Genomic DNA, 114604 nt, shown 5'->3' on the forward strand with positions numbered 1-114604 from the left:
GGCGGGACCGGATCGGTCCCGCCACCTCGGCGTTTCTCGCGGGGCGCGGCATCAGCGCCCGGGCAGGAGCCCCTCGACGGTTGCATTGGCGGCCGGCATGTCCGCGGCCGAGGCCGGCTTCTCCTGGGGGTTCAGGAGGCCGCTCAGCGGGACGACGGAGGGAAGGTTGGCGTTGCCGAGGTCGGCGGTGTCGGCGACGGCCGACCCGGCGGCGCCGATGCTGCCGGCCACGGCGAGTCCGGTCAGGGCTGCGGTGAGGATCTTCTTCATGTCCGCTCCAACGCGAGGGCCGCAGGGCGGGTTACGTGAGGCCGGTCCGCGGCCGTGGCGGGCGCGCGTTACGGGCAGGTGACCCGCGCCACATTCCGTTCGAACCCGCCGGGGTGAGCGGAGTGCAACTGCCCTCTTACGGAAGGGAAATGGCGGGCGACGCGCCCCTGCCTACCGTTGTACGGCGTGACTCCCACAGCACATGTCATCCGGCGCCTCGCACGGCTGACCCCCGGCTGGCGCACCATCCGCGGCCGGGTTGCCGTCGTCCTCGCCGTACCGACCTGCCTCCTCCTCGTCGTCACCGGCCTCGCCGTCGCCGACCGCGCAGGCGACTGGGCCGCCGCCCGCGAGACCCGCGACCGGGTCGACCGCGTCCTCGCCGTCCAGGCCCTCGTCCACGAACTCCAGCGCGAGCGCGGGCTCAGCAACGGGCTCCTCGGCGGCGCGCGGCAGTACCGCGACGACCTCGACGCCCAGCGCGCCCGCTCCGACACCGCCCGCGCCGCGCTCGGCGACCTGCCGGGCACCGACCCACTGGGCCGGCTGACGGTGGTGCGCTCGACGGTTGACGCGGGCGGCTCGCGCACCGAGGCCTTCGCCTTCTACAGCGACGCCATCGTCACCCTCACCGGCAGCCACACCGCCCACGCCGCCGGGGGCGACCGGGCCCTCGGCGACGCCATGGACGCGCTGCGGGCGCTGGGTGACGCCACCGAGTCCGTGGCGCTGGAGCGCGGCTCCCTCAACGGGGTCTTCGCCGCCGGGCGCTTCCGGGCCGACGAGTACCTGGCCTTCGCGGAGGTCCGGGCCGCCCGGGTGGCCGCCTTGGACCACTACGACCGGTCCGCGACCCCGGCCCAGCGCGCGGCCCTCGACAAGGCCCTTGCCACCGCCGACGCCCGCCGCGCCGCTGAGCTGGAGAAACGGGCCGCCGCGGCGGCCGACGGCTCCCGCGTCACCGTCGACCCCGACCTGTGGTGGAAGTCGATGACGGTCCTCGTGGACGACCTCTACGGCGTGCAGCGCGGCGTCGGCGCGGACGCGCGGGCCCGGGCCGGGCAGCTCAGCTCGGCGGCCACCGGGCAGCTCGGCGGGTTCGTCGCCCTCGGCTTCCTCATCGTGGCGGTCGCAGCCGCCCTCGCCGTACTCTCCGCGCGCTCCATCACCCGCCCGCTCGGCGCGCTCGCCGAGGAGGCCGACGAGGTGGCGGGCGTACGGCTCCAGGAGGCGGTGCAGCGCATCCAGGACGCGGACGGGGGAACGGAGGCGGCCACCTCGCCGCCATACCGCCCTGACGTGCCCGGCAGCGCCCAGGAGATCACCCAGCTCGCCGCCGCGCTGCGCAACGTGGAGCGGACGGCCGTCGGCCTCGCTGCCGAACAGGCCGCCCTGCGCCGCAACACCTCAGAGTCCCTGGCCAACCTCGGCCGCCGGAACCAGAGCCTGTTGCGGCGGCAGCTCGGGCTCATCACCACCCTGGAGAGCCAGGAGATCGACCCGGAGGCACTCGGCGAACTCTTCGAGCTCGACCACCTCGCCACCCGGATGCGCCGCAACGCCGAGTCGCTGCTCGTCCTCGCCGGGGAACAGGAGCCGCAGCGGGCCTGGCCGGGCACGGTGACCGCCCGGGAGGTGGTGCAGTCGGCGGTCGCGGAGGTCGAGCAGTACCAGCGGGTCGCGACGGCCGACGTCGAACCCTGCCGCATCCGCGGCGACGCCGTCGCCGACCTGTCGCACCTGCTCGCCGAACTGATCGAGAACGCGCTCGTCCACTCGTCCGTGCAGCTGCCGGTCGAGGTGTACGGCTGGCGCGACCTCGACGAGTACTGCCTGGCGGTGGTCGACCGGGGCGTCGGCATGGGCGCGGACGACCTGGCCCGCGCCAACGCCCGGCTGTCCGGCGACGAGAGCTTCCTGGTCGCCCCCACCCGCTACCTCGGCCACTACGTGGTCGGCCGGCTCGCCGCTCGCCTGGGCGCGCATGTGGAGCTGCGCCCGACGGACGGCAACGGCGTCACGGCGTACGTGGGTCTGCCGGCGGCGGTGCTCGCGCCCGAGGTCGCGGTACCGGCCACCACATAGCGCCTGCGGACACGGAGCGCTCCTCAGCGCTCCATAGGATGCGTACGTGCATACGAGATTGACGTGGTCGCTGCGCCCGGGGCGGGCGGAGGACGTGGAGACGATCGCCGAGCTGCGGGCGACGGTGATGCGGGACGATCTCGTGCGGCTCGACCGCTACGACGAACACCGGGTGCGGCAGCGGCTGAGGGAGGGCTTCTCGCCGGAGCACACCTCGGTCGTCGAGACCGACGGGGTCTTCGCGGGCTGCGTGACGTTCCGCCCGTACGAGAAGGGGCGCGGGCTGTACCTCGAGCACTTCTACCTGGCCCCCGAGACCCAGGGACAGGGTCTCGGGACGGCGGTCCTGCGGGGCCTCCTCGCCCGGGCGGACGAGGAATCCCTCCCCGTACGGCTCCAGGTGCTGCGGGGCAGTGCGGCACAGCGGCTCTACGAGCGCGAGGGGTTCGCGATCGAGTCCGAGGACCCGATCGACGTCCTCATGGTGCGCGAGGCGACCGTCAGAAGCCCACGCCGGCCGGCTGCTTCACCGTGACGTTGAGCCGGTTGAACAGGTTGGTGAGGCCGACCATCAGCACGATCGCGGCGAGCTGCTTCTCGTCGTAGTGGTCGGCGGCCGCGTCCCACACCTCGTCCGGCACGGCGTCCGAGGTGTCGGCGAGCCGCGTCGCGTGCTCGGCGAGCGCCAGCGCGGCCCGCTCCTCGTCGGAGAAGTACGGTGCCTCGCGCCAGGCGGCGACGGCAAACAGCTTCTCGTCGCTCACCCCGGCCTTCCGGGCGCTCTTGACGCCGTAGTCGACGCAGAAGCCGCAGCTGTTGATCTGGCTGGCCCGCAGGTGCACGAGCTCCAGGGTCGACTCCGGGACGCCGCCCTGGCGGGTGGCCTTGACCAGGTCCTGGATGGCCGATGCGGCCTCGGGGATGACGTAGGCGGGGTTGGTCATCCGGGGCTTGAGTTCGTGCTGCATGGTGCTCGCTCCTTCTGGTCCGTGGGGCCGTTCCTGTTGCCTTCACTGGACTGACGGAGCGCGCGACGCGGATGTGACAGGTCCCGGGAAGTTTTTTCGCGAGACCTCTCAGGACGAGACCTTTCAGGACGCCGGTTCGGCGATCAGTGCGGTGCCGACCGTCCGGAAGCCGAGCCGGCCGTAGAGGCGTGCCACCGCCTCGTCCGTCGCCGTCAGGAAGACGGTCTCCACACCCGCTGCCCGGGCGTCCGCGACCAGGGCGGCGGTCACCGCGAGGCCCAGGCCGCGGCGGCGGGCGTCCGGCAGGGTGCCGACGCCGACGACCTCCGTGACCGTGCCGACCGGCTGGTGCTGCCCGGCGGACAGCGCGGCGCCGGACGCGTCCACGGCCGCGGCGAGCCGGGTGAGACCCGCGCGGATCCGGGCGGCCAACTGGGTGGCGACCGAGGCGTCGGGGGCGACCCCGAAGGCGGCGTACGGGACGGCGGCGGCCGACGGCAGGACGGGATCGTCGGCGCCCACGATCCGTACGGTGACGTCCTCGGGTCCGGGGACGGGCGTGCCCTCCCCGTCGAGGACCATCAGCGGGTGCTCGTGCACCACGAGCCCGCTCTTCTCGACGGCCGCGCGGAGCCCCGGCGTCGTCTCCGCCACCCACTCGAACGCCTCGGGCACCCCCAGCTCACGCTGCCGCGCCCGGACCCGCTCCACCTCCGCGACGGACACCTCCCCGGAGAACCCGAGCGCGGGCCGCGCGTAGTAGGGCCAGCCCTCCCCCTCCCGTACGAACAGGGTCAGCGGCCCGAACTCCTCGGCGCGGGCGGCGGATCGGGGGACGGCGTCGTAGTACGTCTCGAGGCGGTTCAGCATGACGATCATCCAAGCAGGTGGGCTACGGAAGCACAGGCGGATTTCCCTGCGTCCAGACGATGCGCAGATCGGCCCGGGACAGCCGCCAGCCCTCGGCGGTGCGGACGAGCTCGTTCTCCGTCCGCCCACCGGAGACGAACAGCCCGCCGTCGCCGGCGAGGACGTGGGTGGAGAGCTGGTTGCCGAGCAGGGTGGCGCGGTCGCCGTCCACGTCGATCAGGTAGTTCGAGCCGATGTGCAGGGTCCGGTCGAAGAGCCCCATCGCCATCCGCACGTTCGCGGCGACGGCGTCCCGCCCGCGCACGTCCCCCGCGGGGGTTGAGGTGGTGGCGTCCTCGGTGAAGAAGGAAGCCGCCCAGGCGGCGTCGAACGCGCCGCGGTCGTCGAGGGAGCGGAGGTAGCGGTCGAAGAGGCGGGTGATGGCGGCGGTGTCTGCGGTGGATTCCGTGTTCATGCGACCAGGCTCGTGCCTCAACCTTGGTTGAGGTCAAGTGCCTTCGGGATGCGGCACACTGTGCGCACGAATGACGCGAGGTGCTCAGGGGGGCAGCGTGACGCAGGTGCCGGCATGTCCGGGATGTCGGGGGACGGATCGCGTGCAGGCGGTTCCGGCCGTCTATCTGGAGGGCAGGGATGCGATCCGCGTGACCGAGCGGCGGGACGGCCAGGACCGTACGGTCACCAGCCGGGTGACGACGGCCCTGTCGGACGCCCTCGCGCCCGCGCCGAAGCCGCCGACCTACGCGATGGGGTGTCTCGGCGTGCTCGCGGTCCTGGTGTCCGTGGCCACCTTCGTCGCGGGAACGCAGGCGGGCCACTGGTTCCCCGAGGAGGACCAGGCCCCGGACTTCGCGCTGTACGGGGTGCCGGAGCCCGAGCCGAGCCTCACCTTCCTCGGTGTGATCTCCGCGCTCGCCCTGCTGGCCGCCGTCCTCGCCTTCGTCCAGCTCGCCCGGCGCAGAACCGCATTCCGGCGGGTGATGCGCGGCCGCCCCACGGCCGAAGACCTGTGGTCCCGGGCCTGGTACTGCTCCCGCTGCGGAACGGTCCACTTCGGCGCCGGTTTCGGGGAGGACTCCCGGCCGCTCACCTTCCAGCAGTTCCGCGAACGGGTCTGGGAGGCGGGAGGCTACGGCGCCCTTGCGGCCGAGCAGCGGGCCGTGGAGCCCTAGGGCCTGTCCGGCGGACCGTGACGCCGGTGGCGGGCGTGGTGCGAGACCATGGGGCCATGACCGAGATCCACACCCCCCGCCTCCTCCTGCGCCGCTGGACCGACGACGACCTCGTCCCGATGGCCGAGATCAACGCCGACCCCGAGGTGATGCGCTGGATCGGCGACGGATCCACCCGCGACCTGGAGCAGACCGCCGAGGACATCGAGCGGTGGGAGGAGGAGTGGGACGAGGAGGGCTTCGGGCTCTTCGCCGTCGAGCTCCTCGGCTCCGGCGAGCTGATCGGCTTCGCCGGGCTCTCCGTGCCGGAGTTCCTGCCCGAGCTGGCGCACGAGGTGGAGATCGGCTGGCGGCTCGGGCGTCCCTTCTGGGGCCAGGGGTACGCCTCCGAGGCCGCCCACGCGGCCCTGGAGTTCGCGCTCCAGGACCGCGGTCTGGACCGGGTGATCTCGATCGCCCACATCTCCAACACCGCCTCCGAGAACGTCATGCGCAAGCTCGGCATGACCCCGGAGCGCGACACGACCCACCCGGTCTTCGGCGTCCCGCTGCGCGTGCACGCCATCGACCTCAGCGAGTACCAGGGCTGATCAGCGGGCCGCCTCCAGGAAGACCGGGTTCGTGAAGGCGACGAGCGCCCCCGGCAGCGGCGGCAGCGTCGCCGGGTGCCGTACCTCCGCCCGTACGTAGGACGCGTACGCGGCCGTCGTCACCCACTCCACCGGACCCGTGGCCGGCGCCGTGTGCAGGACGCCCTGGTCCGTGACGAAGCGGACCGTGCCGCCCGCCGGGGCGCCGGTCACCGTCAGCCGGACGGTCACGGGCTCGTCCGCCGGGACCTTCAGCCGCTCGCCGATGCCCGCCGAGCGGCCCCGGCCGTCCGTCACCGCGAAGTCCAGGGAGACGGACGAGGACTCGGCGACGTACGAACGGCCCGCCCGCAGGCCCGCCAGGATCGCCTCCCGGCTCAGGTCGTCGGCCAGGACCACGGTCTGCGGTGTGCCGACGCGGTCCGGGTCCCGGTGCGCGTCGCTGTTGCCCATCGCCGGGGTCCAGCGGCCCTTGGCGAGCGCCGCGTCCCAGCCGGACAGTGACACCTCGTCATCGGGGGTGTACGGGCCGTTCCACACCTCGACCGCGTCCGCATCGCCGAAGCCGAACTTCCAGTTGCAGCCGATGCAGGTGGCGTGCGGATGCGCCGGGACGACCAGGCCGCCCGCCCGGCGGATCTCGCGCGCGAAGTGTCCGAAGCGGTTCTCCCGCGCCCGGTAGCGCCAGTCCACGAAGGTGCCGGGGTCCGTGCCCAGGGCCAGGACGTGCCCGTTGCGGGTGGTGACCTCCTCGCCGAGGAGGATCAGCAGGTCGTCGTCCGCGAGCTCCGCCCACGCCCCGTGCGCGGCATGGGTGTTGTGCTCGGTGGTGGTCAGGAAGTCGAGCCCGGCGGCGCGCGCGAGCGCGGCGACCTCGGCGGGCGTGCGGCGCCCGTCCGAGTACACGGTGTGCAGATGGCAGTCGCCGCGGTACCAGGCCCTGCCCCGGCCCTCGGCCCGCTCCGGCGGGTACACCGGCCTGGGCGTGGGCAGCGAGGCGCCGAACCGGAGGGTGATCGTCACCGCGTACGTGAGTCCCTGCGGCGCCACCGTGTACGGGGCGAGCACCACGAACCAGGTCCCGGCCTTCAGCGGACCGGCGACATAGCCCGGGGTCGCCTCGTCGGTGCGCACGAAGAACTCCTTGCGCGCCCCGCCCGACCAGCCCCGGAAGCCCTTGCCGCCGAGCTCGGTGCCGCGCTGGTCGAAGAGGCCGATGTCCAGGGCGTTGCCCTGCGTCCCGGCGGGGACGGCCGGCCGCTCGTACGCGTAGGAGACATGGATCTCGCGCACCCCGCGCGGGATCTCGACGGGGAGGTACACGAAGTCGGGGGAGCCGGGCGGCAGCGTGCCGCTGACCGTCTCCGTACGGTCGCCGCCGGGGGTGTCGGCCTGGGCGAAGCTCACGCTTCCCAACGTAAGGGCCGACGCGGCTGAGGTCACGAGGAGCGTTCGTCTGGTCGGTTCGCTCATGTCCGGCACCCTCATATGACGCCGTGAACTCCCGGACAACGCAAGAGGCCCGCAGCGTCGCACCTCTCGGAAATCCCCGCCGCAGCCCCTACCGTGCCGCTATGCGGATCTCGACCACGATCTTCCTGACCGACGAGACCATCACCCCCGTGCGCCTCGCGCGGGAGCTGCAGCAGCGCGGCTTCGCCGGGCTCTACCTCCCCGAGCACACCCACATCCCGATCGAACGGACCACGCCCTACCCGGCGGCGGGCTCCGAACTGCCCCCCGAGTACGGCCGTACCCTCGACCCCTTCGTCGCCCTCGGTCAGGCCTCCGCCGTCACCGAGCGGCTCGCCCTCGGCACCGGCATCACGCTGATCACCGAGCACGACCCGATCGTCCTGGCCAAGCAGATCGCCACCCTCGACCATCTCTCGGGCGGCCGCTTCACCCTCGGCGTCGGCTTCGGCTGGAACAAGGAGGAGGCCGCCGACCACGGCGTGGAGTGGGCGACGCGGCGCGAGCTCGGCCGGGAGCGGATGGCGCTGATGCGGGCGCTGTGGGCGCCCGAACCAACGTCGTACGAGGGCGAGTTCGGGGTGTCGGTACGGGCGTCCCACGCGTACCCCAAGCCGGCGGGCGGCGCCCCGCGCACCCTGCTCGGGGGCGCGGCGGGCCCCAAGCTCTTCGCTCAGATCGCCGAGTACGCGGACGGCTGGATGCCGATCGGCGGCCGCGGCCTGACGCAGTCGATGCCGGTGCTCCGCGAGGTCTGGGAGAAGGCCGGCCGCGACCCGAAGACCCTGCAGGTCGTCCCGTACGCGGTCCTGCCGAACCCGGGGAAGCTGGCGCACTACGCGGAGCTGGGCTGCGAGGAGGTCGTGCTGCAACTGCCGCCGGGGGACGAGGCGGAGGTGCTGGGGGTGCTGGACGAGTACGCCCAGTACCTCTGATCGGCCCACCTCATCGGAGCGTCGGCGGCTTCATGTCCTGGACGGAGTCCCCGCCCGGCATGACCGGCGGCAGCTCGCCCCCGCGCGTCACCTCGACCGAGCCGGGTGCGGGTACCCGGACACGGAGTGAGCGGACCCGGTGTTCGGGGGGAGGTCCGGCCTCGGGCGGTCACTCGTATGCTCGGTCCATGACGGATCACCAGCCCGGACCGGCAGAACGGCCCACCGAGAACGCCATGCGTCGCGCCCTCAAGAGGGCCAGGGACGGGGTGGCGCTCGATGTCGCCGAGGCCGCCGTGCTGCTTCAGGCGCGGGGCGCGGACCTGGACGACCTCGTGGCGTCCGCCGGGCGGGTGCGGGACGCGGGGCTCGAGGCCGCCGGACGGCCCGGTGTCATCACGTACTCGAAGAGCGTGTTCATCCCGCTGACCCGGCTGTGCCGGGACAAGTGCCACTACTGCACCTTCGTCACCGTGCCGGGCAAGCTGCGCCGGGCCGGCCACGGGATGTTCATGTCCCCCGACGAGGTCCTCGACATCGCCCGACGCGGCGCCGAAATGGGCTGCAAGGAAGCCCTGATCACGCTCGGCGACAAGCCCGAGGACCGCTGGCCCGAGGCGCGCGAGTGGCTCGACGCGCACGGGTACGACGACACCCTCGCGTACGTACGGGCCATGGCGATCCGGATCCTGGAGGAGACGGGACTGCTCCCGCACCTGAATCCGGGCGTTCTGTCCTGGACCGACTTCCAGCGGCTCAAGCCCGTCGCCCCGTCCATGGGCATGATGCTGGAGACGACCGCGACCCGGCTCTGGTCGGAGCCGGGCGGCCCGCACCACGGCTCCCCCGACAAGGAGCCGGCCGTGCGGCTGCGGGTCCTGGAGGACGCGGGCCGCTCCTCGGTGCCGTTCACCAGCGGGCTGCTCATCGGGATCGGCGAGACGTACGAGGAGCGGGCCGACTCCCTCTTCGCGCTCCGCCGCGTCTCCCGCGCCTACCACTCCATCCAGGAGCTGATCATCCAGAACTTCCGCGCCAAGCCGGACACGGCGATGCGCGGGATGCCGGACGCCGAACTGGACGACCTGGTCGCCACGATCGCCGTCGCCCGGCACATCATGGGCCCCTCCGCCTGCCTGCAGGCCCCGCCGAACCTCGTCGACGAGGAGTACGGCCGGCTGATCGCCGCCGGCATCGACGACTGGGGCGGGGTCTCCCCGCTCACCATCGACCATGTGAACCCCGAGCGGCCCTGGCCGCAGATCGACGCCCTCGCCGAGAAGTCCCGCGCCGCCGGCTTCGAACTGCGCGAACGCCTCTGCGTCTACCCGGAGTTCGTCGGCCGGGGCGAGCCCTGGCTCGACCCGCGGCTCCTCCCGCACGTCCGCGCGCTCGCCGACCCCGAGACGGGCCTCGCCGACCCGGACGCGCCCGTGCGCGGACTGCCGTGGCAGGAGCCGGACGAGGCGTTCGTCGCGACCGGCCGCACCGATCTGCACCGCACCATCGACACCACCGGCCGCACCCACGACCGCCGCGACGACTTCGACGAGGTCTACGGCGACTGGGAGGCGCTGCGCGAGGCCGCGGCCCCCGGCATGGTCCCGCAGCGCATCGACACGGACGTGCGCGAGGCCCTCGCCGTCGCCGCCGACGACCCCACCCGGCTCACCGACGACCAGGCCCTCGCGCTGCTGCACGCCGACGGCCCGGCGCTCGACGCGCTCACCCGCATCGCGGACGACGTCCGCCGCGCGGTCTCCGGTGACGACGTCACGTACATCGTCACGCGGAACATCAACTTCACCAACGTCTGCTACACCGGCTGCCGCTTCTGCGCCTTCGCCCAGCGCCGCACCGACGCCGACGCCTACACCCTGTCCCTGGAGCAGGTCGCCGACCGCGCCCAGCAGGCGTGGGACGTCGGCGCGGTCGAGGTGTGCATGCAGGGCGGCATCCACCCGGACCTGCCCGGCACGGCCTACTTCGACATCGCGCGGGCCGTGAAGGAGCGCGTGCCGGGCATGCACGTGCACGCCTTCTCCCCCATGGAGGTCGTCAACGGAGCGACCCGCACCGGGCTCTCGATCCGCGAGTGGCTGACGGCGGCGAAGGAGGCCGGACTCGACTCGATCCCCGGCACGGCCGCCGAGATCCTCGACGACGAGGTCCGCTGGGTGCTCACCAAGGGCAAGCTGCCCACCGCCACCTGGATCGAGGTCGTCACCACCGCCCACGAGCTGGGCATCCGCTCCTCGTCCACGATGATGTACGGGCATGTGGACCAGCCCCGGCACTGGCTCGGCCACTTCCGTACGCTCTCCCGGATCCAGCAGGAGACCGGTGGCTTCACCGAGTTCGTGACGCTGCCCTTCATCCACACCAACGCGCCGGTCTACCTCGCGGGCATCTCGCGCCCCGGCCCCACTGTCCGCGACAACCGCGCGGTCACCGCCATGGCCCGGCTCCTCCTCCACCCGCACATCCCCAACATCCAGACCAGTTGGGTGAAGCTGGGCGCGGACGGCGCCGCCGAGATGCTCCGCTCGGGCGCCAACGACCTCGGCGGCACGCTGATGGAGGAGACCATCTCCCGGATGGCGGGCTCGAGTTACGGCTCGTACCGCTCGATCCAGGACCTGACCGCCATCGCGGAGGCGGCGGGGCGGCCGTCCCGCCCCAGGACGACGCTGTACGGCGAGGTCCCGGAGGAGCGGCAGCGGGCGGCGACGGCCTCGGACGGTCATCTGCCGGAGCTGCTGCCGGTGCTGGGGGACCAGGGGCCTGTCCGACCCTGATCCGCCGGACAGGCCCTAGCGGCGGTCGCGCAGCGTGTAGCCGCCCTCGATGACGGGCGCGTCGGCGGCCGGGGCCATGCACGTCGTGAGCAGCGGCTCGCCCTTCAGTGTGGCCCCGGAGAGTCCGATGCGTGCCTCGCCACCCTTCTCCGGGACGTAGAAGCTCACGCCCATGCGGGTGTTCGGCTCCAGCACCTCCCGCCAGATGTGGCCGGGGCTGGTGCGGACCAGGCGGCCGGTCACCGTGGCGGTCGGGCCGCCGGAGCTGAGGCAGTCGACCTTGAACTCGCCCCAGTGGACGGTCCCGTCGACCTCGTGAGAGATGCGGAAGGTGCCCCAGGAGCGGGTGGGGAGGCCGGCCGGGCCGAAGGCGGCATGGGCGTTCACGCTGACCCGGACCTCCTCGTCGGCTTCGGCATAGGCCATCCGCGCGTCGCCCTTGAGGGACGAATGGAGGGATGCGGTCGCCGGCGCCGGTGCGGCGGGCGCGGGCGCCGCCACGGCGACGGGGGCGGCGACGGCGGCCACCAGCGCGAGCAGGGCGGCGGCCCGCAGGGAGTTCTTCAGCACGGTGAGGCTCCGATCGAGGAGTGCGGTACGTCTACGTCTCCTCGAGCATCGCCAACTCCCCTGCCCCGGACGTCCGTCGAGGGGACGGTCCCCCTCCGCCGCGCGGGGGAGAGCCGGCACCCGGGAACGGCTCGCGCGGGGGCGATGGGTGCTGGAAGACTCGGGCGTATGACCAACGGTGCGCGACCGTCGCTGCAGGCGCTGCTCAAGGACCAAAAGAGAGCGGGGTTCGTCGGACGACGCAGCGAACTCGCCTTGTTCCGGGAGAACTTCGACCTTCCGGTGGAGGACGAACGGCACCGCTTCGTCTTCCACGTGCGGGGCAACGCGGGTGTCGGCAAGACCACGCTCGTCGGCGAGTTGAAGGGTGTCGCGGCCGGGCGCGGAGCCGTGACGGCGTACGTCGACGAAGGGCTCAACAGCGTCCCCGAGGTGATGGCGGAGATCGCCGCCTCCTTCGCCCGGCAGGGGCACCCGTTGAAGGCGCTGGACCGGCAGCTCGTCGCCTACCAGCAGCGGCGGCACGAGGCCGAGGCGGCGACGATCGCCGCGGCGGAGGGTGGGGAGACGCCCGGCGGTGCCCCCTCGGCGGGCAGCACGGCCGTGGCCCAGGTGGGGCTGATCGGGGCCGGGATGATCCCCGTCGTGGGCGCCTTCGCGGGAGCCGTCGACCCGACCCGGCTGGCCCACGGCACCGACCGGCTGCGGGCGCTCCTCAGTGCACGGTTCCGCAACCAGGACGACGTCCAGCTCGTCCTCGACCCGGTGCGCGTCCTGACCCCCGTGCTGGTGGCCGACCTGGAGCGGGTCGCGGCCGAGGTCCCGTGGCTCGCCCTGTTCTTCGACACGTACGAGCGCACCGCGTCCTATCTTGACGGCTGGCTGCGCGACCTGATCACCACCGAGCGGTACGGAGCGCTGCCGGCCACCACCGTCTTCGTCGTCGCCGGACGCGACCGGCTCGAACCGACCGCCTGGTCGGACTACGTCGACTTCGTCCAGGACCTGCCCCTGGACCCGTTCACCGAGGCCGAGGCGCGGCAACTCCTCACCGCGAAGGGGGTCGTGGACGAGGGCGTCGTCCAGGACGTGCTGCGGCTCTCCGGCGGACTCCCGGTCCTGGTCTCCACCCTCGCCGCACGTCCCGGCGAGGTCGGCGTCGCCGGCGCCACCGCCGTGGACCGCTTCCTGAGCGGGGAGCCCGACCGGAACCGCAAGGACGCCGCCAAGGCCGGAGCGCTGCCCCGCCGACTGAACGAGGACATCTTCACCGCCGTCTCCCAGGAGGACCCCGCGCTCCTCGACTGGCTGCGGACCCTGCCGTTCGTCGCCGACCGGGACGGACACCTCCAGTACCACGACGTCGTCCGCGGCCCGATGCTGCGCCTGCGCCGCACCCGCTCGCCCCGTGGCTGGAGCGAGGACCACGAACGGCTGGCCGCCGCCTTCGCGGCCCGGGCGGAGGCGGCCGCCGAGGGCGTGCCGGAGGACGAACGCTGGGAGCACGAGCCCTGGCGGGCCGCGCGCCTGGAGGAGTCGTACCACCGGCTGTGCGCGGCCCCGGAGACCGCACTGCCCGCGGTGCTGCGCGACGGCGTGGACGCCTGTGACGAGGGTGCGGCGACGGCCCGCCGCTGGGCGCGGGTGCTCGCCGACGCGGGCGAGGACGCGGACGCGGAGGTGCTGCGCGGGTGGGGCAGGGACGCGCTGGCGGCCCTGGAGAGCGAGAGCGAGCCGGTGGCCGTGCTGCTCGGTCTCCTGCTGTCGCGCGCGGGGTTCGGTCCTGAGGGCCAGGTGGCCGTGTTGGTCGTCCGGGCCAAGTTCCGCCGGTGGGCCGAGGACTACGCCCGTGCGACCGCCGACTACGAGCGCGCGCTCGCTCTTGATCCGGCGTGCGCCCGGGCCCACTACGGCCTCGGGATGGTGCTCCTGCTGCAACTCGACCTGGCCGGGGCCCTGGAACGGCTGAACCGGGCGGACGCTCATGCGCCGGACGCGCCGTGGATCCTCAGGGACCGGGGAGAACTCCACCGGCGTCTCGAGCGGTACGAGGAGGCGGTGGCGGACTGCGACCGGACGCTGGCGCTCGGACCCGAGAGCGCCGCGGTGCTGGCGACGCGAGGTCAGGCGCGGTTCCGGCTCGGGCGCACGAGGGAGGCGCTGGCCGATCTGGACCGCGCCGTCGAGCTCGAATCGGACTACTGGTGGGCGCTGTTGCGGCGTGCCGATGTGCGCCTGGAGACGGGGGACGAGGCCGGGGCCCTCGCCGACCTGGACCGCGCGGAGGAGTGCCGGCCGCAGATGGCGTGGGTGCCCGCCCAGCGTGGCTTCGTGAACTGGAAGCGCGGCCGGCCCGAGCAGGCGCTCGCCGACTTCGACCGGGCCCTCGCCCTCGATCCTTCCTACACCTGGGCGCTGGGCAGCCGGGCCATGGCGCTGACGGAGCTGGGGCGCCTGGAAGAGGCGCTCGCGGATCTGGACAGGGCCATCGACATGCGCCCGGACTACGGCTGGGCCATGGTGCAGAGGTCGCGGATCCTCGAACGGCTGGGGGACTCGGACGCCCGGCTCGCCGCGCTGGACCGAGCCGTCGACACCGCCGACGACACGGCCATGGCGCTCAGGGAACGCGGCGACGCGCATCTGCGGGCCCGGCGCTTCGAGCAGTCGGTGGCGGATCTCGACCGGGCACTCGAACTGGAGCCGGACAGCTGGTACGCCCTCGGCGTCCGGGGCCAGGCGTACCGGAAGATGCAGCAGCCCCTGCGCGCACTGGCCGATCTGGAGCGGGCGGTGGAGCTCGAGCCCCGGGTGGAGGCGATGCTGCTGCTGCGACAGCTCGCCTACCGGGAGGCCCGTGCCACGGACGAGGGGCGCGCCCACTGCGACGCGGTGGCGGCGCTCGCCCCGGACTCCGTGGCGTCCTGGATCCGCCGGGCGTCGGCGCGTACGGCGGCCGGGCGCCTGCCCGAGGCCCTGTCCGACGTCGACCGGGCTCTGGAGCTCGACCCGGAGCACCGCTGGGCGCGGGAGCGCAGGGCGCGGCTGCGGTGCCTCCTCGGCGACCCCCGGAGCGGCCTGGCCGACATGGACCACCTGGTCGCCGCGGGCCACGGGTCCGAGGCCGAGGCCCTCCAGAACAGGGCGCATCTCCTCCAAGCGGTGGGCCGGTCCGCGCAGGCGATCGCCGATCTGGAGCGGTGCGCGGTCGCCGGTTCGACGTGGCCGACCGGTCGCAGGGCCGTGGCGCTGTTCCATCTGGGGCGCCACCAGGAAGCGCTGGACCTCCTGCTGGCCATGCCGCCGGGCGACCGGCAGGAACACCTGGAGACGGTCACGTGGGCGCTGCTGCGCCTGGGGCGGCTCGAGGAGGCGAGGGAGGCCGCGGAGCGGATGCGGGAGGCCGGACAGAAGGAGGGCCCGCTGCTGCTCGCGACGGCGGAGAGCCGGATGCGGGGGACCGAGGCCGCGGGGGAGCTCTGGCAGGCGTACGTACGGCAGCACACCTTCACCGTCCCGGACGAGCCGACGGTCGAGGAACTCGGCTGCCTGGTGGTCGCGCAGGCCGCCCTGGCCCGGTGGGAGGAGGCCGTGCGCACGTGGGAACGGATGCTGGGGCTTCCGCACCTCTGGTCGGACGTCGCCGACCTCCGGAACCTCCTCGTGGAGCTCGCGGACTGCCCCGGCGCCGACACCGCCCGCCTGGACGCTCTTCTCGGGCCGGTCAGGGCGAGGACGGTCGCCCTGACCGAGGCGGCGGAGGGGGTCAGCCGACCAGCAGGTCCCGCTTCAGCTCCTTGAGCTCACGCGCGTCGATGCCGAGGCCCTGCTTCAGGTACGAGCGGAAGGAGCCGTACTCCTCCTCGACAGAGGACGCCGTGCCGGTCCTCGTCGGCGATGCCGTCGAAGACCGAGGTGTACGCGGCCTTGGCGGTGTCGCCGCGGAACAGATGCCCACAACGGCGCAGAGTGCCATGGGCGGATGGTTCAAGCCAGGACGAAACTTGCGGTGAACTGCGGTCGAAGATGGACAGAAAGGCATCCGATCGCAAAACGTTCTGCCCTGCGAATGTGCGAACACGGTCGATTACAGTGCTGCGAGACCTGTGCGCCGAGGCTTTCCGGGGGAGGGCACGTCGTGACCACAACCGCCGCGGCCGTGTGGGGCCGCGCCGAACAGCAGGACTTCCGGGCCCGCGTCCGGGGCTGCCTCCTCGGCGGCGCCGTCGGCGACGCCTTCGGCGCGGGCGTCGCGGCGCTCTCCCTGGAGGGGATCAGGGCCGCACACGGGGCCGAGGGGCTCACCGAGCCGGTCCCCGCGCACGGCAGACGCGGCGCCGTCACCTCCGCCACCCAGATGACCCTGTTCACCGTCGACGGGCTGATACGCGCCCAGGTCCGCCGCGACACCGGCGCCTGGCACCCACCCACCGACGTCCACCGCGCCCATCTGCGCTGGGCGGCCACCCAGCGCGACTGGGGCCCCGACGAGCGGCGTACGGACCTCGGCTGGCTGGCCCGCGAGGAGTGGCTCTACGCCCGCCGCGACCCGGCCCGCTCCTGCCTCACCGGCTTCGGCGACGAGGTCCTCGGCACCCTCGACAAGCCCAAGAACCCGGACGCGACCGACTCCGGGGCACTGGTGCGCTCGGCGCCCTTCGGGCTGCTCGTCGGCTGGGAGCCGCAGCTGGTGTGCCAACTGGCCGTGGAGTGCGCGGCGCAGACGCACGGCGGCCCCGCCGCGTATCTGGCGGCCGGGGCGCTCGCCGTCGTCGTGCACGGGCTCGCGCGCGGCGAGAGCGTGGACGGCTCGGTGCAGCGGGCGCTGGGCCAGCTCGCCCCTCGCCCCGGCCACGAGCCCGTCACGGCCGCGCTCCAGCAGGCCCTGGGTGCCGTACGCCAGGGGATGCCGAACGCGGCCCGGGTCGGCGCGCTGGGCGCCGGCGAGGACCGGGCGGAGTACCAACTCGCGGTCGCCGTCTACTGCGCCCTCGTCGGCGAGGACATCCGCCACGGCCTGCGTCTCGCGGTCAACCACGACGGCCCGTCGGCCGTCACGGGAGCCGTCACCGGCGCGCTGCTCGGCGCCCTGCACGGCGAGACGGCCCTCCCGCCGGCCTGGCTGGCCGAACTGGAGGGCCGTTCCACGGTCCTGGAGCTGGCGGACGACTTCGCGATGGAGATGACGCAGGGCGCCGCACTGCACAGCCCCTCGGAGTCGCACCCCGGCTGGCTCGCCCGCTACCCCAGGGGCTGAGCGGAGCGCTCCCCCTCGGCCTGCGGCGGTACGGCGGCGCCTTCGCCGTCGCCGTCCGAGTTGATCCGGTCCAGGACCGCGTCCCGCTCCGGGGTGTCCTCCGGCCTGATGAAGCCGATCAGGACGTAGAGGACGAGGGACGTGGCGAGCGGGGAGACGATCTGGATCTGGAGCTCGATGCCGTCCAGGCCGTAGTTGGTCAGCCAGAAGACGAACAGGCCCGCCGCCCAGGAGACCAGCGCCGCCGTGGGGCCGGACTTCCGGAAGGTCTTCAGCAGACCCAGCATGAACGGGATCGCGATCGGGCCCATCAGACCGGCCACCCACTTGATGACGACGGTGATGATGTCCTTGAAGGTGGGGGAGTTGACCTGGGTGGCGACCGCCATCGACAGGGCGAGGAACGCGATCGTCGACCAGCGCGCCGCGATCAGTCCGGCCTGCTGCGTCCAGCGACGCGCGGCCTTGCTCATGACGGGCGCGATGTCCCGGGTGAAGACGGCCGCGATGGCGTTGGCGTCGGAGGAGCACATGGCCATCGTGTGGGAGAAGAAGCCGACGATGACGAGGCCGAGCAGGCCGTGCGGCAGCAGCTGCTCGGTCATCAGGGCGTAACTGTCGGAGGCGTCGGGCTTCTTCGGGTCGACGAGCAGCGGTGCGACCCACATCGGGAAGAAGAGGACCAGCGGCCAGACGAACCACAGGACCGCCGAGAGCCGGCCGGAGCGGGTGGCCTCGCGGGCGTTGGGGGTGGCCATGTAGCGCTGGGCCTGGTTCCACATGCCGCCGCTGTACTCGAAGGTCTTGATGAAGAGATACGCGAGCAGGAAGGTCAGCGTGTACGGGCCGGCGGTCGGCGCGGTGTGGCCCTGGAGCTCGGGCCGGTCCCACACCTCCCACAGCGCGCTGACGCCGCCGAGCTTCGCGAGGACGGCGACGAGCATCGCGATGCCGGCGAAGAACTGGATGATGAACTGGCCGAGTTCGGTGAGTGCGTCGGCCCACAGACCGCCGACCGTGCAGTAGATGCCGGTGATCACGCCGGTGATGAGGATGCCCTGGTTGAGGGAGATCCCGGTGAAGACGGAGAGCAGGGTGGCGATCGCGGCCCACTTGGCACCCACGTCGACGATCTTCAGCAGCACCCCGGACCAGGCGAGCGCCTGCTGGGTGGGGAGGTTGTACCGGTTCTTCAGGTACTCCAGCGGGGAGGCCACATGGAGGCGCGAGCGCAGCCGGTTGAGACGGGGCGCGAAGAGGTGGGCCCCGATGGCGATGCCGATCGCGATGGGGAAGGACCAGGTCACGTACGACGTGACGCCGTAGGTGTACGCGATGCCGGCGTACCCCGTGAACATCACCGCGCTGTAGCCGGACATGTGGTGCGAGATGCCGGAGAGCCACCAGGGCATCTTGCCGCCGGCGGTGAAGAAGTCGGAGACGTTGTCCACGCGCTTGTGGGACCAGACTCCGATCGCGACCATGACGCCGAAATAGCCGATGAGCACGGCCCAGTCGAGACTGTTCATTGAGCCCCCTCCAGGGGTCCGGTCCGCCTTGTGAACGCCGTTCATGGTGTGGGGAGTTGCGGGGCGAAGACAACGCGGAGGAGGGTCAAGAGCACGTAAAATCGTTCTGCTTGTTGACCTGTGTTCACATCTATGAATTCAGATGGGGTCAAAAAAGGGCCGCACGGTACGCCGTCGCATACCGTGCGGCCCGGTCCCGGTCCCGGTCCCGGTCCGGGGGGCGCTACCGCATGAGCTCGCCCGCGTTGACGAGCAGCGACTGCCCGGTGATCGCCCGCGCCCGGTCCGAGGCGAGGAAGGCCGCCGCCTCCGCCACGTCCCCGTCCGTGGCCAGCTCGGGCAGCGCCATCCGCTCCGTGAGCCGCGCGAGCACCTCGTCCTTCGCCACCCCCTCCGTGTGCGCCGTGAACGTCACGTACGCCTGGACCGGCGGGCCCCACATCCAGCCCGGCAGCACGGTGTTGACCCGGATCCGGTGCGGCCCCAGCTCCCGCGCCATCGAGTACATCGCCGAGGTCAGCGCCCCCTTCGAGGCCGCGTACGCCGCCTGCCGCACCTGCGAGGGCGCGGCCACGGCCGACTGCGTACCGATCAGGACCACCGAGCCTCCCCGCTCCTTGAGCGCAGGCAGGCAGGCCCGGGTCATCCGCAGCGTGCCGAGCAGGTTGACGTCCAGGACGCCCTGCCAGGTCTCGAAGTCCGCGTCCTCGATCCCGCCGAAGTAGCTGTCCCAGGCGGCGACATGGACCACCGCGTCGATCGCGCCGAACCGCTCGAGCGCGAGCGCGGCGAGGGCCTCGCACTGCGCCTCGTCGGTGATGTCGGTGGGTCGGTGGGCGGTGTGCCGGCCTTCGGGGTCGATCTCGGTCGCCGACTTGGCGAGGTTGGCCTCGGTGCGCGCACCGAGGATCGCGTTGCCCCCGTCCCGCACCACCGTCTCGGCGATCCGGTGGCCGAGCCCGGCCCCGACACCCGACACGACCACGGTCTTTCCCTGGAGCAGCATCCGGGTGCCTCCCGACTCTGGCGATCGATCTGACGACCCGTCAGAGTAGGAGCCTCCGGAGGACAAGGGAAGGGGTACGGGCATGAGCGACGAGGGCGAGACGTACGCGGAGCTGGCGTCGGTCGGGCCGTACGGAGTGCACCCCGGCCACGCGCTGATCACGATGGTCGAACCGCACCCGGGCCACGAATACGCCTACAACCGCTGGTACGAGGACGACCACTACTACGCGGGCGCGATGGCGATGCCCTGGATGTACGCGGGCCGTCGCTGGGTCGCCACCCGCGAACTCCAGGAACTGCGCACCCCGGAGAAGTCCGCCGTCGCCCAGCCTCTGACGGTCGGCTGCTACCTCTCCACGTACTGGGTCACCGACGGCCGCTACGACGAGCACATGAAGTGGACCGTCGCCATCAACAAGCGGCTCAACCGCGACGCCCGCGTCTACCGCGACCGTACGCACGTGTTCACGGCCTTCCAGGACCACGAGGCGACCGTGTACCGCGACGGGGCGGCCGGCCCGCGGGACTTCCACGCCCTCGACCACCCCTACCAGGGGCTGGTCCTCCAGGTGATCGACGCGGAGGGGCCGGAGCAGCGGGCCGAGCTGCTCGAACGGCTGCGCGCGAGCGAACTGCCCAGGCGCCTGGCGGGCTCTCCGGCGGCGATGGTCACGGTCTTCCGTCCGACGCCGCTGCCCGGGGACCGGATGACGTACGTGAAGCAGGTCGAGGGGGTCGACACCCGGCTGACGCTGCTCTGGTTCCTGGAGCGCGACCCGCGCGCCTGCTGGGCGGAGCACTTCGCGGACCTGGCCTCGGTCGGCGGGGAGTGGGGGCGGGTCGAACTGGTCGCACCGTTCATTCCGACGGTGCCGGGCACGGACCGATATGTGGACGAACTCCGCTGAGGAAAAAGCCGAGCCCCCTCGGCCAGGACGGCGGACCGGTCGAGAGGGCTCTTTCCGTACGTTCTGTGGTGCTCTGCACACGCGGGCTCAGAGCGCCCCGTTGCTCACTTCACCGACGAAGGCGTTCCACGACGCCGAGCCGAAAGCGATGGACGGACCCTCGGGGGCCTTGGAGTCACGGACCGCAATCGCGGCCACGACAGGGGACTTGACTTCGACGCAGGCCCCGTTACCGCCGGAATACGAGGACTTCGTCCACGTGTCCGTAGCGCCCTGGAAAATCGCCATGTTCTTCACTCCGGTTCTGCCAGTAGTGTGTCGCGCCAACCTTCATGCTGGCGTGATCGACGCTACTCGCCGGTCCCGCCGCGTGGGGCTGGCGTTCACCCGACCGGATGGCATATTCCAAGTGAGCTTCCGTTGGGGCGAGTCCGGGGTGTACCGTACCGACCTCTTCCTCGGCGGCCCCGGCCGAATGGCTGCTTTCACACCCGAATCGGAGAATTCGGAAGGGCCGCCGCCAATCCGCTCTCACCCGGCGGCGTAGGACTTCGCAATGTCCGAGATGAACTCCCGGGTCTGCTCCACATTCAGGGCCTGCGCCCGCAGGTGCTCGTACATCACGCTGTACTTGGCGACGTCCTGGGCCTTCTCCAGATAGAGGTCGCTCGTCACACCCTCGATGTAGACCACGCTCGAGTCGGACGTGTCCGGGAATTCCAGGATCGCGTAATGCCCGCTGATGCCCGGATGCGCACCCATCTCGAACGGCAGCACCTGAACCGTGACGTGCGGCAGGTGCGACTGCTCGACGAGATGCTCCAACTGCTGGATCATCAGCTGCTTGTTGCCGACCACCCGGCGCAGCGCGCCCTCGTCGATGACCGCCCACAGCCGCAGCGGCCGCTCCTCGTCCTTGATCCGGTCCTGGCGCCGGGTGCGGACGGTGACCCGTTTGTCGATGTCGGTCGGGGTCGACTCCGGCAGCGCGCCGCTGATCACGGCCTCCGCGTAGCCGTGGGTCTGCAGCAGGCCGGGGATGATCTGCGGCTCGTACACCCGCAGGCTCTCCGCGTCCGTCTCCAGGCCGATGTAGACGCTGTACGGGATGTCGCCGAAGGCGTGCCACCAGCCCTGCTGGCGCGAGTCCTTGGCCATCTGCATCAGCGACTCGACGACCCGCTCGTCCTCGACCTCGTACACCCCGCAGAGGTCGCGGACATCGCGCTGACTGATCGAACGACGGCCGTTCTCGAGACGGCTGATCTTGGACTGCGACACCAGAAGACGCTCGGCCACCTGCTCGGCCGTCATGTTCTTCTGCTCCCGGAGCCGGCGCAACTCCTGGCCCAATCGGCGTCGCCTGACGGTGGGGTTGACGTTGGACGCCACGGAAACTGCACCTCCGGCTGTCGGCTGCGTAGCTGTGAGTATCTACTGCTTGGCAGACTGCCACCAAAGGTGTGGTGTGCGCTGGGAAATGACGACAACGTGTGCGGGGTGGCCGTGACGGCCACCCCGCACACGTCGTCCGTGCGGCTCCCGAATCGGGTCCTGCGGGTTCTGCGGTGCTCAGTGCACGGCGGCGCGCGCCATGCTGCCGCGGCGCGGCTGCTGCGGGACGCCGCCCGCGGCACTGCGGCGCGGCTGAGCGGCCACACCGTTCTGGACGTCCATCACGGCGTGCGCCACGAGTCCGCCCATGGGGTCGTGCCGGATCAGGTCGCGCAGCCGGGACCGCGACGACCGTCCTTCGTTCCCCGGGTACAGGTGCTTGCCGAGACCGACCGCGTGGGCCAGCGCGGCGAGCGCCGCGGTCCGCGGGTCCGGCGGTACGCCGGTGCGGATCGCACTGTCCAGCCGGGCCCTGATGTCCCGGCTGATCGCCGTGTCCGTCGCCTGGTAGCGAGTCGTCGGCAGCACTCCGCACATCTGGCCCTCCACGGCATGCACCATGCCGCAGCGCTCCAGATGAGCGAGGTAGATCTGACGCAGCCCCAGTCGGGGCCCGCCAATCCAGTGGACCGCCCGAACCGGGCTGCCGCGACGGCGCAGCAGCTCCAGTGCGGAGTCCAGAGTCGGATCTCCGGTCGGCCGTGGCATCACCACGGCGATACGATCCCCGTCAGGGGCTATCCGTCCTGCCAGAGCCAGCTCCACTAGCTGTGCTCCGGCCAGGCCGAGGTCGAGCGACTGCGGCTGCGCTGTGGTACCCGTGGCCGGGTCCAGAGCGAGCAGCAGAAGCTCCTCCGGAATTGTTCTGCGGCTCCTGCCCATCCATGCCTCCCCGCGTGGATGAGTCACAGGGTGACCCCTCTCACATTCATCTGTCGAGAGCGCCTGGGTGGTTCGGACGGGAACCAGTAGGTATGTCGTTCTCGTCTAGCACGGGGGCCAAGGGGTTCACACAGGACACTGGTACACGGTTCGGACGTACGCATGACGCATGGAGGAGGCACGGTGGCGGGCGAGTCCCCCGACAAGGCGGAGCAGCAGGAGTCTTCGAAGGAGACGCCTGCGGGTGGTGGCGGCCGGGATCCGCGGCTTTCCGTGCTCCGTGAAGCCGCGCCCTCGCCGACGCCCGGCACGGCGGGAGCCACGACGGCTTCGCCGGTCCAGGTGGACCAGCCGACGGCCGTCTTCAAGACCCTCGCCCCGCGCACGCCCGAGGACGACGCACCGGCTGAGGACGCCGGGTCGGATGACGCCGGGTCGGAGGATGTCGTGGCGGGGGACGTCGCGGTTGTGGACGCGCCGGCCGAGGACGAGGCGTCCGAGGGCGACCGTCTGCGGGCTGCGGTGGCGGCGTGGGTCGCCTCCGGCGACGAGGAGCCGGCGACGGCGGACGCGGCCGAGGAGGCGGACGACACCGCCGGTGCCGATGCCGACGACGACTCCGCGGAGGACGAGGACGAGGACGAGGGCCAGGCCGCGGACGACGCCGCCGATGGTGACGAGCCGGCCGCAGAGGCCGCAGACGCCGAGGCCACAGGCTCGGAGGCCGAGAAGGCTGACGAATCCTGGTTCGCCGCGCGCAAGCAGGCCGAGGCCGAGCCCGAGGTGGACGACAAGCCCGAGGCGGACGACAAGGCCGAGCCCAAGGCCGAGCCCAAGGCCGACCCCGAGGCCGACCCCGAGGCCGACCCCGAGCCCGAGCCCAAGGCCGAGCCCAAGGCCGACCCCGCGCCCAAGCCTGCCGTCGATCAGCCCACCGCCGTGTTCAAGGCCGTCCGGCCGCCCGTCGTGGACCAGCCGACGACCGCGCTGAAGATCCCGACGCTCCCGACGCCCCCGGCGACGCCGGCGGCCCCCAAGCCCGCCGCCGAGCGCCCGAGCACGTTCGTGCCGCTCCGCGCCGAGGCTCCCGCGGCCAAGGCCCCCGAGGTGAAGGCCCCCCAGGCCAAGGCCCCCGAGGCGAAGGCCCCCCAGGCGAAGGCCCCCGAGGCGAAGGCCCCCCAGGCCAAGGCGCCCGAGGCGAAGGCCGCGGCCCCCACCCCCGTACCCCCGCCGTCGCTCACCGAGGCCGAGCGGACCAAGCAGCAGCCCATGCCGCCGCTGCCCCCGCTCGACCTCCTCGCCGAGCTGACGAACACGCCGCCCCCGCCACCGACTCCGCTGCGCACCACCATGCGGCGGGTGCGGATCTGGACCCCGCTGGTCGTTCTTCTTCTGATCATCTTTGCAGTCGTACAGTTCGTTCGGCCGCTCCCGCCCCCCGTCCTCACCCTCACCGCCGCCCCCACCTTCACCTTCGAGGGCGGCGAGCTGAAGATGCCGTGGCCCACCGAGGGACAGGGCGCCGCCGAGGTCGAGGGCGTCGGCTCGCTCGGGACGTACGGGGCGCAGAAGCCGGCCCCGCTCGCGAGCGTGGCGAAGACGATGACGGCGTACGTGATCCTCCGCGACCACCCCATCAAGGGGAAGGAGTCCGGCCCCGAGATCACCATCGACAAGAAGGCCGCGGACGAGGCGTCGTCGGCGGACGAGTCGACGGCGGCCGTCAAGGAGGGGCAGCAGTACTCCGAGAAGGAGCTGATCCAGCTCCTCATGATCCCGTCCGCGAACAACGTCGCCCGGCTGCTCGCCCGCTGGGACGCCGGCTCGGAGGCCGCGTTCGTCGAGAAGATGAACGCCGCCGCCAAGGACCTCGGCATGACGGAGTCGACGTACACCGACCCGTCGGGCCTGCAGTCGACCACCGTCTCCACTCCGCAGGACCAGCTGAAGCTGGCGAAGGCGGTCATGCAGTACGACGTGTTCCGCGAGATCGTGAACATGCCGAACCTGACCGTCGACGGCATCCCCGGCCGGATCGAGAACAACAACAACATCCTGCTGCAGCCGGGTGTCAGCGGCATCAAGACGGGCTCCTCCACCCCGGCCGGCGGCAACCTGCTCTGGTCCGCGAACACCGTCGTCGACGGCAAGGAGCGCCGGATCCTGGGTGTGGTGATGGGCGCGAAGGACGCCGGTCTGCTGCACGAGAAGCTCCAGCTGTCGATCGACTACAGCCTCGAGCTGATCCAGGCCGCGCAGAAGGACGTCACCTCCGCGGCCGTGGTCCGCAAGGGCCAGGTCGTCGGTCATGTCGACGACGGTCTCGGCGGGAAGACCCCGGTGATCGCCACCAAGGAGCTCAAGGCGATCGGCTGGCCGGGTCTGAAGGTCGACCTGGAGATCGGCGCCGGCGGCAAGGCCGTGCCGCACGCGGGCAAGGCGGGCGACATCGTCGGCCAGGTCTCCATCGGCACCGGCGCGGGCAAGGTCAGCGCGCCGCTCGCCCTGAAGACGGACCTGGTGGAACCGGGCTTCGACAAGAAGCTGACCCGTCTGGGCTGACGCGACTGGGCGCCCCGGTCCTCCGGGGTGCCCAGCTGTTAGCGTTCCGGAGACCGAGACCATGCGCGAGAGGCAGCACGGGAGAGGGCCGCGAGTGACCACCGCCGAGCCGACACGCGCAGACGAGGGCGCGCAGACGCGAGAGCCCTCACCTCCGTCACCTCTGCGAATAAACCTCCCGGCGCCTCGCCCGCCCACGGAGACGGCACCGCCTCCGCGGCCCCGCCGTCGTAAGCGCCGCTATCCCGTCATGATCGCGACGGGCCTGGCGGCGCTCACCCACATCCTCTGGTTCCTGCTGTTCGCGAACAGCGGCGGCGACCTCGCGGCACAGGACGCGTGGGCGGAGTTCGTGGGCCGCCACCCGGACTCCGCGTACAACCTCGCCTGGTACGGCGGGATGCACCCGGTCTCGTACAGCGTGATCTCGCCGTACCTGATGTCGGTGCTCGGCGTCCGTTCGACGATGATGATCGCCGGCACGGTCTCGGCCGGTCTGACGGCGCTGATCCTGGTGCGGGTGCGGGCGGTCCGCAATCCGCTCGCCTGCTCGCTGGCCGGCGTCTTCGCGTTCCTGTGCAACGCCCTGTCGGGGCGGGTGACGTTCGGGCTCGGCATGATGTTCGCGCTCGGCGCCGTCGCCGCCGTGTTCTGCTGGCCGTACCGCTGGCGTCACCGACGCTGGGCGAAGGCGGCGGTCGCCGCCCCGCTCGCCGGTCTCGCGACCGCGTGCAGCCCGGTCGCCGGGCTCTTCCTCGGGGTCGCGGCGGCGGCGCTCTTCCTGAACAAGCGGCGCCCGGGCGCGTACGCCCTCGGCCTCGCGCCGGTGCTGGTCGTCGCGCTGTCCTCCTGGCTGTTCCCCTTCTCCGGTACGCAGCCGATGTCGCTGGGGTCGACGGCGCTGCCGTTCCTCTTCGGGGTGCTGTGCTTCCTGCTCGTGCCGCGCGAGTGGCGCACGATCCGCACCGGCGCGGCCGTGTACTCCGCCGGCACGCTGCTGACCTGGCTGATCGACTCGCAGATCGGGTCGAACGTCTCGCGCCTCGTGATGCTCTTCGCGGGCGTCGTCCTCCTCGCGGCGCTGCCCTACGCGGCCCCGCGTTCGCGTCGCTGGTACGCGCTCGTGCTCGCCTTCGTGGGACTGAACTTCTGGATCGGTTTCAAGAGCGTCGACGACGTCATCCGTACCGCCCCGGACGCGTCCTGGGCCCGCGAGGTCGCACCGCTGATCAACCAGCTGCAGGTGCGCGGGGCGGAGAAGGCGCGGGTGGAGGTCGTGCCGGCCTCCAGCCACCGCGAGTCCTCCGCCCTCACCCCGTACATCAACCTCGCGCGGGGCTGGAACCGGCAGGCGGACATGGAGCGCAACCCGCTCTTCTACGACGACACCCTGAACGCCACGAACTACCAGGACTGGCTGGACCGCTGGGCGGTGCACTACGTCGTCCTGCCGACCGGGGCGCCGGACTCGGGCGCGGAGCGGGAGGCGGAGCTGGTCGGGGACGGGCTGCCGTACCTGAAGCAGGTCTGGTCCGACGCGAACTGGCGGCTGTACGAGGTCGACGACCCGACCCCGCTGGCCGACCCGCCGGCCGAGGTGCGGCGGGCGGGCGCGAACGAGGTCGTGATCGAGGTCGACGCCCCGGGCCGGGTCCTGATCCGCGTCCCGTACTCGCCCTGGCTTGCCCTCCTCGACGAGAACGGCGGCAAGATCGAGCCGCCGGAGGAGACGGAGGCGTCGAAGGCGGCGCGCGAGGCGTCGCCGACGGAGCTGCCGAAGGTCTTCCTGAACGAGTCCGGCTGCCTGCTGAAGACGGAGGTGGACGCGGAGGGGGACGAGTGGACGGAGCTGGTGGCGCCGAAGGCGGGCGTGTACCGGCTGGCGGCGCCGTACAAGTTCTTCCCGCGGGGCACTGCATGCCCGGAGGAACTCCGCTGAGTCGGCCTTAGGGTGTGCCGCTATGGCATGCGAAGAGTGCGGCGGCGTCGGCAGGGGCCCGCTGCCGGGGATGTCCTGCCGGCACTGCGCGGACTCCCCGCGGCGCGGGTGGGGCGGGGCATGGGCGCTCGTGGCCGTGGCGGCGGTGGGCTGCCTGGCGGTGGTGGTGTCGCTGGCCGGGTCGGAGGACCGGCCGCCGGAGGCCGAGGCGGATCCGCCGGTACGGACGCTGCCGACGAGAAACGGCCCGACGGCGTTCCCAGGCGCCCCGGCACCGACGACGACGCCCCCCGACTCCCCCTCGTCCGACCCTTCAGAGCCTCCCACTCACCCCACTCACCCCCCTTCCTCCCCTCCTCCCCTCTACGAGGTGTGGGCGGGCCCGGGGTGTGAGGGCGGCGGCTACGCGGAGTCGGGCCGGTACGAGGACGGCGACGAGGGCTGGTACACGGTGAGGACGGGCGGCTACCGGGGCGGGGGCTGCGACGGCCGCTTCTCGGCGCTCCCGATGTCGGGCAGCCCGACCAAGGACCACGACAACTCGGCGACGTGGACCTGGCAGGTCGGCCCGGCGTACAGCACGTGCGACCTCGCGGTCCACATCCCCAGCCCACCCCGCCCCCAGGACGCGGCCGGCGACCCCTCCGTCTACCAACTCCTGGCGAACGGCGCCCCGTACGCGACCTTCACCCTCGACCAGCGCACGAACCCCGGCACCCTCCTCCCCACGGGCCCCCACCCCCTGCGCACCCCCACCTTCACGGTCCGCCTCCTCGACCGCGGCCAGGACTGGGGCACCCCCACCCAAGAGGGCGCCCACCACGCGGCGGGCCAGATGCGCCTGACGTGCCGGCGGGCGTAGGGACCGGAGGAGGTGGCACGGCCGTGATCACGGCGAAGGGCCAGCATCGGGGGAATGTTCCCCTGAGCTGGCCCTTTACTCTGTGCCCCCGGCAGGATTCGAACCTGCGACACCCGCTTTAGGAGTTCGATCGAAGCTGCCTCGGGTCACTCTGCACCGCGGAGTGCGGGGCCAACGGGGACCGCTCGGGGATGTTGCTGTCCACCGTCGTTGATGTCAGGTGTGGATGTCAGAAGGGGAGCCCGTCCGGGTCCTCAGAGATGCGCCGGGCGAGCTCGTCGATGACCTGAGGTACTACACGTTGGGCGTCTTCATCGTGCAGTGCTTCGACGAGAGCTTGCCGGACCGCAGGGTAGGGCTGCCCTGCGTGAGAGGTACGGGTGCGGCCGACTGCCCGCTCGATCTTCGCCATATGGGCCGCCACTATCGGCATCGCAAGGTCGTAGTCACTCGGGTTCGTAGCCATGGGGTGCAGCCGATCAGGGCGGGTTGAGGGCGTCAAGGTCAGCCGTGCGCTTCACCGGAGCATGCGCGCCGGCACGGCTCGAAGCTACCCAGCCCCTGCAGTGCGCCACGCGTCAGTGATGCAGCCCTCCTCCATATGCCACCACTCTTGATCGACTCCGTGCTGGAGGAGTCGCTTGATCTTGCCGAGCTCGGCGGTAGGCGGAATGTCGAGGGACACCATGCGGAATTGCTCGATGCCCTCACCACCCGCGCCCAGCTCGTGGAAGACGTTGATCGCACTCTGTCGGGCTGCTGCTGAGCCGCCGTCGCGAAGCACGATCAAGCGAATGGTGCAGTTGGCTGAGGCTCGGAGCACGCTGCCGGCCCAACGAGCCCCCTCGTCGTCTGTGGACGTCTCGACGATGTCGCCGATGGCGACACCCCGTACGAAGAAGGGTGTGTTCGCCAGTTCAACGGTTCCATCGCCGCGGTCGATCGCCCAGAGGCTCTCCACTCCGGCTGGGGGCCAGTCGTCCTCGATCTCAAGGCGGAAGTGGACCTTCACGTGCCCCGGGGTCGGCTCATTCATGTTCGCCAGCATGCACGATCACTGCGAGCGTCCTGGCGGGGGCTAGCGAGCGATGGGGACCTCGTAGACGATCTCGCACAGTGCGGCGGGGACGACGATGTCCGCTGTCTCCACAGGGTGGCCCTCGTCGCTGTAATAGGTCCGCCGGATGTGCGTGACGAGTGCGGCCTTCTGGATGCCGAGCAGTGAAGCCTCCTCGGCGGTCGCCTGGCGCGGCTCCGGCTGCTCGACTGCGTGGCTCACCGTGATGCCGATCTCGGCCATGCGGTTCACAACGCCAGCTCCGGCGTGCGGCCCGCCCTCGGGAAGGACGACGAGAGTCCCGCCGGTAAGGTCGTACGGCTCCCAGCTCGTCGACAACTGCACGGGGCGCCCGTCGGCGAGGAACTCGTACACGGTCCGGACGCACAGGTCCCCTTCGGTGATGCCGAGCCGCCCCGCGATCTCCGCCGGCGCCGGAACCTTGGCGTCGGTCCGGCTCTCCCAACCGCCGTTCCGCCCCACGGCCTTCATGTCCGCGCGGAATGGGGACCCATCGGGTTGCTCACGCGCCGCGGACCGAACCATCCGCACCCGCTGCCGAGGCTCGGCCACATACGTCCCTGACCCGGCCCGCCCCTCCAGCACGCCCTGGGAGATCAACAGCTCCTGGGCCCGACGGACGACGTTCTCGCCCACGCCACACTCCTGGCCGATCTGGGCGCGGGAGGGCAGCCGGTCTCCAGGTGTCCACTCGTGCTCCGCGATCCGCCGCCGGAGTTCGTCGGCGATGCGGAGGTAGGGCGGCTGCTCAGGCATATGGAAAATCTCGTCCACTAGCTCTAACCTAGTTAACTAGCTTCACTCAAAGTGATCGCCGGTGACGGAGGCTGTCCTGTGCCTGCTCCAGAAGTAAGCGCGGAGGCCATCGCCGCCCGGTTATCCGCGGTCGGGCTCACCACACGCGTGGAAGTGCACGCCAGATACACGTCGATCGAAGCGGAGGTACCGGAATCCCTCCCCGCCGAGACATGGCGGGAGGTCCTGGAAGTGGTTGCGGAGGCAGACCGGTTCGGTCTCCTCGCCACCAGCCTGGGCGGCCGCACCCTATGGGCCGTAGTACGCAAAGCGGTCCCCGCGACGGGCGATGTCCGGGGACCTGGCCATCAGCGATAGGAGCTGATCAGCATGTTCAACCGTATCCGCCGCGCCGTAGCGCGCACCAGGGAGCGGTACTCCCGAAAGGCCCGCCACCGCGCCCCGTTAACGCCCACCAGCCCCACCCTCGCCGACTGGCCGACGCCGTCGCCGAGGCAGCCCCGGGACCGCACGGACTTCCTTCCCGGTGAGGAGACCGCCCTCGTCCGCCCGTACGTACTGGCAGTCGAGGAACTCCTCGCCTGCACCTGCTTCAAGCCGGCGGAGGCCCACTGATGCCACAAACGAAGGCCACCCCCTACCGATCGACCCCGTGCCGGATCGGCACACACCGCGAGTGCGCGCACTCTTCCCCAGCGACGGCGCCGGTCGGAGTACCGGTGGTCTACGAGGAGTGCGCCTGCTCCTGCCACGCGCCGGCCTCCTCGACTACTCCGACGGGCGTGACCTCATGAACACCTGGACTCCCAGCGGTGCGATGGCCTCCACCGTCGAAATCACCTCGACCAACGTGCAGCGCGGCGACGTCATCCAGATCGGCGGCCAACCATGCCGAGTCGCCGACCTCTTCCAACTTCCCCGCGGCGCCAAGCGCCTCCTCTTCGATTCGGGCGACCTGCTGACCATGCACCCTCGAACACGACTCGTCGCCGTGCGAGTCCTCAGAAGGTGGTGATCCAACCCGTGCCGTCACTCCGCCACGCCATCGCCGACGACCTCCGGACCCAGATCACCACGGGCCTCCTCAAGCCCGGCGAACGCCTTTCCTCAGAGCCCCAGCTCGCCGCGCACTACAAGGTCAGCACGGCGACGCTGCGCAACGCCCTCGCGCTCCTCCAGGCCGAGGGCCTGATCGAGAAGATCCACGGCAAGGGCAACTTCGTCCGCCGCCTCCGCCGGAGACTCACGTACGAGGGAGGCGCCCTCACACCCATCGTCCCGACTTTCCACGTCACGGTCCACACCACCCAGCTCCGGGCCCAAGGGGCGCTGAGTGCCCTGCTGAAGGTGCCATCGCGGGCCCTGCTGACCGAGTACCTCTGCGTCAGCCACGTGGGGGAGTCCCCACACAGCCTGGCCCGCATCTACGTCCCTCGTGACCTGGCGTCGGCCGAATCGCCCTCCCGCTGGCCCAAGCCGGCAGCACTCGGGCCCCGGCTCGCGGAGACCCGAGAGAAGGTCAGCGCCCGCCTCCCCACCCCGGAGGAAGCCTCAACCCTCCGGATCAGCTCGGCGCTGGCAGTCCTCGCGATCACCCGCGTATCTGCCGACACCACAGGCTGCGTCGTCGAGGCGGCCCTCCTGGTCCTCCCCGGCGACCGCGCCGACGCTCGCTTCACCACCCACCACACGAACGAAGACAGGAGGGCCGAGGGATGACGCCCCACAACGAACTGCGCCTCCTCCCGTGGGCGGGCCCCGACGGCAAGCCCTGCTACCTGAGCACCGACAATGGCAGCAGCTACCTGTCCCGCCTGGCCGACGACACCGAAGCGATCCAACTCGACCTGGCGGCCGAGCTCGTGGCGCACGCACTGGCAGCCCTCAGCGATGACGAGACCGAACCGAAGGAACTTCGGCTCCTGGCAGCGGACCTGACAGATGCCCTCAAGGACACGCTCCGCGTAGCAACAAGCCGCGGCCGCCGCCTCGCGGCTCCGGAGGTCAGCACCCGCAGAGGCAATGAAGGCCCAAGGTTGCCGGCGGCATCCTTCGGCTAGCACTGACGAACACCCAGAGGGGCCCGGACACAGTCCGGGCCCCTCTGCATCGCAGGGCTTGCGCACACGACTCCGGAGGCCCCGTGCGTCCCATAAGTCTCCGCAGGTCACAGTCCCATGAGCGGAACGGAGCCCCTCTCCGGTCCACGAATAGGCCGCACGTTGGGGAAAGCGGTTGGACATCACCCAGCAGTGACGTGGGTACAGAGGCCGCGCTGCCGGTACCCACCAGCCACGTCGGCTCCGACGGCTGCCCAGAATGCCTTGGAATCGCGAAGGTGCCCGCCCAAGGTGTGCCAGGACAGGCGTGGGTGCTCGATCCGCAACGCGGCGAGGCCGGCGGAAGCCAGACCACATCGCTGATACTCCGGCAGCGTGTAGGGCTGCTCGACCCACGCGAGCTGACATTCTCGGCAGATCTGATAGTCGACGCTGAACGCGAACTCGCCGTCCAGATTGGCTGCCCGCTGACGCCAGTCGCCACCCCGCTCCCCTGAGATGGTGTCCTGCCATGGCGTGCCTAGCTCTGGGACGCTCTCCCACCCACACCGTCGCCCAAGCCGCCCGCGGCTCACCCGCTGCAGCATCTTGCGCCAACGCTCCTGCCCAGACACCCGCCCTACCTCGTGAGCCTGACTGGCTAAGCGCTTCGCTGCTTCCCTGCCGACATCAGTCGTCATGGCGCTCATCGTTCCCCGATCCGGCGGATGGCGAGGGCTGTTCGCCAAACGAAGGCTGGGGGCTGCCCGTGCGCGCCCGGCCTGAGAGTGGACCACTGCCTTGTAAGCCTGGTGGGGCACCTGAGGCGTCACCCCAACTCATCCTGCCTGCACGCTGCGACGATGGTCGCGAGCATGTGCACGCCGCCGAGCTCCTCAGGTGACCCTGGCCGACCGCTCGATCTGGCACGGATCTGGCACGCACCCTGCCAAGCTCACTGCACTGGGGTCGGCGACATTGGCTGGTGGTGGACTCAACCAGACTCCGCCCCTTTCCGAATCTCCATTGCCGTACTAGAGTTCGATTTGCATGGATGTGGAGCAACCTCCCTCATCGCAGGCAGAGTTGACCTAGCCTGGCCTTCGAGGAGTGGGGGCACTGTCTGTGGCGGCATTGATCGAGGCTGAGGGGACGGACCAGCCCCGGAAGCGGCACATTGAGCCCGTCGACCCGTTGACCTTCACGGGGATGATGGAGCAGCTCCAGGAGGGATACGTCTCCAGCGTGGCCGCTACGGCCGGTTGCACGATGGAGACCATCAACAAGGACTACTGGGGTGCAGATGTGCAGCTGATCCGACCTCCGCGGACCGCCCTCGAAGAAGAGTCCATGGTGTTCGCACAGCTCAAGAGCACCACATCGACGACACCAGACCCTGGCAAGGGCTACTTCAGCTACCAATTCACGAAGCGCAAGTACTTCGACCACATGGCGAAGCCCAGGAAGAACCATAAGGCGATTCTGATCGTTATGACGATGTCGCCTCGGCAGGCGGAGTGGACCGAGGCGAGTCACAGCGGACTCTGGACTAGGCGCAGCTGCTACTGGACGTATCTCGAAGGAGTTCAAGTCTCACCGGATGTGCAGAAGCCTTCGGTGCGCATCCCAACGAAGAATCTCCTTGATTCCAATGCCTTAAACATGATCCTCGACAAGATCGATAGGGGTGAGTCGCTGCATGAATGACATCACCATCCCCACTCACGTCGATCCGGATCGATTGGGCACACTCCTGACGGAAGCTGGATGGCAGAGAGTGGGCGGAAGGAGAGGAGTTTACAGCCGCTACATGGCACCCGGCGGACCTTCTTCCCCGCTAGGGAGTTCCAGCCTCGTGGTTCCGCTGGACAAGTCTGCACCGGAATTCTCCGAAATGCTCCATGCTGCCCTTTCCCAACTTTCGCAGGATCGCGAGCTTTGGACTCGTGCCATCTATCCGCGACTTGCCGTGGACTCGTCGGATGAATTCCGCTTCCGAAAGGAGTCTTCAGCACCTAGCGGCTTCATTTCCTGGCGTGATGGCGAAACCCTCATCGAGTCTGCTCGACGAACACTCGTAGCCGGCGCCAAATCGTACATCAGCCCTGGTCGACATTTCGTGAATAGGAACGGGAGATTCGCCAGCCGTTACCTAGACCAGGTCCTGATGGGGCAAACGGCCCCGGGAAGCTACATCGTGACGGCGTACGCGCCGCCGAATGCTGCAGTCGTCATGCGTCCGAGCAACGACGGTCAGGGGATAGACGCTCTACCCGAGGTTGGCGCGGCACCCGTAAGGGCCGTCAACCGCGCAGTGGCGCAAGCAGTGGAAGCGACCGTGGAAGCATTGGAGCACTTTCGAGTCAGCGGATCGCTTTCCGGTTTCGAAGATGGCGTGACCCGTGGTATCTCCTACGAGATGACAAACGCTATCCTCGGCATCGCGTCACATTCCGAGGCGGCCGACATTACGATCGACTGGGATTCAAGCCACCCGCTATCCAGCCAGATCGGGTCTCACTTCGAATTCAGTGGTGCCGACGTTGAGCCACTGAGTAGAGCCGCAGTAAGGCTGGCGGAGGATCAGAGCACCCAGTCAGCGACCATGGTCGGCAGGGTTCATCTACTCGCCAAGAAGAAGGCGGGCAGCCCTGGCGTATTCGGGATCGAATCGCTCTTGCCCGGTTCGCCTCGCAAAGTGCGCGTACGCCTGGCAGACGAAGATGACTATCACGAAGCAATTCGAGCCCACGAAGAGGATCTAGCGCTGCAAGTTAGCGGAACGCTAGAAAAGGAAGGAAATCTGAGCTGGCTCTATAATGCGACAGTGATCCAAACGATGGGATCACTGCTTGAGTACGGTGTGCGCCCCTCGCGTGGCGATGCGATCGAGGGGCAGATGGATCTCTTCGTGCGCCCTGAAAGCCTCTGAGGGGTCTCCCTATCGGCCCCAGGGGATCGGGCACGCATGCGGCACGCTGTTGCCCGGCCTTGCGGCGGCGGCCTGCAAGAAATGCCCCATCTTGCCCGACCGCCACCCCTCGGCGGAAACCAGTAGGCGAGAGACCCCCTGACCTGCGGGTTCCCGGATCACCCTCGTAGCGGACCTGTCACTGTTGGTCGCCACCGGTCACCCCTGAGCCCCCTCGCACGGCCCACAGACGGCCCGGGCTCCCGACCCAGGACCCCGTGGGACAACGCCCTCTCCACACCCCTGAGAAAGAACCGCTTGGACAACGGGAGCTTCATAGACTAGATTTTTACCCCTCAGATCTAGCCTAAAAAAACGGGGTGAAGCATGGCGGACTGGAACATCGAGGTCGGCAAGCGGCTCAAGCGGGTCGAGATCCACGAGGTCTACGGTGGGCGCCGCCAGGGCGGCATCGGCCCCTCGCGGGTCACTGACAACGTGCTGGTCTTCACTGACCCGTCCAAGGGGCACAAGCACGGCTACTTCGACGGCTGGGGTGAGGACGACTGCTACCACTACGCCGGCGAGGGGCAGGTGGGCGACCAGAAGATGACCCAGGGCAACCTCGCGATCCTCAAGCACAAGGAAGAGGGTCGCGCGCTCCGCCTCTTCCGCGGCATCTCGTCCGGCGTCTGCGAGTACATGGGCGAGTTCGTCCTGCCGGACGAGAATCCCTGGTACCTCACGGACGCGCCCGAGACCGGTGACGGCCCGATCCGGAGCGTAATCATGTTCCGGCTCAAGCCGGTCGACGCCGCCCCCGCGGTCGGCATCCAGCTCCCCCACACCCCTCCCAAGGCGCTCATGGTGGACGACGTGGATGTCGAGCAGCACCACACCGAACGCACACTCGTCGACCCGGCGCGGGAACCATACGAAGCCGAACGCCGAGAGGCCGCGCTCGTCCGTGACTACGTCGAGCACCTCCGCCTGCTGGGCCACGAGGTCACTCGGAAGCGCATCACGCCGGCCGGCGAACTGAAGCCGCTCTACACGGACGTCTTCGACCGCACCACGAACACCCTGACGGAGGCAAAGGGGTCCGTCACCCGCGAGGCGATCCGAATGGCGCTCGGACAGCTCCTCGACTACCGCCGCCACATCGCGCCCCGCCCCTCCCTGGCGATCCTTGTCCCGTCCCGCCCACGACAAGACCTCCTCGACCTGTGCGCAGACGTTGCAGTAGCGGTCACATGGCCATCGGGCGACGGATACACGTTGACAACCTCCACTACAGGTAAGTGACTTCGCGCCCACGACCCTTCGCGCGTCCGTACAGTCAAGATGCATCACGCAAGGTCGCAAATCGACTATCACCACCCGCGCGACCGCGCCTCAACTTCGCAAATCAACATGCAGGAACCAGCGCAGATCACTACGATCCACCATCGAAACTATCGCGCTGGCTGGCAGCAGCCTTACAGGCGGGGAGAGTAAATGAAAATGGAGCCGCGCTCCATGGCGCTCGACAAAGTATTCAAGCGTCGAGGGCGCTACGATATCCCCGACTGGCAGCGCGATGAAGTTTGGTCCCTTCAACAGAAGCGGCTGCTCATCGATTCCATCCTGAACGGCTGGAAGCTCCCCAAGTTCTACTTCGCTAAGACGTCGAGCGATCCCGACGAGTTCGACGTAGTGGACGGGCAGCAGCGGCTCGCTACAATCTGGGAGTTTCAGGAAAATAAGCTGCAACTGTCGGATGAAACCGCTGAGCGCTTCGGGGGGGCTACATACAAGACACTGCCCGAATCAGTTACCGACGACTTCGATGATTTCGAAATCCAGTACGACGAGATCACCGAAGCGACCGACGATGACATCCAGGAGTTCTTTCAGCGACTCCAGGCAGGAAAGGCCCTCACCGCGGCCGAGAGGCTCAATTCGGTAAACAGCAACCTGACGACCTTCGCCCGCAAGTTGGCAACGCACTCGTTCTTCACCGAAAAGGTAGCAAGCGCCAATACGCGAAAAGCATACTTCGACATGTCCCTCAAATCCCTTGCGCTGGAAATCGAGGGATTTGGCGTAAGCCTTCGACATGACGAACTTAAGGCGCTGGCGGAATCACAGAGTAACTTCTCAGGGGAATCCCAGGTAGCCACACGACTCCTCGGCACGCTCGACTACCTCAATCGCTGCTTCCCTGAGAAGAGCTCCGTTCTGCGCAACAGGAGCACCATCCAGTCATTCATCACCTTGGCAGCCGTGATCGTGGCAAGTGGCCGGTCGGCAGGGACCGAGGACCGACTGCACTCCTTCTTCAAGGACTTCATCACACAGCTGGCCAAGCAGAACGAACTGGGGACCAAGGCGACGGACACCTCGTATCTGGATTATCAGCGCACGCTCTCTGCAAACGTTAAGTCCGGAGCGAAGGATCGGCACGAGATCCTCATGCGGAAGCTGCTCATCTCAGACCCCGTATGGATGAGCATCCTGACGTTGAAGGATTCCGCCTCCATCGCCATCAGCACCGAGATCGATAACCTCGGCCACCGGATCAGCTCACTCGTCTCACTGAAGAATGAACAGCATTCTGCAGAATACGGATCCGACCTCTTCAAGGCGACTAACAGAACCTTTACCGCGATGACCTCGATCCGCGAGCCTATCGAGGACTTCGAAGGGTACTCAAAGTTCATCGGAGAGCTCTACTTCGTATTTCGCGAAGGCCCCGGGAAACGACTCGAAGGAAAGATTCCCCTCTCCTTCACCGATGTGAACCTTCTGCGCACCGGCCTCCAGCATGACGTCGATCACGGAAAGCCGGGGGAGGTCGCCCGCAAGAAGCGGAAAATTGGTCAGGCGTTCGCTCGCTACGCCTCCGGAGAAACGTCTCCTTCCACGCTCGCACCCGAGCATTTCCCTCTTGTCCAGGCAGCGCTACTCCGAGCCATCGCCACCGATCTGGATGCCCTGGATGTGGGGGAGCTTGGCACTGAAGGTTCCCACTAAGGGCTGTCCCGTAAATGATCTTCTGGTTGTCTCAGGCATGGTGGGCCGCCATGCGGCCCACTTCCCTATCCGGCGCGGGCGAGGTTGTGCATCCGGGCGATGCCGAGCATGGCGTGGTGGACGCCGTCGCCCTTGAGGCGGCAGTCGCGGAGGATCTTCCAGGTCTTCATGCGGGCGAAGACGTGCTCGACCCGGGCCCGGACCTGCTTGTGGGACCGATTGTGTTCCTCTTTCCACTCCGGCAGTTCAATCTGACCGCGCTGCCGGCGGTGCGGGATGACCAGTCCAGTGCCCGGGTATCCGCCGTCGGCGATCGTGAGGGTCTTGCCGACGGCGGCCTTGGCGCCGGACTCGTCCCACGCCTTGCAGTCGTTGCGGTTCCCGGCCAGCGGCCGGCCGACCACGACGACCAGCTGTGTGTCGGCGTCGATGACGACCTGGTGGTTGGTGGAGTACCGGTAGTTCTTGGACCGCTCCGCGATGGTGTGGTCCCGGGTGGGGACCAGGGTGCCGTCCACGATGAGCACGGCGTCCTTGGCGAACCGCTTGCGGGGCTGGAGAGCGAACATCGGCCCGAGGTGGTCGATGATGCGGTCCGCCGCCGACTTCGACACCCCGAACAGCGGCGCGAGCTGCCGCATCGTGAGGTTCGTGCGCCAGTACGCCGCGACCAGCAGAGCGCGGTCCTCCAGCGGAAGACTCCACGGTCGGCCTTTGCGGACCGTGTCCGCACCCTCGCGTCGCAGAACCGTCACCAGTTTCCCGAAGGCGCGGGGGCTGAGCCCGGAGAACGGGGCTATCCAGGACGGTTCCGACGCCGTGATCACACCAGCCACACCAAGATCATCCCAGGCCGGTTAGGGTGCCTTCGTCGAGCCGACGGACTGGAGACGGATGATGGAGCAGGACGAAGCCCTGCAACTCGCGGTGGCGTTTCTCGCCCACAGCCAGCGCGATGACGAGCCGCCTCTCGCCATCGACGCAGAGCGGGTCCGTGAGAGCAACGGACTCCTGATCGTGCCCTACAACTCCGTGCAGTACCTCGCCTCGCGTGATGTGAGAGAGCAGCTGCTGGACTGCTGGCCCATCCTCGTCGACCTTGCGCGTGGAGACGTGCGATTCGGGACCCTGGACGAGCGGCATCTGTGGAGGAACCCGAGCACCTGACGGCTGTCCGCACTGACCCGTCTCAACGAACTTTGACGGCGTCTCAACGAAGTTTGACCGGCTTGGTCAGCTCTCGGGTTCAGCTGACGGAGTCGACGGCGTCGCGGGCGGGATCTGAGCGACACACCGCAATCGGCATGGGAGATCATGCAGGGTATGACTGCCGAACTGATCACCTGGCTGCACGAGCAGATCGACGCCGACGAAGTGGCAGCCGCAGACCAGCCACCCATGTCATGGCTTCCCGAAGGCCTGTCCCCCGACAACCCGCTTGCCGCGCTCTACTCACCGGCCCGCACCATCGCCATGCGCCGCGACTTGCTCGCCGCCTGGCGCGACCCGGAACACGCCGGTACCCAGGACCACGACAGCCACAGCATCGACTGGTCGCTGCGGGTCCTCGCAGCAACCGCCTACTCCAATCGCCCGGGATACCGCGAAGAGTGGGCCCCTACCGACGACGAGCCGGCCTGACACCGTCGACTCCGCCAGCTGAACCCGAGGGCTGACCCAAGCCGGTCAAACTTCGTTGAGACGGGTCACGCGCCACAGTTACGGGACAGCCCTTAGGTCGATGAAGTGGTGGGCTGGATCTGTCAGGGGTGGCCCGTCGGCCCCTTCCCACAGTCCGCCCTAGCTCCCATCCCGTCTGCCGTCGACCCACACACCGTGGAGCAGACACGGGTCCTGGCGTCCAGGTGGAGCGCGCCACTGTACGAACGACCTGGACGCCAGGACCCGTGTCTGCTCGGCTCTGCCTGGGTCGATGGCAGACGGGATGGGAGCCTCCACCTCTACACCCCACGGGCCGGCACCCGCGTACGGCGCCCCCACCATCCCGGAGCCTGAGCGCCCCCGCCGGAGGCATCATCTGTGACCCGCGGCTTCCCTACCGCGCTGCGCTTCGCCGGCGTCAGCTGAGACTTTCCAGACCGAGTTTCGCAAGGCGTGACCTGATGGCGCTGGGCTTGCGGTCGAACTGCTTCCCCAGGGCTTTGAGGTCCCGCTCTCCTCGCTGGTACAGGGCGAGGAGGTGTGTGTCATCTTCCTGCGTCCAAGCGTGGCCCATCTTGGGGTAGCGGGCACGGAGTTCTTCCGGCGATTCCCGCTGTCTGCTCGGTGCGGCCTCTGGGTGTATCGACTCGATGATATCGAGCGGGAAGCGGCCGACTTCGGTTCCGGTCAGCCAGAGGGCGACGTGATCGCCGTCGAAGGTGAGCCGGTCGGCGTGGATGGTTGCCGCTCGGCGGAGGACGTCGCTGTCGTTCGGGTCTTGGTGGTAGTCGCTGAACGTGACACGGAAGGCTGTAGGCGCTGCCGGGGTCTCCATGGGGCAAGCTTGCCCGCGCATGGGTTCAAGTTGGAGGTTGTTTCTCGCCTGCCCGCTGCACGTGGCGCGCCGCCGGGCGGGGCCGCCGCTGGCGAAGACAGTGGCGGCGGCCCCGCCGTAAAGGCGGCGCGCTCCCGCGCCGTGCGCGGGTCTTGATGAAGTAGGGAAACTCTTACCGCGCTGGCTTTTGGCGCTCGGCTTGGAACTGGTCGAGCAGGGTGAAGAACAACTCGATGGCTGGGGTGCCGGTGGCTTCGGCTTCGCGGTCGATCTCTGTTGACCAACCCAGGGAGCTTGCACGGCCGTTGCGTTCGCAGAGCCAGGCGGCGAAGGGAGACACGTCGCCTGGGGTCCAGAAGGGGAACTCCTCTTTGGCGTCGTGCACCGCCATGGCCACTCTGTAGCCGGCGAGCATGGAGTCCAGGTGGGCCAGGGAGCGGCTGCGGACCCAAATGCCGGGGCGGAGGCGGACCTGGTCCAGGAAGTCGTAGACGTTCTCGAACTCGTTCAGTTGCTTCGGCTGCGTCATGCGGACTTCTCCAGAAGGTGTCGGCCGTCATGGCTGCGGACGTGGGGGCCCGCGCCGTCCAGGGCGTCGAGGAGGCGGATCGCGTAGACCTCGGTCATGCGCTCGGTGATCTCTTCCGGGGTGAGCCACTCGACCGCGGTCGACTCGGTGGAGGTTCGTTCCGTGCCGCCTGAGGGCTTGCAGCGGAAGACCAAGGCGACGATGCCGCGGGTGGTGTTCTTGTAGACGCCGGTCAGCTCGTCGACCTCGACGCGGATGCCGGTCTCTTCCCAGACCTCGCGGGCTACGCCCTCTTCGGGGGACTCGGTGAGTTCGAGCACGCCGCCTGGGAGTTCCCAAGTTCCGTTGTCCGCTCGGCGGATTGCCAGGAGGCGGCCGTCCTCGCGTACGACGGCTCCCGCCACCGACACCGAATGCAGTGGCGTTGACTTTGTTCCCGCGCTCCCGTTACTCATGTACAGGAGCATAGGAGAGTGAGAAGGACTATGGGAACGACCGCAGGAGGTGGCAGGGCCGTACCTCGGTACGCCCAGATCGCCGAGGAGATCGTGCAGCAGATCCAGGCCGGTGTCCTGAAGCCCGGAGACCTGGTGCCGAGTGAGTCCGAGCTCGTGGAGCGTTACGGCGTCGCCGGCGGGACAATCCGTAAGGCGATGGTCGAGGTCCGTGCCAGTGGCCTCGTGGAGACGCGGCACGGCAAGGGGTCGATCGTGAAGGACCGGCCGCCCGTGCGGCTGCGCTCCTCGGATCGGTTTCGGGCCTCGCACCGCCGGGGCGGCAAGGCTGCCTACCTCGCCGAGTCGGCCCAGTCCGGTGCCACTGCCAAGGTGAGCGTCCTCTATATCGGTCCGGTAGAAGCTCCGGATGACATCGCCGAGCGGCTCGATGTCGAGGTGGGGACTCAGATTCTCGCGCGGCGCCGTCTGTACTTCCGTAATGGCGTTCCTGTCGAGACTGCTACCTCGTACCTTCCGTGGGACGTCGTGAAGGACATCCCTGAGCTGTTCTCCGAGAACCCTGGCCCCGGCGGCATCTACGCCCGCTTGGAGGACGACGGGCACGTCTTCACTGAGTTCGTGGAGACGCTGCAAGCCCGGCCGGCCGCGAAGGCGGAAGCGTCCGAACTCGCCCTGAGCCCCGGGGCCCCGGTGATCCACCTGCTGCGGAACGCTGTCACCAAGGCCGGTCGCGTGGTCGAGGTCTGCGACACCCTCATGGCCGCTGACCAGTTCGTCTTCGAGTACCGCATCCCCGCCGCAGACTGACGCACGCTCAACTCTCTTCAACCCGCCAGGACTTCTTCGTCCGGGCGGGTTGACTCATATATAGGAGTGGTGCACTCTTCTTCATGTCACTCATGTACATGAGTGCCGGAGTCCAGCACTTCTAGAGGAGTAATCTCTGTGCGTCAGATCCCTGTCGACACCTCCGCAGCCTCCGTGATGGTTGCCCAGTCCCCGCAGCCCAAGGTGAAGGACCGCCGTACCGGCGAGCGCGCCATGGACGCCGAGACCGGTGCCGCGCTGTCGACCGTGGGCGTGATGTTCGCGGCGAACGGCGAGGTGGAGATCCTTACCGTGACCGTCCCGGAGACCGGTGTTTCCGCCGATCTGGTCATGGGGACCCCGGTCGCGGTCACGGGCCTGGTTGCCCGGCCGTGGGAGAACGAGTTCAACGGCCAGCGCCGCCACGGCATCGCCTTCCGGGCTGTCGCGGTGACCTCCCTGGTCGGTAGCGCGACGAACACGAAGGCCGCCTGATCATGCGGTGGTTGATCGCCTCCGTCGTGCTGCTCGCCGCTCTCGCAGTCCTTCTGCGTTGGCGGCGGCCCGCCTGGTACTGGCAGACCTTCGGCGTCACGCTGGCCACGTTCCGGGTTCTGGTCCGGTACAGGTCGGTCATGGACGCCTGCGGGCTGACCGTCCCTCCGCCCCGCTGGCGTCTGGCCATCGCCCGGATGGCCAATCGGCCTGCACCTGAACCGCGGGCCCCGCGCATCCTGCGGCTCCGGCCCACCCGCACCGGTCTTGTCTTACGACTGGGGCTCCGCCCCGGCCAGGACGCCTTCGACGTCGCGGCCTCGTGCGACCGACTCCGGCACTCGTTCGGAATGTACGGAGTCACCTCGCGGGAGATCCGCTCCGGCGTGGTCGAACTGCGGATGACCGGTTACGACGTGCTCAAGCTGGTCCGGCTGCCGGCCAATGCGAAGCGCACGCCGATGCGGGTGCCGGTCGCACTACGCGAGGACGGAGCCGTCCACTACCGCGACTACCGCACCTCCCCGCACGCCCTCACGATCGGCGCGACCAAATCCGGGAAGTCCGTCTACCAACGCAATCTGGTCGCTGAACTCGCCTCCCAGCACGTGGCCTTGGTGGGAATCGACTGCAAGCAAGGCGTCGAGCTGTTCCCCCTGGCGCGTCGTTTCTCCGCCCTCGCCGACAACCCCGACTCCGCCGCTGACCTGCTCGACGCGCTGCTTGCGCACATGGAAGGGGTCTACCAGCTCATACGGACCGAGCAGCGCATCACCGCCGACACCCCGGACGCCGAGATCGCGGCCGATATCTGGGACCTGCCCGACCACCTGCGTCCGGTGCCCATCGTGGTCCTCGTCGATGAGGTCGCCGAACTCGCTCTGTTCGCCACGAAGGACGAGGAGAAACGTCGGGACCGAGTCATCACCGCCTTGGCCCGGCTCGCCCAACTCGGCCGCGCGGCCGGCATCTACCTCGAAATCTGCGGTCAGCGTTTCGGCTCCGAGCTCGGCAAGGGCATCACGATGCTCCGCGCCCAGCTCAGCGTCCGCACCGCCCACCGCGTCAACGACGAGACCAGCGCCAACATGGCCTTCGGTGACATCGCTCCGGACGCCGTCCTCGCCACCGTCCAGATCCCCGTCGAGTCTCCCGGCCTCGCGATCACCGGCGACGCCTCCGGCGGCTGGTCCCGCATTCGTACGCCGCACATCTCGCTCCGCACGGCTGTGAATGCCTGCAACAAGCATGCGGACCTCACCCCGGACCTACCCGGCCTCGCCGCCTTCCGGCCCGCAGTCGAGCCGCCGGTGGACCTCGCCAAGATCCCGGCCCCGGCGACAGCCTGAACTCCCCAGCCTCCGGTCGGCGTGACCGCGTCGCGCCACGTCCCTACCCCGCCATGCCCAAAACGCCTGTAAGGAGGTAATCGCATGACCAGCAAGCTCCGCGTCGACGCCGTGCTGGTCCAAGCCCTGATCGCCGGTGCACTGTCCTTCGCCCACCTGCACGACCTGGCCGCCGCTGCCGGACAGACCGGATGGAAGGCGTGGGCCTACCCCGTCTCCGTCGACCTGCTCCTGGTCGCCGCCTGGCGCCGGCTCCGCTCGGACGGCTCGTCCCGGCTGGCCTGGTGCTGGTTCCTGGTCTCCCTGTTCGCCTCGCTCGGCGCGAACGTCGCCACCGCCGGATTCCTCGACCTCGCCGATCCGCCCGCCTGGCTCCGCTTCGGGGTCGCTGGGTGGCCCGCGGTCGCGTTCCTCGGTGGCACGCTCCTCGCTCACTCCTCGGTTCCGACCGTCGAGCCAGACCCGGAGCCCGTCGAGTCGGAGTACGCCTCTGAGCCCGACGCCGTTGCCGAGCCCGAGCCCGAGCCCGCCCAGCAGATACGCGAGATCCCACCCGCCATCACCGTCCCGGCCGCGCTCGTCGAGCACGCCCGCAAGGTCGCCGCCGACCACCACTCCCGCACCGGCCATTCCATCGACACCGACACCCTGCGCGCCCGACTCGGCGTCCCCGCGCCCATGGCTGATGCCATCGCCGCCCAACTCGCTTGATCAGAACGGAGAACGCCATGTCCCCTCGCGACCACTTCCACTCCGTGATGCGCATCGGCCCCGTGCAGATCGGGACCCACCGCGACCGTCACGGCCGCACCAAGTACGCCGCCGTCTGCACCGCCGACCGCTGCGGCTGGTCCTCCGACTACTCCAGCTCGTCGGCCGCGCAGCTCGCGGCCCGGACTCACCGCTGCCGCATCACCGACTGAACGGATACCGCTCGTGGACGTCCCGCTCTGGCTCGCCCTGATCGTTGTCGGCGTTCTCGGCATCAAGCTGATCCGCCCGCCCTGGTGGCTCGTCGCCGTGATCCTCCTCGGCGGCTTCCTCCTCGCCGACAGCCTGCTGGCCCCTGTCATCGACACCGCCATCTCCAAGTGACCTGACCTGGAAGGGAGAACCACCTCATGCTCCGACCGAAGATCCCGACCATGCCGACGCCGACCGGCCTCGTCACCCCGCCCGCCGTCGTCCAGCCGACCGCGATCCAGCCGGCGCACCAGGCCTCGGTCCCGGCCGCCCCGCCGTCCCGGCCCACCGTCCAGATCACCCCCGGAACCGCACTCGCCATCATCGGTGCCGGTACTGCCGTGGTCCTGGTCGTCGGAACGGTCCTGGTTTCGATGCTCCTCGCGACCGCCGTCACCGCCGCCTCGGTCGCCGTCTGCGCCCTCGTCGTCCGCTCACTGATGGCGTCCTCGACCAAGCGCCGCTGACCGGCCCCCGGGCGGCCTCGATACCGCCAAGCATCCGCCGCCCGGGAGCCGTACCCCTCTCCGATCTCTCAACCGGAAGGAACACCCATCATGGATCAGCGCACCGCCGCCACGGCGGCGGGCCTGGACCCGGCCACCCTGAACGACGTCCTCCGGGTGGCCGCCGACCCCGACTTCGACCGCTGGAAGGATCAGGTGCACCGCACCGGCGGCTGCTCCGACCCCGTCCACCTGACCGGCTGGTCGCTCGCCAAGGACCACACGTCCGGCGAGACCCTGCGGCGCTACTCCACGGACGCCGAGCCCGGTGGACGCCTCCGCGTCGCCTGCGGGAATCGCCGCGCCTCTCGCTGCCCCTCCTGCGCGCACACGTACGCCGGGGACACCTACCACCTAATCCGCGCGGGCCTGGCCGGCGACGTGTCCAAGGACATCCCCACGACCGTCCGCGATCACCCCCGGGTCTTCGCCACCCTCACCGCCCCGTCCTTCGGGCCCGTGCACAATCGGCCCGACTGCGGCACCTGCCGCTGCGGTACCCGTCACCCGGAGAACGACCCCGCCCTGGGCACGGCGCTCGACCCCGAGTCGTACGACTACGCCGGGGCCGTCCTGTTCAACAACCACGCCGGACAGCTCTGGCAGCGCTTCACCAACCGCCTGCGCCGCGAGCTCGCCGCCCGCGCCGGACTCACCCAACGCGAACTGCGAGACGTGCTGCGGGTGTCGTACGGGAAGGTCGCCGAGTTCCAGAAGCGCGGCGCGATCCACTTCCACGCCGTGATCCGCCTCGACGGACCGGACGGCCCCGGCAGCGCGCCGCCGTCCTGGGCCACCGCGCAGTTACTCGACGACGCGATCCGCGCCTCCGCCGTCCACGCCTACACGACTATCACCGTCCCCGCCGCCGGGGACCAGCCGCGCCGACGGTTCCAGTGGGGCCGCCAGCTCGACATCCGCCCGGTCGAGGCGTTCGGCGACGGCTCCGACATCACCGAGCAGGCCGTGGCCGCGTACGTCGCCAAGTACGCCACCAAGGCAGCCGAGAGCACCGGCAGCCTCGACCGCCGGATCGGCAACCGCGAAGTGCTCGACCTCCTGGACGTGCCCGACCACCCCCGCCGCCTCATCGAGGCCTGCCTCGACCTCGCCCCGCTCTACCCGGACCGCAAGCTCGCCGCCTGGGCCCACATGCTGGGCTTCCGAGGTCACTTCTCCACCAAGTCCCGCCGCTACTCCACCACCCTCGGGGCCCTCCGCCAGATCCGCGCCGACTACCGCGCCGCCCAGGAGCGCGACGCCCACGAGGCAGACCTGGACACGGTGCTCGTCCTCGCCTCCTGGCAGTACGCCGGTCATGGCCACACCCCCGGCGAGGCCGCCCTCGCCGCCACCATCGCCCGTGACATCCGGCTGAACCGAGAGACCGCCCGCCAAGCCTTGCGCGACCAACTCACCCTGGAAGGAGCTGCGGCATGACGACTGTCACCGACGAACTGCTGACCGTGCCCGAGGTCATGGCGAAGCTCAAGCTTGGACGCTCCACCGTCTACGACCTCATCCGTTCGCGCCGCCTGACCTCGATCACCGTCGGCCGTGCTCGTCGTGTACCGGCCGTCGCCGTACGGGACTTCATCGCCGACGCGATCGGTGAGGCCGCCTGATGGTCACCCAGCGCAAGCGCAACCCGAACGGCGCCGGCACCATCACCCAGCGGAAGGACGGCCGCTATCAGGCCGCCGTTTACGTCCTCCAGCCGGACGGCACCCGCGCCCGCAAGTTCGCCTACGGCAAGACCTGGGCGGAGTGCGATGCCAAGCGGCGCGTACTCCTCGACAAGGCCGACAGCGGTATCCCCGTGCCGACCCGTTCGGCGAAGCTCTCCGAGTGGCTGCCGTACTGGTTGGACAACGTCATCAAGCCGCGTCGGAAGCTCAGCACGTACGACAAGTACGAGGCGCATGTCCGCCTGTACCTCGTCCCGATGGTCGGCTCCAAGCGGCTGGAGTCCCTGAGCGTCGCCGACGTCCGGCGCTTTCTTGTCCAGCTGGAGAAGAAGACCACCGCTGCCACGGCCAAGGAGTCCCACCGCGTCCTGCGGACCGCCCTCACCGCCGCGTGTCGCGAGGAGCTGATCACGCGCAACGTGGCCACCCTCGTCGAGCCGCCCCGTGCCAAGACGCGCGAGCTGAGTCCCTGGTCGCTGGACGAGACGCTCGACTTCCTCGCCGCCGCCCGTCGGGACCCGCTGTACGCGGCCTTCGTCCTCGCCATTGCCATGGGGCTTCGGCGAGGTGAGCTGGTCGGGCTCCGCTGGGCGGACGTGGACGTGGAGAACCGCGTCCTCTACGTACGGCAGCAGACCCAGCGCCGACGCGGGGTCCTGTATGACGACGATCCCAAGGGGCGCCGTCGGCGAGCCGTACCCCTGCCCGCCATGTGCATCGCGCCCCTCCGCTGGCACCGGATGCGGCAGGAACGCCAGCGGATCAGCGCGGGGGAGAAGTGGCGGGAGGGGGGCTACGTCTTCACCACGGCCAGCGGTCGGCCCGTCGAGCCGCGCAACGTGTACCGCTCCTTCACCCGCGTCGCCGACTCCGCCGGCCTCCGCGTCATCCGGCTGCACGACGCCCGGCACGGCTGCGCGACCCTGCTCACCGCGGCCGGGGTCGCTCCCCGCGTCGTCATGGAGATCCTCGGACACAGCCAGATCAGCATCACCATGGACGTGTACACGCACGTCGTCCAGGACACGCAGCGCGAGGCCATCAGCCACATGGATCGGCTGCTCAAGAGGCGGCCTGGCCGTGAGTGACCGCCGCCGTTGATGTCAGAAGTAGATGTCAAAGGCCACCTACCAAGATCGGTAGGTGGCCTTTCCCCATGTGCCCCCGGCAGGATTCGAACCTGCGACACCCGCTTTAGGAGAGCGGTGCTCTATCCCCTGAGCTACGAAGGCCGGGATCTGTAGGAAAATGTGCAGGAAATTGCGGCGGAAGCCGCGATCTCGGACACATCGGTCCACTGATCCAGCGGTGCGCCAGCGGACTGGCGCGCCGCCGTCAGTGTAGCGGGTGGGGGTACGCAGGCGAGGGGGTTACCCGCCCAGCGCCGGATGGACGGCTGGCCGGCCGCCGGTCAGCTGGCGGGTCACCTGCGTGGCTCACCCACGGTGCCGAGGGTGATGGAGTTGATCATCCAGGCGAAGCCGAGGTAGATGAGCAGAGCTCCGGGGGCGCCGTAGGCCGGCAGGCGCTTGTCCCAGTGGGAGTAGTCGAGGGTGCAGTTGGTGGACTCGCTGTCCTGGCGGAATCCCTTGAGGCGGTCCCCGAGGTCGGTGTTCGGCGGGATCTGGCGGAGGTGCTCGCAGCGGTTGAACTTTGGTCGCTTGGTTCTGGGGTCGAGTGTCCTGTCTTCCTTCGTCTCGTAGACGGGGATCAGCTCGATGTGTGGTCCGTTCCTGCAGGGAATTTCGACTGCGTGGTAGAAGCGGTAGCTGTTCACTCCGGGGCGTACCGGGAGCTCTCGGACGGGGAGCGGCGTGTAGATGGTCTGCCCGTCGACAGAGATGCGCCGTTCGCATGACCGGCCCGCTGCCGCGTAGACGTCGTGGATGCAGTGGTCATAGCGGTACTTGTTCAGCGGTCTGGGGCTGATTCCGTCGTGCTGTGGTGTGTATACGACGATTCCGCGGGCGACGAGCCCAGCCCGGTGGGTTCCGCGCCAGGCGGTGTCGAACACGGCGGCGATGACACCTGGCGCGCGGTCGAGGATTTCGTGGGCGAGGCGCAGGGCCGTGCTGGCCTCCTCCTCTCTGTCAGGGTCCTCTTCCGGAGACCGGTGGCGGGCGCCGTCGGCGTTCAGGATGATTCGGCTGTGAGCTCTCTCCGGCAGGCGTACTGAGAAGGAGACGATCTTCTTTCCGTAGACGGCCCTGTCGCCACCTTCGATCTGGATTCCGGCGTCCGGATCGACTCTGCGCCGTCGCATCTCGCCGGTTTTCTCGTCGCGGGTGAACTCCTCGGTCTGGTCCGAAGGGGGTCTGACGACGGTGGCGTCGCCGTTGATCACCTGGCTACGGTCGGGGCGCAGCCAACAGCCGCGGGGTCTCTCCTCTGACAGGTAGCCGAGAGCGATCGCCTGCTGGATCCAGGCGTCCCGGGAAGCTTCACGGAGCTGAGGGAGGGCGTCGAGCATTTTGTGCCGGTATTGCAGCCAGTGATGGCGCTGAGGGCCGGTTTCGGGGAGGGAGTCGGCCTCCTCATCGCCCAGGCACCGGCGTACTCCTGCGCGGACGATTGCCCAGATCGTCCTGTGCTGGAGGTTTGCTTCGGTGGAGCGGGCCGTGTTGAAGACAGAGATGGCGCAGACGTAGATGAGGAAGACGTAGGGCGGATAGTGGGGGGTGCGTCCGCGTGTTCCCGGCTCCTTTCGGGGGAGGACGGCGGTGGCCACCTCGTACAGGGCGGGGTTGGCGACGACGAGCTCCAGCCGTTCGATCTCCGGGATGTTCCGTGCTTCGGGACCCTTGGGCTCAAGATCGAAGCTGGCCGGGCTGAAGATGTCCCGAGGTGTGGGACCAAGGATCCAGTCGGGCTTCTTCTTGGCCTTGGTGGCCTTCTTGAGTTTGCGCGGGGCGCTGGTGGACGGGCTCACGTGTCGGCCTCCTCTGCGGAAGGTCGCCACTGGTAGCCGGCCAGCCGGGCTGCGCCATCGAGGGAGGACAGGCCGAAGCGGAGAGCGACGTCGGCGATCTGACCAGTCTGCTCGAAGATCTTCGCGGCGAGCCAGCTCGAGACGTCACGCGGGGCCGCCGAGCGTCCCTCAGCTGTGATGCCGCCGCTGCGGACAGTTTCGCCAAAGGCGGTGCACACGCTGGCCTGGCGCCGGTAGGCGGGTGAGCCGGCGATGGTGGCGAGGGTTCCGGAGCCGTCCGCGCTTGAGCTCTTGATGATGCAGTCGGCGCGAAGGCGCAGGACTCTGATGCTCCAGTCGTCGTCGAGCGGGCAGTAGCGGGCTGTGGTGTGAGTGGTGCCGCAGGCCCAGACCCGGGCGTGAGGGAGATCGAGGTCGCTGACGGTGGTGTAGCCGATCTCGCCGGTATGCAGGCCGGAGAGCAGCAGGCCGAGGACGGTGGCGTGCCGAGTCTGGGGCATGCCGCGTTCGGCGTGGAACCGTAGCGCTTCGATGTCGCGGTCGGTGAGCGCTCCGGCGGGCTGGGGCGCGGACCGTGGGATCGGCGGAAGGTCGAGCAGCGGGGCTTTCGTCGTCAGGCCGAGGTGCCGGGCCTCCGCGAACAGGGCGTCGACGCCCGACTTGCGGACGCGGCGCGTGCTGTCAGCGGGGGTCGCGATCAGTCGCCCTTGCCGGTCGTGTCCTGGTGCGTCCACGAAGGTCTGCGCGACGGCGTCTGTGATGTCGTCCAGCCGAGTGACGCCCTGGGGCGCGGTGAACCGCAGCAGGCGCTCGCCGACCTTGATGTAGGACTCGGCGGTCTGGGCGCTCAGGCGCCCTTGCCGGACCGCCGTGTCCCATTCGCGTACGACGCGGAGGAAGGCCGAGCGGAGGGTGATCCTAGGCATGGCCCCCTCCCGCTGGCTCGTCGGAGCGCCGCTGGGCAGCGGTCATGATCACTGGATTCGACGAAACGTGTGGGGTGCGCGGCTCAGTCGCGCTACGGTGACTGGTGGCTCTCGCCTTGTGTGAGGGCACGCCAAAGCCCCCTCTCTCGTGGGCTCTTTGCCCGCGGGGAAGTGGTGGGTTTTCGGTGGGGGTCCGGAGGCGCCGAACCGGCCAAGGAATGAGCGCCTCCGGACCCAGTTCTCAGTTGTTCATGGACTCCTTTCGCAGCGGCGCGGCGGAACCCAGCTGCTTGATCAGCCGATGGGTGTCGAGCCATTCGCCACGGTCCATCGCCGCGATGGCACCCAGTGGCCACAACGGGACGAGGAGTTCGGCCTTCAGGGGAGCCTCGCTCGTCTGCGCGCGAGCGCTCACCGCAGACAACACAGTGACCAGTCCGGTCACGTGGTCATGCAGGGCGGCGGCCTCGTCGGGATTCATGTGCCATGCCTCGCCCATGCCGAGGTGTGCCGAGAGCAGCTTCTCGACATCTACGTCGGGGCCCAGGCGGGGGTCGGAATCGCCTTCTCTGCGAGGACCGGGGACGGTTGGCTCGTCCTTGTCTGAACGGCGAGGGGTCTCGGCGTCGGGGTCCGAAGAACACGAGAATCCGGCGTCGCCAGTCGGCTCGCCTGTCTGAGGCTTTTCGGTCGTGAAGGATTGCCCTGGACTCGTCTGCGCGGTGGGCTCCTCGGACGCTGCGGTGCTGCCTGAGGCAGGGGCAACGTGCTCGTACCACCGGATGAGACCGTCGGGCTCCTCGATGAGAAAGCCCGTCGCGACCATCAGATCGAGGAGACGGTCGACCGCCTTTTCATGACCACGAGTTCGTACCTGCCGAAGGAACTTCAGCCTGAGTGCGACCCGGGGTGCGGATCCCTGCTCGAGACGCTCTCGTGCGGATCGTACGAACCACAGTTTCTGCCAGTCCGTGCGGAGGGCGCTCAGCCCCTCTGCCCGGCCGCTTGCCCAGGCGCGGGCGATCTCCTGAGCGCTCAGTGATGGCCTGTAGATGCCCCGAGCGGAGATCTTCTCGACCAGACCACAGTCGGTCAGGAACTTCATGGAGATCCCGATCCGCCACGGACCGATGTCAGTTGCCTCATCCAGCGCTCTGACGTGGAACTGCTCGGTGAACCTCCCTGCTGTGGGGATCAGGTCGCAGTACGTCGACGCAGGCACGCGAGGGTGAGGCAGCGGTTTCGCCGGCTCGGCCTGTGCCGAGTGGTGACCTTTGCTGGCCAAGGCGTCCTCCAGGGGCCGTGCGAGAGTTGGCGCGTGCGCAGCGTAGAACACGGTCGGCGCCTGGCGCAGGTGAACTATGGATCTTGTTGCCAAGCAACACGACTGCCAGCGGCTGGAGTTGAGCTGCGCTGGCATGTCAGCGGCTTCGCTCGCCAGGTGGCGCCTCTGACGACGTCGTCATGGTGCAGCTCGGTGATGCTGTAGGGGGTGAGGCGTGACGCTAATAACTTGATCCACGCCAGCGCTGGCGGTGGGGTTTGTGTCCCATCTGCGCCGCGTGTGGATAGGCCGCTTGAAGCGGCCGCCCCGAGTGCGAGACGCAGCTCGGTCGCTCACGAAAGATCACTAGAGATTCCTTTCCGGACCCGCTCCTCCAGGGGTGCTATATCAGTAGCATGGGTGAGGTGGGTCCGCATTCCGAGCGCCCTTCCGTCACACTTGTCAGGTGCCTGGAGGAACGAGACGTGCGCAGAGGCCGAACACATACGTGGTCGGCGGCGAATGGCCGCATGCCATGATGGAGCCGCACCGTGGCGCCCTCGTCGCACAGGCCATCGCTAGGAAACTCGCCCAGGCGATGTATAACCAAGGGCTGAGCGCCAATGCCCTCGCCCGCAGGAGCGGGGTCAATCGACAGGTGATCGCCAACGTTCTGAACGGCACGGTCTGGGCCGACACGCTCACCGTGATCGACTTGGAAGGTGCTCTCGGTGTGATTTTGTGGCCCGATCACGTGCAGTGGCGCATCCCTGCCGCCGGCGAGGCTCCAGAGGGCTACAACGATGAGGTGGAAGGGACACCCGCCGAAGGTTCGAGCGCACCGGACAGCGTGGGGTGAGCGAGGTCGCCAGGCCTCGATTGACGGCCGCACGCCGCGGGAACGCCTGAGGAATGTGGCAGTCGGCGGCCAGCGGCTCGAAGGCGGTCGTCGCGGAGCTGGACCCCTGGGCGATATGGATGGTGCGGATGTGCGGGGCCTTGGCCTGCTTCAGTGACTCCAGCCGGCCTGCGAGGTGTACGAGCGGGTTACCTGGCAGCGTCGCCGTCGAGGTCCAGGCGGATCAGGGCCAGCGCCGCGGCAATCTCGACGGTCATCTCGTCGTCGGGGCCGAACACCATGCACATGTCCTGATGGAGCGGTTCGAGGACCTGCCGGGCTTCGGCGGCTCGGCCCTGGGCGAGCAGCAGCATCCCGATGTTGTGCCGCAGCTCCACCGCTTCCTCGCTCACGTCACTGTCGACGGCCCGCACGACGTTCAGCACGCCCTGGAGCGCGGCGAGCGCGTCGGTGACCTGGCCCAGTTCGGCGCGGCACCGGGCCGCCTGGGCGCGGCAGGCACGGCACTGCTCGCCGGTGGGTCCGGTGATGCGGGCGTAGGCGTCGGCAAGAGCCTCGAACTCGGGCAGGGCAGCCCGGTAGTCGCCGCCGAGGAGGCGGATTGCCGCTCGCTGGCGGCGCAGCGCCAGCACGGCCTTGCTCTCGGAGCCGAGGGCGAGGGCTGCGGGTTCGATGATCTCGCCGAGCACCTCGGCGGCCTGAGCGAACCGCTCCTCCTCCAACAGGGCGTCGGACTGGGCGTACGCCTCCTTGATGTCCTCGCGCAGTTGGGCCGGAACGGGCACCGGCTGGCCCCCCGGGAGGACGGCCGTGGGCGGCAAACCATCAGGTGCGAGCGCCTGGGCGCGGGCACGGGGCGCGTAAGGGCGACGGAACACGCCCGTCGGGTCGGGCGCGCCAGCCGGCCCGGCGCCAGTCGTGCCGGGTTCCTGGCCCGGAGGCGGGAGGAACGGCAGCAGTCGCGCATACACCTCCTGCGTGTCGGCGGGCCGTGCCTCGGGCGCCTTGCGCAGCAGGTGCAGGACCAGCTCCTCCAGCGCCTCGGGGACGTCGGGCCGCAGCTGTCGTAGCGGGGTGGGGGCGGCGTTGACGTGCTGGTACATCAGCAGGTACTCGCTCTCCGCCTCGAACGCGGTTTTGCCACTCAGGAGTTCGTGCAGCACGCAGCCCAGCGCGTACAGATCGGTCTGCGGGGTGATGCGGCTGCCGCGAACCTGCTCGGGTGACATGTACTGGTGGGTGCCGATGGGGCTGCCGGTGGCGGTCAGTTTGGTGACGTCGGTGCGCAGGATCGCAGCGATGCCGAAGTCGAGGACCTTCACGGTGCCGTCGCGTGCGACGAGGATGTTGCCCGGCTTGAGGTCTCGGTGAATCACCGGGACGTCGTGCGCGTACGACAGCACGGTCGCAACCTGTGCAGCGACGGCGGCCGCCCAGCTGACCGGTAGCGGCCGGCCTGGGTCCAGGTAGGCGGACAGCGGTACACCGTCGACTAGTTCCATCACCAGGAACAGCCGCTCGTACGACGCGTCGAGCACCGCGTCGTACACCTGCGGCACACCGGGGTGCTGGATGCGCGCGGTGATGCGGGCCTCGCGGCGGAAGCGCTTGGCGAACTCCTCGGCCAGTTGCGGAGAGGTGACTGATGCCTGCCGGATGAGCTTCACGGCGACGGGCCGGTCGAGCACGGCGTCGTAGCCGCGCCACACGTCGCCCATGCCGCCATGGCTGAGCTCCTCCAGGAGTTCGTAACGGTCGGAGATCGCCTCCTGCGGCACCTTGCCCCCGGTGTGCGTGATGAACAGTCACGGTCAGGGGTCAAGTGTGGCCGCTGCGTTGATCTGCCGTCCAGCGGCCTGGTGCGATAGGGGCTTGGTCGCGGTGGATGACCCCGGGCAGGAGAGTACGGCGGCCGGTCGGCCTCCCGCCGGCAGGGCGTACTGCGCCCCACCCTGTGGAGCCCGGTCGCACCGGCGGCTGGGCCCCACGTTTTGCTCGGTTGGCCGAGACGGAAACACCGTCCCCGCTCCGAAGAATCGGGGACCCACCGCCGGATCAGACGCTCCAACGCCCTCACAAGACCTGCCGCTCCGGCAGGTCGTCACGTGCGGCTGCAGTACGGTCTGGCAGCTGAGTCGGCAGTGCCGAATCCGATGCAGCGTAGCTACTTCACATCTTTTGCCAGGACGGCGACGGCGACCTTGCCCACCACCGTCGTCAGGACGTAGTTGGTTGAGCTGCTGAAGGCGACACCTACGCCGGCGGGAATCGCCTTGGCCATTGCCTTCTGGGTGAAAGTGATCGACACCCGCTTGAACAACTGCTTGATCGTGACCAAGGCCGGCCCTCGCAGGTACTGATAGACCAACTTCTCGGCGATCTTCATGACCGCTGCCTTGCCGCCCTTTGACGCCATCTGTTCTACGGAACCTGCCAACGCGAGCACGAAGGCGAGGTGCTTCTTGTCCTCATCGCTCATCTCGGTCTCGTAGACCTCGACCAGGCACATGCACATGTCGATCTGGAGCTTGAGTGCCGCGGCGATATCAGTGATACCGCCGCCCAGGACGGCGACCGCCGTCCCGACCCCTGGAATCACACTCGGGGCTGCGGTGACCGCCCCGGTGACTGCCGAAAGTTTGGAGTACCGGCCGATTATCTTGGCCGCGATCCGGCGCTTGTCCTCCAGGCTCTCGGGCTCCCGCTTGAACTTGGCCTCGAAAGTCGCACGGTACCCGCCTACGAGCTCAGTGGCCGCCTCCGGTGTAATGGCGATCATCTCGACAGCCTTCTGAAGTCGAGACTCTTCGAGCTCGTCCCCCGCGTGGCCCATTATTTTCCCCCTCCCGATCCGCTGCAAAATGGCAGCGGATGATCCCTTGCCACATCGTCAAGGAGCGTTGCGCCGCTCCAGCAGGTCGCCCCGGCCGGCACTTCCGGCCGGGGCGTACACATCAGATGTCGTCGTCCAGACCCTCCTCGCGGCGGATCATCCGCCAGGCGGCCTTGCGGGCACTACGGTCCAGACTGGACTTGAAGCCCTTGTCGGGGCCGAAGTACTGGCGGCCCATGCCCGCAATGGTGTCGATGTGGTCGGCCATCTTGTCCGCGAAGACGTTGTCGAAGACGAGGCCGAAGTTCTCCTCGTCGTTGACGACGGCCGCCGCCCGCACCTTCGGGTCGGCCTTGGCCTCCTCGAACGGCCGGATGACGTCCTGCTCGGTGAACTCGGTGCCGAAGCGCTCGTTGAACTTGTCGATCAACTGCGAGAGCAGCGACTTCTCCGCTTCCTTGGCACCGCCCGAGCCGTCGCCGAAGCCCTGCATCGTCGTCGGCCCCTCGGAGGTGAGAGAGACGTCGTACTCGCCGGTCTTCTCCACCCGCATGTGGCTGAGGTCGATCTCGCCGATGTCCACGCCGCCGTCTGCCCGGCGCGGCAGCCGGTTGAGGAGGTAGCGGCCGTAGAGGTGCAGTCGCTCCAACTCGGCGTCCTGGTACGGGACGATCTGCGCGAGGAAGCCGTACTTCCTGACGTAGTCGTTGAGGGCGGCGCGGAAATCCTCCGCGGCCTCCTGGTCATCCGTGTCCTCGCTCTCGAGCAGAGGCGTGAAGCGGGCGACGGCGGGGGAGAGCAGCCGGTACAGCTCGGCGTGCAGCTTCTCCCACTTGGACTGCGAGCCCGCGGCCTTCTCCTTGGCGGTGAAGTACGCGGCGGCGAACTCGTCCATCTCCTGCCCGGACAAGATCGCCGCCTGCATGACCCGGCTCTGTGCGGTGTAGAGCAGGTTGGGGTCGGAGGGGAGGGTGTTCGCCTCCTCGAAATACGGGCGGAAGGCGTCCTGTATGTCGTTGGCGTCATTGACGAAGTCCAGGACCGCCAGGTCCGCCTGGGTCTTGCGCTCGGCGGTCCGGTTCAGCCGGGACAGGGTCTGGACGGCGGAGATGCCGGTCAGTGACTTGTTGACGTACATCGTCGTCAGCAGCGGCTGGTCGAAGCCGGTCTGGTACTTCTCCGCCACGACCAGAATTCGGTACTCGCGCTGGCCCGCACCGCCGGCCCGGGCGGCCTTGTCGTCGGCACGCGTGTACGCGAACGCCTTCGGCAGCGCGCTCTCCGACAGCCCGCCGTTCTCCTTCGGCTCGGTGGTCTCCTCGCCGTCGAGGGTGAGAGAGCCGGAGAACGCGACGAGGACGCCAAGGTCGGGGTACTTGGTGTCGTAGTCCCGGTCCTTGATGTAGCTCTTGATCGCGCGCGCCATCTGCACGGCGGACTGCCGGGACGCGGTCACCACCATGGACTTGGCCCGACCGCCGAGACGGCCCCGGCTGTGCGCCACGAAGTGCTCCACGATCACCTGGGCGTGCTGGGCGACAGTCGAGTCATGGGTGAGCGCGTACCGGGCGAGCAGGCCGTTCGCCTTCGACGGGTCGACCTCCCGCTCGTCGGGGTTCTGGTTCACCAGCTTCCAGTACGTGTTGTACGTGACGTAGTTCCGCAGCGGGTCGAGGATGAAGCCCTCTTCGATCGCCTGCCGCATGGAGTACGTGTGGAAGGGCCGGTAGGCCGCCTTGCCGTCGATGTCCTGGAGCGTCCCGAAGAGTTCGAGGGTCTTGGCCTTCGGCGTCGCGGTGAACGCGAAGTAGGAGAGGTTCGCGGCGCGGGAACGCTGCTCGGCCCTCTTCTTGAGCTGCTCGTCGAGAGTGGCGGCGTCGGTCTTGACGGTAGTCGCGCCCGCGTCGTCCGAGTCGGAGTCCAGGCCGAGGTCGCGTAGCGCGGACCGTACGGCGGTGGCGGCGTCACCGGACTGCGAGGAGTGCGCCTCGTCCACGATGATTGCGAAGCTGCTGCCCTGGATCTCGGTGGGGTTGCGCTGGAGGTAGTCCAGCAGCGCCGGGAAGGAGTGCAGGGTGACGGTGACGATCTTCCCGGTGTCGCGGGAGAGCGCCTTGGCGAGCTGCTCGCCCTTCGCTCCGTACTTCTCGTCGATCTTCACGACGAGGCCCGCGGTCTGCTCGAAGTTGCCGACCGTTTCGCGGAGCTGGGCGTCCAGGTTGCGGCGGTCGGTGATGACGATGACCTTGTCGAACACCGGCACGCCCGGCTTGAGGCCCTTGGCGATGGCCTCGGGGTCGAGTTCGCGCGGGTCGGTCGGGGTGTGCAGGTCGCTGAGGCGGTGCGCGAGCCAGCCGATGGTGTTCGACTTGCCGGAGCCGGCCGAGGCCATGACCAGGTAGTCGTGGCCCGCGCCGTGCGTTGCGGCGTGCGCCGTGAGCTTCTTGACCGCGTCCCACTGCTGGAACCGGGGGAAGACCATCGTCTTGGTGGTGCCGCCGCCGGATGTCTTGCTCTTGTGCAGGTGCACGAACCGCTGGAGCAGGTCCAACCAGTTGTCCGGCTGCCAGACCTGCTCCCAGAGGTAGGAGGTCGCGTACGTGCCGTAGGCGGTGGGGGTGGGGTTGCCGGCCCCGCCGGGCTGACCGGGGCCGTTGGATCCGGTGTTGAACGGCAGGAAGCGGGTGTTCTTGCCCTTGAGCTGAGTGGCGACGAAGACCAGGTCCGGGTCGACGGCGAAGTTCGCGACGACGCGGCGCGTGAAGATCAGCTCGGTGGGGTCGCGGTCGGTGCGGTACTGCCCTTTGGCCTGCTCCACTCCTTGCTTGGTCAGCGGGTTCTTCAACTCGGCCGTAGCGACGGGGATTCCGTTGAGGAAGAGGGTGAGGTCGAGCCGGTTGCCCCAGTCGGCCTGCTTCGTCGCGTACTCGAGTTCCCGGACGACGGTGAGGCGGTTGGCCCGGTAGCCGTCGAGGACGGAGTCGTGGGCGACGAGGTTCGGCTTGAAGTACGCGACGCGGATGCGCGTGCCGAGGACCCTGACGCCGTTGCGGAGGACATCAAGGAGCCCATCAGTGGCGATGGCCTGGTCGAGGCGCTTGGCGAACCCACGCTGAGCCTCGTTCGGATCACTGCCGTACTGATGGGTGACGAGGTCGTCCCACTCATCGGGCTGGGTCGCCCCGATGAAGGTGAACAACTCGTTGGTGTCCAAGCCGAGATCGGCCCGGTAGTCCTGCGGCCGCGCCTCGCGCCAGCCGCGCTCGACCATGGCGGCGACGATGGCATCACCGAAGGCGGACTCCGTGTGGATGGGGCTCATGGCTACGCGGTGACTCCGTCCGTTACGTTGCGCCCGCTAGCGGTGGAGACGTCGAACTGGCCAGTTACGGCGGCGGTGATCAGTGCTTGGCGGCGTTCGGATTGCACCACCAACCGGCGAGACAGAGCACGCTCGATTGTCACCGTGTCCCTGGCGATCTCTTCCGTGCGTGCCACTACACGCCGTTGTGTGTCGAGAGCAGGAACAGGAACCTTCATGAAGCGCACGTTGCCGGCTTCGAGATGCGGGTGAAGCGCCCCCGTCTGCTCTCGCAACAGCGCATTCCGACCCCAGTGGCTTCGAAATGCATGCCACAAGTATCGAGGGGCGAGGATACTCCTGTTGGTCCGCGCGATAAGTAGGGCGTGACAGCTGGCGCCCACGTACTCCTCGTCGACTAGGCCGACCTCACCGATGGCCCCGGTCTGGACGATAAGGAGGTCTTCGAATCCAAGACGAATCCGCGGCCGCTCTTCAGCCCACTCCTGCTTCACGAAGTATGGCTTTCGTGCGAAGTTAATCCTGCCATTCTTGATGTGCAGAGACTGAAGATAGCGAACCCCGTCATCCGTGAACAGGTCGCGCGTCGGGCCGACATATCCATTTGTTAGCTGATTCAGTGCGTGGTTTAGTGGCAGCATACGCCAGCCGGGGTTAGTGGTTTCAGGGTCGATTACGTAGAGATCAGGCCCACCTTCACCCTGAACGCTGTCGTGGAATGCCACGATCTGGCGTTCCGTGACAAGTTTCTGTTGACGTTCGGTCGCGCGATTCAGTCCGTCCATGCGGGCGGTCTCGGCGTCGAGGAAGTCGGCAATGCGGCGCTGCTCCTCCATCGACGGCAGCCACAAGCCAACCTCGCCCAGCTCTTCTGCGTTCAGGTGAGGCTGGGCCGCCCTGGTACTCGCCAACTTGATTTGATCAAGAGTGGCTGTACTCAGTAGCGCGTAAGCGGCAAAGCGTGAGTCCACCGCATGCGGGGTCACTCGCAGGTCATAGCCTGGAGCGCTGCCAGCCCATTCACTAGTGATACGGGCCGAGTCGCCGGTGTATGCCCCGCTCCGGACGACCAGTATTTCTCCCTCGTGCAGCAGCGGGGCTCGGTCCAATGGTAGGTCCTGAAGATGAGCGCGAAGCAGGTTGTCGGCGCTGATCTTTCCTCGGAACACGTTGGTTGCCCGGATGATCGGGATGCCCTCCTCCGAAAGCGGAGGAGGCTGGCCCAATCCGTAGCGAATTCGAGCCACCCTCTTGAGCGGAATGTACCCGGTCACTCGGCCACCTCATTAAGAAGCGACTGAATCTCCGCCTCCAGCAACTTCAGCTCCGCGTCGATCTCCGCCAGCGGCCTCGGCGGCTTGTATACGTAGAAGTGCCGGGTGAACGGAATCTCGTACCCGATCTTCGTCTTCGTGTAGTCGATCCACGCATCCGGCACGTGCGGCAGCACCTCGCGCTTGAGGTAGTCCTCGACGTCCTCGCCCAGAGGAACGTTCTCGTAGTCCCGCAGGTCCGTATCCGGTTCCGGGGCACCCTTGACCTTCTGGACCTCGCCCTCCGGGTCCCGGACGCCGATCGTTTCCCGTACCGCCTTCGTGAACGGCGCCCCCGAGGGCCAGGTCAGGCCGGCCGCGACCACCGCGTCCTTGAGTGCGATGAACGCGTCGGACTTCGTCGTCCAGGACGAGCCGAGCAGCGTACGCGCCGCCGCCACGAACTCCTCGCTCCGCTCCAGCCTCGCCACAGGCTTGGCCTCCGCCAGCGCCGCCAAAGTCTCCTCCGTGACCTCGAAGCGCAGCTTCAGCGGCCGCTCGACGGTGATGCGCTGGTAGCCGAAGTCCTCGTTCGCGAAGACCTTGACCTTGCCGTGCAGCGGGTGTTTGGGGTCCTCGGCGACCTGGAGGGCCTCCGCGTACAGCCGGGTGATGTCGCCGATGTGGTCAGGGCGGCCGTTCGTCCCGTCGCCCAGCTCCTTGCGCTTGTCGCCGAGCGACTTGCGCATCTTCACCCACTGGTCGCGCGCGTCGAGCAGGACGACCTTGCCCTTGTGGTCGGCGTCCTTGCGGTTGGTGAGGATCCAGAAGTACGTCGAGATGCCGGTGTTGTAGAAGAGCTGGTCCGGGAGGGCGACGATCGCCTCCAGCCAGTCGTTCTCCAGGACCCAGCGGCGGATCTTGGACTCGCCGGACTCGGCCGCACCCGTGAAGAGCGGGGAGCCGTTGAAGACGATGGCGATGCGGGAGCCGCCCCCGCCGTTGACATCCACCGGCTTCATCTTCGAGATCATGTGCTGGAGGAAGAGCAGCGAGCCGTCGTTGATGCGCGGCAGGCCCGCGCCGAAGCGACCGGCGTCGCCCAGTGAACTGTGCTCGTACTCGACCTCCTCCTTGACCTTTTTCCACTCCACGCCGAACGGCGGGTTGGCGAGGATGTAGTCGAATCTCCGACGGGTGTGGCCGTCGTCGGAGAAGGAGTTGCCGAAGCGGATGTTCTCCGGGTCCTGGCCCTTGATCATGAGGTCAGAGCGGCAGATCGCCCAGGATTCAGGGTTGAGTTCCTGCCCGTACACCTCGACCGTCGCGTCCGGGTTGAGGGCGTTGATGTGGTCGTCGGCGGCGCTGAGCATGCCGCCCGTGCCGCAGGCCGGGTCCATGACCGTGCGGACGACACCGGGCAAGCTGAGGGCGTCCGCGTCGGGCGCCACCAGCAGGTTGACCATCAGCTTGATGACCTCGCGCGGGGTGAAGTGCTCACCCGCGGTCTCGTTCGACTGCTCGGCGAAGCGGCGGATCAGCTCCTCGAAGATGTAGCCCATGTTGTGGTTGGGCACAACGTCGGGGTGCAGGTCGAGGTCGGTGAACCTGCCGATGACCTGGTAGAGCAGGTTCGCGCCGTCGAGCTTCCTGACCTGCTGGTTGAACTCGTACTTGTCGAGGACCTCGCGGGCGTTGTCGGAGAAGGCGCCGACGTAGATCTGCAGGTTCTTCGCCGCGTTCTGCGGGTCGGCCGCGATCTTCCGCAGAGTGAGGTCGCTCTTGTTGTAGAAGGAGTGGCCCGAGGCCTTGCGCAGGAAGTGGTCGGTGTCGATCTCCTGGCCCGCGAACCTGTCGACGGTCTCGGCGACCTTCTCGCGCGTCGGCTCCAGGACGCACTCCAGGCGGCGCAGCACGGTGAACGGCAGGATGACCTTGCCGTAGTCGGACTGTCGGTAGTCACCGCGCAGGAGATCGGCGACGGACCAGGCGTGGTTCGCCAGCTCCGTGTGCTTGCTGCTGTTCAAGAGGTCCCGGCTTCCTTCCGAAGAGCGCCGTCCGGGCGTGGGGACGGCAGGGATCCAGTGTGGTCGTGTGCGGTCGGACGTGTGGGGCGTTTCAGGCAGAACGGCTGCGGGGGGTATCCGGTGGCAGGAGTACGCCGGCGGTCAGGCCGGTGGTCAGGGTGGCCGCAGTGTCGGCGGCGAGGTCGGCGGTTCGGCGGACGGCCACGCGTAGTTCGTGCACGCGACGGAAGGCTTCCCCGTAGCGCCGCTGTTCCTCCAGGGGCAGCAGCGGTACGCGCAGGCGGCCCGGTGTGACGTGCACGAGGCTGCTGCCAGTCGACGCGGAGGCGATGTTGTCCTCGGCGCCGAGGAACCCGGCCAGGAACCACGGGTCGAGGCGGGCGGGGTCGGGGCGCAGGAGGTGGATGTGCTGACCTAGCAGGGCTCCAGCGTCCCGGTCGTCCGCTACCCGGGTCATCGCGGCCGCGTCGCCGCTGCCCGCGACGGCGCGTACGAGGACGTCCCCGGCGACCACGGGTTGCGCGGCGTCCGTGTTGATGTCGACAGCCGTGCCGGACGGCGGGTTTCCGGCCGCGATGTCGCGGGCGGCGAGGACCGGCCGCTCCACGGCGGGGGCGCCGGAGCCCTTGGAGCCTCGTGTGCCGGGCGTCGCCGCCCGCAGCACGGTCAGGGCTCCGCCGCGTGCCAGGTCGGAGACGGTCGCCGTACGCCACTCGCGGGCCGAGGCCCCGGACGGCTGCCACCCGCCGGAGGCGGAGGAGGCCGCCAGCGCGGTGACCTGCTCGGCCAGTTGCCCGTGCAGGTCGTCAACGCGGCGGGCCAGGGCCGCCGGGTCGATGTCGGCTGCGGTCGCCCGGACATGGCGGGCCGGGGTGACGTCGATGACGTCGTCGAGGAGGTCGACGACCGGCACCGCGCGGGCGACGCCGGGCTCGTCGGCGTACGTATCGGGTGCGGTGGTGAACGCGGTCCACTGGCCGAGGACCCGGTCTGTCAGCCCCGCCCAGTCGAAGGAGGCGACGGAGGTCGTGGAGGAAGAGGGCGAGCCGGAGCGGCGGGCGCGTGAGCCGCCACGGGTGCCGGCGTCGGCCGTGTCACCGGCGAAGGCCGTGCCCGGGGCGCCCTCCCGCTGCTCGCCTTCCCCGTCGACGAACAGCACTGTCGTACGGTCCGTGCCGCCCGGCTCGGGACGTTGGAGCACCCAGATCTGAAGGCCGATGTGGAGCGGATACGCGGCACGCGCCGGAAGGGAGACAACGGCGCGCAGGGCCCCGCCGCGGATGAGTTCCGCGCGGACGCGGCGGCCTGAGGAACGGAAGGCTAGCGCGGGCGGCAGCAGCATGACCGCGTGGCCGCCGGGCTCCAGGTGCGCGAGGGCGTGCTGTACCCAGGCCAGTTCGGACTCGAAGCGCGGCGGAAGTCCGTACGCCCACCTCGGGTCGTAGGCCAGCTCGTCGTGGCCCCAGTCCCGGTCGGCGAACGGTGGGTTGCACAGGACGGCTTCCACGGTGACGTCGGGGAAGGCGTCGTGGCGCAGGCTGTCGCCGACGCGGATCGCCGTCTCGGCCTCGGGTGCGGCGAGCAGGAGCCGGATCGCCGTGCGTCGGCCCTGGACGGGGAGGGAGTCCTGCCCGAACAGCTCCCGCGCGCCCTGCCGGGCGGCGGCCGCCAGGAGCGTGCCGCTGCCGCAGGCGGGGTCGAGAACGCGGGACGTGTCGGCGGGCAGGAGCCGTGCCATGAGCAGCGCCAGGCCCTTAGGGGTCTGGTAGACGCCGCTGGCGGCGCCTTCGTCCAGTTCGCGCTCGGCCAGGACGTCAGCGGTGGCCTGTGGCCCCGCCTCGCGGACGCAACCCAGCAGCGCGCGGACCGCGCCCGCGTCGTCCGGACCGTAGCGGACCGGTTCTGCCTCGGGCAGGGAGGCCGGAAGCTCGCCCGCGGTCTTCTCCGCTCGGGCGATCAACTGGTCGTCGGGTAGGGCGGAGAGTTCGTCCAACTCCTCCGGTGCGCGACGGGACACGGCCGCTACCAGCGGGAACAGCCGTGCAGCCACTCCCGAGCCGGGTCCCAGCAACCGGAGCGCCGTACGCAGTTCCTCAGTCGGCGCGGCGGTGGAGGTGTGACCGCGTCCCTGCAGCCATGCCTGGACGGCCGGCAGGTCGTAGAGCGGGCTGGTTTCCGTACCCGCGCTGGGGGCGGGGAAGTCGTCGTGGCGGCGACGCCAGTTGCTGACGGTGGCGCGCGTGACCCCCGCGATACGGGAGATCTCTGCGGCCGTCACATGCGCTGAGGGCGCCGGTCGGGCGGGTGGCTGCTGGGGCATGGCGTGGGGTTCCGCACCTCTCGGGCCAGTCGGACGGGGACGGTTAACAGCTTACAACAGTCGCCAAGTCTGTCAACTTGTTTGACGGTGCTTTCACTGCTGTGCTTATCTAGTCGCGGTTCCGAGTGGAAGCGTGATGCTGACCGCGTGAACTGCACTGTGGCACGCCCTGTCGCCGTACCGCGGCACGTCCCCACCGGCAGGTGCCGGTGTCCGCCCCGTCCTCCTCAGCAGCATCCGGACCCCCGGGAGACAGCACATGACCGTGACGGAACAGTCCCAGCGGAACGCGGACGAACCCACCGACCCCACTCGGCCGAACCTCGCCGACCAGCCCCCGCCCCTGGCCGATCTGGTGCGGACCCGTCTGGGTGCAGCGGCACTCACCGAGCCCGTGAAGGTGCTTCTGAAGGAGGCCCTGGGCGAGGACGAGATCCGTGGAACCTCCCCGGTCGGGCGCGTCTACCTCGACTCCCTCGCCGTCAACGGCTTCCGTGGCATCGGCCCCCGTGCCCGGCTGAGCCTCAGCCCCCGCCCGGGCGTCAACCTCGTCGTGGGCCGCAACGGCTCCGGCAAGTCCAGCCTCGCCGACGCCATCGAGGTCGGCTTCACCGGCACCCGGGCCCACCGGCCGGGCCAGGCCGCCACGCGTGGCGGCCACTGGGCCAACCTCCACAACGCCGAAAGCCCCAAGATCGAGCTCAAGCTCGCGATCGAGGGCGACATCGGCAACAGCACCCTCACCCGCACCTGGACGAGCGAGGAGTTCGGCAGCTCCGAGGCCACCTTCAAGCGCCCGGGTCACGGAACCGTCCCCCTGGCCGAGGCCGGCTGGGACACGGCCCTCGCTGACCACCGGCCGTTCCTCTCGTACACCGACCTCGACCTCATGCTCAACGGCAAGCCGTCCGAGCGGTACGACGCGATCGCCACCATCCTCGGCATGGACCTGCTCTCCACCGCGACCAACAGGCTGAGCGCGCGGGAGAAGGCCCTCGCTGCCGTCGCGAAGGAGGCGAGGGAGGCCCTGCCCGGCCTGAAGGACGCCCTCTACGCGCTGGAGGACGACGACCGTGCCGTACAGGCCCTGCTCGCCGTGGACACCCCGGGAGCCCTGGACCTCGACACCATCGACGCGCTTGTCGCCGGTCTCCCCCCGGCCGACGACAGCCGGCTCGCCGAGCTCCAGATCGAGGCCGGGGTGCACGGGCCCGACCTGGCGGAGGTCGGGGAGGCCGTCCAGCGGCTGCGGATCGCCCTCGCCGACGTGGAGGACCTTCACGGCACCGACGCCGAGAACGCCCGGCTGCGCGCCGACCTGCTGGAGAAGGCCCTTGCCCACGCCGACCGGCACCCCGACGACGACGTCTGCCCGACGTGCGGAACGGAACGGGTCCTCGGACGGGAGTGGTGCGACCGTGCCTCCCGGCAGGTGGCGGAACTGCGTCGCGAGGCGAAGACCGCCGAGGACGCGCGGGCCGCCGTCCGGACGGGCAAGCGGAACCTCCAGAACCTCATCGAGACCCCCAAGCGGATCCCCGTTGCACTGGCCGACCCGTGGAAGGCGTGGACCGACTGCCGGCAGATCACCGACCCCGTTGAGCTCGCCAGGAGCGCCGAGGAGGCCGCCACGGTCCTCGTCGACGCCTGCGACACCGTCAGGAGGCACGCGGCCCGCGAGCTGGAGGAGCGCGACGAGCGGTGGCGCGCGCTCGTGATCCGGCTTGCCGCCTGGGCGGACAAGGCGCGCGAGACCGAGCGGGACAAGCCTCTGCTGGGCAACCTCCGCAAGGCTGTGAAGTGGCTCAAGGACCTCTCCACCGAGCTGCGGGAGCAGCGTATGGAGCGCTTCACCGACGCCACCCAGGGCATCTGGGAGCGCCTGCGCCAGGAGAGCAACGTCGACCTTACGGCCGTGAGCCTGAAGGGCAGTGAGAAGGCGAACGTCCGCAAGCTCGTCATGGCGGCCTCCGTCGACGGCCAGGACGCCCCGGCGCTCGACGTCATGAGCCAGGGGGAGCTGCACTCCCTCGCGCTCTCCCTCTTCCTGCCGAGGGCCACGACCGCGGACAGCCCGTTCGGCTTCCTCGTCATCGACGACCCCGTGCAGTCCATGGACCCGACCAAGGTGCACGGACTCGCCCAGGTGCTGCACGAGTTGGGCAGGCACCGGCAGATCGTCGTCTTCACCCACGACCCCCGTCTGCAGAAGGCGTTCACCGACCAGGAGCTGCCGGTCACGGTCTTCCAGGTGACGCGTGGCGAGGGGTCCCGGGTGAAGCTCGACTGCATCGACGACCCGGTTGCGCAGGCCATCGGCGACGCCCGGGCCATCGCCGCCACTCCGGGGCTTCCCCCCGAGACGTACAGCCACGTGCTGCCCGGCCTGTGCCGGATCGCCCTTGAGAACGCGTTCCTGGAGGCCGCCTGGATCCGCCACCACCGCACTGGCGGCTCGGAGCACGACCTCCAGACCGCGATCGACAGCGCGGAAAGGTTCCAGGAGGTCGCGGCCTTCGCCCTCTTCGGCGACGTGGAGCGCGGTAGCGAAGTCAGGGAGGAGGTGCGCCGTCGCTACGGGAGCTCGGCGTGCTCCCTGATCCAGCAGTGCCAGAACGGAGCCCACCCCGACGGGGCCTCGATCCCCAACCCCCACCGCTTCGTCACGGACGTCGAGGCCCTGGCACAGAAGATCCGCAAGCCGGAGGTGACCGCATGACCACCCATGCGCCTGCTTCCGTCGAAGGTCTGCTGCTGACGGCCGACCGCCTCCTTGACGGCGAACTTGCCGACGCCACTACCGCCGGCCGACACCGCGGCGCCTGTCTTGCGCTGCGGACCGCGCTGGAGATCTGCGTCGACCGGGTGCTGGAGGCCGCGACCCCCGGGCTGTCCCGCACCACGGGGCGCGCCAAGCTGCTCCTCCTGCACTCCGTCGCGCCGCCGGAGACGGCCCGACGGGTGAAGGCCCTCTGGTCCCAGCTGAGTCTGGGATGCCATTACCACCTGTACGAGCTCGGGCCCACGTACGACCAGGTACGGGTCTGGCGGACCGAGGCCGACGGCCTCGTCCGAGAACTGATCCACTGACTGTTCGTCACCGTCCGGTTTCTGATAGTTGTTTCAGCGGGGTACGGGCACATGCCCGTGGCGGTGTCACCTGGCACCGCAGGGAGGACGCACATGAGCACCACCACTCGGGATGAGATCCTCGCCGGCGAGCAGCGGGCGGTGGACCACGCGTACGACTGCTACACCACGAAACTGGCGGAACTGAGCGGCACTTCGGCCGCCACCGCTTCGGCGAGTGGCAAGGACGGGATCGCCAACCGGGCCGAGGCGGAGGCGCGGGCCGCGGCCTACGGAGGACTGGGCGACGAGGCGCTGGTCTTTGCCCGCGTCGATGCGCCGGAGGACCCGGGCGGAGAGCCCCGGCCGTGGTACATCGGGCGCCGCAGCGTGCACGACGCCTCACACGGGCTGGTGGTGCTGCCGTGGACCAGCCCCCTGGCGAAGACCTGGATCGAGACCCGGCCCGAGAAGCCGGGCGAGGTGGTCCTGCGTCGGCAGCTCCGCTGTGTGCAGCGGATCGTCGAGAGCTACTTCGACGAGATCTCCCTGCCGACGGCGGCTCCCGTGCCCTCGGCCGTACCGGCACCCGAGCCCGCCCCCGTACCGGAGCCCCGTCAGGCCGCCGACGACAGCCCGGTGGAGGAGACGGACGCGTCCCCCGCTCGGGAGCGTACGCCGGCCCCCACCCCCGGCGATGTCGTACGGCGGCAGCGACGCAAGGCTCTCCAGCCGGACGACTTCCTGCTGCGGGAGCTCCAGCGGTCGCGCGGCGGCCGGATGCGGGACATCGTCGAGACCATCCGGCGTGACCAGATGGAGCTGGTCACCGGTTCGCCCTCGGACATTCTCGTCGTGCAGGGCGGCCCGGGTACCGGTAAGTCGGCGGTCGGTCTCCACCGGGTGACATGGCTCGTCAACAACGATCACTTAAAGGCCCAGGACATCCTGGTCATCGGCCCCCACCAGCGGTTCCTCGACTACGTCGGCCAGGTCCTGCCCACCCTCGGCACCCGGGATGTCAACGCCGTTCAGCTGGACCGGCTGTGGGAGGGCGAGATCGTCGGCATCGACTCCTCGAAGGCGCGCCTCGTGAAGTCGGACGACCGCATGGCGGCCGTCCTGCGGCGTCGCGTCGAGAGCGACTACCGCCCTGAGGCTCTCGATGCCCTCACCGTCGCTCCCTCTTTCGAGGGCGACGAGCCCGCGATCGTCGTCACCGCTGGCAGTACGACCCTGCGCGTGCCGAAGTCCGAGGTCCTCGCCCTCCTCGACCGGGCCCACGCCGGCGACGGGCCCTTCCGGGAGCGGCGCGACCGTTTCCGCGGCCTTTTCGTCGACCGGCTCCTGCAGGAGCTCGCCGACATTGCGCCACGCCGCGGGCAGGCCGGCACGATCCGCCGTGACCTGGAGCGCAACCGCCGGGTCGAGCGCCTGGTCGAACGCGTCTGGCCGTCCCCCGGTCCCCGGGAGGCCCTGCGCAGCCTCTACGACTCGGCCGACCTCCTGCGGGACTGCGCCGACGGCATCCTCGACGAGGAGGAGCAGGCGGCCCTGCTGCGGGCCCGCGCCGCCAGCGCCGACGCCGATCCGTGGACCCTCGACGACCACGTCTGCCTCGAAGAGCTCCGCGTACTCATCAGCGGCGACACCCCGCCGCGCTACGGCCACATCGTCGTCGACGAGGCCCAGGACCTCACGCCCATGCAGGCCCGCTCCCTGCGGCGGCGCTGCGCCGCGGGCGGCTCCATGACCGTCCTGGGCGACCTCGCGCAGGCGACGGGCGCCCACATCCCGACGAGCTGGGACCTGCTCGGTGCGCTCCTCTCCGACCACGGCGACTGGAGCGTGGCTGAGCTCACCACGAGCTACCGTGTCCCCGCCGAGATCATGGAGTTCGTCGCCCCTCTCGCACATGCGATTGCTCCGGCCCTGCCGTACCCGCGGGCCGTCCGCGAGGCGGGAGCCGACGCCGTACGGACCGTGGCGACCGAGCCGTGGAAGCTGCTCGACGACACCGTCGATCAGGTGGCCCGCCTCGTCCATACCAGCGATGGCAGCACCCCCCGCTCCGTGGCCGTCATCGTCCCTGACGACTCTGACTGGCTGGACGCAATCAGCCGCAGGATCGACGAGGGCGACGCCATCGGCGAGCAGTACCGCGAGACCGTGTCCGTACTGGCCGCCACCCAGGCCAAGGGCATGGAGTACGACCACGTCCTGGTCATCGAGCCCGCCACCATCGCCGACCGCGGCCCCGCGGGACTGCGCCAGTTGTACGTGGCCCTCACCCGCAGCACTCAGAGCCTGACCGTCCTGCACACCGCCCCGCTGCCAGCGGCGCTCACCGCCCCCGCGGACGACACCGAACCTGCGGCACCGGACGTCCGGCCGGCGGGCGCGGCGGAAGGTCTTCCCCGGATCGGCAGCGACGTCCGGGTCGAGGTCGTGGGCCACGTCTCCGGCGGTCGGTACAAGGTCAGGCCGCTGTCTCCGGTGATCGACCGGCCGCTCGTGCTCACCGTCCGCCAGGGCTCGGTTCCCCCGCGCCGGGGTGACGAGCTGGACTGCTGGGTGTTCGCGAACGACACGAGTCAGACGGTGCTCACCGCCGATCAGCGTGGCCGGTCGCCCATCTCGGAGCGGATGGCGGGGCGCTATCTCGCGGCGCTGGCCGTGCTGGGAGAGCTGACCGGCAGCGACGGCGACATTCCCGAGGCCCGCAGCTACCTCTCCGAACTCCAGGGCATGGCCAACCGCATCCTCCGACGTGACCAGGCCGACTGGGTCGACGTACTTCACCTGTTCGGCGATCCGGACAGAGAACGACTCGGGGTTCTTCGAGACCTTGCCGCGACAACCAACCGTGCGCTCAAGGAGGGAACTTTCGACGCAGGTCGGCTCGCGGAGGAACTGGGCGCCTCCGGCTGGGCAGGGCCCCTCGCCGAAGCACGACGAGAGCTTCAGGAGCGCTTCGGCACGGAGACGAAACCGAACTCCGACGGCGCGGTCCCCGTCGCCCCGCCGCAACCCGATCAGAAGGAAGAAGCACAGATGACCACCGCGGACACCACCGCCGCAACACCGGCCGTGACCACGAAGGACGGCTTCCTCCGCGTGCTGGAAGCGGCTGCCGATGCCGACCGTACGTGCAAGAAGCACGAGGCGGTCCGCCACGCGCTGAAGTCGGCACTTCTCTGGGCGGACCTCCAGCCGGCCGACTCCTCGGTCGTCGACGTAAGCTGCGTCACCCAGCACGGTCTCTTCCTCTACGAGGCCCTGGGCGCAGGCCGCTCCACCTACGCGGACCTGCGATCAGGCGCTACCCGCCTGCTCGAGATCAACCACACGCTGCCCGCGCCGGCCGACGGTCTTTACCTCGTTCTCTCCGAACCGCCCGCCGAGGACTGGTCCGTGGACACGATTCGTGACGTCTTCCGCGTCAATGTCATTTGGCGCAGCCCGACCGGTTGGGGCGGCGAGAACGCGGACGCCGCCTTTGGCTCCTCCGGGGTAAGTAATCACCAGTAGCCGTCGTTCAGTTCGCTCCTATGCCTGCTGTAACAGGTGAAGCAGGCGCAGGTGATACCGCGTGGGTTGGGAGTGAAGTAGAGCAGTCCTGATGCCCCGATTAAGTGCTGGCCCCGGCAACCAGGGGCACAACTTGCAGGCGCTCAACAAAGAGAGATGGGGCCGTCGGGAATCCACCCCTCGATGTATCCGGTGGTCAGCGGGACGATGCCCTCAGGGTGGATCTCCCGCCTCCGTCTTCGTAGGTCTGCGACACCCCATCGAGAGTGGGTGGGTGATCTCTGCTCGATTGCCGCCCCCTCGGTGTCGCTGATGCGGACGATGAAGACACGTGCCGCCGTCACGCGATCGAACTCCCAGTTGTCGCCAGCGCTCGACTGCCGGAACCCGTAGACGGAGCCGAAGCGTGGATGCGTCAACCCGAACTGCTCGTCAAGGAATCGGGCAGCCGACTCCCTGAACCGGGCTCCGCTTGTCATGCGGACCTGCGGGACGGTCCAGCCGCCGCAGCACCCACCGCACAGCAGGAGTCGGCGCTGGTCGTCCAGTAGGAGGAGATAGACGCGGCGGTCGAAGCGGGGCCAGGGCACCCAAGGGGCAGCATGAGGGGTCACATCTCAAGCCTCACGAGCTGCTATTTGAGTAGCAACTTCTGGGCCGTCCGATGGGTGAGCTGGCACATCCATAGGGGTGGATTGAGGTGCTCCAGCCAGCGCTCCGAGTGGCAGTCGGTGAACGGCGTGAGACCTGGCGCGACCTGCGCGAACGAGGAAACTCGTTCGGAAAAATGCCCTGGCGCGTTCGGTGGCCTTCCAGCGCATTCGCCCTGATCTGCGGCGATCCAATTTCCTGCAGATCCCACGAAGGCCGGTACGGGCGACAGTGTAGCGGGTGGCCGTCGTGGGGCGGGGTTGACGGGGTGGGAGGGTGGGCATAGCGTCCCCGCTCGGGTGAGCGGGCGCTTAGGGAGAGTGGACGTGGGCGGCGGAGAGGTGGTCGGGGGCTTCGAGGGCCGGTTGGTCGCGGAGGGGGCGCCGTTTGCCGTCGAGGGTGGGGTGTATGTCGACGGGCCCCGCACGTTGCGGGAGTTCGTGGAGGTCACCTGGGCGTACGGGGACCGGGTGTTCCTGGTGTCCGAGGGTGGGGAGCTGACCTATCGGGAGTTCTTCGACGCCGCCTGTGGGCTCGCCCGGCGCTTCGTCGAGGTGTACGGGCTGCGGCCGGGGGACCGGGCCGTCGTCGCGATGCGGAACCATCCCGAGTGGCACATCGCCTTCTGGGCCGCCCAGCTCGCCGGGCTCGTCGCCGTGCCCCTCAACGCCTGGTGGACCGAGGAGGAGTTCGCGTACGCCCTCGACGACTGCACGCCCCGGATCCTCCTCGTCGACGGCGAGCGGGTCGCGCGCGTGCGCGAGTGGGCGCGCACGCACGACGTGCCCGGGATCGTCTTTCACGGGGAGGGCCGGGAAGAAGGGTTCCAGGCGTATGCGCGTGACACCGATCCGCTGCTCGGGCCACCGGTCGTCGACGTCCTGCCCGAGCACGACGCCACCATCATCTACACCTCCGGGACCACCGGCCGGCCCAAGGGCGCCGTCGCCACCCACCTCGCGCAGGCCGGGGCCGCGATGAATCCGCGGTACTACGCCGCAGCCTCCGCCCTCGGGCGCGGCATGGTTCCCGGGCAGGGGCCCGCGCCCGTTTCGCTCACCACGTTCCCGTTCTTCCACGTGGCCGCCTTCACCTCCTTCTACTCCGTCATGGCCGCCGGAGGGACCCTCGTCCTCATGCGGAAGTGGGACGCCGAGCATGCTCTCGAGCTGATCCGGCGTCATCGCGTCACCCACTACTCCGGGGTTCCGACCACCGCCCTGCAGCTGCTCGACCTCGCCGAGCGGAGCGGCGACACCCTCGAGAGCCTCACCATGCTCAACACCGGGGGCGCCGCCGCCCCGCCCGAGATCGTGGCCCGCCTCACCGCCGCGTACGGGGAGCGCATCGAGCCCCGCAACGGCTACGGGCTCACCGAGACCTGCGGGGGCGTGTTCGCGAACTTCGGGGCCGAGTACCGCGCGGATCCCCGGAGCGTCGGCCGGCCCACGCCCGCCACCGAGGTCCGCGTCGACCGGCCCGACGCGGACGGCGTCGGGGAGCTGTTGCTGCGGGGGCAGTCCCTCGTCCGCGGGTACTGGGGGGACGAGACCGCCACCCGGGAGGCCTTCACCCCCGACGGGTGGTTCCGGACCGGGGACCTCGCCCGGATCCACGACGGGCGCGTCACCATCGTCGACCGGCTCAAGGACATGGTGATCCGCGGCGGCGAGAACGTGTACTGCGTCGAGGTCGAGAACGTCCTCCACGACCACCCCGACGTCCTCGACGCCGCCGTCCTCGGCGTACCGCACCCCACCCTGGGGGAGGAGGTCGCCGCCGTCGTGCGTCTGAGGGAGGGGGCGGGCGTCGGCGTCGAGGAGCTCAGGGCGCACGTCGGGGCGCGGCTCGCCGCCTTCAAGGTGCCCGTCCATGTCCTCGTACGGGACGTCGAGCTGCCCCGGAACGCCACCGGGAAGGTACTGAAGCGGGAGCTGCGCGATCAGGTGCGCCTGATCCGTACGCGGTAGCGGCCGTCGGCGTCCTCGTCCATCACCGTGATCCGTATGCCGTTCGCCCGGTCCGTAAAGGTCTCGCCCGGGCGGTACGGCGCGTCCGACAGCTCCGCGTGGACGTTCGGGCGGCGCGTGCAGCCGCCGCTGTCCTTGTCGCTGTCCGCCACGGTCACCGGCCCGTGCCCGGTGTCGACGTCCGACTCGACCCGGTAGATCAGGACGCCCGGCTCGCAGACGGCCTCGTCGTTGCCGTCGCGCGTGCGGACCTCGACCGCGTACCCCGACTGCTCGGAGAGCGGTACGAAGGCCAGCTTCGGGCCGCCCGCGTCCGCCAGCGGGGTCAGCGTGTACTCGTGCGTCCCGGTCCTGGACGCGCAGCCGACCTGCTCGTTGTCGAGCCAGCCCAGCTTCCACTTGTGCCAGCCGAGGAGGTCGTTGTTGGCCCCCCAGTCCTCGGACATGATGTCCCAGTGTCCGACCGTGCCGCCGCCGTCCACGGTGTAGAGGTCGGGCAGGCCGAAGACATGGCCGTTCTCGTGCGGCAGGACGCGGTAGCCGGTGTCGGCGTACGACCCCGAGCCGTCGTCCTGGCGGCTGTAGACGAAGGACGTGTTGGAGAGCGGGACGCCGTCCGCGTAGGGGGCGTCGTCGTTGCCGGAGAAGGTGACGGACAGGACGGTGTCCAGGGCCGAGGGCCCGGCGTTCGGGGTGACCAGGATGTTGACCAGGTCGTACGAGCTGAAGTCGACCTTCGGGTCGGCGGTCTTCACGATGTCCTCGACGAGCCCCCGGTAGCCCGGTTCGTACGGTGAGCCGCGCTCTATCCCGTACGCGGAGAACGGTTTCGGCATCCTCAGCCAGCCGGTTATCGGGGCCTCGGGGTGGTAGTGCAGGCGTCCGTACGAGCTGACGCGGAACCAGTCGGCGGTCTTCGGGAAGAACTCGTCGAAGCGGGCGAGCGCCGTGCCGTCCCCGGGTGCGTCCGGGAAGTCGATCATCAGGTTGAGGGCCCTGACCCGGCCCGTGGAGCGGGCGTATCCGGGGGCGGTCGGCAGCCCCTCCGACATCTGCACACCCATCGTCGTCGCGATGCGGCACGGCCCGAGCGGCGCGTCCGTGGGCGCGGCGGCCACGGGGCCTGCCGAGGCCGGCGCCGGGCCCGGGAGGGTCGTGCTGGCCGAGGCCAGGGCGGCGAGCGCGAGGGCTGCCGCTGCTGCGAGGGCGACGGGTCTGCGTATCCGCCGGCGGGTCTGCTGCATCCGGTCGCCTCTCTGGTCGGCCTCGGGGCAGCCCCTGGCCGTCCCTGGTCAGCTGGTCGGTGCTGCCGTGGTCGGTGCTGCCTGTCGATCAGCGCTGCTGTTCGATCAGCCTGTGTCGAGAGGTGCGGGGGCGCGCGCCGGGTTGGCCCGATCGTGGGTATTCCGCGAGACGCCGGATGTGTGACCCAGGTCACAGTTGAAGCGGGAAATAACCGGGGACTCCCTCCCCGTTTACGCCTGTGTCCGAGGAAGTGGGGACTCAGTCCCCGGATCGATCGCAGAGCGCGAGATGCAGAGCGAGAGATCCAGAGATCGTCAGAAGGAGGCCGTGGCGTGACCACCGAAGCCGAGCCCGCGCCCGCCGCCCGTCGCGTACCCCGCCCGCGGGCCGACGCCCTGCGCAACCGCGAGCGGATCGTGACGGCGGCCCGCGAGATGTTCGTCGAGTTCGGCCCGCAGGTGCCGCTCGACGAGGTCGCGCGCCGCGCCGGGGTCGGCAACGCCACGCTCTACCGCAACTTCCCCGAGCGCAACGACCTCATCCACGAGGTCGTCGTCTCCGTCACGTCCCGCACCACGGACCTGGCGGAGGAGGCGGGCGCGGCCGTCGACGCGGGGGAGGTCGACGCTTTCGACGCGCTGCGCCGCTTCACCCACGGCGCCGCCGACGAACGCATCGGCGCCCTGTGCCCGATGCTCGACGGCACCTTCGACCAGAACCACCCCGAACTGCACGCCGAACGCACGCGGTTGGAGGCGGCCGTACAGGGCCTCGTCGACCGCGCGCACGGTACGGGCAGGCTCCGCGCCGACGTCGGCGTCGGGGACCTGCTGGTGGCCGTGTCCCAGCTGACCCGCCCGCTCCCGGGTACGGCCTGCCTGAACATGGACCGCTTCGTCCACCGCCATCTACAGCTGTTCCTGGACGGTCTCGAAGCGCCCGCGCGCTCCGTGCTGCCCGGCTCGGCCGCCACTCTGGAGGATCTGCGGGGCGATTCCCACGAGTCGTGACCCCGAGCTGACCGTCCCGTAACCCAGTAGCTCCGTAACCCAGTAGCTCCGTGAATCCGTAGCTCCGTGAATCCGTAGCTCCGTGAATCCGTAGCCCCGTGACTCAGTAGCTCCGTCACAAATCCAGCGCTCCACCCGTCATAAGTCCAGCGCTCGACGTTCCGTTTTTTCCTTTACGCACCAAGAGGTGGCTACCCCCATGTCCGAAACAGATCCCCGGCGCTGGAAAGCGCTGGTCTTCATCGCTCTCGCCCAGCTGATGGTCGTGCTCGACGCGACGATCGTGAACATCGCGCTGCCCTCCGCCCAGCAGGACCTGGGGATCTCGGACGGCAACCGGCAGTGGGTCATCACGGCCTACGCCCTCGCCTTCGGCGGGCTGCTGCTCTTCGGCGGCCGCATCGCCGACCTGTGGGGCCGTAAGCGCACCTTCGTCGTCGGTCTGATCGGCTTCGCCGCCGCCTCCGCGCTCGGCGGGGCCGCGACCGGCGAGGCGATGATGCTCGGCGCCCGCGCGCTCCAGGGCGCGTTCGGCGCGCTGCTCGCGCCCGCCGCGCTCTCCCTGCTCGCGGTGATGTTCACCGACGCCAAGGAGCGCGCCAAGGCGTTCGGCATCTACGGTGCGATCGCCGGTGGCGGTGGCGCCGTGGGCCTGATCCTCGGCGGCTTCCTCACCGAGTACCTGGACTGGCGCTGGACCTTCTTCGTCAACATCCCCTTCGCGATCGTCGCGGCCGCGGGCGCGTACTTCGTGATCCGTGAGCCGGCCGGCGGGCGCAACCGTTCGCCGCTCGACATCCCCGGCGTCGTCCTGTCCACGCTCGGCCTGGTCGCGCTGGTCTACGGCTTCACCCGCGCCGAGTCCGAGGGCTGGTCGGACGCCACCACGATCGGCATGTTCGTCGCCTCCGCGGTGCTTCTCGCCGCCTTCGTCCTCACCGAGGCGAAGGTCAAGTCCCCGCTGCTGCCGCTGCGCGTCCTGACCGACCGCAACCGCGGCGGTGTGTACCTCTCGCTGGGTCTGGCCGTCATCGCGATGTTCGGCCTGTTCCTCTTCCTGACGTACTACCTCCAGGTCGTGAAGGGGTACTCGCCGGTCAAGACGGGCTTCGCGTTCCTCCCGATGATCGTGGGCATGATCGTCGGCTCGACCCAGATCGGTACGCGGCTGATGACGCGGGTCCCCCCGCGCTGGCTGATGGGCCCGGGCTTCCTGACCGCCGGCGTCGGCATGCTGCTGCTCACGCAGCTGGAGATCGGCACCTCGTACGCCGGTCTGATCCTCCCCGCCCAGCTGCTGCTCGGCCTCGGCATGGGTACGGCCTTCATGCCGGCCATGTCGCTCGCCACGCACGGGGTCGACCCGCGGGACGCCGGTGTGGCCTCCGCGATGGTCAACACCTCGCAGCAGGTCGGCGGCGCGATCGGTACGGCGCTGCTGAACACGATCGCCGCATCGGCCACCACCGCGTACATCGCCGACCGCGCGGCCGGCGCCACCACCGAGGGTGCCCAGAAGCTGCTCCAGCTCCAGGGCATGGTCGAGGGCTACGCGGCGGCCATCTGGTGGGCCGTCGGCATCCTGGTCGTCTCGGCCGCGATCGCCGTCACCTTCATCAACACCGGGAAGCCGGGGTCCGGTGTGGTCACTGGCTCCGGGTCCGGTGAGGGCGCCGAGGACGAGCTGAAGATCCCCGTCGTCGCGCACTGACCCGCGTACGGTCCGATTCCGAACGACCTGCCCTGGTTCCGCTCAGCGGAGCCAGGGCAGGTCCGCGTTCGGGTCCGTCGGCTGCAGGCCCTCCGCCATCACCTTCATGATCTCGCCGAGCTGTGCCACCTGCTGCGGGCTGAGCCGGTCGAACATCGCCTGCCGTACGGCGGCGACATGGCCGGGGGCCGTCCGCTTCAGCACCTCGAAACCCTCGTCCGTGAGGTACGCGAACTGTCCGCGCTTGTCGGAGGGGCAGTCCTCGCGGAGCACCCAGCCGTTCTTCTCCAGGCGCGCCACCGCGTGGGAGAGCCGGGAGCGGGTGATCTTGGCGCCCTTGGCGAGCTCGGTCATCCGCAGCCGCCTGCGGGGCGCCTGGGAGAGCTGCACGAGCAGGCCGTAGTAGATGTGCGGCATCCCGGCGTCACGCTGCAACTGGCGGTCGAGATGGTCCTCGAGGAGGGTGGTGGCGTGCAGGTACGCGCGCCAGACGTGCTGCTCCTCGTCGCTGAGCCAGCGGGGCGGGTCGTCGCTGAGCCGGCGGGGTGCGTTGTTGGGTGCCATGGTCATGTATCTATCCTACGGCTCATTCTTGAAAGTTTAACTAGATCGGGTCTAAGCTTGTCAGGTCGGATGAGCTTGAACTTTCAATGACTTGAACTTTCTGTCATGGACCCGGAACGGAGGCGGTCGTCATGGACGCCGACACCACGCTGGAGCGGATGCCCGCCCTCTATCTCTCGCACGGCGCCCCGCCGCTCGCCGACGACCCGGTCTGGCCCGGTGAACTCGCCGCCTGGTCGGCGGGGCTGCCCCGGCCGAAGGCGATCCTCATGGTCTCCGCCCACTGGGAGGAGGCCCCGCTCGCTCTCGGCGCGACCGAGACCGTGCCGCTGGTCTACGACTTCTGGGGCTTCCCCGAGCACTACTACCGGGTGCGGTACGCGGCCCCCGGCGCGCCCGAGCTCGCCGCGTCCGTCCGCAAGTTGCTCCACGGCCCCGGCACGCCGGTGCAGGACATCCCCGACCGCGGCCTCGACCACGGCGCCTACGTGCCGCTCGTGGAGATGTTCCCGGACGCCGACATTCCCGTACTCCAGATCTCCATGCCCACCCTCGACCCGCGCAAGCTCATGGACATCGGGCGCAAGCTCGCGCCGCTGCGCGACGAGGGCGTACTGATCGTCGGCAGCGGGTTCTTCACCCACAACCTGGCCGCGCTGCGCCATTCCGGGCCGGGCGTGCCGGGCTGGTCGGCGGAGTTCGACGACTGGGGGCGCCACGCCCTGGAGGCCGAGGACGTCGACGCGCTCCTCGACTTCGAGCACAAGTCCCCGGCCGGTCGGCTCGCCCACCCGCGCACGGAGCACTTCGCACCGCTGTTCGTCACGCTGGGCGCGGCGGACGCGGCGGGGGACCTCGGGGGCGGACGGAGTGTGATCGACGGGTTCTGGTTGGGCCTGGCGAAGCGCTCGGTGCAGTTCGGCTAGGGACTGGACTGTCCGACCCTGATGCGCCGGACAGTCCCCAGGCGCCTCAGTAGATCGGCGGGTTGAGTTCGATCGCGCGGAGGGCGGCGGCCAGCGCGAGCGGGTCGCCGACGTCGAGCGCGGTGTCGGTGAACTTGATCGTGTGCTCGTCGCCGTGCGCCGCGGCCCGCTCGAAGACCTCCTCGGCGGTCACGGTCGTGACCGCTTGGTGGGGAGCGGGCTCGACGGGCGTGTAGGAGGCGGTCACCGCAGCCGAGGCGGCCCAGGCGGCCGAGAGGCTCGGCGCCCAGAGCTCGCGGGGGAGCGCGGGGAGGGTGCGCAGCACGGCGTTGGGTGCGGTCGCGGCGTGCACGAGCATGATCGGTTCGCCGTGGCCGTGGGTGGCGTAGCGGTGGGTCGCGGCCTCGACCAGTTCGGTGAGCAGGACGTACGCGGTGTCCGCGTCGGGGGCGGTGCCCCAGTGCGGGAACGCGGTGAGCTGGGCGAGCCGGGACGGCAGGCCGCCGTCCTGGTCCGGGACGGGCGGTACGGCGCCGAGGGCGGCGGCCGCGGTGGGTGCGGGGGCGAGCCGCGTGAGGGCTGGGAGGGGCTGGTGGCGGGCGGCCCAGTAGCCGAGTGCGTGGGCCAGCTCGACGCGGCGCGGCGCGGTCTCCTCGGTCGTGAGGAGGGAGCGTACGGCGTGACCGGTACGGATCACGGGGTGGGTCGACCCGCCCGCGATGCCGGGGAGCAGGCGGGGCCACCACTCGGCGAGCACCTCGCGCCAGGGGCGTTCGGCGGTCTCGCGCTCGAAGTACCGCACCCAGTCGGTGATCCGGGCGGGGTCGCCCAGCGCCTCGCGCCAGGTGGCGGCGGTGACGGGGGAGCGCGGCGACGGCATGTCCTCCAGCTTGTGCCCGTAGTGGTCGAGCCAGCGGTGCACGGCCGGGGCCCGGCCGTGCCGCACGAGCGCCTCGACGGCCATCGGGGCGTGGTTGGTGAGCCGGCCGAGGCGCTCGGGGCCGGTGGCGTGGAGGCGCTGGAGGGCTTCGTCGAGGGTGCCGGAGGTGTCGTCCATGGCGTGGACGTTAGGCGTCGAGGGGAGGGGGCGTAACGGTCCGTGGTCCTAGGTCGGGGCTGAGGTGGGGCCTAAGGCCTGTCCGGCGGATCAGGGTCGGACAGGCCCTAGGACCGGGGGCGCGGGAGGGCCCGAGGTCCTTCTCGTACCAGGCCACGTCCCAGTAGCGGCCGAACTTCCGGCCGACCTCCCCGTACGTACCGATGTGGCGGAAGCCGAAACGGGTGTGGAGGCGGGCCGAGGGCTCGTTGGGGAGGGCGATGCCGGCGTAGGCGCGGTGGACGTCCTCGTCGGCGAGGGCCGCGAAGAGCCGCTCGTAGAGGAGCGTGCCGATGCCCCGGCCCGCGGCGTCCGGGGAGAGGTACACGCTGACCTCCACGGAGGTGGAGTACGCGGGCTTGGGACGGAAGGCGCTACTGGTCGCATAGCCGAGAATTGGGTTTTTCGTCCCTTTTTGGACATCCTGAGCAACCAGAAGGCGATGGGGGCCGTCTTCAGGGTGGGAGCGGAGCCAGGGCAGTCGCTGCTCCGGCGTGAAGGGCTCGGTGTCGAAGGTGATCGCGGTCTCGCGGACGTAGTGGTTGTACAGCTCCGTGAGCGCCTCCAGGTCACCCTCCGTGCCCGGCCTGACCTGCGTCTCTGTGTGTTCAGACACCATGTATCCCCCTCGGTGGCGGCACAGGGTACTGCATGATCGCGAAAATCGATGCGCCGCGTGGGAATTCTGTCCTGATTCCAGTCGTTGTTTCCGTCGGATGCAGGGCACCCGAGAGGGTGTCGCGACCTACTCAGCAAGGGAGCACGCATGGCAACCCGTGCCGTCGCCCGTCGTTCGTCCGCCACCAGCGGTAGCAGCACGCGGGCCAGCAGCGTTCGCGCCGTGGGCGGGGAGATCGCCGACCGCGACCTGGTCGGCATGTACCTCGACGAGATCGCGCGTACGCCCCTGCTCGACGCCGCCAAGGAGGTCGAGCTCTCCCAGACGATCGAGGCGGGTGTGTACGCCCGGCAGATCCTCGACGGTGAGGTCGAGAGCGAGGCGGGGGGCGCGTCCCGCGAGGAGCTCGAAGCGCTGTACGCGGCGGGCGAGCGCGCGAAGGATCTTTTCATCAAGTCGAACCTGCGGCTGGTCGTCGCGGTCGCACGACGCTATCCGCGCAGCGGGCTGCCGCTGCTCGACCTGATCCAGGAGGGGAACGCGGGTCTGGTGCGCGCGGTCGAGAAGTTCGACTACGCGAAGGGCTTCAAGTTCTCGACGTACGCCACGTGGTGGATCCGCCAGGCCATCACGCGGTCCATAGCCGACCAGTCGCGCACGATCCGGCTCCCCGTCCACCTGGTGGAGGAGCTGGGGCGGATCCGGCGCGTGCAGCGCGAGTTCAACAGGGAGAACGGCCGGGAGCCGGAGCCGGCGGAGATCGCGACGGAGCTGGGCTCGACGCCGGAGCGGGTCGTGGACGTGCTCGACTGGGCGCGGGACCCGGTCTCGCTGAACATGTCGGTGGACGACGAGGGCGAGACGCAGTTCGGCGACCTGCTGGAGGACACGTCGGCGGTGTCGCCGGAGCAGTCGGTGCTCACGCTGCTGCGCAGCGAGGAGCTGGACGACCTGATCGACAAGCTCGACCACCGCACGGCGTCGATCATCCGGATGCGCTACGGAATCGAGGACGGCCGGGAGCGGACGCTGACGGAGGTCGGCAAGGAACACGGGCTGACGCGTGAGCGGATCCGCCAGATCGAGAAGCACGCGCTGCTGGAACTGAAGAAGATGGCGCGGGACACGGGCTTCGACGCGGTGGCCTAGAGCGGCCGGCGGACCGGGGGCCTTGGCCTCTGCGGGCCCGGCGCTGCGCCGCTGCGCGGCGGGGTTTCATGCGGGTCGGCCCCGCGCCCCGGGTCTCGGCGCCGGCTTCGCGGCGCAGGGGGTTCCCGGGCCGGGAGGTCCTGGCCCGGGCTTGCTGCGCCGCTCTGCGGCGCGGGGTTGGCGGGCCCGCACCCCCGTGGAGCTCTGCGCCGTTCCGCGGCGCGGGGGGTTTGGCGGGGGGGTGCTCCGCACACGGGCCATGCGCCCACTCCGCGGCGTGAGGGAGTGCCCGAGTAGGGCCCCGCACCGCCGGGACGCTTCGCCGCCCCGCGGCGCGGGTCCTATGCGCGTTGGCCTCGCCCCCCGGGTCTCTCGGCGCGCCGGCTTCGCGGCGCTGGGGGTTCCCGGGTCGGGAGGTCCTGGCCCTCGGGCTTGCTGCGCCGCTGCGCGGCGCGGGTTTGCGCGTGCTCTACAGAACCGCGGGCCGGCGTCGCTGCGCCGCTCCGCTGCGCGGGTTTTGGCGGGGTTGCCCCGCAGCCGCGGGCTCTGCCCCCGCTCCGCGGCGCGGGGTTTGGGGATTGCACCCGCACCCCGGGCCTGCGCCCGCTTCGCGGTGTGAGGGGGCTGCCGGAGGCGGCGCCCCGCACCGCCGGGGCGCTTCGCCGCTCCGCGGTTCTGGGGCTTGCGGGGTTGCCCCCGCCCCGCGGGCGCGTTGCCGGGGTCAGGTCGTCGACGCCGTCAGGCGGGTCGCCAGGTCTGTCACGTAGGTGATCAGAGGGGGTGGGGCGTGGATGGTGAAGGGGATGTCCACCAGGGCCAGGCGGAGGGCCAGCCATTCGACCGAGTCGGCCGTGGGGGTGCGCAGGCGGCAGGTGGTCGGGCCCGTGGGTGTCGGGGTCAGGTGGGCGGGGAGGCGGGCGGCGACGAATTCCGCCGGGGCCTCGAAGGTGACGTCCAGGTCGAGTTCGGGCTGGGCGCGGGACATGGAGCGGGCCATGTACTCGGCCGCGCCGCCCTCCGGCAGCTCCCGCGGAGCGAACCGCGCCCCCGTCGCGAACGGGTCGGACACCCGGTCCACCCGGAACGTCCGCCAGTCCTCGCGCTCCAGGTCGTACGCGACCAGATACCACCGCCGCCCGGTCGACACGAGCCGGTACGGCTCCACCAGGCGCCGTGATTCCGTGCCGTCCCCCGCCCGGTAGCCGAAGCGCAGCCGCTCCTGCCCCGTCACCGCGCCCGCGAGCGCCGTCAGGGTCGACGGCGCGACCGTCGCCCCGTCCCCGCGCGTCAGCGGGATCGTCGCGTTCTGCAGCGTGGAGACCCGGTGGCGCAGCCGCGACGGCAGGACCTGCTCCAGCTTCGCCAGGGCCCGTACCGACGCCTCCTCCACCCCCTCGATCGCGTGCCCCGCCCCCGCCCGAAGCCCCACCGCGATCGCGACCGCCTCCTCGTCGTCGAGGAGCAGCGGCGGCATCGCCGTACCCGCGACCAGGCGGTATCCGCCCGCCGCGCCCTTCGTCGCCTCGACCGGATAGCCGAGCTCCCGCAGCCGGTCGATGTCCCGCCGGATCGTGCGGGCCGAGACCGAGAGCCGGTCGGCCAGCTCGCTGCCCGGCCACTCACGCGGGGTCTGGAGCAGCGACAGCAGATTCAGAAGTCGTGCCGGAGTGTCCGTCATAAGTTCCAGCATGCGCCGCATCTAGGACATCAGCTGACCTATATGACCTCTAGTTTCATCGTATGAGTTCACACGACGCCGTTCCGGAAGCGGCCACGGAAGCAGTCGCCGACCGCCGGCGCTGGATCGCCCTCGCCATCGTCATGACCGCCGCCTTCATGGACCTGGTCGACGCCACGATCGTCAACATCGCGATCCCGAGCATCGAACGCGACCTCGGCGCCACGACCAGCGCCATCCAGTGGATCACCGCCGGTTACGCCCTCGCGTTCGCCGCCGGCCTGATCACGGGCGGACGTCTCGGCGACATCTTCGGCCGCAAGCGGCTCTTCCTCCTCGGCACCGCCGGCTTCACCCTCGCCTCCGCGCTCTGCGGCTTCGCCGCGAGCCCGGAGATGCTGGTCGCCTCCCGCCTGCTCCAGGGCGCCGCGGCGGCGATGATGGTGCCGCAGGTCCTGTCGATCGTCCACGCCACCTTCCCGGCGCACGAGCGCGGCAAGGTCTTCGGCCTGTTCGGCGCGATCATCGGCCTCGGCGCGGTCTCCGGCCCGCTGCTCGGCGCGCTGCTCACGCAGTGGAACATCGCCGGTCTGGAGTGGCGGCCGATCTTCCTCATCAACCTGCCGGTCGGCATCGCCGGTCTGCTGCTCGGCCGGAAGTTCATCACCGAGTCGAAGGCGCCCAAGGCGCTCCGGCTCGACATCGTCGGCGTCCTGCTGGTCACGCTGGCGCTGCTGATGCTGATCTACCCGCTGACGCGCGGCCGCGAGCTGGACTGGCCGCTCTGGGGCCACCTGTGCATGGCCGGCAGCCTCGTCGTCTTCGCCGCCCTCATCGCGTACGAGAAGTACAAGACGAGGAAGGACGGCTCCCCGCTGGTCGAGCTGTCGCTGTTCAAGGTGAAGAGCTTCGCGGCCGGTATCGCGGTGCAGCTGACCTTCGGTGTCGTGATGGGCATCTTCTTCCTGGTCTGGACGATGTACATGCAGATCGGGCTCGGCTGGAGCCCCCTCAAGGCGGGCCTGACGGGCGTGCCGTTCTCGATCGCCGTCTCGACGGCGGCCGGTCTGTCCGTGCAGAAGCTGGTGCCGCGCTTCGGCCGCAAGGTGCTCCAGGCGGGCGCGCTGACGATGGCCGCCGGGCTGCTGCTCTACATGGGTGCGGCCGGTCGGTACGGCACCGCCATCGACTCCTGGCAGATGATCCCGCCGCTGGTGGTCATGGGTCTGGGCATGGGCCTGATCGTGGCCCCGCTGACGGACGCGGTCCTCTCGGACGTGCCGCGCGAGCACGCCGGCTCGGCGTCGGGTCTCATCAACACGACCGGGCAGATGGGCAACGCGCTCGGACTCGGACTCGTGTCGGTCGTCTTCTTCGGCGTGATCGACGAGAAGCGTCTGGAGCAGGCTCCGGCCGAGGTGGGGGCGGCGTTCACGGACGCGTTCCAGAACGCGCTCGGGTGGGCGGTGGCGGTGCTCGCCGGGATCTTCCTGGTGATGTTCGCGCTGCCGCGGAAGCCGAAGCAGCACGTGGAGGGCGCGGAGGGATCCGGGGACGTCGTGGACGCCGGGGACACCGAGGACCCCGAGGTCGGCTTCGAGAAGGAGCCGGTGCTCACGCACTGACGCGCTGAAGCACTGACGCGCTGAAGCACCGACGCGCTGAAGCCGTGACGCAGTGACGCACCAGCGCCTCGTACGACGAAGGCCCGGACTGGGGTACCCCTGTCCGGGCCTTTCGGCGTTCCCGCCGGCGGGCGTCGGGCCCGGGGCCTTCGGCCCCCATCCGCTCACGATGCCCGTTCGTGTCCGTAGCGATGCCCGGATTCGTTTACTTTCCGGGAACCTGGGCGTAGCCTGCAGGTGAAACCACAGGTTCGGGCATCGAACGGACGTAAAACCACATGTACGCACCCGAGCGCCAGCAAGCGATTCTGCGGCTCGCCCGCGAGAGCGGACGCGTCGACGTCCTCTCCCTCGCCGAGGAGTTCCAGGTCACCGCCGAGACCGTACGGCGCGACCTGAAGGCCCTCGACCGGGCCGGGCTCGTGCGCCGGGTGCACGGCGGCGCGATACCGGCCGGGCGGCTCGACTTCGAGCCCGACCTGGCCGAGCGCGAGGCCCACGCCGCCGACGAGAAAGACCGGATCGTCCGGGCCGCCCTCGCCGAACTCCCCGACGAGGGAAGCGTCGTCCTCGACGCCGGCACCACCGTCGCCCGGCTCGCCGCCCAATTCCCCCTCGAATGCGGCCTGACCGTCGTCACCCACGCGCTGCCGGTCGCGGCCCGCCTTGCCGACCACCCCGGCATCGACCTCCACCTCGTCGGCGGCCGCGTCCGGCACCGTACCCGCGCCGCCGTCGACGCGTGGGCGCTGCGGGCGTACGGAGAGATCCGCGCCGACGTCGCCTTCCTCGGCGCCAACGGCTTCTCGGCCGACCACGGTCTCACCACCCCCGACCTCGCCGAGGCCGCCGTCAAGCGGGCCGTGATCGCCTCCGCCCGCCGCGTCGTGCTCCTCGCCGACTCGGCCAAGCACGGCCAGGAGCACTTCGCCCGCTTCGGCGACCTCACCGACGTCGATCTGCTCATCACCGACAGCGGGCTCAGCCCCGAGGACGCCGCGGCGATCGAGGCCGCGGGAACGGAAGTCGTACGCACATGATCCTCACCGTCACCCCCAACCCGTCCCTGGACCGGACGTACGAGGTCCCGGCCCTGGAGCGCGGCGAGGTGCTGCGCGCCTCCGCGGAGCGCATGGACCCGGGCGGCAAGGGCGTCAACGTCTCCCGGGCCGTCGCCGCGGCCGGGCACCGTACGGTCGCCGTCGTCCCCCTCGGCGGCGCGCCCGGCGCGCTCGTCGCCCAACTCCTCGCCGAGCAGGGCATCGAGGTCGCGCCGGTGCCGGTCGCCGGCCACACCCGCTCCAACATCGCGCTCGCGGAGCCGGACGGAACGCTGACGAAGGTCAATGCGCCCGGCCCGGAGCTGACTTCGGAGGAGTCGGAGACGATCCTCACCACCGTGGGCGCGTACTCGCCGGCGGCGGACTGGATCGCCTGCTGCGGCAGCCTGCCGCGCGGCCTCGCGCCCGAGTGGTACGCCGAGCTGGTCACCCGCGCGCACGGCGCGGGTGCCCGGATCGCGCTCGACACCTCGGGCCCCTCACTCCTCGCGGCCCTCGCGGCCCGGCCGGACGTCGTCAAGCCGAACGCCGACGAACTGGCGGAGGCGGTCGGACGGCCCCTGGCCACGGTCGGCGACGCGGTGAAGGCGGCGGAGGAACTGCGGCAGTCGGGGGCGGGCGCCGTGCTCGCGAGCCTGGGCGCGGACGGCCAGCTGCTTGTCACCGCGGACGGCATCTGGTTCGGCGCGGCCGAGGTCGACGCCGTCCGCTCCAACGTGGGCGCAGGAGACGCGTCCTTGGCCGGGTTCCTCGCGGCGGGGGGAGAGGGCCCCGAGGCCCTCACGGCGGCGGTCGCGCACGGCGCGGCGGCCGTCCAGTTGCCGGGCAGCGAGATGCCGACCCCGGCCGATCTGAACCCGTCGGCGGTCACGGTGACCGACGACGTACCCCTCGACCGAGTACTCAGCGAGCAAGGGAGCCCGCGATGAGCAAGATGATCACCGCGGACCTGGTCGATCTCGACCTGTCCGCCGGCACGAAGGAAGCGGCGGCCCGCTCGCTCGCGGAGCGCATGGTCGCGCTCGGCAGGGTGACCGACCTCGACGGCTTCCTCGCGGACGTGGCCGCCCGCGAGGCCCAGATGCCGACCGGCCTCGACGGCGGCATAGGCATCCCGCACTGCCGCAGCGCCCACGTCACGGCCCCCACCCTCGCCTTCGGTCGTTCCCCGTCGGGCATCGACTTCGGCGCCCCGGACGGCCCGGCGGACCTGATCTTCCTGATCGCGGCGCCTGCGGGCGCCGACGACGCCCACCTGACGATCCTGTCGTCCCTGGCCCGGCAGCTGATGGACGAGGAGTTCACGACGGCGCTGAGGTCGGCGACGTCGGCGGGCCAGGCGGCGTCCTTGATCCTGGGCGAGGCCGCGACCGAGCCGGAGCAGGCCGGGGCGGCCGCGCCGGCGACGCCGGGCGCGGAGCCGTCCGCCGACGCATCCGCCGCCGAAGTGGCCGGTGCAGACGTGGCCGGTGCCGACGCATCCGCCGCCGAAGTGGCCGGTGCCGACGTGGCTGGTGCCGACGCATCCGCCGCCGACGCGGCCGGTGCCGACGTCGCCGGTGCCGCCGCCTCCGGCGCTGCGGGCGGCAGTGGTGGGCGCTCCACCGGCCAGTCCGCGCCTGGCGACGCGGACTCCGCCACGGCGGCAGGTACGGCCTCCGGCCAGGAGGCGGGGGCGGAGACCGCTCCGCCCGCCGGGCCGGCCGGTGCCGTCGGGGGGCTGGGGGGAACCCCCGGTTTCGGGGAGGGGCGGGGTGGGGGACAAGAACCCACCACCTTCCGGATCGTCGCCGTCACCTCCTGCCCCACCGGCATCGCCCACACCTACATGGCCGCCGAGGCCCTCGAAAAGGCGGGGGAGGCTGCCGGCGTCGAGGTCGTCGTCGAGACGCAGGGGTCCGCCGGGTTCACCCGGCTCGACCCGGCGGTCGTCGAGGCGGCCGACGGCGTGATCTTCGCGCACGACGTCCCCGTACGGGACAAGGAGCGCTTCGCCGGGAAGCCGACCGTCGACGTCGGCGTCAAGGCCGGCATCAACCGGCCCGCCGAGCTGATCTCCGAGGTACGCGGCAAGGCCGAACGCGGCGAGGTCACGGCCCCGGCCGGCAAGCCGACACCCGTCGAGAGCGCGGGCGAGCCCACCGAGGGCTACGGCACCAAGCTCCGCAAGTGGCTGATGTCCGGCGTCAGTTACATGGTCCCGTTCGTCGCGGCCGGCGGTCTCCTCATCGCCCTCGGCTTCGCCATCGGCGGCTACGACATCGACAAGGCCCCCTCCGTCGCCGAGCACTTCGCCTGGGGCCAGGCCGACTCCTGGGCCGCGCTGATGTTCCAGATCGGCGGGCTCGCGTTCGCCTTCCTCGTCCCGGTCCTCGCCGGATACATCGCGTACGGCATGGCCGACCGCCCCGGTCTCGTCCCCGGCTTCGTCGGCGGTTCGATCGCCCTCACCATCAACGCGGGCTTCCTCGGCGGCCTCGCCGCCGGTCTCATCGCCGGTGGCACGGTCCTCGCCATCCAGAAGGTGAAGGTGCCCGCGGCCCTGCGGGGCATCATGCCGGTGGTGGTGATCCCGCTGCTCGCGTCGATCGTCGTCGGCTTCCTGATGTTCCTGGTGATCGGCAAGCCGATCGCGAGTCTCCAGAGCGCCCTCACCGACTGGCTCTCCGGCCTCTCCGGCGCCAACGCGGTCATCCTCGGCGTCATCCTCGGCCTGATGATGTGCTTCGACCTCGGCGGCCCGGTCAACAAGGTCGCGTACGCCTTCGCCGTCGGCGGTCTCGCCACCCCCAACGAGGGTTCCCTGAAGGTCATGGCCGCCGTGATGGCCGCCGGCATGGTCCCGCCGCTCGCGATGGCGCTGGCCACGACCGTGCGCGGCAAGCTGTTCACGAAGACCGAGCGGGAGAACGGCAAGGCGGCCTGGGTCCTGGGAGCGTCGTTCATCAGCGAGGGCGCGATCCCGTTCGCCGCGGCCGACCCGCTGCGGGTCATCCCGGCGGCGATGGCGGGCGGCGCGGTCACCGGCGCTCTGTCGATGGCGTTCGAGTGCACCCTGCGGGCCCCGCACGGCGGCATCTTCGTGATCCCGCTGATCGGCAACCCGCTGCTCTACCTGCTCGCGATCGTGGCGGGCACGCTGGTGAGCGCCGCGCTCGTGATCGTCCTCAAGGGCGCGCGGAAGCCGGCGCCCGAGGCGGTGGCGGCCGGGGAAAGGCCTCAGGCTGAGACGAAGGTGGCCGTCGCAGCCTGACCGGCCCCGAGAGGGGCCCGAGGGGCGGTGCGCACGCGAGCGCACCGCCCCTCGGTCTTGTCACCTGCCTGTCACGGGAGCTTCAGGCCGTAGGGGATGCGGTTGGGGGGTGCGCCGGGAGGCAGCGCACGCATGAACTTGTTCGAGCGGAGCGCCACCGGGGTGGGTGTCGCCTGCACGAACCAGCCCTCATTCCAGATGAAGTTGGATCCGTCGGTGTCACCGTGCGTCTGCCACACCTGCCCGCCCGTCGTGAGCACCTTGATGTAGGCCTCGCCCTCAGCATCAACGATGGAGACGGCGCATACATTGGGGGGGTAGTTGGGGTTGGCGGGGTCTGTCATGGTCGCGACCGCGTTGGTGAGGTCCTGCCAGACGATCGCCCCACCGACGGCCGGAGCCCGACCCGCGAACACCTTGCCGCCGGTAAGCGCGGCCTGGAAGTCCTCGTCGTCGTTGGGGGCGTAGGCGTCGATGTCGGAGCAGGGCCCGGTGGGCCCGGTGGCTCCGGTCGCTCCGGTGTCACCCTTGGGTCCGGTGTCGCCGGTGTCGCCCTTGGGTCCGGTGTCGCCGGTGGGTCCGGCGGGTCCGGTGTCACCCGTGTCGCCGGTGGGTCCGGCAGGCCCGGTGTCGCCCGTGTCGCCGGTGGGTCCGGCGGGTCCGGTGTCACCCGTGTCGCCGGTCGGGCCGGTGTCGCCGGTGTCACCCTTGGGGCCATCGTCGCCCGTGTCGCCGGTGGGTCCGGCGGGTCCGGTGTCGCCCGTGCCGCCGGTGGGTCCGGCGGGTCCGGTGTCGCCCGTGTCGCCGGTGGGTCCGGCGGGGCCGGTGTCACCCGTGTCGCCGGTGTCACCCTTGGGGCCATCGTCGCCCGTGTCGCCGGTGGGCCCGGCAGGCCCGGTGTCGCCCGTGTCGCCGGTGTCACCCTTGGGCCCATCGTCGCCCGTGTCGCCGGTGGGACCGGCGGGCCCCGTGTCGCCCGTGTCGCCGGTGGGTCCGGCGGGGCCGGTGTCGCCCGTGTCGCCGGTCGGCCCGGCGGGGCCGGTGTCGCCGGTGTCACCCTTGGGGCCGGTGTCGCCGGTGTCACCCTTGGGTCCGGTGTCGCCCTTCGGGCCCGTCGGGCCGGGCGGGCCCTCCTTGCAGTGTTCGGGGCCGCCTTCGGGCGCCAGCACATAGCGGTCGAAGTCGTCCTCGGGCGCCGCCTTCAGGTACCGCTCGGGGCCGCCCTCGAACGCCTGCCGCAGCTGGTCGTCCAGGAAATGCTGGAGGTCACCGGCCGAGGGCGGTCCCTCGAGGCCGCGTGGGCCGTCGTGGTGGGGCGGCGGGCCGTCGTGGTGCGGCGGCGGGCCGTCGTGGTGGTCCTCGTGCGGAGGACGGTCCTCGCACTCGTCGCCCGCCGGGCCCGTGACGTTGACGCCCGAGGGGCCGTGAACGATCTGCGGCACGGCGACAACCGGGCTCGCGAGGCCCGTGAGGACGAGGGCGATCGATGCGATGGCGCCGCCGTTGAGCCAGGCGCGGCGTCGCGGAAGCGGGCCCAGGGAGGACCTTGTCCTGGAATCAGGACTCATGCAGAGCTCCTTCTTCAACCGGATCGAATGATGCATCGGAAGCGAGTTCGAGCTTCCAAACAGATCATCGGAACGCGATCGCGGCGCCTTTACGTCATTGAGGGGACTGTCAACGCCTTGGCCTACCGCCACCATCCCCCTGGGTGCGTACGGCGTGGCGAACCTGAAAGCGCCTGTCGGCGTGCCTTCCCCGACCGTCCCGGGCCTGTGCTTAAGGTCGCCCCCCACAGACCCCCCTGAAGTGGTGTTGCCGTGAAGCCATCCTTCTGCTTGTGCATGATCGTCAAGAACGAGGCCCGGGTCATCGAACGTTGCCTCGCCTCCGTACGTGACCTGGTGGACACCTGGGTCATCTCCGATACCGGCTCGACCGACGGCACTCAGGACCTCATCCGCAAGGCGCTCGACGGCATCCCCGGCGAGCTGCGCGAGGAGCCGTGGGTGAACTTCGGGCACAACCGCAGCCTGAACATCGCCCACGCCCGCGGCCGGGCCGACTACCTCCTGCTCCTCGACGCCGACCTCGTCCTGCGCCAGGAAGGCCCGCTGCCCCCGCTGACTGCCGACGCGTACATGCTGCGTCACAAGGGCACGCTGGAGTACCGCATCAAACGCCTGGTCAGAGGCGATCTGCCGTGGCGGTACGAGGGCGTCACCCACGAGTACCTCACCGCCGACCGGGACCACACCCAGGAGAACCTCGACGCCCTCGCCATCGACGACCGTCACGACGGCGGCTCACGCCACGACAAGTTCGAACGCGACGCCCGGCTGCTGAGCGCCGAGCTCGACCGCGACCCCGGCAACCCCCGTACGGTCTTCTACCTCGCGCAGACCATGCGTGACATGGGCCGCTCCGGGGAGGCGATCAAGCTCTACGAGCGCCGGGCGGCCATGGGCGGCTGGGGCGAGGAGGTCTACTACGCACTCCTCCAGTCCGGCGTGCTCAGGGCGGAGTCCGGTGACTGGCCGGCCGCCATGGACACGCTCACGCGCGCCTGGGACTCGCGGCCGCAGCGCCTCGAAGCCTGCTACGAACTGGCCGCGCGGCTGCGCAAGATGCGCCGCCACCACTCCGCCCACGCGATCGTCTCCGCCGTGCTCGACCGGGAGCAGCCGCGCGACGACATGCTGTTCCTCCATCCGTGGGTGTACCACTGGGGCCTGCTGTTCGAATTCTCGATCACCGCCTACTGGGTCGGCGACTACGCGGGCTCGCTCGCCGCGTGCGACCGGCTGCTCGCCATGCCCGACCTGCCCGAGTCGTACCGCAAGCAGACCCGGGCCAACCGCGAGTTCGCCGTGAGCAAGCTCGCCGCCGCCCCGATCCCGCACGCGGCCGCCGCCCCGCCCGACGCTGCGGCTCCGCACGCCGCTGCTCCCGAGGCTGCCCCGCCCGCCGCCGACGCGCCCGCCGCCGACGCGCCCGCCGCCGACGCGCCCGCATCGGTGCGCGGATAGGGGGCGGGCCATGGGAACGCCCTCCTCCGTCGCCGCCGAGGTCCGCGACCCCGCCCCGGCCACCACCCGCCGCCCCGCCCGCCCGCGCGGCGAGGGCGGCACGCGGCACGGTGTCTGGCTGTGGCCGGCCCTCGTCACCCTCGCCCTGGCGTTGTACGAGATCGACCACCCGCAGCTGTGGGAGGACGAGCTCAACACCTGGGACATGGTCACCCGCCCCACCGGCCGCCTCCTCGACACGGTGGGGAACGTGGACGCGGTCCTGGCCCCCTACTACCTGCTGCTGCACGGGTGGACGGTCGTCTTCGGCGACACCGTCACCGCCCTGCGGATGCCCTCCGCCCTCGCGATGACCGCGGCGGCCGCCTGCACAGCGCTGATCGGGCAGCGGCTGTTCGGCCGCCGCGCCGGGCTCGCCGCGGGTCTGCTGTTCGCTCTCACTCCGGTGGTGGTCCGGTACGCCCACGAGGCCCGCCCGTACGCCCTGGTCGTCCTGGCCGTCGCCCTCGCCACGCTGGCGCTGCTGAGGGCCCTGGACAGGCCGGAGAGCCCGGGGCGCTGGGCCGCGTACGCCGGCTGCGTGGCCGCGATCGGGCTGCTGCACCTGGTGGCGCTGACGGCACTGGCCGGGCAGCTGGTGGTCGTGGCCGCCAGGGCCCGTGTCGACCGCGCCCTCGCGCTCCGGGCCGGGCTCGCCGCGCTGGCCGGGGTGGCCGCCGCGGCGCCGGTCGCGGTGCTCGGCAGCGGGCAGGCGGCCCGTCAGATCGCCTGGATCCCCCGACCGAACCTGGAGAGCCTGGTCGCCTTCCTGCCCAAGCTGTACGCCTCCGGGCCGATCGCCGGGGCGGTGACGCTCCTGGCCGTGTCGGCCTGGGCGGAGCGCCGGCGGGCGGGCCGCGCCGGAACGCGGCAGTCGACGAGCGGCCCGTCCTGGCGGCCGGAGTCCCGGGGCCCGGTCCTGGCCATGACCGCCATGGCCGTGCTGCCCGTCCTCGCGCTGTGGGCGGTCTCGCACGGCGACATCTCGTACTTCTTCTACCGGTATCTGCTGTTCACCCTGCCGGCGTGGGCGGTCCTGGCCGGTGCGGCGCTCGCCGCGCATCGCTCCCGGGTCGTCCTCGCCGTCTCCCTGGCCGCCGTGGCTTTGCTGAGCCTGCCCGAGCAGCGGTCGGTGCGGGAGACGTACGCGCACTTCTGGCACGGGGTGGACTACAAGGGTGCCGCCGCGACCATCGCCCGGTACCACCGGCCGGGCGACGCCGTCGTGTACGACCGGGGCGAGGACTACTGGCGGCTGCTGGACCTAGGCGTCCGCCACTACCTGCCCGACGAACTGCGGCCCCGGGACGTGTTCCTGGCCCGCTCGGCTGCGGACCGCGCGGACCTGTGGTCCTCGGAGTGCCCCGACCCGGCCGCCTGTCTGCGGGACGAGGCCCGGATCTGGCTGGTCGTGCCCGAGGGCGCGGCCGACCCCTTCGAGGCGCTCCCGGCCGCCCAGGCGCGCGCCCTGCGGGCGCACTACACCGCGACCGGTACCGAACGGCTGACCGGCGTCACGGTGGCCCTGCTGGTCCGCAAGACCTGAAGCCGGCGGGTGGGCCGGGCCGGAGCCCGGTCCACCCGGCACCCGCGGAGAGGCCGAGGGCGGCCGGCGCACGCTGCGTCGGCCGCCCTCGGCACGTGCACGGGTGTCCCCTGCCGCGTCTCAGCGCACCCGGGCGCGGTGCTCCATCGCCTCGCGGGCCGTGCGCTCGTCCTCGTACACCTCGCACATGTGACGGCCGTCCGGTGTCTGTGTGTGCTCGACCTCCCACAGGCTCATCTCGCCACCGTCGAGCAGCAGGAACGCGTGCTCGTAGAGCGTGAATCCGGCGTCCCGGCCGCTCTCCACCGCGCACTGGCGGCCGAACGCCTGCGTGATGTGGTGGGCGAACGCGACCCGCAGTCTGCGCGCCGTCTCCTCGCCGGGCCGGTCCGCGTTCTCCGCGCGGCGCAGCACCCGGCGCGCGTGGTCCGCGGAGTCGTCCGGGACGTACATCCGGGGCTGCGTCGGTATCGGACGGGACAGCAGGGCGCTCAGCAGCTCCAGGTCGCCGTCCTCGTCGGCGTCCGGGCCGGGGGAGCGCTCGACGCCCCAGCCCGGGTCGAGGCCGGAGGGCAGCCGGGAGGCGGCGAGCCGGGCCTCCGCCTCGTCCGCGTACAGCTCGTGCTGCTCGGCCCCGTCCCGGCCGGAGTTGTGCACCAGCTCCCACAGACTGAGCGCCGTGCCGTCGGCGAGCAGGTAGGTGTGGCGGTACGTGGTGCGGTGCAGCGACGCGCTGTGGTGCGAGGAGTGCAGCGCACTGGAGTGGGCGAGGGCCGTCTCCAGCCGCTCGACCGTGGTGTCCGGCAGATCGAAGGAGTTGAGCGCCCGGCCGAGGAGCCGCTCAACCTGCGTCTCGGTCGTCTCGTACGGATCGTGAGGATCCTGCGGATCGTTCAAGAGGGTCTCCAGGCCGTCGCCGCATGTCACTTGGTGCTTGCTTAACGTAGTCCCTGGGTCTGACATCGTGTCCGGGGTTCGGCAAAACGAAGGGGGCGCACGCGAAGTTCCCGCGCGCCCGACGCCCTCGGGCGCTCAACTCCCGTTATTGGACGGGGAGTCGACAGCGGAGTCGGGTCCGTCGGGTCCGTACAACTCGCGGTAGGACGGGAAGTGGCCGCCGGATCCCCTGACCCCGTCGGCGGTCTCCAGGACCGCCCGGACGATCGCCCGGGTCACCGTGTCCGCGCCCGCCGCCAGGATGTCGTTCAGGGCGAGCGGACCCGCCTTCGCGGGCAGTTCCCGCTCCCCGGTCGCCAGGGCGAAGACGGTGTCCCCGTCGTTGAGGAGATGGACGGGACGGATGGCGCGCGCGATGCCGTCGTGCGCCGTGCCCGCGAACTTCTGCGCCTGCGCCCGCGTCAGGACGGCATCGGTGGCGACGACGGCGAGCGTGGTGTTCAGGGGCGGCGGGGTGTTCGTGGCCACGGCCTCGGCGAGCCGCCGCCGCGCCGTCTCGTGGACGGCCCGGTCCGGGTACGCGGGGCGGCCCTGGAAGTACTGTCCGTACAGTGCGCCCGTCTCCGGGTCGACCGCCGAGCCGACCGCGTTGACGACGACCAGCGCGGCGACCGTGATTCCCGATTCCAGGACCGTGCTCGCCGTGCCGACCCCGCCCTTGAGCCCGCCGACGACGGCCCCGGTGCCCGCGCCGACCGCGCCCGTCTCCACGCGCGCGTGGAGCGCCGTCGCCGCGGCGGCCTCCACCGCGGCGCGCCCCGTGGCCGCGTCCGGGCGGGCCGCGAAGTCGCCGCCCCGGCCCAGGTCGAAGACGCAGGCGGCGGGGACGACCGGGACCACGTGCGAGGGGTCGGGACCGACCCGTACCCCTCGGCCCTGCTCCTCCAGCCAGGCCATCACGCCGGCCGCCGACTCGAGTCCGTACGCGCTGCCGCCGGTGAGGACCACGGCCTCGATCCGCTGGACGACGTTACGGGGGTCCAGGGCATCGGTCTCCCGGGTGCCGGGTCCGCCGCCCCGTACGTCCACGGCCGCCACGGCCCCGCCCTCCGGGGCCAGGACGACGGTGGTGCCGCTGAGGGCGTTCGGCCCGGCCACGCGCGCGTGGCCGACGCGCAGGCCGGTCACGTCCGTCAGTGCGTCGTGCGGTGCCACGTTGTTCGTCATGCTCCTTGCGTACCACGCGCGTTCGGTCAGTACGGGTGACTGCGGCCGCGGGTGGCCGGGTTGCGGGCGGTCAGCGTCACACCGACCGCCACGGTCGCCGCGGCGGCGACACCCGCCGCCAGGACCGCCCAGCGGCCGGCGAACGTGCACATCAGGATCGCGAGCGAGGAGACGGGCAGGACGGCCTGCTGCGCGATGCCGACCTTGAAGTAGCGGGCGTGGAGCACCCACACGCAGAGCAGGAACAGCGCGGCGGGGATCGTCACGGCGGAGGAAGCGGCGAGGGTGGAGATGTGGGCTTTGCCCACGGCCTGTTCGACGGCGATCTCGATGCCGGCGCCGATGGCGGCGGCGGAGGCGAAGATCAGATAGTGGCCGTAGCCCCAGAGGAAGCCCTGCCGGTTGGAGCCCAGGCGGACGTGGGCCGGGACGGCGAAGTAGATCCACCAGGCGGCGTAGACGATCAGCAGACCGCCGGCGGCGATCGGGAGCAGCTCGTCCAGGGCGTCGTACTCCGCGATCCCCGTCTTCACGGCGACGGTCGCCGCCGCGATCGTCTCACCGAGCACGATGATCGTGAACAGGCCGTAGCGCTCGGCGATGTGGTGCGGGTGCCACTGGGTCGTGACGTCCTTCTCCGCGTACACGGGGACCGCCAGCTCGGCGACGATCATGGCGAGGAAGATCCAGGGGCGGGCGGATTCGGGGGCCCAGAGGAGGGCGGTCCAGCCGATCTGGCAGAGGATCACGCCGCCCGCGTACCGGTGGCACAGGGTGCGCTCGGCGGGGTCGGTCGCGTGGTGGGCGGCGCGCAGCCACTGGAAGGCGAGCGCGACCCGCATGACGACGTAGCCGAGCACCACGACGAGGAAGTCGTCCTCGAAGGCGCGGGAGACTCCGGCGGCGAGGACGAGGACGCCGGCGATCTGGACGAGGGTGGCGACGCGGTAGAGGACGTCGTCGTTGTCGTAGGCCGAGGCGAACCAGGTGAAGTTCATCCAGGCCCACCAGATGGCGAAGAAGACCATCGCGTAGTGGGCGATGCCGTCGGCGGTGTGGGCCTCGGCGACCGCGTGCACGAGCTCGGCGCCGGCCTGGGCGACGGCGACGACGAAGCAGAGGTCGAAGAAGAGCTCGAGGGGTGTCGCGGCGCGATGCGCCTCGGCGCGGGAGCGCGCGGTGAGGGGCAGAAACGGTTGCGTCATGCGCTCCAGGACACCAGAGCGTGGGGTTGCGCGGCGGTCACGGCACGCGGGCCCGCGCCGCAGGCGCTCGTCGGTCCACGACGTGCCGGGTGTTCACGACGTCCCGGGCGTCCCTATGGCCCGGGACTGGCGGGACCTCCGCCTGCCCGGAGTCACGACCATGGCCTCTCACCTGCCCCTTATGTGCGGGCGCAGCCTGAAGAGGCAAGGAAATCCCCGTCCCCAGGGAAGCGCCATGAGTTCCGTAGTCCAGGACAGCAGAGCGGCGACGAGCGGTCCGGCACCCTCGTACGACGCGGAGCAGTACCGCCCCGGGAAGCCGATCACCGACTGGGAGCCGGAGAACGAACTCTTCTGGAAGTCGATCGGGAGGCGCGTCGCCAACCGCAATCTGTGGATCGCGGTGCCGGCGCTCCTCGTGGCCTTCGTCGTCTGGCAGGTGTGGAGCGTCACCGCCACCAATCTGAAGGACGTCGGCTTCGGCTTCTCCACCTCCCAGCTGTTCTGGCTGACGGCCGTCCCCGGTCTCACGGGCGGCACGGCCCGGATCCTCTACACCTTCCTCGGCCCGATGATCGGCCAGCGCCGCTTCACGGCGCTGTCGACGGTCGTGCTGATCGTGCCGCTGATCTGGCTGGGCATCGCGATCCAGGACCCGTCCACCCCGTACGTCGTGATGGTCGCCATCGCGGCCCTGTGCGGTATCGGCGGCGCCAACTTCGCCTCCTCGCTGGCGAACATCGGCTTCTTCTTCCCGAAGGCGAGGAAGGGCAGCGCGACCGGCATCAACGGCGGGCTCGGCAACCTGGGCGTCTCGGCGGTCCAGCTGCTGACGCCGATCGTCATCACCTGGTCGACGATCGCGATCGGCTCGGCCCAGCACAAGACCGACGGGACCCCGGTCCATCTGCAGAACGCGGCCTTCATCTGGGTACCGGTGCTGCTCGTCCTGGCGGCCGTGGCCTGGTTCGGGCAGAACGACCTGAAGGTGGCCTCCACGCCCTTCAGCCGGCAGAAGATCATCTTCAGGCGCAAGCACAACTGGCTGATGACCTGGCTGTACGTGGGCACCTTCGGCTCCTTCATCGGCTTCGCGGCCGCGCTGCCGATGCTGATCAAGACCACGTTCCCGGACTACTCGGTCGCCACCTACGCCTGGATGGGCCCGGCGGTCGGCGCCCTGGCCCGGTGGGCGGGCGGCTGGGTCGCGGACAAGTTGGGCGGCGCCCGGGTGACGATCCTGTCCTTCGTGGGCATGGCGGCCTCGATCATCGGCGTGATCACCTTCCTCCCGTCGGGATCCGACTCCGGCAGCTTCTACGGCTTCTTCTTCTGCTTCCTCGCGGCGTTCTTCTTCTCGGGCATCGGCAACGGCTCGACCTTCCGCCAGATCCCGGTCATCTTCCGCTCCACCCACCTGAAGGGGCTGACGGAGGGCACCCCGGAGTACGCGAAGGCGCTGAAGCAGTCGGAGATGGAGTCCGGTGCGGTCACCGGCTTCACCTCGGCCATCGCCGCCTACGGCTTCTTCTTCATCCCGGCGCTCTTCGGCTCGGTGGCAGTGACCAGCGCCATGTGGGGCTTCGTCGCCTTCTACGCCAGCTGCACCGTCGTGACCTGGTGGTTCTACGCCCGCAAGGGCGCGGAGGCGCCGAGCTGACCGACGTACTCCCCGAGAAGGCCCCGCCCAGGCGGGGCCTTTCCGCATCCCGGGGAAGGGACCAAAGGCCGTCGACCGGTGACCATTGCCGACCCTTTTGATCGATCAGAGGGCGTGCAATGGAGGTAGGCAACGACGCGATCGAATGATTCGAAGAAGGCGGTGCGGGCAGTGACTGCGACCCCTGCTGAGGCAACGGTGACCGAGGGAGCCTGGAAGGGCTTCAAGGGCGGACTCTGGCGCGACGCCATCGACGTCCGCGACTTCATCCAGCAGAACTACACGCCGTACGAAGGCGACGACTCCTTCCTCGCCGGGCCCACCGCGCGCACCACCGCCGTGTGGAAGGCCATCACCGACCGCTTCCCGGAGGAGCGCGCCAAGGGCGTCCTCGACGTCTCGTACGACATCCCCTCCACCATCACCGCCCACGCCCCCGGCTGGATCGACCGCGACAAGGACCTGATCGTCGGCCTCCAGACCGATGCCCCGCTCAAGCGCGCGATCATGCCGTACGGCGGCTGGCGCATGGTCGCCGGCGCCCTGGAGACCTACGGCTACCCGGTCTCGGCCGAGCTGGAGAAGGTCTTCACCGAGTACCGCAAGACCCACAACGCCGGTGTCTTCGACGCCTACACGCCCGAGATCCGCGCCGCCCGCCAGGCCGGTGTCGTCACCGGTCTCCCCGACGCCTACGGCCGCGGCCGCATCATCGGCGACTACCGTCGCGTCTCCCTCTACGGTGTCGACCGCCTGATCGCGGTCAAGCAGGAGGAGAAGGAGGACCTGAACTCCCTCCCCGCCGGGAACCGTTCGCTGGAGGAGACCATCCGCCTGCGCGAAGAGCTCTCCGAGCAGATCCGCGCGCTCGGCGAACTGAAGACGATGGCGCGGTCCTACGGCCACGACATCTCCGGCCCGGCCACGAACGGCCGCGAGGCCGTCCAGTGGCTCTACTTCGCCTACCTCGCCGCCGTGAAGGAGCAGAACGGCGCGGCGATGTCGCTCGGCCGGACCTCCACCTTCCTCGACGTCTATCTCCAGCGCGACATCGAGGCCGGACTCCTCACCGAGGAGCAGGCCCAGGAACTCGTCGACGACTTCATCATCAAGCTCCGTATCGTCCGCTTCCTGCGCACCCCCGAGTACGACGAACTGTTCTCCGGCGACCCGACCTGGGTCACCGAGTCCCTCGCCGGCATGGGCGAGGACGGCCGTCCGCTGGTCACCAGGACCTCCTTCCGCTATCTCCAGACCCTGTACAACCTCGGCCCGGCGCCCGAGCCGAACATGACCGTCTTCTGGTCGCCGCAGCTCCCCCAGGGCTTCAAGGAGTTCTGCGCCAAGGTCTCCATCGACACCTCCTCCGTGCAGTACGAGTCGGACGAACTGATGCGCCCGCGCTTCGGCGACGACACCGCCATCGCCTGCTGCGTCTCGGCGATGCCGGTCGGCAAGCAGATGCAGTTCTTCGGCGCCCGGGTGAACCTCGCCAAGACCCTCCTCTACGCGATCAACGGCGGCAGGGACGAGAAGTCCGGCGCCCAGGTCGGCCCGGCGACCGGAGCCCTGACCTCCGACGTCCTCGACTACGACGAGGTCATGGCCAGGTTCGACGAGCAGATGGAGTGGCTCGCGAGCGTCTACGTCCACGCGCTGAACGTCATCCACTACATGCACGACAGGTACGCCTACGAGCGCATCGAGATGGCGCTCCACGACCGCGACGTGCGCCGCACCATGGCCTGCGGGATCGCCGGCCTCTCCGTGGCCGCCGACTCGCTGGCCGCCGTCAAGTACGCCAAGGTCACCCCCCTGCGCGACGAGACCGGTCTCGCGACCGACTACCGGATCGACGGCGACTACCCGGCTTTCGGCAACAACGACGAGCGCGCCGACGAGATCGCGGTCTGGCTGGTCGAGGAGTTCATGCGGAAGGTGCGCAAGCACCCGACCTACCGGAACGCCGAGCACACCCAGTCCGTGCTGACCATCACCTCCAACGTCGTCTACGGCAAGAAGACCGGCAACACCCCCGACGGGCGCCGCGCCGGTGAACCGTTCTCCCCGGGCGCCAACCCGATGAACGGCCGCGACAATCACGGCTATGTGGCCTCGGCCCTGTCGGTCGCCAAGCTCCCGTACGAGGACGCCGAGGACGGCATCTCTCTGACCAACACCGTGACCCCCGACGGCCTGGGCCGCACACCCGAGGAGCGGATCAAGAACCTGGCCGGCGTCCTGGACGGCTACATGGCCGGCGACGGCTTCCACATGAACGTCAACGTCCTCGACCGGGATGTGCTGATGGACGCCATGGAACACCCGGAGAACTACCCGCAGCTGACCATCCGGGTCTCCGGATACGCGGTCAACTTCGTCCGGCTGACGCGCGAGCAGCAGCTCGACGTCCTCAACCGCACCTTCCACGGCTCGCTGTAGCAGCCGGAGAGGTAGGTCCCGCCATGACCACGATGGCCATGTCCACCACGTCGGCGACTTCGGCCACTTCGGCCACGTCGACCACGTCGACCACGTCGACCACATCGACCGTGTCGGCCACGACCGAACTCGGCCCCGTGACGCCGGCGGCCGCCGCGACCCGCCGTCCCTCCGAGGGCTCGGTGCACTCCTGGGACCTGTCGACCGGCGTCGACGGCCCCGGCACCCGCTTCGTCACCTTCCTCTCCGGCTGCCCACTGACCTGTCTGTACTGCCACAACCCCGACACCTGGCGGATGCGTAGCGGCACACGCACCTCTGCCGACGACGTGATCTCCGAAGCGCGGAAGTACACCCGCTTCATCGCGGCCTCCGGAGGCGGGGCCACCCTCTCCGGCGGAGAACCCCTCCTCCAGCCCGTCTTCGCCGGTGAACTCCTTCACCGGATGAAGCACGAACTCGGACTGCACACCGCCCTGGACACCTCCGGCTTCCTGGGCACCCGTGCCACCTACTCCCTGCTGCGCGACACCGACCTCGTCCTCCTCGACATCAAGTCCTGGGACCCGGACACCTACCGCACGGTGACCGGACGCCCCCTCGAGCCGACCCTGGACTTCGCCCGCCGCCTCGCCGACCTCGGCCAGGAGGTCCACGTCCGCTTCGTGCTCGTCCCGGGCCTCACCGACGCCCCCGCCAATATGGAGGGAGTCGCCGCCTTCGCTGCCGGCCTGGGCAATGTCTCGCGTGTCGACATCCTCCCCTTCCACAAGCTCGGCGAAGCGAAGTGGCAAGCACTCGCCAAGCCCTTCACCCTCCACGACACCCCCTCCCCGACCCCGGAACAGATCGCCGAGGCCCGCGCGCTCTTCCGATCGCACGGCCTGAACGCCATCTGACGGACCGAACTCCATCCGAGCGATACACTCACCCACTCGTACCGCAAAACAGGCTAATCCTGTGCATATCACCCTACGGTGACCGGGTGACCGAGCCACCGCAGGGCCCCGCAGATCCGACGCCGGGCCAGCCCGCCCCGACCGCGACCTCGCCCTCGACGGCGACTTCGACGACGACCGTGACCGAGGCGCCATCGGCCCCCGGGACCGCGCCCGTCATCCAGACGCCCGCCGACGTGCGGCGGCGGGCCACGCTCGCCGGCACCGCCGTCTCCGTGCTGCTGATCGTCGCGATCGTCCTCGGCAGCCGGCTCCTGCGCGACTTCGACTCGGCGCTCCTCCCGTACGCCGTCGCCACCGTCTTCCTCGCCTTCGGCGTCGCCTACCGCTACACCGTCTGGATCTCCGCCCCCGGCGCCCGCCGCCTGTTCAAGCAGGGCTGGCGCTCCTTCTTCTCCGCCGCCAACTTCCGCAGGGCGCCCACCGCCCTGCCGAAGATGATCGCCACCTATCTCGGCTTCCAGAAGTTCCTCGGCGCCCGCTCCCACGCGCGCTGGGCCGCCCACCAGCTGATCTTCTGGGGGTGCGTCCTCGCGGCCCTGATCACCTTCCCGCTCACCTGGGGCTGGTTCACCTTCACCTCCTCCACCGGCTCCGGGCCCGGCTACGAGATGCGGATCTGGGGCCTCAAGGTCCTCGGCTTCGACTCGCTGAACATCGTCGGCTGGCTGATGTTCCACGGCCTCGACATCGCCGCCGTCCTCGTCATCCCCGGCGCCTCCTACTTCCTGTGGCGCCGTATGAAGGACCGCGGCGCCATCACCGGCCAGCGCTTCGCCTACGACCTGGTCCCGCTGATCGCCCTCATCGTCATCGCCGTGACCGGGCTGCTGCTCACCTTCTCGTCGATCTTCCTGCACGGCGGCGGCTACGAGTTCCTGGCGATCCTGCACATGGTGTCGGTGGTCTTCACCCTCATCTACATCCCGTTCGGGAAGTTCTTCCACATCGTCCAGCGGCCCGCCGCCGTCGGTATGCAGCTCTTCAAGTACACCTCCCGCACGAAGGACGGCGAAGAGGTCCTCGCCTGCCGCCGCTGCCAGGAGCCCATCGACACCGCCCCCTACGTCGAGAACCTCCAGGGCACCATGCGCGATCTGAAGCTCGGCTTCGACGCGTGGGCCGAGTACTGCCCCCGCTGCAAGCGCGTCCTGCGCGGCAACGCCTACCTCACCCACGTCAAGAAGGGCTTCAAGTGACGCAGCAGCAGGTGGGGCAGCACCCCCTTCCGCTCGACCCCTCGATCGCCCCGCCCGGCACCCGCAACTTCCGCGACGCCGGAGGCATCCCCGCCGACCGCTGGCACGCCGACCAGAACGGCGAGACGCTCGTCCCCACCCACTGCTGCTTCTGCGGCGTCCAGTGCGGCATGTACCTCCGCGTCGACAAGGGCGGCAAGGTCTTCGGCGTCGAACCCCGCAACCACGACATCAACCGGATGCGGCTCTGCCCCAAGGGAATCAACGCCTACCAGCAGGTCAACCACCCCGACCGGCTCACCTCCCCGCTCATGCGCTCCCACCGCGACGAGCCCTTCCGCGAGGCGAGCTGGGAGGAGGCGCTCGACTTCACCGTCTCCGAGATCCGCCGCATCCAGGCCGAGTACGGCAACGACGCCTTCGGCCTGCTCGGCGGAGCCAGCCTCTACTCGGAGAAGACGTATCTCGTCGGCAAGTTCGCCCGCGTCGCCCTGAAGTCCCGGCACGTCGACTACAACGGCCGCCTGTGCATGGTCTCCGCCGCCGGCGCCAACAAGCTGGCCTTCGGCATCGACCGGGCCGGCAACCCCTTCTCCGACATCCTCCTCACCGACTGCCTGCTCATCGCCGGCTCCAACGTCGGCGAGTGCTTCCCCGTGATGACGCAGTACCTCTGGGGAGCCCGGGACCGCGGCGCCTCCCTGATCGTCGTCGACCCGCGCGAGACGGCGATCGCCCGTACCGCCGACCTCCACGTCGCCCTCAAGCCCGGCACCGACTCCGCCTTCTTCAACGCCGTCCTCCATGTGATCGTCGCCGAGGGCCTCACCGACGAGGCGTATCTCGCGGAGCACACCACCGGCTGGGACGAGGTCAGGAAGACCGTCGAGGCCTACCCGCCCGCCCGCGCCGCCGAGATCTGCGGCGTCCCCGAGGAACAGATCGTGCGGACCGCCCGGATGTTCGCCGGCGCGGACAAGGCGATGGCCTGGCACGCCCGCGGCGTCGAACACCACTCCCAGGGCGTCGAGAACTGCCTGTCGATCATCAACCTGTGCACCGCCACCGGGAACATCGGCAAGCCCGGCGCCGGCTACGGCACCATCACCGGCCAGGGCAACGGTCAGGGCGGCCGCGAGCACGGCCAGAAGTCCGACCTGCTGCCCGGCGGCCGTTCCATCACGAACCCCGAGCACCGCCGCCAGATCTGCGAGATCTGGGGCATCGAGGAGTCCGAACTCCCGCCCGCCGGCACCTCCATGATGGAGATGGTCTGGCAGATGCAGCGCGAGGAGATCCGCGGCCTGATCGGCGTCTGCAACAACCCCTTCGTCTCCCTCCCCAACTACGCGACCGTCAAGAACGGTTACGACACCCTCCAGTTCCACGCCCAGTTCGACTTCTTCCTCTCCGAGACCGCCGCCAACGCGCACGTGGTCTTCCCCGTCACCGTCTGGGCCGAGGACGAAGGCGTGATGGCCAACGCCGAGGCCCGGGTCGTCAAGCACAACAAGGCGCAGGAACCGCCCGCCGGGGTCCGCACCGACACCTGGGTGATCTGCGAGCTCGCCAGGCGCCTGGGCGTCGGCGACAAGTTCGACTTCCCCGACTCCCGCGCCGTCTTCGAGGAGCTCCGCATCGCCTCGGCCGGAACGGTCAACGACTACTACGGCATCACCTACGAACGCCTGGAGGAGACCGGCGGCATCGCCTGGCCCTGCCCCTCCACGGACCACCCGGGCACCCCCCGCCTCTTCGAGGACGGCAGGACGTACCACCCGGACGGCACGATCCACATGCAGGTCGTCGAATGGCACCCGCCCATGGACCCGTACAGCGAGGAGTACCCCCTCTCGCTCACCACCGGCCGCACCGTCGCCCACTTCCTCTCCGGCAACCAGACCCGCCGCCTGGGCGCCCTCGTCGAACAGACCCCACGCCCCTGGGTCGAGGTCCACCCCTCTCACGGCTTCCGCAACGGCGACCCCGTCCGCGTCGTCACCCGCCGGGGCAGCGAGGTCTTCCCCGCGCTGGTCACCGAGGCGATCCGCCCCGACACCGTCTTCGTGCCGTACCACTGGCCCGTCCCCACGGCGGCCAACGCCCTCACCATCGACGCCCTCGACCCGCGCTCCAAGATCCCCGAGTACAAGGTGTGCGCCGCCCGGATCGAGCCCGCGGAACGGATCGACGAGGTCCCGGCGCCCCCGACCGCCCCGGGGCACATCGCCTACCCGGAGACCCAGGTCTCCCGCACCGACCCCCTGCCTCCCACGTCCCCGCAGGGCCGTGGCACCGCGGAGAGGAGCTGACGCCGCTCATGATGGGCCGCACCATCTTCATCGACCCCGGGCGCTGCATCGGGTGTCAGGCGTGTGTCTCGGCCTGCCGCGAGTGCGACTCACACCGGGGCAAGTCGATGATCCACCTCGACTACCCCGACGAGGGCCACTCCGTCGCCTCCCTCCCGACCGTCTGCATGCACTGCGAGGACCCGGTCGCCCCGTGCGCCGAGGTCTGCCCCGCCGACGCGATCCTCGTCACCGCCGACGGCGTGGTGCAGCAGGCGGACACCACCCGCTGCATCGGCTGCGCCAACTGCGTCAACGCCTGCCCCTTCGGTGTCCCGAAGATCGACCTCCAGGCGAAACTGCAGATGAAGTGCAACCTCTGCTACGACCGCACCGCCTACGGCCTCGCCCCGATGTGCGCCACCGTCTGCCCCACCGGCGCCCTGTTCTACGGAACCCTCGAGGAGCTCCAGGCCGAACGCCCCGGCGTCCAGGTCGCCGACTCCTTCACCTTCGGCTCCACCACCGTCTCCACCGGAGTGGCGATGGTCGTCCCTGCCGACAAGGTCCAATGGCCGGTCCCCGGCGGTCTCCCCGTCGTCGAGATCAACGGAAGGGCCGTCTGATGAGTGTCACCGAGCAGCCACCCGCCGGCGGCGCCGGGGCGGCCGACGCCGCCCAGGAAGCGCTGCACGACCGCATCGCGGCCGACTCGCTCACCACTCGGCGCGACTACCTGCGGATCGTCGCCACGGTCTCCGGCGGCCTAGCCGTCGGCGGCATCGGCGTCGCCTCCGGCATCCTGCACCGCCACGGCGACGCGGACGGAGCGCCCGAGGCGAAGAAGATCGCCGACCAGCTGCTGCCCGGCGAGTCCCTCGCCTTCCGGTACCCCGAGCAGGAGGACCGGGCGGTCGCGATCCGGCTGGAGGACGGCACCCTCGCCGGATACTCGGCCGTCTGCACCCACCTCGCCTGCGCCGTGCTGTGGCGCAACGACCGGGGCAGCGAGGGCGAGCTGTACTGCCCGTGCCACGAGGGAGTCTTCGACGCCCGTACGGGAGAGGTGACCGCGGGCCCGCCACCGCGCGCGCTGCCCAAGGTGCTCCTGGTGGAGGAGGCAGACGGCAGCGTCTGGGCCGTCGGCACCACGCGCTCCGGAGAGAGCGTCCAGGAGGGCCTGTGCCGCCAGCTGGGCGAGGAGCGACCCGACCTGGCCGAGCGCCTCGGCTGCCCGGGGGTCTCGGCGCGCGGCGCGGGGTCGAGGAGCGAGCGGACATGACCGACACCCCGTTCCCCAAGGACCCGGAAGCCCCCGACGGCCCGTCGACCCCGGCCCCCGCTCCCGGCCCCAGCCCCGCCCCCGCTCCCCACCCCGATCCCGTCCACGCCTCCGCCTCGGCCCCCGCCCCGGAGCTGCCGCCGCGCCCCGCGTACACGCCGGGCAGTGCGCAGGCCCGGCTGAACCGTCCCGTCCACGAGCGCTATCCGCAGATCCGGCCGACCAGCGGCTACGGCGACCCGCGGGTCCGCCACACCGGCCCCGGCCCCGGCGCCGGCACCGAGCAGGAGCCCGAGCGCTCGTCGAAACTGAGCGCGCGACTCGCCCTGGCCCTGACGGTCGTCATCGGCCAGCTGTGGGGTCTGACGATCGTGGTCGACGAGTGGATGGCGGGCGACACCGGCACGGCCTGGTGGGGTGCCGGCTTCCTGGTCCTGTCGTTCCTCGTCGTCCTGGGCCTGTGGCTGCTCGACCCGAAAGACCGCTGATCGACGCGGGTACGAGGCCGAATTCCCGGCGTACCCTGGAGGTATGAGCACCGCCCCCGCCCACGGACCGCGAGACGCGAAGCAGCCCGGCACCCAGCCCAACCCCGAGAACACCACGAAGCCGAAGCTGATCTTCGACGATCCACTGGACCAGCAGTCCGCGGACGATACGGACCGCGGGTGGGGTGAGCGGCCTCCCGGCGGTAGTGACAGCGCCGCCGATCTTGCGCGCTTCCTTGAAGAGAAGCCGCCGCACCACCTCTGACGCCGGTGCGAGTCGCCGGCTAGGGGGTGGGGTGCGTCCCCGTCCCCGTCCCGGCGTCCGAGTTCGGGCCGCGCTGGGCGACGAGCAGGTCGCGGATCTCCTTGAGCACCTCCAGCTCGCTGATCTCCAGCGTCTCCTGGACGCCTTCCTTCGCCTTGTCGTGGGCGGCCCGCTTGGCGAGGTACTTCGCCATGGGCAGCACCATCAGGAAGTAGACGACGGCCGCCGTGATGAGGAAGCTGAGGACGGCGCTGAGCACCAGACCCCACATGATCGGGATGCCGGAGACCACGGTCCCCGCGTCGTCGACCACACACGGGCCCTTGAGGCAGGATCGGTAGCTCTCCAGGTCCTTCGTACCGAAGGCGCCGACCAGCGGGTTGATGACACCCTTCACCACGGAGTTCACGATGTTGGTGAACGCGGCGCCGATCACGACCGCCACCGCGAGGTCGATCACGTTGCCGCGCGTGAGGAAGGCCTTGAAGCCTGCCATCACGCTTTCCTTCTTCGGGCTCACCCGGGTGCCTTTCGTCGTTTGTGCAGGTAGCCGTGCCATTAGGCCGCGAACGACGGAGAGGCGTCCAATCCGTACACACGGAACGGTTACTTGACAGGCAGTCCGTGCGAATCAACACAGCGTCACCGCCAGTTGGGAGGTGACACCCGCACCCGCAAGAGCCGTCGCCGTCGACCGTGGAACGGACAGGACGATCAGTGCCCCGCCGTCCGAACGCGTCTCACCCGTGCGCGGAACTTCGGCCACCCGGGCGCCAGTAGCGACCACCCGAGCCGCATCGCCCCCGCCCATCGGCGAGTTGGGGGCGGCGATCACGTCGACCCGGTCGCCGGGCCGCAACAGCCGTACGGTCGCCGCGTCCGCGATCCGTACCGGAGCCGACACCAGCCGCACCGCGGCCGGCCGGCGCTGCTCCTTCGCCGCCGGGCGCGTCGGCGGATCCGCGGACACCTCGCCCCCGCCCGCCACCGCCAGCGCGGCCGCGCTCATCGCGAGGATCGCGGCCGGGGCCCGCCGCCGGCGCCGCAGTACCCTCCGCAGTCGCTGCCGCCCGCCCCGTACCCGTAGCGGCTCGAACGGTGGAACACCGCACGGCGCGGGAACGGGGGAGCGGTCGAGGGAAGGAAGGGAAGGGACGAGGGGAGGAAAGGAAGGAGAGGAAGGAGAGGTCGTCATCGGGTGAACCGCCTGTCAGGAGTCGCGTACGTCCCCGGACCGTCCGGAGAACCGCTCCCACCATCCCGGCCCCGCGGAAATGCCGCTCCCGCCTGTGGATCACCGACCCCTTGTGGACAACTCCCTCACTCCCCAGGGGGATTCACGGCCGGCCGCCACCGCCGCCGCCGAGGCCCCAGGGGGAATCACGGCAGCGCGATCCCCAGGTCCCACCCGTCGTGCGCATGCGTGCACAGGCAGTCCCGGTCCGTCGTGTCCGGCAGCGCCCCGACCGCGTCGAACAGGACCTCCCGCAGCCGCCCGACGTTCTCGCCGAACACCCTCAGCACCTCCGTGTGAGAGACCCCCTCGCCCGTCTCCGCGCCCGCGTCCAGGTCCGTGACCAGCGCCAGCGAGGTGTAGCAGAGCCCCAGTTCCCGGGCCAGGACGGCCTCCGGGTGCCCGGTCATCCCCACCACCGACCACCCGGCCGCCGCGTGCCAGCGTGACTCCGCACGGGTCGAGAACCGCGGCCCCTCGACGACGACCATCGTGCCGCCGTCGACCGGGTCCCAGCCGCGCCCCCGGGCCGCCTTCACAGCCACCCGCCGCCCGTCCGGGCAGTACGGGTCGGCGAAGGAGGTGTGCACGACGTTGGGCACCGCCCCGCCCCAGGCCTCCGGCAGCGGCTCCCCGTCGAAGTACGTCTGGACCCGCGTCTTCGTGCGGTCCACCAGCTGATCCGGTACGACGAGCGTCCCGGGCCCGTACTCCTCCCGCAGCCCGCCCACCGCGCAGGGCCCGAGCACCTGCCGCACACCCAGCGAGCGCAGCGCCCAGAGGTTGGCTCGGTAGTTGATCCGGTGCGGCGGCAGGGTGTGGCCGCGGCCGTGCCGGGGGAGGAACGCGACCTGTCGCCCCGCGAGCTCGCCGAGGAAGAGGCTGTCGCTCGGGCTGCCGTACGGGGTGTCCACGGACACCTCCGTCACGTCCTCCAGGAAGGAGTAGAACCCCGAGCCGCCGATCACACCGATGTCCGCGTACGCGTTGGTCGCCATGGCCGTCAGATTAGCTGCCCGCACAACGCCGAAAGCCCTACCGCGCACAGCGGTAGGGCTTTCGTAAGAACGTGGATCAGGCCAGAACGTGGATCAGGCCAGAACGTGGATCAGGCCGCCGACGTGGAGCTCGACGTCGAGGACTTGCTCGACGAAGCGGCCGGCTTCGCATCCGAGGACGACGAGGACGACGACGAAGGCGTGGAGGAAGCCGTGGAAGGCTTCGACGACGCGGGCGAGCTGCTGGACGACGAGCCGCGGCTGTCGTTCCGGTAGAAGCCGGATCCCTTGAAGACGATGCCGACCGCCGAGAACACCTTCTTCAGGCGTCCCTTGCAGCTGGGGCACTCGGTCAGCGCGTCATCGGTGAACTTCTGCACCGCCTCGAGGCCCTCGCCGCACTCGGTGCACTGGTACTGGTAGGTCGGCACTTGTCTTCCTCCTGGCACTCACACTCATCGAGTGCTAACGACGATCCATAGTGACCTATTCCGCGGAATCAGTCCACCGTCACCGGCACTCGGTGACCGATACCACGTGCCGCGACCCGCCCCGGCGCCCGGGGTACGAGCCGCGAGCGCAGCGCGAGCAGCGTGGCCAGCGCGAGGGCCGTGCCCACCAGCGGCACCAGGAATCCGGTGCTCGCGCCGTGCTCGTCCGCGAGCCGGCCGGCGACCGTCACGGCCGCGGCCTGCCCCAGCGCCACCGCGCCCGTGAGCCAGGTGAAGGCCTCGGTACGGGCGGAGGCCGGGACCAGGGTCTCGACGATGGTGTAGCCGGTGATCAGGGCCGGGGCGATGCACAGACCCACGACCAGGCCGAGGGCGGCGAGCAGCAGCACGGAGTGCGCGGACCAGAGCAGCGAGGCGGCCACGGTCAGTCCGGCGTAGCCCAGGATCAGGCGCTTGCGCGGGCCGATCTTCCAGGCGATGGCGCCGCACGCGATGCCCGCGAGCATGTTGCCCGCGGCGAAGATCCCGTAGAGCAGGCCGTTGGCGCCGGGGTTGCCGATCTCTTCGGAGAACGCGGTCAGCGAGACCTGCATACCGCCGAAGACCGAACCGATACCCAGGAAGGCGATGGCCAGAACGCGCACGCCAGGGATCGACAGTGCGGAGACGTGCGGCCCGCTGGAGGCCGCGGCGATGAGCCCGTGGGCGGGCTGGGTGGCCCGCTGGGCGGCGAAGAACAGGCCGCCGAAGAGCGTGAGCGCCGCCTCGGCGATCAGACCGGCCGCCGGGTGCACGCCGGTGCACAGCGCGGTGGCGAGCACCGGGCCGACGACGAAGGTGAACTCGTCCGTGACCGACTCGAAGGCCGCGGCCGTCGGCATCAGCGGGGAGTTCTCCAGCTTCGCCGCCCAGCGGGCGCGGACCATCGGCCCGACCTGCGGGACGGAGGCGCCGGCCGGTACGGCGGCGAGGAACAGGGCCCACATCGGGGCGCCGGACAGGGCGAGCACCACCAGCAGGGAGACGGCGGCGGAGTGGATGAGCACGCCGGGGACCAGGACGGCGCGCTGGCCGAAGCGGTCGGCGAGCCTGCCGCTCTGCGGGGCGAACATCGCCATGGAGACGCCGGTGACGGCGGCGACCGCGCCCGCGCTGCCGTACGAGCCGGTGGTGTGCTGGACGAGCAGGACGATGCCGATCGTCAGCATCGCGAACGGCTGCCGGGCGGCGAAGCCGGGAAGCAGGAAGGACAGGGCTCCGGGCGTACGCAGGAGCTGTCCGTAACCGGCACGCTTGCCGGTCTTGCCTGTGGCCTTCGCAGACACGTCGGTCTTCGTAGACACGTCGGCCTTCGCAGCCGTGTCGGTCTTCGCGGACGTCTCAGGCATGTCAGAAGTGACCGTGGACACCACGGTCCTTGCCTTTCTGCCGCCTGGTAGCGCGCCCGTGCACGGTGGTGCGGGTGCCGCCGAGAGCTGTCCTCATGCGCGGAACTGCGGTAGATACCGGGCCCCACTGCGGAGGGCGTCACGGCCGCCATACGGTCGCGCCAGCTCTGCGTCAGGCAGAGTTGGTTCGATCAAGTGTGCCTTCATGGTACAGGGAAGGGCGTCTTCCCGCCTGGGAAAACGCCCTTCCATTCGAATCTATGCCTGTGATTAACCGGACGTTCGCTTTCCACCCGGCAGATGCGGCCAGTGCCCGTGCCCGTGTCCGCGATGTTCGGACACGGCGGTCGCGCCGCCCGTCCCCAGCCACCCGGCCAGCTTTCCGCCCTGCCCGACGGCGCGCAGCCGCCGCTCGGTGGCGTCCCGTACCGGATCGGTCGCGACGACGAGCAGTTCGTCGCTGTACCGGAGCACGGTCGCCGGACCGGGCACGAAGCTCTTCTCCTCGCGTACGACGAGGGTGACCGCGGCCCCGGCGGGCAGGCGCAGCTCCCCGACCTCCACGCCGTGCATCTTCGAGCCCTCCGGGATCGCGACGGACAGCAGATGTCCGCGCAGTCGCTCCAGTGGCGCCGACTCGACACCCAGGTCGGCGGCCTCCGAGGAGTCGCCCAGCTTCAGCGCCCTCGCCAGCCAGGGCAGCGTCGGACCCTGGACGAGCGTGTAGACCACGACGAGCACGAAGACGATGTTGAAGACCCGCTCGCTGCCCTCGATCCCGGAGACCATCGGGATCGTGGCGAGAATGATGGGGACGGCTCCGCGCAGGCCGGCCCAGGACATCAGGGCCTGTTCCTGCCAGGGGATACGGAACGGCAGCAGGCTGACGAGGACCTCGGTGGGCCGCGCCACCACCGTCAGGACGAGGCCGATGACGATCGCCGGCCAGAAGTCGTCGCCCAGCTTGGACGGGGTCACCAGCAGGCCGAGCAGGACGAACATGCCGATCTGGGCGATCCAGCCGAGACCCTCGGCGAAGCCGCGGTTGGCGGGGGCGTGCGGGAGCTTGGCGTTGCCGAGGACCATCGCGGCCAGATAGACGGCGAGGAAGCCGGAGCCGTGGGCCAGGGCGCCCGCCGCGTACGCCACCACCGCGATGGCCATGACGGCGATCGGGTAGAGGCCGGAGGCGGGCAGGGCCACGTGCCGCAGGCCGAAGGAGCCGAGGAAGCCGACCCCGAGGCCGATGGCGGCGCCGATGGCCAGTTCCATGGCGATGGTGCCGACCAGGACGTACCAGCTGTCGATGGGGCCGACGGTCGAGAAGGCGACGACGAGGATGACGACCGGGGCGTCGTTGAAGCCGGACTCGGCCTCCAGGACACCGGTCACCCGCGCGGGCAGCGGCACCTTGCGCAGGACGGAGAAGACTGCGGCGGCGTCCGTGGAGGAGACGACCGCGCCGATGATCAGCGCCTGCCGCCACTCCAGGCCGACCAGATAGTGGGCGGCCGCGGCCGTGATGCCCACGCTCACCGCGACGCCGACGGTCGACAGCACGACCGCCGCGGGCAACGCGGGTTTGATCTCCTTCCACTTCGTGCCCAGGCCACCTTCGGCAAGGATCACGACAAGTGCGGCATAGCCGATCACCTGGGTCAGTTCGGCGTTGTCGAAGGCGACGTTGCCGATCCCGTCCTGCCCGATGGCGACCCCGATCCCGAGATACAGCAGCAGGCTGGGGAGCCCGCTCCGGGACGAGATCCGCACCGCCGCGACAGCGATGAGCAGCACGAGCGAGCAGATGAGCAGGAGTTCATTGAGCTGGTGGACAGTCAGTGGCCGATCCTTCCCCTCGCGTGCAGCCGGATCGTTCCTCCAGCAGCCGGTACTTCGTTACCTTACCTAATCTTTAACGCTTTCTTGACGCCCTCCTGGTATCTCCGCC

General features: G+C 70.1%; 98 protein-coding genes, 2 tRNA genes and 1 pseudogene. 56 read left to right on the top strand and 45 right to left on the bottom strand.

The window, feature by feature from the left end; genetic code table 11:
- Nucleotides 1-51: 51 nt before the first annotated feature.
- Nucleotides 52-270, bottom strand: a complete 219-nt coding sequence (locus ACFV9D_RS06005; protein WP_385141566.1) for a hypothetical protein — start codon at nt 268-270, stop codon at nt 52-54.
- Nucleotides 271-456: 186 nt separating this feature from the next.
- Here ACFV9D_RS06005 and ACFV9D_RS06010 point away from each other — a divergent pair, with 186 nt between their 5' ends.
- Together ACFV9D_RS06010 and ACFV9D_RS06015 are read left to right on the top strand one after the other, a co-directional pair.
- Complete coding sequence (locus ACFV9D_RS06010) at nt 457-2355, top strand: nitrate- and nitrite sensing domain-containing protein (RefSeq protein ID WP_385141569.1); 1899 nt, start codon at nt 457-459, stop codon at nt 2353-2355.
- Between the two features lie 46 nt (nt 2356-2401).
- Nucleotides 2402-2890, top strand: a complete 489-nt coding sequence (locus ACFV9D_RS06015) for a GNAT family N-acetyltransferase (RefSeq protein WP_385141572.1) — start codon at nt 2402-2404, stop codon at nt 2888-2890.
- Here ACFV9D_RS06015 and ACFV9D_RS06020 read toward each other — a convergent pair.
- The 3 genes from ACFV9D_RS06020 to ACFV9D_RS06030 form a co-directional block, all read right to left on the bottom strand.
- Entirely contained in the window at nt 2856-3323 is a 468-nt protein-coding gene (locus ACFV9D_RS06020; protein WP_385141575.1) for a carboxymuconolactone decarboxylase family protein, read from the bottom strand. The genes ACFV9D_RS06015 and ACFV9D_RS06020 overlap by 35 nt on opposite strands.
- A 123-nt stretch (nt 3324-3446) precedes the next feature.
- Nucleotides 3447-4202, bottom strand: a complete 756-nt coding sequence (locus tag ACFV9D_RS06025; RefSeq protein WP_385141578.1) for a GNAT family N-acetyltransferase — start codon at nt 4200-4202, stop codon at nt 3447-3449.
- Nucleotides 4203-4215: 13 nt separating this feature from the next.
- Nucleotides 4216-4647: a nuclear transport factor 2 family protein gene (locus ACFV9D_RS06030; RefSeq protein ID WP_385141581.1), complete on the bottom strand. Its 432-nt coding sequence runs from the start codon at nt 4645-4647 to the stop codon at nt 4216-4218.
- Nucleotides 4648-4789: 142 nt separating this feature from the next.
- Here ACFV9D_RS06030 and ACFV9D_RS06035 point away from each other — a divergent pair, with 142 nt between their 5' ends.
- Together ACFV9D_RS06035 and ACFV9D_RS06040 are read left to right on the top strand one after the other, a co-directional pair.
- The gene (locus ACFV9D_RS06035) at nt 4790-5365 is read left to right on the top strand and encodes a hypothetical protein (RefSeq protein ID WP_385141584.1); all 576 of its coding nucleotides are present in this window, start codon (nt 4790-4792) and stop codon (nt 5363-5365) included.
- Nucleotides 5366-5421: 56 nt separating this feature from the next.
- On the top strand, nt 5422-5955 hold the full coding sequence (locus ACFV9D_RS06040) for a GNAT family N-acetyltransferase (RefSeq protein ID WP_385141587.1): 534 nt from the start codon (nt 5422-5424) through the stop codon (nt 5953-5955).
- Here ACFV9D_RS06040 and ACFV9D_RS06045 read toward each other — a convergent pair whose 3' ends face one another.
- A complete protein-coding gene (locus ACFV9D_RS06045; RefSeq protein ID WP_385141590.1) occupies nt 5956-7443 on the bottom strand; it encodes a CehA/McbA family metallohydrolase in 1488 nt (495 codons plus the stop codon). It abuts the gene before it with no gap.
- Between the two features lie 86 nt (nt 7444-7529).
- Here ACFV9D_RS06045 and ACFV9D_RS06050 point away from each other — a divergent pair, with 86 nt between their 5' ends.
- Nucleotides 7530-8363: an LLM class F420-dependent oxidoreductase gene (locus ACFV9D_RS06050; RefSeq protein WP_385141593.1), complete on the top strand. Its 834-nt coding sequence runs from the start codon at nt 7530-7532 to the stop codon at nt 8361-8363.
- A gap of 188 nt (nt 8364-8551) precedes the next feature.
- Nucleotides 8552-11161, top strand: coding sequence for a bifunctional FO biosynthesis protein CofGH (locus ACFV9D_RS06055; protein WP_385141596.1), 2610 nt, complete (start codon nt 8552-8554; stop codon nt 11159-11161).
- Between the two features lie 15 nt (nt 11162-11176).
- Here ACFV9D_RS06055 and ACFV9D_RS06060 read toward each other — a convergent pair whose 3' ends face one another.
- Entirely contained in the window at nt 11177-11731 is a 555-nt protein-coding gene (locus ACFV9D_RS06060; protein WP_385141599.1) for a hypothetical protein, read from the bottom strand.
- A gap of 168 nt (nt 11732-11899) precedes the next feature.
- Between ACFV9D_RS06060 and ACFV9D_RS06065 the strand changes: the two genes are divergently transcribed.
- On the top strand, nt 11900-15532 hold the full coding sequence (locus ACFV9D_RS06065; RefSeq protein ID WP_385141602.1) for a tetratricopeptide repeat protein: 3633 nt from the start codon (nt 11900-11902) through the stop codon (nt 15530-15532).
- On the opposite strand, the gene ACFV9D_RS06070 is transcribed toward ACFV9D_RS06065, so the two are convergent.
- Nucleotides 15498-15773 (bottom strand): tyrosine-protein phosphatase, encoded by a 276-nt coding sequence (locus tag ACFV9D_RS06070; RefSeq protein ID WP_385142368.1) that lies wholly within the window; start codon nt 15771-15773, stop codon nt 15498-15500. The two genes, ACFV9D_RS06065 and ACFV9D_RS06070, sit on opposite strands and share 35 nt — an antisense overlap.
- Nucleotides 15774-15869: 96 nt before the next feature.
- On the opposite strand from ACFV9D_RS06070, the gene ACFV9D_RS06075 reads away from it, so the two are divergent.
- Nucleotides 15870-16988 (top strand): ADP-ribosylglycohydrolase family protein, encoded by a 1119-nt coding sequence (locus ACFV9D_RS06075; protein ID WP_385141604.1) that lies wholly within the window; start codon nt 15870-15872, stop codon nt 16986-16988.
- On the opposite strand, the gene ACFV9D_RS06080 is transcribed toward ACFV9D_RS06075, so the two are convergent.
- Complete coding sequence (locus tag ACFV9D_RS06080; RefSeq protein WP_385141606.1) at nt 16973-18517, bottom strand: sodium:solute symporter family protein; 1545 nt, start codon at nt 18515-18517, stop codon at nt 16973-16975. The two genes, ACFV9D_RS06075 and ACFV9D_RS06080, sit on opposite strands and share 16 nt — an antisense overlap.
- A 223-nt stretch (nt 18518-18740) precedes the next feature.
- A complete protein-coding gene (locus ACFV9D_RS06085; RefSeq protein ID WP_385141609.1) occupies nt 18741-19523 on the bottom strand; it encodes an SDR family oxidoreductase in 783 nt (260 codons plus the stop codon).
- Between the two features lie 82 nt (nt 19524-19605).
- Between ACFV9D_RS06085 and ACFV9D_RS06090 the strand changes: the two genes are divergently transcribed.
- The gene (locus ACFV9D_RS06090) at nt 19606-20433 is read left to right on the top strand and encodes a hypothetical protein (protein ID WP_385141612.1); all 828 of its coding nucleotides are present in this window, start codon (nt 19606-19608) and stop codon (nt 20431-20433) included.
- 87 nt (nt 20434-20520) lie between these two features.
- Here ACFV9D_RS06090 and ACFV9D_RS06095 read toward each other — a convergent pair whose 3' ends face one another.
- The 3 genes from ACFV9D_RS06095 to ACFV9D_RS06105 form a co-directional block, all read right to left on the bottom strand.
- A complete protein-coding gene (locus tag ACFV9D_RS06095; RefSeq protein ID WP_385141614.1) occupies nt 20521-20721 on the bottom strand; it encodes a DUF397 domain-containing protein in 201 nt (66 codons plus the stop codon).
- A 243-nt stretch (nt 20722-20964) separates the two neighbouring features.
- Complete coding sequence (locus ACFV9D_RS06100; RefSeq protein WP_385141617.1) at nt 20965-21825, bottom strand: helix-turn-helix domain-containing protein; 861 nt, start codon at nt 21823-21825, stop codon at nt 20965-20967.
- A 180-nt stretch (nt 21826-22005) separates the two neighbouring features.
- Nucleotides 22006-22710 carry a GPP34 family phosphoprotein gene (locus ACFV9D_RS06105; RefSeq protein ID WP_385141621.1) on the bottom strand — a complete coding sequence of 235 codons (705 nt, stop codon included), beginning with the start codon at nt 22708-22710 and terminating at the stop codon, nt 22006-22008.
- 162 nt (nt 22711-22872) lie between these two features.
- Here ACFV9D_RS06105 and ACFV9D_RS06110 point away from each other — a divergent pair, with 162 nt between their 5' ends.
- The 3 genes from ACFV9D_RS06110 to ACFV9D_RS06120 all read left to right on the top strand — a co-directional run bounded on the left by ACFV9D_RS06110 (nt 22873) and on the right by ACFV9D_RS06120 (nt 28073).
- Nucleotides 22873-25272: a serine hydrolase gene (locus tag ACFV9D_RS06110; RefSeq protein ID WP_385141624.1), complete on the top strand. Its 2400-nt coding sequence runs from the start codon at nt 22873-22875 to the stop codon at nt 25270-25272.
- Between the two features lie 250 nt (nt 25273-25522).
- The gene (locus ACFV9D_RS06115) at nt 25523-27211 is read left to right on the top strand and encodes an MFS transporter (RefSeq protein WP_385141630.1); all 1689 of its coding nucleotides are present in this window, start codon (nt 25523-25525) and stop codon (nt 27209-27211) included.
- A gap of 370 nt (nt 27212-27581) precedes the next feature.
- Nucleotides 27582-28073: a hypothetical protein gene (locus tag ACFV9D_RS06120; protein WP_385141632.1), complete on the top strand. Its 492-nt coding sequence runs from the start codon at nt 27582-27584 to the stop codon at nt 28071-28073.
- Between the two features lie 83 nt (nt 28074-28156).
- Here the strand turns inward: ACFV9D_RS06120 and ACFV9D_RS06125 are convergent.
- The 3 genes from ACFV9D_RS06125 to ACFV9D_RS06135 form a co-directional block, all read right to left on the bottom strand.
- Nucleotides 28157-28246 (bottom strand) — tRNA-OTHER (locus ACFV9D_RS06125).
- Between the two features lie 377 nt (nt 28247-28623).
- Nucleotides 28624-29109, bottom strand: coding sequence for a DUF4265 domain-containing protein (locus ACFV9D_RS06130; protein ID WP_385141635.1), 486 nt, complete (start codon nt 29107-29109; stop codon nt 28624-28626).
- Nucleotides 29110-29151: 42 nt separating this feature from the next.
- Nucleotides 29152-29907: a GntR family transcriptional regulator gene (locus tag ACFV9D_RS06135; RefSeq protein WP_385141638.1), complete on the bottom strand. Its 756-nt coding sequence runs from the start codon at nt 29905-29907 to the stop codon at nt 29152-29154.
- A 78-nt stretch (nt 29908-29985) separates the two neighbouring features.
- On the opposite strand from ACFV9D_RS06135, the gene ACFV9D_RS06140 reads away from it, so the two are divergent.
- The 8 genes from ACFV9D_RS06140 (at nt 29986) to ACFV9D_RS06175 (ending at nt 37872) form a co-directional block, all read left to right on the top strand.
- On the top strand, nt 29986-30264 hold the full coding sequence (locus ACFV9D_RS06140; RefSeq protein ID WP_385142371.1) for a hypothetical protein: 279 nt from the start codon (nt 29986-29988) through the stop codon (nt 30262-30264).
- A 376-nt stretch (nt 30265-30640) separates the two neighbouring features.
- Nucleotides 30641-30922: a hypothetical protein gene (locus tag ACFV9D_RS06145; protein WP_385141641.1), complete on the top strand. Its 282-nt coding sequence runs from the start codon at nt 30641-30643 to the stop codon at nt 30920-30922.
- A gap of 8 nt (nt 30923-30930) precedes the next feature.
- Nucleotides 30931-31626, top strand: coding sequence for a GntR family transcriptional regulator (locus tag ACFV9D_RS06150; RefSeq protein WP_385141644.1), 696 nt, complete (start codon nt 30931-30933; stop codon nt 31624-31626).
- Nucleotides 31623-31967 carry a hypothetical protein gene (locus ACFV9D_RS06155; RefSeq protein ID WP_385141646.1) on the top strand — a complete coding sequence of 115 codons (345 nt, stop codon included), beginning with the start codon at nt 31623-31625 and terminating at the stop codon, nt 31965-31967. Before ACFV9D_RS06150 ends, ACFV9D_RS06155 begins: the two co-directional genes overlap by 4 nt.
- Nucleotides 31968-33071: 1104 nt before the next feature.
- On the top strand, nt 33072-33653 hold the full coding sequence (locus ACFV9D_RS06160) for a DUF4365 domain-containing protein (RefSeq protein WP_385141648.1): 582 nt from the start codon (nt 33072-33074) through the stop codon (nt 33651-33653).
- A 148-nt stretch (nt 33654-33801) separates the two neighbouring features.
- Entirely contained in the window at nt 33802-34878 is a 1077-nt protein-coding gene (locus tag ACFV9D_RS06165; protein WP_385141651.1) for a hypothetical protein, read from the top strand.
- A gap of 366 nt (nt 34879-35244) precedes the next feature.
- On the top strand, nt 35245-36162 hold the full coding sequence (locus ACFV9D_RS06170; RefSeq protein ID WP_385141653.1) for a restriction endonuclease: 918 nt from the start codon (nt 35245-35247) through the stop codon (nt 36160-36162).
- A gap of 213 nt (nt 36163-36375) precedes the next feature.
- Nucleotides 36376-37872, top strand: a complete 1497-nt coding sequence (locus ACFV9D_RS06175; RefSeq protein WP_385141656.1) for a DUF262 domain-containing protein — start codon at nt 36376-36378, stop codon at nt 37870-37872.
- A gap of 65 nt (nt 37873-37937) precedes the next feature.
- Here ACFV9D_RS06175 and ACFV9D_RS06180 read toward each other — a convergent pair whose 3' ends face one another.
- Entirely contained in the window at nt 37938-38708 is a 771-nt protein-coding gene (locus ACFV9D_RS06180) for a transposase (RefSeq protein ID WP_385141659.1), read from the bottom strand.
- 61 nt (nt 38709-38769) lie between these two features.
- On the opposite strand from ACFV9D_RS06180, the gene ACFV9D_RS06185 reads away from it, so the two are divergent.
- Both ACFV9D_RS06185 and ACFV9D_RS06190 read left to right on the top strand, forming a co-directional pair.
- Nucleotides 38770-39039 carry a YrhB domain-containing protein gene (locus tag ACFV9D_RS06185; RefSeq protein WP_385141662.1) on the top strand — a complete coding sequence of 90 codons (270 nt, stop codon included), beginning with the start codon at nt 38770-38772 and terminating at the stop codon, nt 39037-39039.
- 156 nt (nt 39040-39195) lie between these two features.
- Nucleotides 39196-39513 (top strand): DUF6221 family protein, encoded by a 318-nt coding sequence (locus ACFV9D_RS06190; protein WP_385141665.1) that lies wholly within the window; start codon nt 39196-39198, stop codon nt 39511-39513.
- Nucleotides 39514-39952: 439 nt separating this feature from the next.
- On the opposite strand, the gene ACFV9D_RS06195 is transcribed toward ACFV9D_RS06190, so the two are convergent.
- From ACFV9D_RS06195 to ACFV9D_RS06205, 3 genes are all read right to left on the bottom strand, one after another.
- Nucleotides 39953-40369 (bottom strand): hypothetical protein, encoded by a 417-nt coding sequence (locus tag ACFV9D_RS06195; protein WP_385141668.1) that lies wholly within the window; start codon nt 40367-40369, stop codon nt 39953-39955.
- Between the two features lie 172 nt (nt 40370-40541).
- Nucleotides 40542-40898 carry a hypothetical protein gene (locus ACFV9D_RS06200; protein ID WP_385141670.1) on the bottom strand — a complete coding sequence of 119 codons (357 nt, stop codon included), beginning with the start codon at nt 40896-40898 and terminating at the stop codon, nt 40542-40544.
- Nucleotides 40895-41365 (bottom strand): NUDIX hydrolase, encoded by a 471-nt coding sequence (locus tag ACFV9D_RS06205; RefSeq protein WP_385141673.1) that lies wholly within the window; start codon nt 41363-41365, stop codon nt 40895-40897. The genes ACFV9D_RS06200 and ACFV9D_RS06205 overlap by 4 nt, the downstream gene beginning before the upstream one ends.
- Before the next feature lie 18 nt (nt 41366-41383).
- Here ACFV9D_RS06205 and ACFV9D_RS06210 point away from each other — a divergent pair, with 18 nt between their 5' ends.
- The 10 genes from ACFV9D_RS06210 (at nt 41384) to ACFV9D_RS06255 (ending at nt 48252) form a co-directional block, all read left to right on the top strand.
- On the top strand, nt 41384-42163 hold the full coding sequence (locus ACFV9D_RS06210) for a GntR family transcriptional regulator (protein ID WP_385141675.1): 780 nt from the start codon (nt 41384-41386) through the stop codon (nt 42161-42163).
- Nucleotides 42164-42301: 138 nt separating this feature from the next.
- Nucleotides 42302-42658, top strand: coding sequence for a hypothetical protein (locus ACFV9D_RS06215; RefSeq protein ID WP_385141677.1), 357 nt, complete (start codon nt 42302-42304; stop codon nt 42656-42658).
- 2 nt (nt 42659-42660) lie between these two features.
- A complete protein-coding gene (locus tag ACFV9D_RS06220; protein ID WP_385141680.1) occupies nt 42661-44007 on the top strand; it encodes an FtsK/SpoIIIE domain-containing protein in 1347 nt (448 codons plus the stop codon).
- Between the two features lie 84 nt (nt 44008-44091).
- Nucleotides 44092-44718, top strand: coding sequence for a DUF2637 domain-containing protein (locus ACFV9D_RS06225; protein WP_385141683.1), 627 nt, complete (start codon nt 44092-44094; stop codon nt 44716-44718).
- Between the two features lie 17 nt (nt 44719-44735).
- A complete protein-coding gene (locus ACFV9D_RS06230) occupies nt 44736-44930 on the top strand; it encodes a mobile element transfer protein (protein ID WP_141298203.1) in 195 nt (64 codons plus the stop codon).
- Between the two features lie 13 nt (nt 44931-44943).
- Nucleotides 44944-45102, top strand: a complete 159-nt coding sequence (locus tag ACFV9D_RS06235) for a hypothetical protein (RefSeq protein WP_385141686.1) — start codon at nt 44944-44946, stop codon at nt 45100-45102.
- A gap of 26 nt (nt 45103-45128) precedes the next feature.
- Nucleotides 45129-45437, top strand: a complete 309-nt coding sequence (locus ACFV9D_RS06240; protein WP_385141688.1) for a SpdD-like protein — start codon at nt 45129-45131, stop codon at nt 45435-45437.
- 90 nt (nt 45438-45527) lie between these two features.
- The gene (gene repSA, locus ACFV9D_RS06245; RefSeq protein ID WP_385141691.1) at nt 45528-46916 is read left to right on the top strand and encodes a replication initiator protein RepSA; all 1389 of its coding nucleotides are present in this window, start codon (nt 45528-45530) and stop codon (nt 46914-46916) included.
- The gene (locus tag ACFV9D_RS06250) at nt 46913-47101 is read left to right on the top strand and encodes a helix-turn-helix domain-containing protein (RefSeq protein WP_385141694.1); all 189 of its coding nucleotides are present in this window, start codon (nt 46913-46915) and stop codon (nt 47099-47101) included. Before repSA ends, ACFV9D_RS06250 begins: the two co-directional genes overlap by 4 nt.
- Nucleotides 47101-48252 (top strand): tyrosine-type recombinase/integrase, encoded by a 1152-nt coding sequence (locus ACFV9D_RS06255; protein WP_385141697.1) that lies wholly within the window; start codon nt 47101-47103, stop codon nt 48250-48252. Before ACFV9D_RS06250 ends, ACFV9D_RS06255 begins: the two co-directional genes overlap by 1 nt.
- A 71-nt stretch (nt 48253-48323) precedes the next feature.
- On the opposite strand, the gene ACFV9D_RS06260 is transcribed toward ACFV9D_RS06255, so the two are convergent.
- The 4 genes from ACFV9D_RS06260 to ACFV9D_RS06275 form a co-directional block, all read right to left on the bottom strand.
- Nucleotides 48324-48396: transfer RNA gene (locus ACFV9D_RS06260), tRNA-Arg, on the bottom strand.
- Nucleotides 48397-48587: 191 nt separating this feature from the next.
- On the bottom strand, nt 48588-50093 hold the full coding sequence (locus ACFV9D_RS06265; RefSeq protein ID WP_385141700.1) for a hypothetical protein: 1506 nt from the start codon (nt 50091-50093) through the stop codon (nt 48588-48590).
- Nucleotides 50090-51019, bottom strand: a complete 930-nt coding sequence (locus ACFV9D_RS06270) for a hypothetical protein (protein WP_385141703.1) — start codon at nt 51017-51019, stop codon at nt 50090-50092. The genes ACFV9D_RS06265 and ACFV9D_RS06270 overlap by 4 nt, the downstream gene beginning before the upstream one ends.
- Before the next feature lie 241 nt (nt 51020-51260).
- Nucleotides 51261-52304, bottom strand: coding sequence for a hypothetical protein (locus ACFV9D_RS06275; RefSeq protein WP_385141706.1), 1044 nt, complete (start codon nt 52302-52304; stop codon nt 51261-51263).
- A 487-nt stretch (nt 52305-52791) separates the two neighbouring features.
- Between ACFV9D_RS06275 and ACFV9D_RS06280 the strand changes: the two genes are divergently transcribed.
- Complete coding sequence (locus ACFV9D_RS06280; protein WP_385141709.1) at nt 52792-53142, top strand: helix-turn-helix domain-containing protein; 351 nt, start codon at nt 52792-52794, stop codon at nt 53140-53142.
- Nucleotides 53143-53330: 188 nt separating this feature from the next.
- On the opposite strand, the gene ACFV9D_RS06285 is transcribed toward ACFV9D_RS06280, so the two are convergent.
- The 6 genes from ACFV9D_RS06285 to ACFV9D_RS06310 form a co-directional block, all read right to left on the bottom strand.
- Nucleotides 53331-54920, bottom strand: coding sequence for a protein kinase (locus ACFV9D_RS06285; RefSeq protein WP_385141712.1), 1590 nt, complete (start codon nt 54918-54920; stop codon nt 53331-53333).
- Between the two features lie 386 nt (nt 54921-55306).
- Nucleotides 55307-55921 carry a hypothetical protein gene (locus tag ACFV9D_RS06290; protein ID WP_385141715.1) on the bottom strand — a complete coding sequence of 205 codons (615 nt, stop codon included), beginning with the start codon at nt 55919-55921 and terminating at the stop codon, nt 55307-55309.
- 175 nt (nt 55922-56096) lie between these two features.
- Nucleotides 56097-59297, bottom strand: coding sequence for a type I restriction endonuclease subunit R (locus tag ACFV9D_RS06295; RefSeq protein ID WP_385141718.1), 3201 nt, complete (start codon nt 59295-59297; stop codon nt 56097-56099).
- A 2-nt stretch (nt 59298-59299) separates the two neighbouring features.
- A complete protein-coding gene (locus tag ACFV9D_RS06300) occupies nt 59300-60571 on the bottom strand; it encodes a restriction endonuclease subunit S (protein ID WP_385141721.1) in 1272 nt (423 codons plus the stop codon).
- Entirely contained in the window at nt 60568-62577 is a 2010-nt protein-coding gene (locus ACFV9D_RS06305; protein WP_385141723.1) for an N-6 DNA methylase, read from the bottom strand. Before ACFV9D_RS06305 ends, ACFV9D_RS06300 begins: the two co-directional genes overlap by 4 nt.
- Nucleotides 62578-62668: 91 nt before the next feature.
- The gene (locus ACFV9D_RS06310) at nt 62669-64855 is read right to left on the bottom strand and encodes an N-6 DNA methylase (RefSeq protein ID WP_385141726.1); all 2187 of its coding nucleotides are present in this window, start codon (nt 64853-64855) and stop codon (nt 62669-62671) included.
- A gap of 301 nt (nt 64856-65156) precedes the next feature.
- On the opposite strand from ACFV9D_RS06310, the gene ACFV9D_RS06315 reads away from it, so the two are divergent.
- The 3 genes from ACFV9D_RS06315 (at nt 65157) to ACFV9D_RS06325 (ending at nt 71497) form a co-directional block, all read left to right on the top strand.
- Nucleotides 65157-67616, top strand: coding sequence for an AAA family ATPase (locus tag ACFV9D_RS06315; RefSeq protein WP_385141729.1), 2460 nt, complete (start codon nt 65157-65159; stop codon nt 67614-67616).
- Complete coding sequence (locus tag ACFV9D_RS06320; RefSeq protein ID WP_369165082.1) at nt 67613-67987, top strand: hypothetical protein; 375 nt, start codon at nt 67613-67615, stop codon at nt 67985-67987. Before ACFV9D_RS06315 ends, ACFV9D_RS06320 begins: the two co-directional genes overlap by 4 nt.
- 93 nt (nt 67988-68080) lie before the next feature.
- Nucleotides 68081-71497: a HelD family protein gene (locus ACFV9D_RS06325; protein WP_385141732.1), complete on the top strand. Its 3417-nt coding sequence runs from the start codon at nt 68081-68083 to the stop codon at nt 71495-71497.
- A 143-nt stretch (nt 71498-71640) separates the two neighbouring features.
- Here ACFV9D_RS06325 and ACFV9D_RS06330 read toward each other — a convergent pair whose 3' ends face one another.
- On the bottom strand, nt 71641-72087 hold the full coding sequence (locus tag ACFV9D_RS06330) for a hypothetical protein (RefSeq protein ID WP_385141734.1): 447 nt from the start codon (nt 72085-72087) through the stop codon (nt 71641-71643).
- A gap of 387 nt (nt 72088-72474) precedes the next feature.
- On the opposite strand from ACFV9D_RS06330, the gene ACFV9D_RS06335 reads away from it, so the two are divergent.
- Nucleotides 72475-74118 (top strand): class I adenylate-forming enzyme family protein, encoded by a 1644-nt coding sequence (locus ACFV9D_RS06335; RefSeq protein ID WP_385141737.1) that lies wholly within the window; start codon nt 72475-72477, stop codon nt 74116-74118.
- On the opposite strand, the gene ACFV9D_RS06340 is transcribed toward ACFV9D_RS06335, so the two are convergent.
- Entirely contained in the window at nt 74091-75362 is a 1272-nt protein-coding gene (locus ACFV9D_RS06340) for a M6 family metalloprotease domain-containing protein (RefSeq protein WP_385141740.1), read from the bottom strand. The two genes, ACFV9D_RS06335 and ACFV9D_RS06340, sit on opposite strands and share 28 nt — an antisense overlap.
- 333 nt (nt 75363-75695) lie before the next feature.
- Here ACFV9D_RS06340 and ACFV9D_RS06345 point away from each other — a divergent pair, with 333 nt between their 5' ends.
- Both ACFV9D_RS06345 and ACFV9D_RS06350 read left to right on the top strand, forming a co-directional pair.
- The gene (locus ACFV9D_RS06345) at nt 75696-76373 is read left to right on the top strand and encodes a TetR/AcrR family transcriptional regulator (RefSeq protein WP_385141743.1); all 678 of its coding nucleotides are present in this window, start codon (nt 75696-75698) and stop codon (nt 76371-76373) included.
- A 199-nt stretch (nt 76374-76572) separates the two neighbouring features.
- Nucleotides 76573-78084 carry an MFS transporter gene (locus tag ACFV9D_RS06350; protein WP_385141746.1) on the top strand — a complete coding sequence of 504 codons (1512 nt, stop codon included), beginning with the start codon at nt 76573-76575 and terminating at the stop codon, nt 78082-78084.
- A gap of 42 nt (nt 78085-78126) precedes the next feature.
- Here the strand turns inward: ACFV9D_RS06350 and ACFV9D_RS06355 are convergent, their stop codons facing one another.
- Complete coding sequence (locus ACFV9D_RS06355) at nt 78127-78654, bottom strand: MarR family winged helix-turn-helix transcriptional regulator (protein ID WP_385141749.1); 528 nt, start codon at nt 78652-78654, stop codon at nt 78127-78129.
- A gap of 125 nt (nt 78655-78779) precedes the next feature.
- On the opposite strand from ACFV9D_RS06355, the gene ACFV9D_RS06360 reads away from it, so the two are divergent.
- A complete protein-coding gene (locus ACFV9D_RS06360; protein WP_385141752.1) occupies nt 78780-79574 on the top strand; it encodes a dioxygenase in 795 nt (264 codons plus the stop codon).
- 46 nt (nt 79575-79620) lie between these two features.
- On the opposite strand, the gene ACFV9D_RS06365 is transcribed toward ACFV9D_RS06360, so the two are convergent.
- Nucleotides 79621-80631, bottom strand: coding sequence for a questin oxidase family protein (locus tag ACFV9D_RS06365; RefSeq protein ID WP_385141754.1), 1011 nt, complete (start codon nt 80629-80631; stop codon nt 79621-79623).
- 133 nt (nt 80632-80764) lie between these two features.
- Nucleotides 80765-81289 (bottom strand): annotated as a pseudogene (locus ACFV9D_RS06370) (GNAT family N-acetyltransferase); the annotation flags it as partial.
- Between the two features lie 147 nt (nt 81290-81436).
- Between ACFV9D_RS06370 and ACFV9D_RS06375 the strand changes: the two are divergent.
- Nucleotides 81437-82438: an RNA polymerase sigma factor RpoD/SigA gene (locus ACFV9D_RS06375; protein WP_385141757.1), complete on the top strand. Its 1002-nt coding sequence runs from the start codon at nt 81437-81439 to the stop codon at nt 82436-82438.
- A gap of 721 nt (nt 82439-83159) precedes the next feature.
- On the opposite strand, the gene ACFV9D_RS06380 is transcribed toward ACFV9D_RS06375, so the two are convergent.
- A complete protein-coding gene (locus tag ACFV9D_RS06380; protein ID WP_385141760.1) occupies nt 83160-84116 on the bottom strand; it encodes a helix-turn-helix transcriptional regulator in 957 nt (318 codons plus the stop codon).
- A gap of 62 nt (nt 84117-84178) precedes the next feature.
- On the opposite strand from ACFV9D_RS06380, the gene ACFV9D_RS06385 reads away from it, so the two are divergent.
- The 4 genes from ACFV9D_RS06385 to ACFV9D_RS06400 all read left to right on the top strand — a co-directional run bounded on the left by ACFV9D_RS06385 (nt 84179) and on the right by ACFV9D_RS06400 (nt 90055).
- On the top strand, nt 84179-85741 hold the full coding sequence (locus ACFV9D_RS06385; RefSeq protein WP_385141763.1) for an MFS transporter: 1563 nt from the start codon (nt 84179-84181) through the stop codon (nt 85739-85741).
- A gap of 278 nt (nt 85742-86019) precedes the next feature.
- Nucleotides 86020-86781, top strand: a complete 762-nt coding sequence (locus ACFV9D_RS06390) for a DeoR/GlpR family DNA-binding transcription regulator (RefSeq protein ID WP_385141766.1) — start codon at nt 86020-86022, stop codon at nt 86779-86781.
- Entirely contained in the window at nt 86778-87731 is a 954-nt protein-coding gene (pfkB, locus tag ACFV9D_RS06395; RefSeq protein ID WP_385141769.1) for a 1-phosphofructokinase, read from the top strand. Before ACFV9D_RS06390 ends, pfkB begins: the two co-directional genes overlap by 4 nt.
- Nucleotides 87728-90055 carry a fructose-specific PTS transporter subunit EIIC gene (locus tag ACFV9D_RS06400; RefSeq protein ID WP_385141772.1) on the top strand — a complete coding sequence of 776 codons (2328 nt, stop codon included), beginning with the start codon at nt 87728-87730 and terminating at the stop codon, nt 90053-90055. Before pfkB ends, ACFV9D_RS06400 begins: the two co-directional genes overlap by 4 nt.
- A gap of 71 nt (nt 90056-90126) precedes the next feature.
- Here the strand turns inward: ACFV9D_RS06400 and ACFV9D_RS06405 are convergent, their stop codons facing one another.
- Nucleotides 90127-91623 carry a hypothetical protein gene (locus tag ACFV9D_RS06405; RefSeq protein WP_385141774.1) on the bottom strand — a complete coding sequence of 499 codons (1497 nt, stop codon included), beginning with the start codon at nt 91621-91623 and terminating at the stop codon, nt 90127-90129.
- A 276-nt stretch (nt 91624-91899) separates the two neighbouring features.
- Between ACFV9D_RS06405 and ACFV9D_RS06410 the strand changes: the two genes are divergently transcribed.
- The gene (locus tag ACFV9D_RS06410; protein ID WP_385141777.1) at nt 91900-93084 is read left to right on the top strand and encodes a glycosyltransferase; all 1185 of its coding nucleotides are present in this window, start codon (nt 91900-91902) and stop codon (nt 93082-93084) included.
- A gap of 10 nt (nt 93085-93094) precedes the next feature.
- Nucleotides 93095-94669: a glycosyltransferase family 39 protein gene (locus ACFV9D_RS06415; protein ID WP_385141780.1), complete on the top strand. Its 1575-nt coding sequence runs from the start codon at nt 93095-93097 to the stop codon at nt 94667-94669.
- Between the two features lie 120 nt (nt 94670-94789).
- Here ACFV9D_RS06415 and ACFV9D_RS06420 read toward each other — a convergent pair whose 3' ends face one another.
- The 3 genes from ACFV9D_RS06420 to ACFV9D_RS06430 all read right to left on the bottom strand — a co-directional run bounded on the left by ACFV9D_RS06420 (nt 94790) and on the right by ACFV9D_RS06430 (nt 97998).
- A complete protein-coding gene (locus ACFV9D_RS06420; RefSeq protein WP_385141782.1) occupies nt 94790-95632 on the bottom strand; it encodes a DUF6227 family protein in 843 nt (280 codons plus the stop codon).
- A 69-nt stretch (nt 95633-95701) separates the two neighbouring features.
- On the bottom strand, nt 95702-96793 hold the full coding sequence (locus tag ACFV9D_RS06425) for a P1 family peptidase (RefSeq protein ID WP_385141785.1): 1092 nt from the start codon (nt 96791-96793) through the stop codon (nt 95702-95704).
- 26 nt (nt 96794-96819) lie between these two features.
- Nucleotides 96820-97998 carry a low temperature requirement protein A gene (locus tag ACFV9D_RS06430; protein WP_385141788.1) on the bottom strand — a complete coding sequence of 393 codons (1179 nt, stop codon included), beginning with the start codon at nt 97996-97998 and terminating at the stop codon, nt 96820-96822.
- Between the two features lie 235 nt (nt 97999-98233).
- On the opposite strand from ACFV9D_RS06430, the gene ACFV9D_RS06435 reads away from it, so the two are divergent.
- The 9 genes from ACFV9D_RS06435 to ACFV9D_RS06475 all read left to right on the top strand — a co-directional run bounded on the left by ACFV9D_RS06435 (nt 98234) and on the right by ACFV9D_RS06475 (nt 108584).
- Complete coding sequence (locus ACFV9D_RS06435) at nt 98234-99658, top strand: MFS transporter (RefSeq protein WP_385141791.1); 1425 nt, start codon at nt 98234-98236, stop codon at nt 99656-99658.
- 162 nt (nt 99659-99820) lie between these two features.
- Nucleotides 99821-102100 carry a formate C-acetyltransferase gene (gene pflB, locus ACFV9D_RS06440; protein ID WP_385141794.1) on the top strand — a complete coding sequence of 760 codons (2280 nt, stop codon included), beginning with the start codon at nt 99821-99823 and terminating at the stop codon, nt 102098-102100.
- A 23-nt stretch (nt 102101-102123) separates the two neighbouring features.
- A complete protein-coding gene (gene pflA, locus ACFV9D_RS06445; RefSeq protein ID WP_385141797.1) occupies nt 102124-102999 on the top strand; it encodes a pyruvate formate-lyase-activating protein in 876 nt (291 codons plus the stop codon).
- A 218-nt stretch (nt 103000-103217) separates the two neighbouring features.
- Nucleotides 103218-104258: an MFS transporter gene (locus tag ACFV9D_RS06450; RefSeq protein WP_385142374.1), complete on the top strand. Its 1041-nt coding sequence runs from the start codon at nt 103218-103220 to the stop codon at nt 104256-104258.
- Complete coding sequence (locus tag ACFV9D_RS06455; RefSeq protein ID WP_385141799.1) at nt 104255-106570, top strand: molybdopterin oxidoreductase family protein; 2316 nt, start codon at nt 104255-104257, stop codon at nt 106568-106570. The genes ACFV9D_RS06450 and ACFV9D_RS06455 overlap by 4 nt, the downstream gene beginning before the upstream one ends.
- Before the next feature lie 8 nt (nt 106571-106578).
- On the top strand, nt 106579-107175 hold the full coding sequence (locus ACFV9D_RS06460) for a 4Fe-4S dicluster domain-containing protein (protein ID WP_385141802.1): 597 nt from the start codon (nt 106579-106581) through the stop codon (nt 107173-107175).
- On the top strand, nt 107175-107831 hold the full coding sequence (locus tag ACFV9D_RS06465; protein WP_385141805.1) for a Rieske (2Fe-2S) protein: 657 nt from the start codon (nt 107175-107177) through the stop codon (nt 107829-107831). Before ACFV9D_RS06460 ends, ACFV9D_RS06465 begins: the two co-directional genes overlap by 1 nt.
- Nucleotides 107828-108319, top strand: a complete 492-nt coding sequence (locus ACFV9D_RS06470) for a hypothetical protein (protein WP_385141808.1) — start codon at nt 107828-107830, stop codon at nt 108317-108319. The genes ACFV9D_RS06465 and ACFV9D_RS06470 overlap by 4 nt, the downstream gene beginning before the upstream one ends.
- 43 nt (nt 108320-108362) lie before the next feature.
- The gene (locus ACFV9D_RS06475) at nt 108363-108584 is read left to right on the top strand and encodes a hypothetical protein (RefSeq protein ID WP_385141811.1); all 222 of its coding nucleotides are present in this window, start codon (nt 108363-108365) and stop codon (nt 108582-108584) included.
- Between the two features lie 19 nt (nt 108585-108603).
- Here ACFV9D_RS06475 and mscL read toward each other — a convergent pair whose 3' ends face one another.
- From mscL to ACFV9D_RS06505, 6 genes are all read right to left on the bottom strand, one after another.
- A complete protein-coding gene (mscL, locus tag ACFV9D_RS06480) occupies nt 108604-109104 on the bottom strand; it encodes a large conductance mechanosensitive channel protein MscL (protein WP_385141814.1) in 501 nt (166 codons plus the stop codon).
- A 111-nt stretch (nt 109105-109215) separates the two neighbouring features.
- The gene (locus ACFV9D_RS06485; protein WP_385141817.1) at nt 109216-109593 is read right to left on the bottom strand and encodes a hypothetical protein; all 378 of its coding nucleotides are present in this window, start codon (nt 109591-109593) and stop codon (nt 109216-109218) included.
- Between the two features lie 371 nt (nt 109594-109964).
- The gene (locus ACFV9D_RS06490; RefSeq protein WP_385141820.1) at nt 109965-110816 is read right to left on the bottom strand and encodes an S-methyl-5'-thioadenosine phosphorylase; all 852 of its coding nucleotides are present in this window, start codon (nt 110814-110816) and stop codon (nt 109965-109967) included.
- A gap of 110 nt (nt 110817-110926) precedes the next feature.
- On the bottom strand, nt 110927-111247 hold the full coding sequence (locus ACFV9D_RS06495) for an FmdB family zinc ribbon protein (RefSeq protein ID WP_385141823.1): 321 nt from the start codon (nt 111245-111247) through the stop codon (nt 110927-110929).
- 68 nt (nt 111248-111315) lie between these two features.
- Entirely contained in the window at nt 111316-112656 is a 1341-nt protein-coding gene (locus tag ACFV9D_RS06500) for an MFS transporter (protein WP_385141826.1), read from the bottom strand.
- Nucleotides 112657-112926: 270 nt separating this feature from the next.
- Nucleotides 112927-114450: a potassium/proton antiporter gene (locus ACFV9D_RS06505; RefSeq protein WP_385141829.1), complete on the bottom strand. Its 1524-nt coding sequence runs from the start codon at nt 114448-114450 to the stop codon at nt 112927-112929.
- Nucleotides 114451-114604 lie beyond the last annotated feature (154 nt).

Source organism: Streptomyces sp. NPDC059875, from assembly GCF_042731085.1.
Classification (GTDB): Bacteria; Actinomycetota; Actinomycetes; order Streptomycetales; family Streptomycetaceae; genus Streptomyces.

Excerpts from the sequence above, each read along its gene's own strand:
- ACFV9D_RS06070 (WP_385142368.1), bottom strand. The coding sequence starts at position 15,773 with ATGCCTTTCTGTCCATCTTCGACCGCAGTTCACCGCAAGTTTCGTCCT.
- ACFV9D_RS06050 (WP_385141593.1), top strand. The coding sequence starts at position 7,530 with ATGCGGATCTCGACCACGATCTTCCTGACCGACGAGACCATCACCCCC.
- ACFV9D_RS06425 (WP_385141785.1), bottom strand. The coding sequence starts at position 96,793 with ATGACGAACAACGTGGCACCGCACGACGCACTGACGGACGTGACCGGC.
- ACFV9D_RS06460 (WP_385141802.1), top strand. The coding sequence starts at position 106,579 with ATGATGGGCCGCACCATCTTCATCGACCCCGGGCGCTGCATCGGGTGT.
- ACFV9D_RS06095 (WP_385141614.1), bottom strand. The coding sequence starts at position 20,721 with ATGGCGATTTTCCAGGGCGCTACGGACACGTGGACGAAGTCCTCGTAT.
- ACFV9D_RS06115 (WP_385141630.1), top strand. The coding sequence starts at position 25,523 with ATGATCGCGACGGGCCTGGCGGCGCTCACCCACATCCTCTGGTTCCTG.
- ACFV9D_RS06205 (WP_385141673.1), bottom strand. The coding sequence starts at position 41,365 with ATGCTCCTGTACATGAGTAACGGGAGCGCGGGAACAAAGTCAACGCCA.
- ACFV9D_RS06085 (WP_385141609.1), bottom strand. The coding sequence starts at position 19,523 with ATGCTGCTCCAGGGAAAGACCGTGGTCGTGTCGGGTGTCGGGGCCGGG.
- ACFV9D_RS06255 (WP_385141697.1), top strand. The coding sequence starts at position 47,101 with ATGGTCACCCAGCGCAAGCGCAACCCGAACGGCGCCGGCACCATCACC.
- ACFV9D_RS06475 (WP_385141811.1), top strand. The coding sequence starts at position 108,363 with ATGAGCACCGCCCCCGCCCACGGACCGCGAGACGCGAAGCAGCCCGGC.
- ACFV9D_RS06080 (WP_385141606.1), bottom strand. The coding sequence starts at position 18,517 with ATGAACAGTCTCGACTGGGCCGTGCTCATCGGCTATTTCGGCGTCATG.
- ACFV9D_RS06295 (WP_385141718.1), bottom strand. The coding sequence starts at position 59,297 with ATGAGCCCCATCCACACGGAGTCCGCCTTCGGTGATGCCATCGTCGCC.
- ACFV9D_RS06055 (WP_385141596.1), top strand. The coding sequence starts at position 8,552 with ATGACGGATCACCAGCCCGGACCGGCAGAACGGCCCACCGAGAACGCC.
- ACFV9D_RS06130 (WP_385141635.1), bottom strand. The coding sequence starts at position 29,109 with ATGAATGAGCCGACCCCGGGGCACGTGAAGGTCCACTTCCGCCTTGAG.
- ACFV9D_RS06240 (WP_385141688.1), top strand. The coding sequence starts at position 45,129 with ATGCTCCGACCGAAGATCCCGACCATGCCGACGCCGACCGGCCTCGTC.
- ACFV9D_RS06250 (WP_385141694.1), top strand. The coding sequence starts at position 46,913 with ATGACGACTGTCACCGACGAACTGCTGACCGTGCCCGAGGTCATGGCG.
- ACFV9D_RS06090 (WP_385141612.1), top strand. The coding sequence starts at position 19,606 with ATGAGCGACGAGGGCGAGACGTACGCGGAGCTGGCGTCGGTCGGGCCG.
- ACFV9D_RS06005 (WP_385141566.1), bottom strand. The coding sequence starts at position 270 with ATGAAGAAGATCCTCACCGCAGCCCTGACCGGACTCGCCGTGGCCGGC.
- ACFV9D_RS06030 (WP_385141581.1), bottom strand. The coding sequence starts at position 4,647 with ATGAACACGGAATCCACCGCAGACACCGCCGCCATCACCCGCCTCTTC.
- ACFV9D_RS06360 (WP_385141752.1), top strand. The coding sequence starts at position 78,780 with ATGGACGCCGACACCACGCTGGAGCGGATGCCCGCCCTCTATCTCTCG.
- ACFV9D_RS06420 (WP_385141782.1), bottom strand. The coding sequence starts at position 95,632 with ATGTCAGACCCAGGGACTACGTTAAGCAAGCACCAAGTGACATGCGGC.
- ACFV9D_RS06110 (WP_385141624.1), top strand. The coding sequence starts at position 22,873 with ATGACGCATGGAGGAGGCACGGTGGCGGGCGAGTCCCCCGACAAGGCG.
- ACFV9D_RS06365 (WP_385141754.1), bottom strand. The coding sequence starts at position 80,631 with ATGGACGACACCTCCGGCACCCTCGACGAAGCCCTCCAGCGCCTCCAC.
- ACFV9D_RS06020 (WP_385141575.1), bottom strand. The coding sequence starts at position 3,323 with ATGCAGCACGAACTCAAGCCCCGGATGACCAACCCCGCCTACGTCATC.
- ACFV9D_RS06400 (WP_385141772.1), top strand. The coding sequence starts at position 87,728 with ATGAGCAAGATGATCACCGCGGACCTGGTCGATCTCGACCTGTCCGCC.
- ACFV9D_RS06190 (WP_385141665.1), top strand. The coding sequence starts at position 39,196 with ATGACTGCCGAACTGATCACCTGGCTGCACGAGCAGATCGACGCCGAC.
- ACFV9D_RS06230 (WP_141298203.1), top strand. The coding sequence starts at position 44,736 with ATGTCCCCTCGCGACCACTTCCACTCCGTGATGCGCATCGGCCCCGTG.
- ACFV9D_RS06500 (WP_385141826.1), bottom strand. The coding sequence starts at position 112,656 with ATGCCTGAGACGTCCGCGAAGACCGACACGGCTGCGAAGGCCGACGTG.
- ACFV9D_RS06185 (WP_385141662.1), top strand. The coding sequence starts at position 38,770 with ATGGAGCAGGACGAAGCCCTGCAACTCGCGGTGGCGTTTCTCGCCCAC.
- ACFV9D_RS06325 (WP_385141732.1), top strand. The coding sequence starts at position 68,081 with ATGAGCACCACCACTCGGGATGAGATCCTCGCCGGCGAGCAGCGGGCG.
- ACFV9D_RS06045 (WP_385141590.1), bottom strand. The coding sequence starts at position 7,443 with ATGAGGGTGCCGGACATGAGCGAACCGACCAGACGAACGCTCCTCGTG.
- ACFV9D_RS06195 (WP_385141668.1), bottom strand. The coding sequence starts at position 40,369 with ATGGAGACCCCGGCAGCGCCTACAGCCTTCCGTGTCACGTTCAGCGAC.
- ACFV9D_RS06430 (WP_385141788.1), bottom strand. The coding sequence starts at position 97,998 with ATGACGCAACCGTTTCTGCCCCTCACCGCGCGCTCCCGCGCCGAGGCG.
- ACFV9D_RS06375 (WP_385141757.1), top strand. The coding sequence starts at position 81,437 with ATGGCAACCCGTGCCGTCGCCCGTCGTTCGTCCGCCACCAGCGGTAGC.
- pfkB (WP_385141769.1), top strand. The coding sequence starts at position 86,778 with ATGATCCTCACCGTCACCCCCAACCCGTCCCTGGACCGGACGTACGAG.
- ACFV9D_RS06065 (WP_385141602.1), top strand. The coding sequence starts at position 11,900 with ATGACCAACGGTGCGCGACCGTCGCTGCAGGCGCTGCTCAAGGACCAA.
- ACFV9D_RS06155 (WP_385141646.1), top strand. The coding sequence starts at position 31,623 with ATGACGCCCCACAACGAACTGCGCCTCCTCCCGTGGGCGGGCCCCGAC.
- ACFV9D_RS06485 (WP_385141817.1), bottom strand. The coding sequence starts at position 109,593 with ATGAGCGCGGCCGCGCTGGCGGTGGCGGGCGGGGGCGAGGTGTCCGCG.
- ACFV9D_RS06200 (WP_385141670.1), bottom strand. The coding sequence starts at position 40,898 with ATGACGCAGCCGAAGCAACTGAACGAGTTCGAGAACGTCTACGACTTC.
- ACFV9D_RS06385 (WP_385141763.1), top strand. The coding sequence starts at position 84,179 with ATGAGTTCACACGACGCCGTTCCGGAAGCGGCCACGGAAGCAGTCGCC.
- ACFV9D_RS06315 (WP_385141729.1), top strand. The coding sequence starts at position 65,157 with ATGACCGTGACGGAACAGTCCCAGCGGAACGCGGACGAACCCACCGAC.
- ACFV9D_RS06390 (WP_385141766.1), top strand. The coding sequence starts at position 86,020 with ATGTACGCACCCGAGCGCCAGCAAGCGATTCTGCGGCTCGCCCGCGAG.
- ACFV9D_RS06380 (WP_385141760.1), bottom strand. The coding sequence starts at position 84,116 with ATGACGGACACTCCGGCACGACTTCTGAATCTGCTGTCGCTGCTCCAG.
- repSA (WP_385141691.1), top strand. The coding sequence starts at position 45,528 with ATGGATCAGCGCACCGCCGCCACGGCGGCGGGCCTGGACCCGGCCACC.
- ACFV9D_RS06435 (WP_385141791.1), top strand. The coding sequence starts at position 98,234 with ATGAGTTCCGTAGTCCAGGACAGCAGAGCGGCGACGAGCGGTCCGGCA.
- ACFV9D_RS06135 (WP_385141638.1), bottom strand. The coding sequence starts at position 29,907 with ATGCCTGAGCAGCCGCCCTACCTCCGCATCGCCGACGAACTCCGGCGG.
- ACFV9D_RS06225 (WP_385141683.1), top strand. The coding sequence starts at position 44,092 with ATGACCAGCAAGCTCCGCGTCGACGCCGTGCTGGTCCAAGCCCTGATC.
- ACFV9D_RS06355 (WP_385141749.1), bottom strand. The coding sequence starts at position 78,654 with ATGACCATGGCACCCAACAACGCACCCCGCCGGCTCAGCGACGACCCG.
- ACFV9D_RS06410 (WP_385141777.1), top strand. The coding sequence starts at position 91,900 with ATGATCGTCAAGAACGAGGCCCGGGTCATCGAACGTTGCCTCGCCTCC.
- ACFV9D_RS06290 (WP_385141715.1), bottom strand. The coding sequence starts at position 55,921 with ATGATCGCCATTACACCGGAGGCGGCCACTGAGCTCGTAGGCGGGTAC.
- ACFV9D_RS06415 (WP_385141780.1), top strand. The coding sequence starts at position 93,095 with ATGGGAACGCCCTCCTCCGTCGCCGCCGAGGTCCGCGACCCCGCCCCG.
- pflA (WP_385141797.1), top strand. The coding sequence starts at position 102,124 with ATGACCACGATGGCCATGTCCACCACGTCGGCGACTTCGGCCACTTCG.
- ACFV9D_RS06220 (WP_385141680.1), top strand. The coding sequence starts at position 42,661 with ATGCGGTGGTTGATCGCCTCCGTCGTGCTGCTCGCCGCTCTCGCAGTC.
- ACFV9D_RS06270 (WP_385141703.1), bottom strand. The coding sequence starts at position 51,019 with ATGCCTAGGATCACCCTCCGCTCGGCCTTCCTCCGCGTCGTACGCGAA.
- ACFV9D_RS06320 (WP_369165082.1), top strand. The coding sequence starts at position 67,613 with ATGACCACCCATGCGCCTGCTTCCGTCGAAGGTCTGCTGCTGACGGCC.
- ACFV9D_RS06025 (WP_385141578.1), bottom strand. The coding sequence starts at position 4,202 with ATGATCGTCATGCTGAACCGCCTCGAGACGTACTACGACGCCGTCCCC.
- ACFV9D_RS06170 (WP_385141653.1), top strand. The coding sequence starts at position 35,245 with ATGGCGGACTGGAACATCGAGGTCGGCAAGCGGCTCAAGCGGGTCGAG.
- ACFV9D_RS06210 (WP_385141675.1), top strand. The coding sequence starts at position 41,384 with ATGGGAACGACCGCAGGAGGTGGCAGGGCCGTACCTCGGTACGCCCAG.
- ACFV9D_RS06470 (WP_385141808.1), top strand. The coding sequence starts at position 107,828 with ATGACCGACACCCCGTTCCCCAAGGACCCGGAAGCCCCCGACGGCCCG.
- ACFV9D_RS06350 (WP_385141746.1), top strand. The coding sequence starts at position 76,573 with ATGTCCGAAACAGATCCCCGGCGCTGGAAAGCGCTGGTCTTCATCGCT.
- ACFV9D_RS06405 (WP_385141774.1), bottom strand. The coding sequence starts at position 91,623 with ATGAGTCCTGATTCCAGGACAAGGTCCTCCCTGGGCCCGCTTCCGCGA.
- ACFV9D_RS06465 (WP_385141805.1), top strand. The coding sequence starts at position 107,175 with ATGAGTGTCACCGAGCAGCCACCCGCCGGCGGCGCCGGGGCGGCCGAC.
- ACFV9D_RS06105 (WP_385141621.1), bottom strand. The coding sequence starts at position 22,710 with ATGGGCAGGAGCCGCAGAACAATTCCGGAGGAGCTTCTGCTGCTCGCT.
- ACFV9D_RS06040 (WP_385141587.1), top strand. The coding sequence starts at position 5,422 with ATGACCGAGATCCACACCCCCCGCCTCCTCCTGCGCCGCTGGACCGAC.
- ACFV9D_RS06340 (WP_385141740.1), bottom strand. The coding sequence starts at position 75,362 with ATGCAGCAGACCCGCCGGCGGATACGCAGACCCGTCGCCCTCGCAGCA.
- ACFV9D_RS06175 (WP_385141656.1), top strand. The coding sequence starts at position 36,376 with ATGGCGCTCGACAAAGTATTCAAGCGTCGAGGGCGCTACGATATCCCC.
- ACFV9D_RS06490 (WP_385141820.1), bottom strand. The coding sequence starts at position 110,816 with ATGGCGACCAACGCGTACGCGGACATCGGTGTGATCGGCGGCTCGGGG.